99 protein-coding genes and 1 tRNA gene (2 of these 100 cut by a window edge) are annotated in these 113993 nt (G+C 65.0%); 69 read left to right on the plus strand and 31 right to left on the minus strand.

The window, feature by feature from the left end:
- The 7 genes from sufC to sufA form a co-directional block, all read left to right on the plus strand.
- Positions 1-496: the 3' portion of a Fe-S cluster assembly ATPase SufC gene (gene sufC, locus CXZ10_RS02550; protein WP_101287378.1), read on the plus strand. 257 nt of this gene lie to the left of the window's left edge; only the last 496 of its 753 coding nucleotides appear in the window; its start codon lies off the left edge, out of view; the stop codon is at positions 494-496.
- Between the two features lie 11 nt (positions 497-507).
- The gene (gene sufD / locus CXZ10_RS02555; RefSeq protein ID WP_244617087.1) at positions 508-1830 is read left to right on the plus strand and encodes a Fe-S cluster assembly protein SufD; all 1323 of its coding nucleotides are present in this window, start codon (positions 508-510) and stop codon (positions 1828-1830) included.
- A gap of 45 nt (positions 1831-1875) precedes the next feature.
- Positions 1876-3111, plus strand: coding sequence for a cysteine desulfurase (locus tag CXZ10_RS02560; protein WP_101287380.1), 1236 nt, complete (start codon positions 1876-1878; stop codon positions 3109-3111).
- 5 nt (positions 3112-3116) lie between these two features.
- Complete coding sequence (locus CXZ10_RS02565; protein ID WP_101288326.1) at positions 3117-3494, plus strand: SUF system Fe-S cluster assembly protein; 378 nt, start codon at positions 3117-3119, stop codon at positions 3492-3494.
- A gap of 120 nt (positions 3495-3614) precedes the next feature.
- The gene (locus CXZ10_RS02570; protein ID WP_101287381.1) at positions 3615-3962 is read left to right on the plus strand and encodes an ArsR/SmtB family transcription factor; all 348 of its coding nucleotides are present in this window, start codon (positions 3615-3617) and stop codon (positions 3960-3962) included.
- Positions 3959-4417: an SRPBCC domain-containing protein gene (locus CXZ10_RS02575; RefSeq protein WP_101287382.1), complete on the plus strand. Its 459-nt coding sequence runs from the start codon at positions 3959-3961 to the stop codon at positions 4415-4417. The genes CXZ10_RS02570 and CXZ10_RS02575 overlap by 4 nt, the downstream gene beginning before the upstream one ends.
- Positions 4418-4635: 218 nt before the next feature.
- Complete coding sequence (gene sufA, locus CXZ10_RS02580; protein WP_101287383.1) at positions 4636-5001, plus strand: Fe-S cluster assembly scaffold SufA; 366 nt, start codon at positions 4636-4638, stop codon at positions 4999-5001.
- 96 nt (positions 5002-5097) lie between these two features.
- On the opposite strand, the gene CXZ10_RS02585 is transcribed toward sufA, so the two are convergent.
- Complete coding sequence (locus CXZ10_RS02585) at positions 5098-6039, minus strand: 1-phosphofructokinase family hexose kinase (RefSeq protein ID WP_101287384.1); 942 nt, start codon at positions 6037-6039, stop codon at positions 5098-5100.
- A gap of 854 nt (positions 6040-6893) precedes the next feature.
- On the opposite strand from CXZ10_RS02585, the gene CXZ10_RS02590 reads away from it, so the two are divergent.
- The 3 genes from CXZ10_RS02590 (at position 6894) to thrS (ending at position 10327) form a co-directional block, all read left to right on the plus strand.
- Positions 6894-7709, plus strand: a complete 816-nt coding sequence (locus CXZ10_RS02590) for a threonine/serine exporter family protein (RefSeq protein WP_210199825.1) — start codon at positions 6894-6896, stop codon at positions 7707-7709.
- Positions 7709-8176 (plus strand): threonine/serine exporter family protein, encoded by a 468-nt coding sequence (locus CXZ10_RS02595; RefSeq protein WP_101287386.1) that lies wholly within the window; start codon positions 7709-7711, stop codon positions 8174-8176. Before CXZ10_RS02590 ends, CXZ10_RS02595 begins: the two co-directional genes overlap by 1 nt.
- Before the next feature lie 180 nt (positions 8177-8356).
- A complete protein-coding gene (gene thrS, locus CXZ10_RS02600) occupies positions 8357-10327 on the plus strand; it encodes a threonine--tRNA ligase (RefSeq protein WP_101287387.1) in 1971 nt (656 codons plus the stop codon).
- 96 nt (positions 10328-10423) lie between these two features.
- On the opposite strand, the gene CXZ10_RS02605 is transcribed toward thrS, so the two are convergent.
- A complete protein-coding gene (locus tag CXZ10_RS02605; RefSeq protein ID WP_180335833.1) occupies positions 10424-12433 on the minus strand; it encodes a methyl-accepting chemotaxis protein in 2010 nt (669 codons plus the stop codon).
- A 453-nt stretch (positions 12434-12886) separates the two neighbouring features.
- Between CXZ10_RS02605 and CXZ10_RS02610 the strand changes: the two genes are divergently transcribed.
- Together CXZ10_RS02610 and CXZ10_RS02615 are read left to right on the plus strand one after the other, a co-directional pair.
- Positions 12887-14974, plus strand: coding sequence for a molybdopterin oxidoreductase family protein (locus tag CXZ10_RS02610; RefSeq protein ID WP_101287389.1), 2088 nt, complete (start codon positions 12887-12889; stop codon positions 14972-14974).
- A 137-nt stretch (positions 14975-15111) separates the two neighbouring features.
- Complete coding sequence (locus tag CXZ10_RS02615) at positions 15112-15423, plus strand: hypothetical protein (protein WP_143741459.1); 312 nt, start codon at positions 15112-15114, stop codon at positions 15421-15423.
- Between the two features lie 67 nt (positions 15424-15490).
- Here the strand turns inward: CXZ10_RS02615 and CXZ10_RS02620 are convergent, their stop codons facing one another.
- Positions 15491-16138: a MarC family protein gene (locus tag CXZ10_RS02620; RefSeq protein WP_101287391.1), complete on the minus strand. Its 648-nt coding sequence runs from the start codon at positions 16136-16138 to the stop codon at positions 15491-15493.
- A 100-nt stretch (positions 16139-16238) separates the two neighbouring features.
- On the opposite strand from CXZ10_RS02620, the gene CXZ10_RS02625 reads away from it, so the two are divergent.
- From CXZ10_RS02625 to CXZ10_RS02655, 7 genes are all read left to right on the plus strand, one after another.
- A complete protein-coding gene (locus CXZ10_RS02625; RefSeq protein WP_101288327.1) occupies positions 16239-16751 on the plus strand; it encodes a ClbS/DfsB family four-helix bundle protein in 513 nt (170 codons plus the stop codon).
- Between the two features lie 215 nt (positions 16752-16966).
- A complete protein-coding gene (nusB, locus tag CXZ10_RS02630; RefSeq protein WP_101287392.1) occupies positions 16967-17467 on the plus strand; it encodes a transcription antitermination factor NusB in 501 nt (166 codons plus the stop codon).
- 1 nt (position 17468) lies between these two features.
- Positions 17469-18461: a thiamine-phosphate kinase gene (gene thiL, locus CXZ10_RS02635; protein ID WP_101287393.1), complete on the plus strand. Its 993-nt coding sequence runs from the start codon at positions 17469-17471 to the stop codon at positions 18459-18461.
- Between the two features lie 164 nt (positions 18462-18625).
- Positions 18626-19207, plus strand: coding sequence for a YqaA family protein (locus CXZ10_RS02640; RefSeq protein ID WP_101287394.1), 582 nt, complete (start codon positions 18626-18628; stop codon positions 19205-19207).
- Positions 19208-19531: 324 nt separating this feature from the next.
- A complete protein-coding gene (locus tag CXZ10_RS02645) occupies positions 19532-21667 on the plus strand; it encodes a sodium-translocating pyrophosphatase (protein ID WP_101287395.1) in 2136 nt (711 codons plus the stop codon).
- A gap of 113 nt (positions 21668-21780) precedes the next feature.
- Positions 21781-22698 carry an EamA family transporter RarD gene (rarD, locus tag CXZ10_RS02650; RefSeq protein WP_101288328.1) on the plus strand — a complete coding sequence of 306 codons (918 nt, stop codon included), beginning with the start codon at positions 21781-21783 and terminating at the stop codon, positions 22696-22698.
- A gap of 127 nt (positions 22699-22825) precedes the next feature.
- A complete protein-coding gene (locus CXZ10_RS02655) occupies positions 22826-23341 on the plus strand; it encodes an O-acetyl-ADP-ribose deacetylase (protein ID WP_101287396.1) in 516 nt (171 codons plus the stop codon).
- Positions 23342-23428: 87 nt separating this feature from the next.
- Here CXZ10_RS02655 and CXZ10_RS02660 read toward each other — a convergent pair whose 3' ends face one another.
- Complete coding sequence (locus tag CXZ10_RS02660) at positions 23429-23908, minus strand: outer membrane protein assembly factor BamE (protein WP_244617086.1); 480 nt, start codon at positions 23906-23908, stop codon at positions 23429-23431.
- A gap of 191 nt (positions 23909-24099) precedes the next feature.
- Between CXZ10_RS02660 and CXZ10_RS02665 the strand changes: the two genes are divergently transcribed.
- From CXZ10_RS02665 to CXZ10_RS02725, 13 genes are all read left to right on the plus strand, one after another.
- Positions 24100-24837 (plus strand): ubiquinol-cytochrome C chaperone family protein, encoded by a 738-nt coding sequence (locus tag CXZ10_RS02665; protein WP_143741460.1) that lies wholly within the window; start codon positions 24100-24102, stop codon positions 24835-24837.
- Complete coding sequence (locus CXZ10_RS02670; RefSeq protein ID WP_101287398.1) at positions 24834-25379, plus strand: YceD family protein; 546 nt, start codon at positions 24834-24836, stop codon at positions 25377-25379. Before CXZ10_RS02665 ends, CXZ10_RS02670 begins: the two co-directional genes overlap by 4 nt.
- Before the next feature lie 114 nt (positions 25380-25493).
- Positions 25494-26558, plus strand: coding sequence for a phosphate acyltransferase PlsX (plsX, locus tag CXZ10_RS02675; RefSeq protein ID WP_101287399.1), 1065 nt, complete (start codon positions 25494-25496; stop codon positions 26556-26558).
- Between the two features lie 2 nt (positions 26559-26560).
- A complete protein-coding gene (locus tag CXZ10_RS02680; RefSeq protein WP_101287400.1) occupies positions 26561-27532 on the plus strand; it encodes a beta-ketoacyl-ACP synthase III in 972 nt (323 codons plus the stop codon).
- Between the two features lie 150 nt (positions 27533-27682).
- Positions 27683-28003, plus strand: a complete 321-nt coding sequence (locus CXZ10_RS02685; protein WP_101287401.1) for an integration host factor subunit alpha — start codon at positions 27683-27685, stop codon at positions 28001-28003.
- A gap of 178 nt (positions 28004-28181) precedes the next feature.
- Positions 28182-28832, plus strand: coding sequence for a MerR family transcriptional regulator (locus CXZ10_RS02690; RefSeq protein WP_101287402.1), 651 nt, complete (start codon positions 28182-28184; stop codon positions 28830-28832).
- A 102-nt stretch (positions 28833-28934) separates the two neighbouring features.
- A tRNA-Pro gene (locus CXZ10_RS02695) sits at positions 28935-29012 on the plus strand.
- 406 nt (positions 29013-29418) lie between these two features.
- Positions 29419-30438, plus strand: a complete 1020-nt coding sequence (locus CXZ10_RS02700; protein ID WP_143741461.1) for a LacI family DNA-binding transcriptional regulator — start codon at positions 29419-29421, stop codon at positions 30436-30438.
- Positions 30439-30546: 108 nt separating this feature from the next.
- Positions 30547-33132 carry a phosphoenolpyruvate--protein phosphotransferase gene (gene ptsP, locus CXZ10_RS02705; protein ID WP_101288330.1) on the plus strand — a complete coding sequence of 862 codons (2586 nt, stop codon included), beginning with the start codon at positions 30547-30549 and terminating at the stop codon, positions 33130-33132.
- Positions 33133-33151: 19 nt separating this feature from the next.
- Positions 33152-34921 carry a PTS glucose transporter subunit IIBC gene (gene ptsG / locus CXZ10_RS02710; protein WP_101287404.1) on the plus strand — a complete coding sequence of 590 codons (1770 nt, stop codon included), beginning with the start codon at positions 33152-33154 and terminating at the stop codon, positions 34919-34921.
- 158 nt (positions 34922-35079) lie between these two features.
- Positions 35080-36639 (plus strand): NAD(P)/FAD-dependent oxidoreductase, encoded by a 1560-nt coding sequence (locus CXZ10_RS02715; protein ID WP_342212712.1) that lies wholly within the window; start codon positions 35080-35082, stop codon positions 36637-36639.
- The gene (locus CXZ10_RS02720; protein WP_101287406.1) at positions 36632-37936 is read left to right on the plus strand and encodes an NAD(P)/FAD-dependent oxidoreductase; all 1305 of its coding nucleotides are present in this window, start codon (positions 36632-36634) and stop codon (positions 37934-37936) included. Before CXZ10_RS02715 ends, CXZ10_RS02720 begins: the two co-directional genes overlap by 8 nt.
- Positions 37933-38310, plus strand: a complete 378-nt coding sequence (locus tag CXZ10_RS02725; RefSeq protein ID WP_210199826.1) for a DUF1667 domain-containing protein — start codon at positions 37933-37935, stop codon at positions 38308-38310. Before CXZ10_RS02720 ends, CXZ10_RS02725 begins: the two co-directional genes overlap by 4 nt.
- Here CXZ10_RS02725 and CXZ10_RS02730 read toward each other — a convergent pair.
- Together CXZ10_RS02730 and CXZ10_RS02735 are read right to left on the minus strand one after the other, a co-directional pair.
- A complete protein-coding gene (locus tag CXZ10_RS02730) occupies positions 38304-39782 on the minus strand; it encodes an undecaprenyl-phosphate glucose phosphotransferase (protein ID WP_101287408.1) in 1479 nt (492 codons plus the stop codon). The two genes, CXZ10_RS02725 and CXZ10_RS02730, sit on opposite strands and share 7 nt — an antisense overlap.
- 106 nt (positions 39783-39888) lie before the next feature.
- Positions 39889-40458 carry a polysaccharide biosynthesis/export family protein gene (locus tag CXZ10_RS02735; RefSeq protein ID WP_101287409.1) on the minus strand — a complete coding sequence of 190 codons (570 nt, stop codon included), beginning with the start codon at positions 40456-40458 and terminating at the stop codon, positions 39889-39891.
- 204 nt (positions 40459-40662) lie between these two features.
- Here CXZ10_RS02735 and CXZ10_RS02740 point away from each other — a divergent pair, with 204 nt between their 5' ends.
- A complete protein-coding gene (locus CXZ10_RS02740; RefSeq protein ID WP_101287410.1) occupies positions 40663-42003 on the plus strand; it encodes a P-loop NTPase family protein in 1341 nt (446 codons plus the stop codon).
- Between the two features lie 49 nt (positions 42004-42052).
- On the opposite strand, the gene CXZ10_RS02745 is transcribed toward CXZ10_RS02740, so the two are convergent.
- The 4 genes from CXZ10_RS02745 to hemB all read right to left on the minus strand — a co-directional run bounded on the left by CXZ10_RS02745 (position 42053) and on the right by hemB (position 45297).
- Complete coding sequence (locus CXZ10_RS02745; protein ID WP_101287411.1) at positions 42053-42265, minus strand: DUF2842 domain-containing protein; 213 nt, start codon at positions 42263-42265, stop codon at positions 42053-42055.
- Between the two features lie 72 nt (positions 42266-42337).
- Positions 42338-43624, minus strand: a complete 1287-nt coding sequence (locus tag CXZ10_RS02750) for an O-acetylhomoserine aminocarboxypropyltransferase (protein WP_101287412.1) — start codon at positions 43622-43624, stop codon at positions 42338-42340.
- Between the two features lie 145 nt (positions 43625-43769).
- Positions 43770-44306 (minus strand): hypothetical protein, encoded by a 537-nt coding sequence (locus tag CXZ10_RS02755; protein ID WP_101287413.1) that lies wholly within the window; start codon positions 44304-44306, stop codon positions 43770-43772.
- 1 nt (position 44307) lies between these two features.
- Positions 44308-45297, minus strand: coding sequence for a porphobilinogen synthase (gene hemB, locus CXZ10_RS02760; RefSeq protein WP_101288331.1), 990 nt, complete (start codon positions 45295-45297; stop codon positions 44308-44310).
- Between the two features lie 178 nt (positions 45298-45475).
- Here hemB and CXZ10_RS02765 point away from each other — a divergent pair, with 178 nt between their 5' ends.
- The 6 genes from CXZ10_RS02765 to glyA all read left to right on the plus strand — a co-directional run bounded on the left by CXZ10_RS02765 (position 45476) and on the right by glyA (position 51000).
- Positions 45476-45910, plus strand: a complete 435-nt coding sequence (locus tag CXZ10_RS02765) for a DUF6163 family protein (protein WP_101287414.1) — start codon at positions 45476-45478, stop codon at positions 45908-45910.
- 302 nt (positions 45911-46212) lie between these two features.
- Positions 46213-46728: a transcriptional regulator LdtR gene (gene ldtR / locus CXZ10_RS02770; protein ID WP_026792781.1), complete on the plus strand. Its 516-nt coding sequence runs from the start codon at positions 46213-46215 to the stop codon at positions 46726-46728.
- A 751-nt stretch (positions 46729-47479) separates the two neighbouring features.
- Positions 47480-48763, plus strand: coding sequence for a L,D-transpeptidase family protein (locus CXZ10_RS02775; protein WP_244617085.1), 1284 nt, complete (start codon positions 47480-47482; stop codon positions 48761-48763).
- 72 nt (positions 48764-48835) lie between these two features.
- Positions 48836-49069 (plus strand): DUF6898 family protein, encoded by a 234-nt coding sequence (locus CXZ10_RS02780; protein ID WP_101287416.1) that lies wholly within the window; start codon positions 48836-48838, stop codon positions 49067-49069.
- Entirely contained in the window at positions 49070-49528 is a 459-nt protein-coding gene (locus CXZ10_RS02785; protein WP_101287417.1) for a hypothetical protein, read from the plus strand. It abuts the gene before it with no gap.
- A gap of 176 nt (positions 49529-49704) precedes the next feature.
- Positions 49705-51000, plus strand: a complete 1296-nt coding sequence (gene glyA / locus CXZ10_RS02790; RefSeq protein ID WP_101287418.1) for a serine hydroxymethyltransferase — start codon at positions 49705-49707, stop codon at positions 50998-51000.
- An 84-nt stretch (positions 51001-51084) separates the two neighbouring features.
- Here glyA and CXZ10_RS02795 read toward each other — a convergent pair whose 3' ends face one another.
- Positions 51085-53130, minus strand: a complete 2046-nt coding sequence (locus CXZ10_RS02795; RefSeq protein ID WP_425349342.1) for an FIST N-terminal domain-containing protein — start codon at positions 53128-53130, stop codon at positions 51085-51087.
- Positions 53131-53638: 508 nt separating this feature from the next.
- Here CXZ10_RS02795 and CXZ10_RS02800 point away from each other — a divergent pair.
- The 3 genes from CXZ10_RS02800 (at position 53639) to CXZ10_RS02810 (ending at position 57980) form a co-directional block, all read left to right on the plus strand.
- Entirely contained in the window at positions 53639-54412 is a 774-nt protein-coding gene (locus CXZ10_RS02800) for a glycosyltransferase family 25 protein (protein WP_101288332.1), read from the plus strand.
- Positions 54413-54451: 39 nt separating this feature from the next.
- Positions 54452-56527, plus strand: a complete 2076-nt coding sequence (gene pbpC / locus CXZ10_RS02805; protein WP_101287420.1) for a penicillin-binding protein 1C — start codon at positions 54452-54454, stop codon at positions 56525-56527.
- Positions 56528-56615: 88 nt separating this feature from the next.
- Positions 56616-57980 (plus strand): cation-efflux pump, encoded by a 1365-nt coding sequence (locus CXZ10_RS02810; RefSeq protein WP_101287421.1) that lies wholly within the window; start codon positions 56616-56618, stop codon positions 57978-57980.
- An 18-nt stretch (positions 57981-57998) separates the two neighbouring features.
- Here CXZ10_RS02810 and CXZ10_RS02815 read toward each other — a convergent pair whose 3' ends face one another.
- Positions 57999-59006 carry a KpsF/GutQ family sugar-phosphate isomerase gene (locus CXZ10_RS02815; protein WP_101287422.1) on the minus strand — a complete coding sequence of 336 codons (1008 nt, stop codon included), beginning with the start codon at positions 59004-59006 and terminating at the stop codon, positions 57999-58001.
- Positions 59007-59186: 180 nt separating this feature from the next.
- Here CXZ10_RS02815 and CXZ10_RS02820 point away from each other — a divergent pair, with 180 nt between their 5' ends.
- Together CXZ10_RS02820 and ntrX are read left to right on the plus strand one after the other, a co-directional pair.
- Positions 59187-61427: a sensor histidine kinase NtrY-like gene (locus tag CXZ10_RS02820; RefSeq protein ID WP_210199828.1), complete on the plus strand. Its 2241-nt coding sequence runs from the start codon at positions 59187-59189 to the stop codon at positions 61425-61427.
- 114 nt (positions 61428-61541) lie between these two features.
- Positions 61542-62912, plus strand: a complete 1371-nt coding sequence (gene ntrX / locus CXZ10_RS02825; protein ID WP_101287423.1) for a nitrogen assimilation response regulator NtrX — start codon at positions 61542-61544, stop codon at positions 62910-62912.
- An 8-nt stretch (positions 62913-62920) separates the two neighbouring features.
- Here the strand turns inward: ntrX and CXZ10_RS02830 are convergent, their stop codons facing one another.
- The gene (locus tag CXZ10_RS02830; RefSeq protein ID WP_101287424.1) at positions 62921-63448 is read right to left on the minus strand and encodes a DUF930 domain-containing protein; all 528 of its coding nucleotides are present in this window, start codon (positions 63446-63448) and stop codon (positions 62921-62923) included.
- A gap of 371 nt (positions 63449-63819) precedes the next feature.
- Between CXZ10_RS02830 and CXZ10_RS02835 the strand changes: the two genes are divergently transcribed.
- The 15 genes from CXZ10_RS02835 (at position 63820) to CXZ10_RS02905 (ending at position 78605) form a co-directional block, all read left to right on the plus strand.
- Complete coding sequence (locus tag CXZ10_RS02835) at positions 63820-64158, plus strand: FtsB family cell division protein (RefSeq protein WP_101287425.1); 339 nt, start codon at positions 63820-63822, stop codon at positions 64156-64158.
- A gap of 162 nt (positions 64159-64320) precedes the next feature.
- Positions 64321-65391: a pyruvate dehydrogenase (acetyl-transferring) E1 component subunit alpha gene (gene pdhA, locus CXZ10_RS02840; protein WP_101287426.1), complete on the plus strand. Its 1071-nt coding sequence runs from the start codon at positions 64321-64323 to the stop codon at positions 65389-65391.
- A 22-nt stretch (positions 65392-65413) separates the two neighbouring features.
- Entirely contained in the window at positions 65414-66799 is a 1386-nt protein-coding gene (locus CXZ10_RS02845; RefSeq protein WP_101287427.1) for a pyruvate dehydrogenase complex E1 component subunit beta, read from the plus strand.
- 11 nt (positions 66800-66810) lie between these two features.
- Entirely contained in the window at positions 66811-68154 is a 1344-nt protein-coding gene (locus CXZ10_RS02850; RefSeq protein WP_101287428.1) for a pyruvate dehydrogenase complex dihydrolipoamide acetyltransferase, read from the plus strand.
- Positions 68155-68264: 110 nt separating this feature from the next.
- Positions 68265-69677 (plus strand): dihydrolipoyl dehydrogenase, encoded by a 1413-nt coding sequence (lpdA, locus tag CXZ10_RS02855; RefSeq protein WP_101287429.1) that lies wholly within the window; start codon positions 68265-68267, stop codon positions 69675-69677.
- Positions 69678-69746: 69 nt separating this feature from the next.
- Positions 69747-69995 (plus strand): GlsB/YeaQ/YmgE family stress response membrane protein, encoded by a 249-nt coding sequence (locus tag CXZ10_RS02860; RefSeq protein WP_101287430.1) that lies wholly within the window; start codon positions 69747-69749, stop codon positions 69993-69995.
- A gap of 149 nt (positions 69996-70144) precedes the next feature.
- Positions 70145-71221, plus strand: a complete 1077-nt coding sequence (locus CXZ10_RS02865; RefSeq protein ID WP_101287431.1) for a methyl-accepting chemotaxis protein — start codon at positions 70145-70147, stop codon at positions 71219-71221.
- Positions 71222-71335: 114 nt separating this feature from the next.
- Positions 71336-72193, plus strand: a complete 858-nt coding sequence (gene aroE, locus CXZ10_RS02870) for a shikimate dehydrogenase (RefSeq protein WP_101287432.1) — start codon at positions 71336-71338, stop codon at positions 72191-72193.
- A 133-nt stretch (positions 72194-72326) separates the two neighbouring features.
- Positions 72327-73478, plus strand: a complete 1152-nt coding sequence (locus tag CXZ10_RS02875; protein WP_101288334.1) for a cell surface protein — start codon at positions 72327-72329, stop codon at positions 73476-73478.
- Positions 73471-74412 carry a DUF6384 family protein gene (locus tag CXZ10_RS02880; protein WP_101287433.1) on the plus strand — a complete coding sequence of 314 codons (942 nt, stop codon included), beginning with the start codon at positions 73471-73473 and terminating at the stop codon, positions 74410-74412. The genes CXZ10_RS02875 and CXZ10_RS02880 overlap by 8 nt, the downstream gene beginning before the upstream one ends.
- 27 nt (positions 74413-74439) lie before the next feature.
- Positions 74440-75876 (plus strand): coiled-coil domain-containing protein, encoded by a 1437-nt coding sequence (locus CXZ10_RS21440; protein WP_180335834.1) that lies wholly within the window; start codon positions 74440-74442, stop codon positions 75874-75876.
- Between the two features lie 230 nt (positions 75877-76106).
- Positions 76107-77075: a lipoyl synthase gene (gene lipA, locus CXZ10_RS02890; protein WP_101287434.1), complete on the plus strand. Its 969-nt coding sequence runs from the start codon at positions 76107-76109 to the stop codon at positions 77073-77075.
- A gap of 98 nt (positions 77076-77173) precedes the next feature.
- Positions 77174-77632 (plus strand): type II toxin-antitoxin system RatA family toxin, encoded by a 459-nt coding sequence (locus CXZ10_RS02895; protein ID WP_101287435.1) that lies wholly within the window; start codon positions 77174-77176, stop codon positions 77630-77632.
- Positions 77633-77647: 15 nt separating this feature from the next.
- Entirely contained in the window at positions 77648-78274 is a 627-nt protein-coding gene (locus tag CXZ10_RS02900; RefSeq protein ID WP_101287436.1) for a LysE family translocator, read from the plus strand.
- Positions 78275-78359: 85 nt separating this feature from the next.
- The gene (locus CXZ10_RS02905) at positions 78360-78605 is read left to right on the plus strand and encodes a GlsB/YeaQ/YmgE family stress response membrane protein (RefSeq protein ID WP_101287437.1); all 246 of its coding nucleotides are present in this window, start codon (positions 78360-78362) and stop codon (positions 78603-78605) included.
- A 37-nt stretch (positions 78606-78642) separates the two neighbouring features.
- On the opposite strand, the gene CXZ10_RS02910 is transcribed toward CXZ10_RS02905, so the two are convergent.
- The gene (locus tag CXZ10_RS02910) at positions 78643-79512 is read right to left on the minus strand and encodes an aldo/keto reductase family oxidoreductase (protein ID WP_101287438.1); all 870 of its coding nucleotides are present in this window, start codon (positions 79510-79512) and stop codon (positions 78643-78645) included.
- A gap of 95 nt (positions 79513-79607) precedes the next feature.
- Between CXZ10_RS02910 and CXZ10_RS02915 the strand changes: the two genes are divergently transcribed.
- Positions 79608-80567, plus strand: coding sequence for a LysR family transcriptional regulator (locus CXZ10_RS02915; protein WP_101287439.1), 960 nt, complete (start codon positions 79608-79610; stop codon positions 80565-80567).
- Here CXZ10_RS02915 and CXZ10_RS02920 read toward each other — a convergent pair.
- Together CXZ10_RS02920 and CXZ10_RS02925 are read right to left on the minus strand one after the other, a co-directional pair.
- A complete protein-coding gene (locus tag CXZ10_RS02920) occupies positions 80513-81025 on the minus strand; it encodes a CinA family protein (RefSeq protein WP_101287440.1) in 513 nt (170 codons plus the stop codon). The two genes, CXZ10_RS02915 and CXZ10_RS02920, sit on opposite strands and share 55 nt — an antisense overlap.
- A gap of 76 nt (positions 81026-81101) precedes the next feature.
- Positions 81102-82340 (minus strand): bifunctional 2-C-methyl-D-erythritol 4-phosphate cytidylyltransferase/2-C-methyl-D-erythritol 2,4-cyclodiphosphate synthase, encoded by a 1239-nt coding sequence (locus CXZ10_RS02925; RefSeq protein ID WP_101287441.1) that lies wholly within the window; start codon positions 82338-82340, stop codon positions 81102-81104.
- A gap of 167 nt (positions 82341-82507) precedes the next feature.
- On the opposite strand from CXZ10_RS02925, the gene dusB reads away from it, so the two are divergent.
- The 5 genes from dusB to CXZ10_RS02950 all read left to right on the plus strand — a co-directional run bounded on the left by dusB (position 82508) and on the right by CXZ10_RS02950 (position 88644).
- Positions 82508-83560 (plus strand): tRNA dihydrouridine synthase DusB, encoded by a 1053-nt coding sequence (gene dusB, locus CXZ10_RS02930; RefSeq protein WP_101287442.1) that lies wholly within the window; start codon positions 82508-82510, stop codon positions 83558-83560.
- On the plus strand, positions 83557-84681 hold the full coding sequence (locus CXZ10_RS02935; protein WP_101287443.1) for a two-component system sensor histidine kinase NtrB: 1125 nt from the start codon (positions 83557-83559) through the stop codon (positions 84679-84681). Before dusB ends, CXZ10_RS02935 begins: the two co-directional genes overlap by 4 nt.
- 14 nt (positions 84682-84695) lie before the next feature.
- On the plus strand, positions 84696-86138 hold the full coding sequence (ntrC, locus tag CXZ10_RS02940; RefSeq protein WP_101287444.1) for a nitrogen regulation protein NR(I): 1443 nt from the start codon (positions 84696-84698) through the stop codon (positions 86136-86138).
- A gap of 394 nt (positions 86139-86532) precedes the next feature.
- Positions 86533-87438, plus strand: coding sequence for a LysR family transcriptional regulator (locus CXZ10_RS02945; protein WP_101287445.1), 906 nt, complete (start codon positions 86533-86535; stop codon positions 87436-87438).
- 24 nt (positions 87439-87462) lie between these two features.
- On the plus strand, positions 87463-88644 hold the full coding sequence (locus CXZ10_RS02950) for a UbiH/UbiF family hydroxylase (RefSeq protein ID WP_101287446.1): 1182 nt from the start codon (positions 87463-87465) through the stop codon (positions 88642-88644).
- A gap of 47 nt (positions 88645-88691) precedes the next feature.
- Here the strand turns inward: CXZ10_RS02950 and mltG are convergent, their stop codons facing one another.
- The 4 genes from mltG to fabG all read right to left on the minus strand — a co-directional run bounded on the left by mltG (position 88692) and on the right by fabG (position 93225).
- Positions 88692-89990 carry an endolytic transglycosylase MltG gene (mltG, locus tag CXZ10_RS02955; RefSeq protein WP_210199829.1) on the minus strand — a complete coding sequence of 433 codons (1299 nt, stop codon included), beginning with the start codon at positions 89988-89990 and terminating at the stop codon, positions 88692-88694.
- Positions 89991-90252: 262 nt separating this feature from the next.
- Positions 90253-91515, minus strand: coding sequence for a beta-ketoacyl-ACP synthase II (gene fabF, locus CXZ10_RS02960; RefSeq protein WP_101287447.1), 1263 nt, complete (start codon positions 91513-91515; stop codon positions 90253-90255).
- A 225-nt stretch (positions 91516-91740) separates the two neighbouring features.
- Positions 91741-91977, minus strand: a complete 237-nt coding sequence (locus tag CXZ10_RS02965) for an acyl carrier protein (protein WP_026792810.1) — start codon at positions 91975-91977, stop codon at positions 91741-91743.
- Between the two features lie 510 nt (positions 91978-92487).
- Positions 92488-93225, minus strand: a complete 738-nt coding sequence (gene fabG, locus CXZ10_RS02970) for a 3-oxoacyl-[acyl-carrier-protein] reductase (protein WP_101287448.1) — start codon at positions 93223-93225, stop codon at positions 92488-92490.
- Between the two features lie 205 nt (positions 93226-93430).
- Here fabG and CXZ10_RS02975 point away from each other — a divergent pair, with 205 nt between their 5' ends.
- A complete protein-coding gene (locus CXZ10_RS02975; protein ID WP_101287449.1) occupies positions 93431-93865 on the plus strand; it encodes a VOC family protein in 435 nt (144 codons plus the stop codon).
- 23 nt (positions 93866-93888) lie between these two features.
- Positions 93889-94317, plus strand: a complete 429-nt coding sequence (locus CXZ10_RS02980) for a CoA-binding protein (RefSeq protein WP_101287450.1) — start codon at positions 93889-93891, stop codon at positions 94315-94317.
- Between the two features lie 23 nt (positions 94318-94340).
- Here CXZ10_RS02980 and rnr read toward each other — a convergent pair whose 3' ends face one another.
- The 3 genes from rnr to topA form a co-directional block, all read right to left on the minus strand.
- On the minus strand, positions 94341-96632 hold the full coding sequence (rnr, locus tag CXZ10_RS02985) for a ribonuclease R (RefSeq protein WP_101287451.1): 2292 nt from the start codon (positions 96630-96632) through the stop codon (positions 94341-94343).
- A gap of 105 nt (positions 96633-96737) precedes the next feature.
- Positions 96738-97577: a GGDEF domain-containing protein gene (locus tag CXZ10_RS02990; RefSeq protein WP_101287452.1), complete on the minus strand. Its 840-nt coding sequence runs from the start codon at positions 97575-97577 to the stop codon at positions 96738-96740.
- A 147-nt stretch (positions 97578-97724) separates the two neighbouring features.
- Entirely contained in the window at positions 97725-100382 is a 2658-nt protein-coding gene (gene topA, locus CXZ10_RS02995; RefSeq protein ID WP_101287453.1) for a type I DNA topoisomerase, read from the minus strand.
- Positions 100383-100688: 306 nt separating this feature from the next.
- Here topA and CXZ10_RS03000 point away from each other — a divergent pair, with 306 nt between their 5' ends.
- The gene (locus tag CXZ10_RS03000) at positions 100689-100913 is read left to right on the plus strand and encodes a hypothetical protein (RefSeq protein ID WP_101287454.1); all 225 of its coding nucleotides are present in this window, start codon (positions 100689-100691) and stop codon (positions 100911-100913) included.
- Between the two features lie 2 nt (positions 100914-100915).
- On the opposite strand, the gene dprA is transcribed toward CXZ10_RS03000, so the two are convergent.
- From dprA to CXZ10_RS03030, 6 genes are all read right to left on the minus strand, one after another.
- Positions 100916-102043: a DNA-processing protein DprA gene (gene dprA / locus CXZ10_RS03005; protein WP_101287455.1), complete on the minus strand. Its 1128-nt coding sequence runs from the start codon at positions 102041-102043 to the stop codon at positions 100916-100918.
- Positions 102040-102654, minus strand: a complete 615-nt coding sequence (gene plsY, locus CXZ10_RS03010; protein WP_101287456.1) for a glycerol-3-phosphate 1-O-acyltransferase PlsY — start codon at positions 102652-102654, stop codon at positions 102040-102042. Before plsY ends, dprA begins: the two co-directional genes overlap by 4 nt.
- Before the next feature lie 67 nt (positions 102655-102721).
- Positions 102722-104026, minus strand: a complete 1305-nt coding sequence (pyrC, locus tag CXZ10_RS03015) for a dihydroorotase (RefSeq protein ID WP_425298910.1) — start codon at positions 104024-104026, stop codon at positions 102722-102724.
- Complete coding sequence (locus CXZ10_RS03020) at positions 104023-104991, minus strand: aspartate carbamoyltransferase catalytic subunit (RefSeq protein ID WP_101287458.1); 969 nt, start codon at positions 104989-104991, stop codon at positions 104023-104025. The genes pyrC and CXZ10_RS03020 overlap by 4 nt, the downstream gene beginning before the upstream one ends.
- Before the next feature lie 152 nt (positions 104992-105143).
- Positions 105144-107090: a methyl-accepting chemotaxis protein gene (locus tag CXZ10_RS03025; protein ID WP_101287459.1), complete on the minus strand. Its 1947-nt coding sequence runs from the start codon at positions 107088-107090 to the stop codon at positions 105144-105146.
- A gap of 302 nt (positions 107091-107392) precedes the next feature.
- Entirely contained in the window at positions 107393-109339 is a 1947-nt protein-coding gene (locus CXZ10_RS03030) for a methyl-accepting chemotaxis protein (protein WP_101287460.1), read from the minus strand.
- 349 nt (positions 109340-109688) lie between these two features.
- Here CXZ10_RS03030 and CXZ10_RS03035 point away from each other — a divergent pair, with 349 nt between their 5' ends.
- Complete coding sequence (locus CXZ10_RS03035) at positions 109689-110759, plus strand: AbrB family transcriptional regulator (protein ID WP_101287461.1); 1071 nt, start codon at positions 109689-109691, stop codon at positions 110757-110759.
- On the opposite strand, the gene ppdK is transcribed toward CXZ10_RS03035, so the two are convergent.
- Both ppdK and CXZ10_RS03045 read right to left on the minus strand, forming a co-directional pair.
- Entirely contained in the window at positions 110749-113430 is a 2682-nt protein-coding gene (gene ppdK, locus CXZ10_RS03040; RefSeq protein ID WP_101287462.1) for a pyruvate, phosphate dikinase, read from the minus strand. The two genes, CXZ10_RS03035 and ppdK, sit on opposite strands and share 11 nt — an antisense overlap.
- 128 nt (positions 113431-113558) lie before the next feature.
- Positions 113559-113993 carry the 3' portion of a tyrosine phosphatase family protein gene (locus CXZ10_RS03045; protein WP_101287463.1) on the minus strand. The gene runs 93 nt beyond the window's last position, so the window shows 435 of its 528 coding nt (coding positions 94-528); its start codon lies off the right edge, out of view — the gene reads right to left on this strand; the stop codon is at positions 113559-113561.

The raw sequence follows: 113993 nt of genomic DNA on the forward strand, positions 1-113993 counted from the left end.
TCCGATCGAGATCCCCGGCGTCGCCACCATGACCTTCCTGAAGGCGGCGCTCAACGCCCATCGCAAGGCCAAGGGCCAGGACGAGCTGACGACGCCGGAGTTCATGAAGCTGGTGAAGGGCGTCGCCGAGAAGCTCAACATCACCTCGGACATGCTGAAGCGGCCGGTCAATGTCGGCTTCTCCGGTGGCGAGAAGAAGCGCGCCGAGATCATGCAGATGGCGCTGCTGCAGCCGTCGATCTGCATTCTCGACGAGACCGATTCCGGCCTCGACATCGACGCGCTGAAGGTTGTGTCGGAGGGCGTCAATGCGCTGCGCGCGCCAGACCGCGCCTTCGTGGTGATCACCCATTACCAGCGCCTGCTCGATCACATCGTGCCGGATATCGTGCATGTGCTGTCCGACGGACGCATCGTCCGCACCGGCGGGCCGGAGTTGGCGCTCGATCTCGAGAAGAACGGTTACGCCGCCTACGTGGCCGACGCGGCCGCCTGAGGGGGATGACCATGGTTGCCACCCCCGTCCGCACGCCAGCTGAACAGGCGCTTGCCGCCCGCTACCCGGCCGAGAGGACGTCGCTGCCCGGAACGGCCGACGTCATCGCCATCCGTGATGCCGCCTTTGGCGGCGTCGAGAAGAGCGGCCTGCCGCACCGCCGCGTCGAAGACTGGAAATACACCGATCTTCGCGCCCGGCTGAAGACCTTCCCGCCCGCCGCCGGCCCCGGCGACGTGGCGCGCGTGCTGATCGCCGCGCCGGCCGTGGAGGGCGACAAGGCCCGCCGCCTTGTCATCGCCAACGGTCGTTACCGGCCCGAGCTGTCCGATCTTGAGGATCTTGAGCCCGGCCTCTCCATCTTCTCGCTGGCCACCGCGCTGGAAGCGGGTGACGCGACTGTGCTCGCGGCGCTGAAGCTTGACGACGCCGTCGCCTCGAACACGGCTGTGGCGCTCAATACCGCCTTCATGACCGACGGCCTCGTCATCGACGTGGCCGAGGGTGCCGAGGTTGGCCGACCGGTGGAACTGGTCCATATCGCCGAGGGCGAGCCTGCCGCATCGACGGCGGTGCGTCATCTGGTCACCGTCGGCAAGGCTGCCCGGCTGACGCTGATCGAGACGATCGAATCGCTCGATACCGTGGCCCATCATTCCAATGTGATGACTGTGCTCGAGGTAGGCGAGGGGGCGAAGGTCGACCATATCCGTCTGCAGCTCGAACCGGACGAGGCGGTCAGCCTGACCACGCTGGTGGCCAGGATCGGCCGTGAGGCGAATTTCGATACTTTCAACGCGGCGCTCGGCGCCGGTCTCGCCCGTGCGCAGATCTTCGCCGAGTTCGCCGGGCGCGATGCCCAGGCTGGCTTCCGCGGCATCACCATGCTCAGTGGCCGCCGCCACGCCGATACGACGCTGTCGCTGATCCACGGTGCCGAGAACTGCCAGAGCCGCGAGCTCTACAAGGCGGTGATCGACGACGAGGCGCGTTCGGTGTTCGCCGGCCGCATTGCTGTGCCGGCGCATGCCCAGAAGACCGACGCGCGCATGATGACGGCATCTCTGCTGCTTTCAGAGGAAGCCGAGGCCGACGCCAAGCCGGAGCTGGAAATTTTCGCTGACGACGTGCAGTGCGGCCATGGCGCTACCTGCGGCGCCATCGACGAGGATCTCCTGTTCTATCTCCTGTCGCGCGGCATTCCCAAGGTCGAGGCGGAGAGCATGCTGATCCTCGCCTTCCTCGGCGAGGCGATCGACGAGATCCAGAATCAGGCGGTGCATGACGCGCTCATCCACCGGGTCGAGGGTTGGCTGAAGGCCAGGGCGGCGTGAGCCGGCATCGCTGCCCGGCTTGCCGGGCGGCCAAGACAAGAGACGATGAAGATGTCCGTTCCGTCCTATGACGTCGAGACCGTGCGCGAGGATTTTCCGATCCTCGCCGAACAGGTCTATGGCAAGCCGCTGGTCTATCTCGACAACGGCGCTTCGGCGCAGAAGCCGCTCGCCGTGCTCGACCGCATGCGCCACGCCTATACCCACGAGTATGCCAACGTTCACCGTGGCCTGCATTACCTGTCGAATGCCGCCACCGAGGCCTATGAGGACGCCCGCGAGGCGGTGCGCGCCTTTCTGAATGCCCCGTCGGTGGACCAGGTGATCTTCACCCGTTCATCGACCGAGGCGATAAACCTCGTGGCAGCGAGCTATGGCGGCATGGTGCTGGGCGAGGGTGATGAGGTCATCCTCTCCATCCTGGAGCATCACTCCAACATCGTGCCGTGGAACTTCCACCGCGAGAAGAAGGGCGTCGTCATCAAGTGGGCGCCGGTTCGCGACGACGGCAGCTTCGACCTCGAGGCCTTCGAGGCGCTGTTCACGCCGCGCACAAAGATCGTCGCCATCACCCAGATGTCCAACGTCACCGGCACCATCGTGCCGATCAAGGACGTGACGCGCATCGCCCACGCCCATGGCGCAGTGGTGCTGGTCGATGGTAGCCAGGGCGCTGTGCATCTGCCTGTTGACGTGCAGGATCTCGACGCCGATTTCTATGTGCTGACCGGCCACAAGGTTTACGGCCCCACCGGCATCGGCGCTCTCTTTGGCAAGAAGCATCTCCTCGAAGCCATGCCGCCCTGGCAGGGTGGCGGCGAGATGATCGAGACGGTGACTACCGAGGGCGTGACCTACAATGCGCCGCCGCACCGCTTCGAGGCGGGTACGCCGCCCATCGTCCAGGCGATCGGCCTCGGCGCAGCCCTGCGCTACATGGAGAGCCTCGGCCGGGATGCCATCCTCGCCCATGAGACCGATCTGCGCGACTATGCCATGCAGCGGCTCGGCGAGATGAACTCCGTCCGCATCTACGGCACCACCAAGGAGAAGGGCGCCATCGTCGCCTTTTCGATGAACGGCGCGCATGCCCATGACGTCGCCACGGTCATCGACCGTTCCGGCGTCGCCGTCCGCGCCGGCACCCATTGCGCCATGCCGCTGCTCGCCCGTTTCGGCGTGACTTCGACCTGCCGCGCCTCCTTCGCCCTCTACAACACGCGCGCCGAAGTGGACGCGCTGGTCACGGCCCTCAGAAAGGCCGAGGCCCTGTTCGGATGACCGTCATGACCGACCAAGCCGATCCGTCCCCCAACCAACCCCAGACCGTCGCCGGCTCGGCCATCCCCCCGGCCGAGCTCGATCGCATCACCGACGACATCATCGCGGCACTGAAGACCGTCTACGACCCGGAAATCCCGGCCGACATCTATGAGCTCGGCCTCGTCTATCGGATTGACATCGACGACGACCGGCTTGTCACCATCGACATGACGCTGACCGCGCCGGGCTGCCCGGTGGCCGGCGAAATGCCGGGCTGGGTGGAAAATGCCGTCGGCGTCGTGCCCGGCGTCTATGGCGTCAAGGTCAACATGGTGTTCGATCCGCCCTGGACGCCCGACCGCATGAGCGAGGAAGCCCAGGTCGCCACCGACTGGTACTGACCTTCGGTTCTGTCTGCGTAGAAGGATGAACATACGGCCGCGGGAGCAATCCGGCGGCCGTTGTCGTTTGGCTGGAAGCTCGGCCTTGACATTCTCCCACGTTCTTACGTACTTTACCTTATGGTTAAATACGAGGTCGAACTCGACGCGATCTTTCTGGCGCTCGCTCATCCCGCACGGCGCGCCATGCTGGCGCGGCTCGGCAGGGGGGAAGCGACGGTCGGCGAACTGGCCGCACCACTCGGCATATCGCTGCCGGCCGTCACCAAGCATCTCAAGGTGATGGAGCGGGCCAAGCTGATCAGCCGCGGCCGCAATGCTCAGTGGCGGCCTTGCCGGTTGGAAGAAGCCCCGCTCGAGGCGGCGGCCGGCTGGATCGAGGAACAGCGCCAAGTGTGGGAAGGGCGGTTCGATCGCCTGGAGACCTATCTCGGAACGCTTGAAAACGAAGAGGGGACGAAGCGATGACCGACCTAGCAGGCCGCGAACTGGTGTTGGAGCGGCACATTCCGTTCCGGCGCGAATTGGTATGGAAGGCGTTGACCGACCCCGTTCATGTCAACAACTGGTGGGGTCCGGACGGCTTCACCTCAGAACACGTGCGCATGGATTTCCGCGTCGGCGGCGCCTGGAGCTTCGACATGCTGGGGCCGGATGGCACCCGCTATCCCAACCATTCGGTATTCAAGGAAATCGTTCCGCCCTCGAAGCTGGTGTTCGATCATGGCGATGGTGAGAAAGTCTGGTTCGAGACCACCATCACCTTGGCCGAGGCGGCGGGCGGCACGCTGATCCGGCTGCGGCAGCTCTACGAGACGAAGGCTTTCCGGGACGAGGTGGTCAGCAAATATGGGGCTATCGAAGGCGGCAAGCAGCATCTTGCCAAGCTCGAAGCCTATGTGCGGCAGCATCTGGCTCGCTAGCGGGTTTCTGGTGAAAACCAGTTTCACTGGAAACTCTCTGGCTCTTTGTTCTCACGCAAATCCTGGCGCAAACTGCGATACACTTTTGCTGGATTTGCTCCAGTATCCGGCTTCGCATTGCCGCCATGCGGCAAGACGCTTGTCGAAGATGCGTTTGCTCCCTATTTTCAAACGGGTCGCTCCGGCCTTGAACCGGAGCGGTTTTGGAGATTGATCGCATGGCTCTCGCCAAGTTCGCCGTGATGACGCTGACCGAATCCGCCGCCGAGCGTGTGCGCGAAATCGTCGACAACGCCGACGATGCTGTGGGCATCCGCCTGGGCATCAAGAACGGTGGCTGCGCCGGCATGTCCTATACGCTCGATCTGGCGCGCGAGGCGCAGCCGGGCGACGAGCGCGTCGAGGCCCATGGCGCCACCGTATTCGTCGAGGCCAAGGCGGTGCTGTTCCTGCTGGGAACGGAAATGGACTTCGAGCAGACGCCGCTCCGCACCGGCTTCGTCTTCCGCAATCCCAACCAAGTTGGCTCTTGCGGTTGTGGCGAAAGTGTCAGCCTGAAGCCGGCGGAGCCGGCCGAGGCCTGAGGTTCCGGCGACCGGTTCTTGTTCAGAACGTGAAATGCGAGAAGGGGAGCAGGACGATCATCCTGCTCCCCTTCGTTTGTAGCCCGTATCGTCAGGTCACCAATTGTGCTGGTGGGCGCCGATTTCCTCGAGGATGCGGTCGACGTCCGCCTTCTGGCAGAGCTGCGTGCCCGGCATCATCACCGACGCGGTGCCGGAGGCGACACCGAGACGGAAGGCGTCTTCCGGAATGAGACCGGAGGCGAGGCCATAGACCATGCCGCCCACGAAGCTGTCGCCGGCGCCCGAGGCACTCTTCACCTCGACATCGGGCGCCTTCAGGAACAGGTGATTGTCGGCGGTGACCAGCAACGCACCGTCGCCGCCCATGGTGATGGCGATCATCTTCACCCTGCCGCTGCCGATAAGCTCCTTGGCGGCGGGGACCATGTCATCGACGGTGGGCAGCGGCCGACCGACCAGCTTGGCGAACTCGCCTTCCGACGGCTTGAACAGCGTGATGCCGCCGCGCTCGAGCGCCAGATCGAGTGGCTTGCCCGACGTGTCGAGCACCAGATTGCCGCCGCGCTCCAGCACCAGGTCGGCGAGCTGCACATAGAAGTTCTCGGGCATGCCACGCGGCAGCGAGCCAGAGCCGACGCACCAGTCCCATTCGAGATCCTTGAGCGCATAAAGGCAGCGCTTCCACTCGATCTCGCTGACCTCGGGACCTTCCGGAATGAAGCGATACTCCAGCCCGGTCGATCGCTCATAGACGAGATGGGCGACACGGGTGCTCTGGGCGATCGGAATACGCCGGCGCGGGATGTTGCGCGCCGCCAGGAGCTCGTCGAACATCTGGCCGGTGGTCCCGCCCGACATGTACAGGGCGATGGAGCTGCCGCCGAGTTCCTGGATCACGCGCGTGACGTTGATGCCGCCGCCGCCCGGATCATGCTGCTCGTTGGTGATCCGAATCTTGTGGGTGTGCTTGACGACCTCGGCTTCGGCCGTGTCGTCGATGGATGGATTGAGTGTGAGCGTGACGATCGGTTTCATTGGTCGCTATTTCATCGCCCGTCGTTGTTTCGTAACGGCCCAGTTCCAGACGCTTCCTGCTTTCCACCGGTCTATGCGCCGTGATCGGCGTCTTTTGCCGGTCCCGTTCGGCACAGCGGGCTTGCCCACTACGCCTTTTGGACTGGTTGTCGGTTTAGCGCGGTCTCGCTACAAAAGCCATGTCGTAGATCAACTACACTGCCGCGGAATGTATCTATTTCCGTGGCGTTTGTGTTTGCGCAAATTCACGCACAATCAGAGGTTGTCTGACTGTCAACCGCATTCCGTCTGAATTGAATCTCCCACCCGTTTGTCCTGGTTCTGCTCTCGGTAAGCCTCTCTGAGACGCAGCCAGTCCAGCCTTGAACTCCCCATTTCGCAATACCGGGCCGCGCAGTCTCCCCCCGCGTGGCCACGGCCGCCCTGACAAGGAGCTGCCGAAATCGTTCTGTTTCAAGCAAGTCCATTCAGCATAGGTCTTGGCACAGCTAAGCCTTTTGTGCAAGCACCGAGGTACTACGAAAGGTCAATCGAACCTTAGCGCCAATGTTGTTCAACCGTTGGAACAGGCGGCCAAAGCAGCAACTCCAAGATCGATTCCAATCGAAAACGCCGAGAATTTCGACCTTTCTCCTGAGAGGGCGTTTTCAGGATGTCTTGGTCGCCTCGTTGGGGCCGCCTCGTTGGACCCTGGCGCGCTTTTCGGCATTGATGGCTCAACAAAAAGCAGGCGTCCTTTGGAGGGCCGCTTGCCCGGGCTGTCGTGGCCCTGATATTTCATCTTGGCCTGTAGAGTCAGACGGAATCGGTCGTCGCCCGGCGACAGCAAATTCCGCCGACCGATTTCGGATAGCATGAGCCGGCGGGGCGCCATGGAACAGCAGAACGACCCGGTCATCACACGGCATCGCGAGCTTGAGCGGATCGCCAACATGGCGCTTCGGGCCGGCCGGATCATGATGGAGAGCGGCGCTTCGGTGTCCGTCGTCCACGCCGGCGTCGGCATGATCGCCCGTGGCTTTGGCGTGGAAGATGTCGGCATGCGCTCGGGCTATGCCTCGTTGGAGGTCACCGTGCACGCCGGCGGCAACACCATCACCCGCATGATGCAGGTCGGCCGGCTCGGCGTGAACCACCGCCTCGATCAGGCGATCCGGCGTCTCGCGGTGAGGGTCTCGCAAGGCGGCATGAGCGTCGACGAGGTGGAGGCGGAAATCGGGCGATTGGTTCGGGAAACGCCGCGCCATCCGGCCTGGGTGGTGGCGCTCGCCGTCGGCATCGCCTGCGCGTCCTTCGGGCGTTTGCTCGGCGTCGACTGGCCGGCTTTCGGGGCCGTGCTGGTCGCCGGCACGGTAGGGCAGTATATGCGCCACCAGTTGCTGCACCACGGCGTCAACGTGTTCATTGTCGCAGGCCTTATCGCCTTTCTCGCGGCGACGCTCGGCGGCATCGGCTCGACACTTCTGAACAGCGGCACGGTCAGTCTCGCCATGATGGCGTCGATCCTGCTGCTGGTGCCGGGCGTTCCCTCCACCAACGCCCAGACCGACATCATGGACGGCTACCCCACCATGGGAAGCGCCCGCGCCGTCTGGGTGCTGATGATCATGGTGTTTGCTTCCGTCGGCGTCTGGTTCGCCGAAGCGCTGCTCGGATTGAGGTCGCTCTGATGCTCGAACTCCTGCCGCACCTCCTGCATCAGGCTTTGTTCGGCGCGCTCGCCGCCGCCGGCTTCGGCGTGCTGTTCAACTTCGGCTTCAAGGCGTTGCCCTGGTGCGCAGCCGCCGGCGCTTTGGCGCTTGCGGTGCGCACGGTGGGGCAGGATCTCGCCTGGAGCCTCGAAGGCGCCTCGTTTGCGGCGGCCATCGTCACCAGCTGTTCGGTGTCGGCATTGAGGCGGCATCTCGGTCCGGCCTGCAATGCGGTGGCGTTGGCCGGCTGTATTCCCATGGTGCCGGGTGCCTTCTTCGGGCAGGCTCTCCTGGGCTTCCTGTCTGTCACCGCGCCCAACCTTGTCGACGCCGAAGCGACGCTGATCGTCGCCGTGCAGTCGCTGCTCAGGGTGATCTTCACGCTGGGGGCGATCGGTGCCGGTCTGCTCATCCCGGCGCAGCTCCTCCGGAATCAGGATTTCTGAGGTCCACTCCGGCCGCCAGTTGGTAAAGGCCGCTCGAAGCGAGCCATGAAACAGCTTCCGCCACTAGAATCGGCTTAGGCGCGCTCTGGACAAACCGGCGTTCGAGCCGCTAAAGCCTTTGCCATTCAAGCAAGCCGCTTACCCGCTTCGTCTGCGGGAGTGAGCGAGAGAGGACCGACCATGATCCACGTGACTTTCCCCGATGGTTCGCAGCGCGAATATGCTCCGGGGACCACTGGCGCCGAGATCGCCGCCCAGATTTCCAAATCGCTGTCGAAGAAGGCCGTCGCCATGGCGCTCGATGGCGTGCTCTCCGACCTCAACGATCCCATCGTCACCGACGCCCGGCTCGAGATCGTGACGCGCGACGACCCGCGCGCCCTCGAACTGATCCGTCACGACGCGGCGCATGTGATGGCTGAAGCGGTGCAGGAGCTGTTTCCCGGCACGCAGGTGACCATCGGCCCGGTGATCGACAACGGCTTCTACTACGACTTCTACCGTCCGGAAGGGCCGTTCACCACCGAGGATCTGCCGAAGATCGAGGCCAAGATGCGGGAGATCGTCGCCCGCGACAAGCCGTTCACCAAACAGGTCTGGAGCCGCGACGAGGCCAAGGACTGGTTCGAGAAGAAGGGCGAGGCCTTCAAGGTCGAGCTGGTTGATGCCATCCCGGCCGATCAGAAGATCAAGATGTACGCGCAGGGCGACTGGATGGACCTCTGCCGCGGTCCGCACATGACCTCGACCGGCAAGATCGGCAACGCCTTCAAGCTGATGAAGGTGGCTGGCGCCTATTGGCGCGGCGATTCCGACCGCGAGATGCTGACCCGCATCTACGCCACCGCCTGGCATACCGAGGAGGACCTCAAAGCCTACCTCACCATGCTGGAAGAGGCCGAGAAGCGCGATCATCGCCGCCTCGGCCGCGAGATGGATCTCTTCCACTTCCAGGAAGAAGGTCCGGGCGTCGTCTTCTGGCACCAGAAGGGCTGGGCGTTGTTCCAGGAGCTGACCGCCTATATGCGGCGGCGGCTCAAGGGCGACTACCAGGAAGTCAATGCGCCCCAGGTGCTCGACAAGGTGCTGTGGGAGACCTCCGGCCACTGGGGCTGGTACAAGGAGAACATGTTCGCCGTGCAGTCGGCCGGAGACGAGGCCGAGGACAAGCGCATCTTCGCGCTGAAGCCGATGAACTGCCCCGGTCATATCCAGATCTTCAAGCACGGCCTCAAGAGCTACCGCGACCTGCCGATGCGTCTCGCCGAGTTTGGCGCGGTGCATCGCTACGAGCCGTCGGGCGCCATGCACGGGCTGATGCGCGTGCGCGGCTTTACGCAGGACGACGCGCATATCTTCTGCACCGAGGCCGACATGGCGGCCGAGTGCCTGAAAATCAACGAACTGATCCTCTCGGTCTACGAGGACTTCGGCTTCGACGAGATCACGGTGAAGCTGTCGACCCGGCCGGAGAAGCGCGTCGGCTCGGACGACCTCTGGGATCACGCCGAGGAGGTGATGACCCGCGTGCTCGGCGAGATCGCCGAGCGGTCGAATGGTCGCATCAAGACCGGCATCAACCCGGGCGAGGGCGCCTTCTACGGCCCGAAGTTCGAGTACACGCTACGTGACGCCATCGGCCGCGAGTGGCAGTGCGGCACCACCCAGGTGGACTTCAACCTGCCGGACCGCTTCGGCGCCTTCTACGTCGATGCCGACGGCGGCAAGAAGACGCCGGTGATGATCCACCGCGCCATCTGCGGCTCGATGGAGCGCTTCCTCGGCATTCTGATCGAGAACTTCGCCGGTCACTTCCCGCTGTGGTTCGCGCCGGCCCAGGTAATGGTCACCACCATCACCTCGGAGGCCGACGGCTACGCGCAGGAAGTCTACCAGAAGCTCCTGAAGGCAGGCGTGCGAGTCGACATCGACCTCAGGAACGAGAAGATCAACTACAAGGTCCGTGAGCACTCGCTGGCCAAGATCCCGCTGATCTTCGTCTGCGGCCGCAAGGAGGCCGAGGAGCAGTCGGTGAACGTCCGCACCCTCGGCTCGCAGCATCCGAAGTCGATGTCGCTCGAGGAGGCGCTTGCCATGGTGAAGGCGGAAATCGTGCCGCCCGACATCAAGCGCGCGCTCGCCGAAGCGTAAGCGGCTTCCTACCAGTCTTGAATGCCAAAGGCCCGGAGCGATCCGGGCCTTTGTCTCTTCGGAAGCCAAGCTTCGCGCTAGTTCCAACGGCTAGATTTACACCGCAACCCGTTCAAGGAACTCGTCGATCGCCGCTTCGAGGTCGCGCGTCTGGCTCAGCACCAGGGCCGCCGCCTGCTCGACGTGGCGGGCGGTGTCGGAGGTCTTGCCGATCGCTTCGACCACGTGACCGACGCTCTCGGATACGGTGACCGTGTTGCCGGAGGCCTCGCTGACGTTGCGGCTGATCTCGTTGGTTGACGCCTCCTGCTGTTCCACGGCCGAGGCGATGCCGAGCGTCGCGCGGTTGACCTCTTCCATGGTGGCGGCGATGGCGCGAATCGAATCCACCGCTTCGGCGGTCGAGGCCTGCATTTCCGAGATCTGGGCGGCAATCTGCTCGGTGGCCCGCGAGGTCTGGTCGGACAGCCCCTTCACCTCCGCGGCGACAACCGCGAAGCCCTTGCCGGCCTCGCCAGCCCGCGCCGCCTCGATGGTGGCGTTGAGGGCCAGGAGGTTGGTCTGCTCGGCGATGGAACGGATCAGCGTCACCACCTGACCGACGCGGCTCGCCGCGTCGGCGAGGCCCGCCACCTGTTCATTGGTGCGGCGGGCGCCCTCGGTGGCGCTGCCGATGATCGTGGTGGTCCGGCTGACGTGGCTCACCACCTCGCTGATCGACGAAGCAAGTTCCTCGGCGGCGCCGGCGACGACGGTGACCTTTTCCGAGGCGCCCCGCGAGGCGGTGGACGCGCTCTCAGCCTGCGTCCGGGTGCGGCCGGCCTCGTCGAGCAAACCGTCGGCGGTGCTTTGCATGCCGGCCATGGTGTCGGTGACCGCTTGGGTCAGCTCGCCTGCCACGGAGCGGAAGTCGCGAACCGCGGCCTCGAAGGCTTGCTGGCGACGGAGCCGCTCCTCGGCATCGGCACGCTGCTCGTCCTCGAGACGGGCCTTCTCGGTCTGGTTTGCCTGGAAGACGGCGAGCGTACGGGCCATGGCGCCGATCTCGTCGGTACGCTCGGTATCGGCGACGGTCGCCGCTTCGCCGCGCGACAGCACGTCCATGGTGGTGCGGATGCGACCGAGCGGGCCGGTGATCGAGCGGCTGATCTGCCAACTGATCAAGGCGCCGGCCAACAGCGTCAGCGGCACGACGAGGTAGATGAGGCGCAGGGCAAACTGGGTACCTTCGGAGAAGGCCTGGGTGGTCGATGCGGTGAGGTCGCCGGCAGCGGTTTTGATGGCCCGGGTAAGCGGCTCGGCGAGATCGAAGGACAGCGACGTCTGGTCGGCGATCTTCACCCAGGAAGCATAGAGTTCGACATAGGACGTGAAGGCGGAGGAGTAGGCGGCGAGCCGCGCCTTCAGCCCATCCTTAGCTTCCGCACTGAGCTGGGTCTTGTCGAGCTCGCGAGTAAAGCGGCCGGCGGCGGCATCAAAGGCACCGGAGCTCGGGCCGTCGTGGCGCAGCATGAACTCGGCTCGCGCCTGGTTGAGCTGGGCAAAGGCCTGGGCAACGCGGACGGTATCGGGATTCTGGCCGCTCTTGGTGGCCTTGTTGACATCGGTGCGAAGCGTCTGGAAGGCGGCCTCCATCTCACCCTGAATACCGCTGTCGTTGCCGAAACCGAGTTTGATCTGGCCGCTCTTCACCTCGGCGAACTGCCCTGCGATCTTGTCGAACAGCGTCGCCAGCTGGCCAGCCTCGCTGGTTGCCGCGCCAACGGCGCCGGCGGCATCGCCGAGATGCCGGATGGTCTCGCGGGTTTCGGTAAGAAGGCCGTCGATCTCGGTTGCCCGCTCGGAGCTGGGAGCGACCATGAACAGCCGTTCCTTGGCGGCGAGCTTGTTGGCGAGGCTCTGCGTTTGCTCGGACAGAAGCGACAGGCCGGCGGCGGCCGACGAGGTTTCTTCCAGGGCGCGCATGGAGACCACGGCATAGCCGCCGGTGCCGGAGACGACGGTGAGGCCGGCAAGCCAGACGAGAGAGAGCGAAGCGACCTTGAGACGGATGGACAGCCCGCCACGAGGGCGACGCGAGCCAGCCGGTTTTGAGCCAAACAACATGCTGAATCCCCTGTTTGTTTTGGCTCTATTAGACTTTTGGTTGCTTAACGGCGCGCTAATACCACTCGATAAAGTCCAATGGGCGCTCGATCTGTGTTTGTATTTGGTTAAGCGGCATAAGAATGCACACGAATTCAGCAGGTTCATGCCGGACTTATTGTCAGTTCCTGCAGTTTAGGCCTTTAGCAAGGCAAGAAACCTGATGGACTGCCTTGATATCACGCAGGAGGTGCAACATCTGCAGGCAGCTCTGACTGAGATATATTAGAAATTTCGCATGTTTTGGTGGCTTTAAGTAATTCTGCTTGTGTGCTTGCCTGCCGAGGTGGAGGGGCTCGTCGCTCCATTTCCCTCGCCGACGCGGACAGAACTTGAGGAAGCGCCTCAAATAAGACGCGACCTCGGCGACCGGAGCCTGTAACTTGGTGATCCGCTGTCCACTGGATCCTGGCAATGAACGTTACGCTTCGTCCCGACTTCGCTCACTCCGCCTGTCCGCACGACTGCCCGTCGACCTGCGCGCTCGACGTCGAGCTGATGCCGGATGGTCGTATTGGTCGGCTGCGTGGCTCGTCCGACAACAGCTATACGGCCGGCGTCATCTGCGCCAAGGTTGGCCGCTATGCCGAGCGGCTTTACCATCCGGAGCGTCTGACCAAGCCGCTCATCAACGTCGGGGCCAAAGGTGAGGGCAGGTTCCAGGAAATCTCCTGGGAGGAAGCGCTCGACCGCGTTGCCGACGCCTTTGTCACCGCCGAGCGGCAGTTCGGTGCCGAGAGCGTCTGGCCCTACAAATACGCCGGCACCATGGGCCTTGTGCAGCGCGACAGCATCGAACGGCTGCGGCACGTCAAGAAATACTCGCGCAGCCACGACACCATCTGCGTGACGCCAGCCTGGACGGGCTGGATCGCCGGCACGGGCCGCCTCGCCGGACCGGACCCGCGCGAAATGGCGCAGTCCGACTGCATCGTCATCTGGGGCACCAACGCGGTGACCACGCAGGTCAACGTGATGACCCACGCCATCCGGGCTCGCAAGAGCCGGGGCGCCAAGATCGTCGCCGTCGACGTCTACGAGACCGAAACGGTGCGGCAGGCGGACCTCGGGCTGGTGCTGCGGCCCGGCTCCGATGCGGCGCTCGCCTGTGCCGTCATGCACATCGCCTTCCGCGATGGCTACGCTGACCGTGCCTATATGGCGAAATACGCCGACGCGCCGGCCGAACTCGAAGCGCATCTGAAATCCCGGACACCGGAGTGGGCGGCGGCGATCACCGGCCTCTCTGTTGCCGAGATCGAGGCGTTCGGCAAGCTGGTGGGCACGACGCCGCGCACCTTCTTCCGGCTCGGCTACGGCTTCACCCGGTCGCGCAATGGCGTCGTGTCCATGCATGCGGCTCAATCTATCGCCACGGTGCTCGGCCTGTGGCAGCGCGAGGGGGCAGGGGCCTTCCACAACAACGGCGCCATTTTCCGCCTGAACAAGACGATGATCGAGGGCGGCGACGTCGAGGACGACAGCGTGCGCCACCTCGATCATTCGCGCGTCGGCCCGGTGCTCACCGGCGAGGCGGATGCCCTGAAGGGCGGACCGCCGGTCAAGGCGATGATCATCCAGAACTGCAACCCGATGACGGTGACGCCCGAACAGGACAAGGTGCGGCGCGGCTTCCTGCGCGACGACCTGTTCGTCTGCGTGCACGAGCAGTTCATGACCGACACGGCCAAGATGGCCGACATCGTGCTGCCGGCCACCATGTTCCTGGAGCACGACGACATCTACAAGGCCGGCGGGCAGCAAAGCATCCTGTTCGGGCCGAAGCTCGTCGAACCGCCGGAGGGACCACGCGAGAACATCTACGTCATCAACGAGTTGGCAAAGCGGCTGGGCGCCGAGCATCCCGGTTTTGCGATGACGGCGCGCGAGCATGTCGACTGGATGTTGCGGCACTCGGGGCTCGGCACGCTGGCCGAGCTGGAGGAAAAGCGCTTTTTCGACATGCAGCCAGATTTCGAGACGGCGCATTATGTCAACGGCTTCGCCTATCCGGACGGCAAGTTCCGTTTCAAGCCGGACTGGGCCAACGTCAAGTCGTCCAACATCGGACCGATGGGCCCCTGGCGCGACATGCCGTCGCTGCCGGACTACTGGCCTGTGGTCGAAGAAGCGGACGAGACCCATCCCTTCCGCCTGGTCACCGCCCCGGCGCGCAACTTCCTCAACACCTCCTTCAGCGAGACGGCGACCTCGTCGGTCCGTGAGGGGCGGCCGACACTCAAGCTACGGCCGGACGATGCGGCTCGGCTGGGGATCGCCGACGGTGACGCCGTGGTGATCGGCAATCATCGTGGCCGCGTCGAACTGAACGCCGAGCTGTTCGACGGCCTGCAGGCCGGCGTGGTGGTGGCCGAGGGCATCTGGGCGAATCGAGCTCACCGAGGTGGGGTTGGGATCAACACGCTGACGGGTTCCGATGAGATCGCGCCCTTCGGCGGTGCCGCCTTCCACGACACCAAGGTCTGGCTCAGAAAGCTGTGACCAATGTGCAAGGCGGCAGCCCGAAAGCGGTTTCGTCCAATGGAAGCCTGTTGCGAGCGTCGGTGACCTTGCCTTAAGAAACCGCCGTTTTGGGGCCGCGCGGCGCGGTCCGGCGATTCTTTCAGAACGAGGCCATGATGCGGGTTATTTCCGGTACGGTTGCCGCCGTTGCACTTGCCGTCGGCGTGGTGGGAGCGATGCCGGCCAGCGCCGACACGATCTCCCGCGACAATCTGGCGCGCAAGTTCCTGGATTACTGCGTCAACACCCAGTACCGGGTCGAAGGGATCGACCGTAACTCGATGATCGACAGGTGCCGCAAGGCATCAGTGCAGGCGATGACGCAGTTCGAGGGCGACAGCTTCGATGCGCCATCGCGCTCGAAGTTCACCGCCGAGCAGGACAGGGCGATCCGCGCCGCCGTCGCTGCTGCCTTCGCGAAGAAGTAAAGTCCCTCGCAAGCCCGGCCGTTCTTCCCGTAGGTCTCCTCGCCCCACGGAACGGATAGTCGTGCCGTCAGGCCATGATCGCCTTGACGCCGTCGGCGACGAACTGGACGGCGAGCGAGGCGAGCAGAACGCCAAGAAGGCGGGTCAGCACGTTACGGCCGGTGTCGCCGAGATAGCGATCGATCCGGTCGGCGGCGAGGAAGATGGCGAAGGACAGGCCGATGATCGCCGCGATGATCAGCACCAGCGTCGCCATGGTCAGCGCGCTGTGTGCGTCGGCGGCCAGCAGGATGGTGGCGGATATGGCGCCGGGGCCGGCGAGGAAGGGAATGGCGATCGGGAAGACCGCGAGATGGCGGATATCCTCGCCGATCGGCTGCGGGTGACCGACGGCGACGTCGGCATGGCCGCCCTTGTCGCCGGTGGCCGACTTGGGCTTCTCGAACACCATCTCGAAGGCGATCCAGAACAGCAGCAGGCCGCCGGCGATGCGGAAGGCCGGCATGGAGATGCCGAGGAAGGTGAGGATGCCGGCACCGACAAAGGCGAAGGCGATCAGCACCAGGAAGGCGATGATCGAGGCGCGAACGGCCATGGCGCGGCGCATCTCTGGGCGGGCGCCGGCCGTCAGGGCCAGCACCAGCGGCGCGAGCCCCACCGGATCGATGGTGACGAAAAGCGTCGCGAAAGCATTGAGGATATAGTCGATCGGCATGGTCTGTCCGCCGTTTCGGAAGGTGCCCGTTGCTGTGCCAGAAAAGCCGCGGCGCCGAAAGGGGAACGTCGGTTCGTCCGTCGCCTGGATGAGGAAAAACGTGGCCATACCTGCCAGCAAGACCGAACTTGCCGATGCCATTCGCGTCAACTACCTGAAACTCCGTAACGATCTCGACGGTGTTCCCGAAGCGCTCACACGCGAGCCGACGCTCGAAGGCCACGCCAAGGGGACGGTCATGAGCGTGCACGACCCCGTCGCCTATCTCGTTGGCTGGGGCGAGCTGGTGCTGAAGTGGCATTCCGGCCGGAGCGCCGGCGTGCCGGTGGACTTTCCGGAGACCGGCTACAAGTGGAACGAGCTCGGCCGGCTGGCGCAGAAGTTCTACGCCGACTACGCGGGGCTCGATTATCCGGCGCTGCTCGACCGTCTCGCCACGGCCAAGGATCGCATCCTCGCGGTCATCGAGGCGAGTGATGAGGAGGATCTTTATGGTAAGCCCTGGTACGAGACCTACACCTTGGGACGCATGATCCAGTTCAACACCTCGTCTCCCCTGGATAACGCGCGCAAGCGTCTCCGGCGCTGGAAAAAGCAAAAGGGACTCGCCTGATCCGTAGCGTTGCCGAAAACGCCCTTTTCCGCTGGACAAACCGGTCGTTCCGTGGTCTTTGCGCCGCCACAGCAACATCAGGACCGGCCGCTGACCGGCGGCGCCTTCGCGCCGCTTTCATCGGAGCATGGCGGCGTCCTGAACGACGATTCAGCGCGGACGGAGCTTCGGTGGCAAAGCCTCCCGATCCCGTCGCCCTGGGAGACATTGGGACCATGAACGACGACCGATCCGGCGCCAGATCCGAGCCGCGCCCGGCCAACCAGCGGGGCGCCGCCCGCCTTGCGGCCGTGCAGGCGCTCTATCAGCTCGAGATCGGCGGCGGCGACCTCATGGAAGTGGTGCAGGAGTTCGAGGCCTTCCGCCTTGGCAAGGAGCTCGACGGTTTCGAGTATCGGCAGGCCGATGCCGGCTGGTTCCGCGACATCGTCGGTGGCGTGGTGGTCGAGCAGCGGACCATCGATCCGATGGTGCATACCGCGCTGGTGGAGGATTGGCCGCTGAAGCGCGTCGACGCCACACTCCGCGCCATCCTGCGCTGCGGCGCCTATGAGCTCCTCAAGCGCGGCGACGTGCCGGGCCGGGTGATCATTTCCGAGTATATCGACGTTGCCCGCGCCTTCTTCGAGGATGACGAGCCGCGCCTTGTCAACGGCGTGCTCGATCGCATAGCTCATGAAGTCCGGCCCGACGAGTTCCCCAAAGAGGGAGCGTGACATGGCGGCGGGCAGCATCGGTGAGTTCGAGCTGATCGCCCGCGTCTTTGCGCCACTGGCCGCCGATGGCGCCCTTGGCCTCACCGACGACGCCGCCTTCTATCGCCCGCGTCCCGGACGCGACCTCGTGCTGACCAAGGACGAGGTGGTGAGCGGCGTGCACTTCTTCGCCGACGATCCCTGGGACGCCGTGGCGCGGAAGGCATTGCGCGTCAACCTTTCCGATCTTGCCGCCAAGGGCGCGGTGCCGGTCGGCTATCTCCTGGCTCTTGGTCTGCCGAAAGGCTTCACAGTCGAAGAGATCGACGCGTTGGGCGCCGGTCTCGCCGCCGATCAGGCGACCTATGGCATTTCGCTCTATGGCGGCGACACCGTGCGTTCGCCGGCCGGCCTCACCTTGTCGGTGACGGCGATCGGCGAGGTGAAAGAGGGCGGCATGGTCAGGCGCGGTGGCGCCAAGGCCGGAGATGTGATCGTCGTCACCGGAACGATCGGCGACGCAGCGCTCGGTTTGGCTTTACGTCTCGACGCCGCGCTGGCCACCCGCCTCGGTCTTTCGGACGCTCATCGCGATTATCTTCTCGACCGCTACCTGCTGCCGCGACCGCGTGGCGCTCTGGCGGCGGCAGTCGCCGATCATGCGTCGGGCGGCATGGACATTTCCGACGGCCTCGTCGGCGACCTCGGCAAGATGGCGGCCGCTTCCGGCGTTGCCATCGAGATCGACGCCGACCGGGTGCCCCTGTCGGAGGCGGCCCAGGCAGCGGTGACTTCCGATCCGCATCTCCTCGCCACGGCGCTGACCGGCGGCGACGACTACGAACTGGCGTTGTCCATGCCTGAGGCAGAGGCTGCGGCCTTTCTGGCCGCTGCCGACGCGGCCGGCATCGGTGCCGCGGTGATCGGCCGGGTGTCGTCGGGCGAGTGCGCTTCGGTTCGAGGCGACCATCCGGCGCTCGCCGACCTTGGGGCGGGTTCCTATCGGCATTTCTGAAATCTCGGCCCGATCGTTGCTAGGCCCGGCAAAGGCCGCCGCCGGGGCGGCAGTCCGGCTTGCGTTGGCGGTGTCGAGCCAGTAGACCTCGCGGCGGGCTCCGTTTCGGCGCCGCCAACCTATTTGTCGATCCGTTCTTTTCTTTTGCATTTTCCGGAGGGCCGATGTTCCGCAAGCTCTACGATTGGACCATGTCACTGGCCGGCAGCCGCAAGGCCGGCACATGGCTCGCCGCCGTTTCCTTTGCGGAAAGCTCGTTCTTCCCGATTCCGCCCGACGTCATGCTGGTGCCGATGGTGCTGGCCCGCCGCGACAAGGCCTTCACCTACGCCCTGATCTGCACGGTGGCCTCGGTGCTTGGCGGCATCCTCGGCTATGCCATCGGGCTGTTTCTGTTCGACAGCATCGGCGGTTGGCTGATCCGCGTCTACGGCTACGGCCAGAGCTTCGACGAGTTCCGTGCCGCCTATGCCCACTATGGCGCCTGGATCATCCTCATCAAGGGATTGACCCCCATTCCCTTCAAGCTGGTCACAATCGCCTCCGGTTTCGCCGCCTATAACTTCCCGCTGTTCGTGCTGCTCTGCGCCATCACGCGCGGCGCCCGATTCTTCCTCGTCGCCTTCCTGCTGCGCCTGTTCGGCGAGCCGGTGCGCGAGTTCATCGAGCGGCGGCTCGATGCGGTGATGTGGGGGCTGCTGATCGTCATCGTTGGCGGATTCGTCGCGGCGCGGTACGTCGTCTGAGGTCGCGGCGGCATCGGCTTTCGGCGCCAAGCGAAGCGGAGCGGCCGCGGTTTCGCCCCGAATGGGGACAAATCCATAAAATCGTAGGCTTCGGGCTTTCACGCCCTTGACGCCACCAAACGAGACTATATCGGTAGTCCCGCCCTCGTATCTGTCCGCAGAACGGGATTGACGCCGCATGTCGGCGCCTTCTGCAAGGCGGAAGAAGAGAGGGTCGCTCCCAAGGCGAACGGGCACGGGAACCGTCAGGCTCCCAAGGGGCGTTCGCCTTCGGTTCGTGGCGCCAAGGCCGGGCCCTCGAGTGCCCGGCACTGCGGAGGGATCATGAACGTTCTTTACATCGCGATCATTTGCGGACTGTTGTCCATCGCCTACGGCGTATGGGCGATCAAGTCCGTCATGGCATCGGACGCGGGCAGCGCCCGCATGCAGGAAATCTCAGGGGCTGTCGCTGAGGGTGCTCAGGCCTACCTCAAGCGCCAATATACCACGATCGGCATCGTCGGCGTGGTGATCCTTGTGCTGATCGCGTGGCTGCTCGGTCTGCCGGTCGCCATCGGCTTCGTCGTCGGCGCCGTGCTTTCGGGTCTTGCCGGCTTCATCGGCATGAACGTGTCGGTTCGCGCCAACGTCCGCACCGCTGCCGCTGCCATGCAGTCGCTGGCCGGCGGTCTCAACATCGCCTTCAAGGCGGGTGCCGTCACCGGCCTCCTGGTGGCTGGCCTCGCGCTTCTCGGCGTTGCCGTCTACTACTGGGTGCTGACCGGCCCGATGGGCTATGCGGTCAATGACCGCGTCGTCATCGACGCCCTCGTCGCCCTCGGCTTCGGCGCCTCGCTGATCTCCATCTTCGCCCGTCTCGGCGGTGGCATCTTCACCAAGGGTGCCGACGTCGGCGCCGACCTCGTCGGCAAGGTCGAGGCCGGTATTCCGGAAGATGATCCGCGCAACCCCGCCACCATCGCCGACAACGTCGGTGACAACGTCGGCGACTGCGCCGGCATGGCCGCCGACCTGTTCGAGACCTATGCGGTCACCGTGGTCGCCACCATGGTTCTCGCCTCGATCTTCTTCGCGACTTCGCCGGTTCTGGCCAACGCGATGCTCTACCCGCTGCTGATCTGCGGCGCCTGCATCATCACGTCGATCATCGGCACCTTCTTCGTGAAGCTCGGCGCCAACAACTCGATCATGGGCGCCCTCTACAAGGGCCTCTGGGCCTCGTCGCTGTTGTCGGTCATCGGCCTCGGCGGCGCCACGTCGCTAACCATCGGCTGGGGTGAGATCGGTGTCGTTGACGGTATCGCGCTGACCGGCACCAAGCTGTTTATCTGCGGCATCCTGGGTCTGGTCGTCACCGGCCTGATCGTCTGGATCACCGAGTATTACACCGGCACCGGCAAGCGTCCGGTGACGTCGATCGCCCAGGCGTCGGTCACCGGCCATGGCACCAACGTGATCCAGGGTCTCGCCGTTTCGCTCGAGTCGACGGCCCTCCCGGCCATCGTCATCGTCGCCGGCATCATCGCCACCTACCAGCTCGGCGGCCTGTTCGGCACGGCCATCGCGGTGACCACCATGCTCGGTCTCGCCGGCATGATCGTGGCGCTCGACGCCTTCGGCCCGGTCACCGACAACGCCGGCGGCATCGCTGAGATGGCTGGTCTGCCCAAGGACGTTCGTCACACCACCGACGCGCTCGACGCCGTCGGCAACACGACCAAGGCCGTCACCAAGGGCTACGCCATCGGTTCGGCCGGCCTCGGCGCTCTGGTGCTGTTCGCTGCCTACACGAACGACATCAAGCACTTCGCTGAAAGCGGCGTGCCTTACTTCCAGGGTATCGGCGCCATCGACCTGTCGCTGTCCAACCCCTATGTGGTGGCCGGCCTCCTGTTCGGTGGTCTCATTCCCTATCTGTTCGGCGGCATCGCCATGACCGCCGTCGGACGCGCCGCCGGTTCGGTCGTGGAAGAGGTCCGTCGTCAGTTCAAGGAGAAGCCGGGCATCATGGCCGGCACGGAGCGTCCGGATTACGGCCGCGCCGTCGACATGCTGACCAAGGCGGCGATCAAGGAAATGATCATCCCGTCGCTCCTGCCGGTGCTGTCGCCGCTGGTGGTCTACTTCGGCGTGCTCCTCGCCTCGGGCTCGAAGGCCAACGCCTTCGCCGCTCTCGGCGCCTCGCTGCTCGGCGTGATCGTCAACGGCCTGTTCGTCGCCATCTCCATGACCTCGGGTGGTGGCGCCTGGGACAATGCCAAGAAGAGCTTCGAGGACGGCTTCGTCGACAAGGACGGCGTCAAGCACTTCAAGGGTTCCGATGCCCACAAGGCTTCGGTGACCGGCGACACCGTCGGCGATCCCTACAAGGACACCGCCGGTCCGGCCGTCAACCCGGCCATCAAGATCACCAACATCGTGGCGCTGCTGCTGCTGGCGGTTCTCGCCCATAGCTGATAGACCACATCAGTATTGCGACTGAACGAAGCGGCGGTCGGGCAACCGGCCGCCGCTTTGGCATTTCGGGTGGCGCGCGTTGGCGCCATCGGCCACTGTCCGGAACCATGATCATGACGACCGCCCAAGCCGCCGCCCCGGCCGGCCCCGGCCGCTATCGCGGCTTCGCCTTCGCCTTCTCGGCCTATCTCCTCTGGGGCTTTCTGCCCTTCTACATGAAGGCGGTCGCCCATATCTCGCCCTACGAGGTGGTGGCGCACCGCGTGCTGTGGTCGGTGCCGATCACCGCGGCGATTCTCCTGGCACTAGGCGGCTTTTCAGGCTTCCTCACGGTCTTCCGGCAGCCGCGCACGCTCGCCATGGGTTTTCTGACCGCCAGCCTCATCTCGGTGAACTGGGCGATCTACGTCTGGGCGATCGGCTCGGGCAGGGCGCTCGAATCGGCGCTCGGCTATTTCATCAATCCGCTGGTCAACGTTGCCCTCGGCACGATCTTCCTTGGCGAGCGGTTGACCCGCGCCCAGGTGTTCGCCGTCGCGCTTGCCGTCTTTGGCGTCGGCCTGATGACGGTGGAAAGCGGCGGCCTGCCATGGGTGTCGCTGGCGCTGGCGCTGAGCTTCGGCGTCTACGGCTATCTCAAGAAGACGCTGCCGATCGGCCCTACGGAAGGGTTCCTATTGGAAGTGGTGCTGATTTCGCCGCTGGCGATGATCTATATCGGCTGGCTGGCATTCATGGGAACCGGCCATTTTGCCGGCACCGGTGCGGTGACCACCTCGTCCGACACGCTGCTGCTCGCCGCGTCGGGCCTCGTGACGGCGGTACCGCTCATCCTGTTCGTCTACGGCGCGCGGCTCCTGCGTTACTCGACCATCGGGCTCATGCAATACATGGCACCGTCGATGATCTTCCTGACCGCCGTCTTCGTGTTCCACGAGCCGTTCTCGGTCGGCAAGCTCATCGCTTTCATGTTCATCTGGGCGGCGCTGATCGTCTATACCGCGACGATGTTCACGGGGCGCAAGGCGTAAACGGCAGGACCGGAGCCGCCGGCATCTCTCGTTGCAGCATGTGTCGCTTTTGCGGATGCGCTCGTTGAGGCAGACGTGTCCGGCTGGAAAGCCGGACGTGGTTGCCCCTTGATTGGCGAGGTCGGGCATGACTGAACTGGTGGTCGTTCGCGGCGACATAACCGCGCTGGACGTCGACGCCATCGTTAACGCGGCCAACTCCCACTTGCGCGGCGGTGGCGGCGTTGATGGCGCAATCCATCGCGCCGCCGGCCAGGAACAGCTTCTGTCCTGGATGAGGGCGCACCACGACCATTGTCCGGTCGGAGAGGCCGTTCTCAGCCCCGGATTCGCGCTGCCGGCGCGCCACATCATCCATACCGTCGGTCCGGTCTGGAGGGGTGGACACGATCGGGAAGCGGAGATGCTGGCGCGATGCTACACATCGTCCATGGCGCTGGCGGAGCAAAACGACATCCGCTCCCTGGCGTTTCCAGCCATTTCCACCGGCGTCTATGGCTTCCCGGCGCTTCAGGCGGCGCGCATCGCCATCGATACGGTGCGGCGGTACGTGGCGGGCGGTACGGGATTGGAGAAGATCGTCTTTTGCTGCCTGCAAGCGGAGATCGCCGAGTTCCACCAGCGTTTTCTGGACGCCGAGTAGCCGCTTGATCGGGCGGATGATGCGACCCCGTCGAATGAAAAAGGGCGCGGTCAATGCCGCGCCCTTGGTCGTTCGGGCCAGGATGGCTCAGTTCAGATTGCCCAGCGGGTTGACGTTGCCGACGCCCTTGAAGATCTGGCTGAGGAGATTGAGGTCGGCGCCGCCGGTGCGGGTCTTGCGCTCGATGAAGTCGAACACCTTGCCGTCCTTCAGGCCGTAATTGGCGATCTGCTTGACCAGGCCCTTCTCATCGAAATAAACCGCGAGTACCCGCTGGTCGGTGATGGAGCGACCCATGAGCGGGCTTTCGTCGATGGTCTGCGAGATATAGTAGAAGGTGTCGCCGGCAAGCGCCGAGGTGGTCGACGGTGAGCCAAGCACCAGAAGCACCTGCTCGCGCGACGAGCCGACCGGCACCTGCGCCAAGGCGTCCTCGGAAAGGACGTAACCATGCTGGATCGGCGGCGTGCCGCAGGCCGACAGGGAAACGGCGGTCAACAGAGCGATAGCGACACCCTTCAGACCAAACATCATGCCCGACGGGCGTTCACTGCGGCTGAACTTCACATGAGCCTCCCGGCACTCACAACCACACCCGGGATGAAAGCAATCATCCCGCATTAACTTCGCCTCAGTCGCCGGCGGGCCTCCGGCCCTCGGCTTCCGCTTCGCACGGCGCCACTTGGCGCCGGAAGCCGCGCAAGGCAGCTTCGGGTCTAATCTCGCCTCAGTCGCCAGACCGCTCGGCACGGCACCTTTTGGCGCCGGAAGCCGCACAAGACGGCTTTGAGCTTATGCTGACTCTACGCTTGGCAACTTGGTTACCTTGCGCTAGGTCACGAGGCAACGTCAATTCGCGCGCCCGGTGCGGTTTCCTGTCGATCACCGTGCTGGAATCGGTCTTCGGGGAAGGAAACGGCAAAACTATGGTGTTCGGCCTATTCAGGCGAAAGAGATCGTCTCGCATCGCTCCGCTCTACGAAGCGCTGATGCGGGCATCACGCCAGCCGGTGTTTTATGCCGAACTCGGGGTCGCCGATACCGTCGAGGGGCGGCTCGAAATGCTGATGCTGCATGTCGGCCTCACCGTTCATCGCCTGTCCCAGGAGACTGCCGGGCGAGAGACGGCTCGCCGTCTCAGCGAACTCTTCATCGACGACATGGAACGGTCGTTGCGTGACATCGGGTACGACGACAGCGGCCTGAAGCGTCGTCTGAAGAAAGTAGCGGGAGCCTTTTATGGCCGGGCGGAAGCAACGGCGGCGGCCCTTGCCTCAGAACGTCCGGAGGCGCTCGCCGAGACGCTCCTGCGCAATGTCTATGGGGATGCGGCGGCTGATCCGGCGCACGTCGCCCGTCTGGCCGCCCATGTCACCGGCTTTGCGCGAGGTCTGGCCGACACGCCGGTTGACGACCTTGCCGCCGGGGACTTGCCGTTCTCGACCCAATCACCCATTTCTGCCGGCGAGCCGGCATTTTCGGATATCAAGTCATGACCGAAGCAGCCAAGATCCCCTTTTCCCGCGTCTTCGCATGGAGCGGGGTGCAGCCGCGTGGCACGCCGGTGAGTTTCGAGGCCAGCCCGGCGGAGTGCGAAGCCATTGCCGACGCCCTGGGCATTCTGAAGGTCACCAGCGCTTCGGCTGAACTCACCATCTCGCCGTTCCGCAAGACTGGCTTCAAGATGGTGGGTGAGGTGCGGGCGGAGGTCGAACAGGCCTGCGTCGTCACCCTCGACCCGGTGCCCGAGAGCATCCGCGAGACCGTCGACCTGCGCTTCCTGCCCGAAAGCGAAATCGAGCCGGTTTCCGAAGAGATCGAGGTCGACATCGATGCCGAGGATCCGCCGGAGCCGATCCTGGGCTCCACTGTCGATCTCGGCGTGCTGACCACCGAGTTCATCGCGGTCGGCCTCGATCCCTATCCGCGCAAGCCGGGTGTCGAGTTCACGCCCTTCATCGAGGACGACGGCAGCGAAGATGAAGCGGAATCGCCGTTCGCCGGCCTCGCCGGGCTGAAGGACAAGGGCGCGTCGTGATCGCAGGCGCGTCGTCCGGCGGCGGACGGCGCGCATTTTGGTGTTGTTTCCTGGGGGGGAATGGTTATCTTCCCGCCCGATCAATTTCGGCGGTCGCCGCGCTTCCGAGGATACATGGCCGAACCCCTTATCATATCCATCGACGTCATGGGCGGCGACTTCGGGCCGTCGGTGACGCTCGCCGGCGCTGACCTCGAGCTGACGAGGCGCCCGGATCTCCGTTACGAACTGTTTGGCGATGAGGCGGTGGTGCTGCCGATGCTGGAGCAGTATCCGAGGGTCAAGGCCGCCTCCCGCTTCCATCATTGCGAAGTGACCGTGGCCATGGACGAGAAGCCGTCCAGCGCGCTGCGTCATGGCCGCTGGAAGTCGTCCATGTGGCGGGCGATCGAGGCGGTGAAGAAGGGCGAGGCGCATTTCGCGGTTTCCGCCGGTAACACCGGCGCTCTGATGGCCATGTCGAAGTTCTGTCTTCGCACCATGGCCAACATCGAGCGCCCGGCGCTGGCGGCGCTCTGGCCCAACCTCAAGTCGGAATCGATCGTGCTCGACGTCGGGGCGTCCATCGGCGCCGACGCCCAGCAGCTGATCGGCTTTGCCGTGATGGGTGCGGCCATGGCCCGGGCGCTGTTTCATACCGACGTCGCCTCGGTTGGTCTGCTCAATGTCGGCGTCGAGGACGTCAAGGGCAACGAGGAGGTGAGGGCGGCCGGCCAGATCCTCAAGGAAACGGCGCTTGCCAACCTTCAGTATGAAGGCTTCGTCGAGGGCGACGACATCGGTCGCGGCCGGGTTGATGTCATCGTCACCGAAGGTTTCGCCGGCAACATCGCCCTGAAGACGGCGGAGGGCACGGCCAAGCAGTTGACGAGCTATCTGCGCACGGCGCTCGGTCGCACCTGGCTGACCCGCATCGGTTATTTCCTGGCGCGCGGCGCGTTCCAGGGGCTCCGGGAGAAGATGGACCCGCGCAAGTACAATGGCGGCGTCTTCCTCGGACTGAACGGCATCGTCATCAAGAGCCACGGCGGAACCGACGCCTTTGGCTTCGCGGCCGCGCTCGATCTTGGCTACGACATGGCCCGCAACGGCCTGATGAGCAAGATCGAGACCGACCTTGCACATTATTACCGGGAGCAGGCAGCCATAAGCCTTGCCGCCGGCGAGAAAGGAAGCTGAGCGTGATCCGCAGCGTCATTCTGGGCACGGGAAGCTACCTGCCCGCCAAGGTCCTGACCAACGAGGACCTCACCAAGATTGTCGACACGTCGGATGAGTGGATCGTTCAGCGCACGGGTATCCGCGAGCGCCATGTCGCCGCCGATGGAGAGATGACCTCCGACCTTGCCGCCGCTGCTGCCGCCAAGGCGCTCGAAGCTGCCGGTGTGTCCGTCGACGAAATCGATCTCGTTCTGCTCGCCACGGCGACGCCCGATCGCACCTTCCCGTCGTCGGCCGTCGAGGTGCAGCGCAAGCTCGGCGTCACCCACGGCTTTGCCTTCGACCTGCAGGCCGTCTGCTCCGGGTTCATCTACGCGCTCACCGTTGCCGACAGCCTGCTGCGCACCGGGCTTGCCCGCAAGGCGCTGGTGATCGGTGCCGATACCTTCTCGCGCATCCTCGATTGGAATGACCGCACCACCTGCGTGCTGTTCGGCGACGGTGCCGGCGCGGTGGTGCTCGGCACTGAAGAGGGCGAGGGCACGGTGATCGATCGCGGTCTGCTCGCCGCCAGTCTCAGGGCCGACGGACGCCATGTCGACAAGCTGTGCACGGACGGCGGACCGTCGATGACCGGTGCTCCCGGCCATGTGCGCATGCATGGTCAGGAAGTGTTCAAGTTTGCCGTTGGCGGCGTCGGTGACGTCATCAAGTCGGTGTTCGAGGCGACCGGATTCGACGGCGCCAGCATCGACTGGTTCATTCCCCATCAGGCCAACCGCCGCATCATCGAGGGATCGGCCAAGAAGCTCGGGATACCCCTGGAGAAGACCATCATCACCGTCGAGGGGCATGCCAACACCTCGGCGGCAACCATTCCGCTCGCGCTGGATTTCGCGGTGCGTTCGGACAAGGTCAAGCGCGACGACGTGGTGCTGTTTGAAGCGGTCGGCGGCGGCCTCACTTGGGGAGCGGTAATCCTCCGTTGGTAGCATGCCACGGTTTTTTGTTTGTTTGGAAAGACTTGCGCGAAAAATGGATTGACCGCATCCGTAACTGGCACTACGTTCGTCGCCTGTGTCTTTGGATCTCGACCGTCGGCCAGATCCACGGTCGACTGGAACAACGGGAGCTTGCGGTCCATGGGGGGCAAAACTGTAACCCGCGCCGATCTTTGCGAGGCCGTGTACCAGAAGGTCGGTCTGTCGAGGAGTGAGTCGGCTGAGCTCGTGGAATCGGTGTTGCGCGAGATTGCCGATTGCCTGGTAACGGGCGAAACCGTAAAGCTCTCGTCCTTCGGCACATTCTCGGTCCGCTCCAAGACCGAGCGCATCGGCCGCAATCCGAAAACCGGCGAGGAAGTGCCGATTCTTCCCCGGCGTGTGCTGGTGTTCAAGCCCAGCAATGTCCTGAAGACGGAAATCAATGGCGGGGATGCCTCTTCCGTTCAAGGCGACGACTGAGAGCGGGCCGGCAAAAGGCCGGTCCACCCTAGAATTTCATTATAATACAGATTGCTAGCCACCGTTCTTCGCGTTGCCGTGAGAACGGGCTTGGCTTCTTTCGCTTGTCGCTTCTATAGTAGAGCGCTTTGCGATTCCGGTCTTCGAGACCGAGTACGGCATCAGGTCGAGCGGCGGCGTGGAAAAGGCAACGGACGCGTTTAGGACAATCAGCGAGGTTGCGGAAGACTTGGATCTTCCGCAGCACGTGTTGCGATTCTGGGAGACCAAGTTCAACCAGATTCGGCCAATGAAGCGCGGCGGCGGCCGCCGTTACTATCGCCCCGACGATGTCGAGTTGCTGCGCGGTATCCAATATCTGCTCTATGGCGAAGGCTACACGATCAAGGGCGTTCAACGCATCCTGAAGGAGCAGGGCGCCCGCTTCGTGATGGAGGTCTGGCGCCATCCCGGCGAGCCGATACCCTCGGCCCCGAACGCCGAGATGGCGGACGAAGTCGATACGGCGGTGGATGAAGCCGAGTTTGAAGCGGACGAGCCGGAGGTGGAGGTGGCCCCGCCGCCGCCGCGCGTTGCTCCCCGCGCCGAACCTCGGGTGGAGCCCGTGCTGTCGCGCGCGCCGGAGGTGGAAGAGGAGCCGCTGCCGGCCGGTATCCTTCCCGAGAATGCCAGCCGTGGCGGTTTCCGCTTCATGGAACGCTTCCGGACAGCGCCGGAACACGCACAGCCGTCGGGTTCCGGCGGCCTGTCGCGCGAGGATATCCGGCGCCTGCAGTCGACGTTGTTCGAGCTCCTGGAGTGCAAGCGCCTCCTGGACCAGACGCGCTGATACGCCCTCTCTCTGGGGGAGGGGTGAAATTAGCACTTGTCCCGCCGGATCGAACCGGCTAAATCCCTCCCGTCCGGCGGCGACGCTTGGACGATGATGGGACGGGCAGTAGCGCAGCCTGGTTAGCGCACGTGTCTGGGGGACACGGGGTCGGAGGTTCAAATCCTCTCTGCCCGACCATTCCTTTCCCCCTTGAAGTGATCAACCGATCTTGAGACGCACCGGTCGCCGGGGCGAGCCTTGCTCGCGCGGTGGAGCGGTCGGCTGCAGTGTGGACCATATCCCGCAGGATGTTCCGTCTTGCCAAGGCTCCACGCCCTTGGCGATGGCAAAGGGCGAACCGCGCTTTCTCACCGCTGCGGTTTTTCCGAAATCGACTCGCCAAACTTGATAGCGGATTACTACATATCTTCCAAACCGGTTCGGACTCCTTTATTTCTCTCGTTGAATTAATCCGCAAGCTGTCGATGGCAACCCAAACTTTCTCCGGAATAGGCGGGTGTCTCGTACGGGGCGGGTTTCCAAACCGGTTCGGAACCTTGGATTTGTCAGGGTACGTGTCCGGCCGTGGCTTGGAGGGCCTGCGGTGAACCTGAGAGAGCTCGCGCAGCATCTGGGATTGTCGAAGACGACCGTCAGCCGGGCTCTCAACGGTTTTTCGGAGGTCAACGAGGAGACGCGCCTGCGCGTCGTCGAGGCGGCGCGGCGTTTCAACTACACGCCCAACGTCAGTGCCAAGCGTCTCGCCACCGGTGAGACCGGTGCGTTCGGCGTGGTTCTGCCCGGTGCTTCCGCCGAAATGGCCGATCCGGTGTTCGGCGAGTTCCTGGCCGGGCTTGCCGATGGGGCAGGGCGTTGCGGCCGCGATCTCTACGTCAACGCCACCTTCGACGGCGAGGAGGCCGGCTATCGCCGCCTCGCTCGCGCCAAGGCGGTCGACGTGATGATCCTCGCCAATCTCAAGATCGATGATCTCCGCATACGCCTGTTGTCGCACCTCGGGCTGCAGACCGTCACCTGCGGCCGCACCGCCGGGTCGCTCATCTATCCGCACCTTGACATCGATCATGAGGACGGCGTGCGTCGGGCCGTGGAACTGCTGGCCGGCCTTGGTCACAGGACGATCGCGCTCGTCAGCGGTCCCGCCGACCTCTCGGCCTCCGAGCAGCGCATGGTCGGCTGGCACGCCGCTCTGAGTCGCCACGGTCTTTCGGCCGCAGCCCATCTTTTCACCGCCGGCCCGTCCACCGAGGGCCATGGCTATCGTGCGACGCGCGCGCTGCTCGATGCGCCGACGCCGCCGACCGCCTTCGTCTGCGCATCGATGTTCCTGGCCTCCGGCTGTTGTCGTGCGATCGGCGACCGCGGGCTCAGGATAGGTGAGGACGTTTCGATCATTGCCCACGATGACGGCCTTGCGACCGTGCGGCCCGAAGCCTTCGAGCCGGCACTCACCACCACATTCTCGTCGATTCGCGCCGCGGGCATCCGTGTCGCCGAGCTTGCCGCCCAGTTGGTGGGCGGCTCCGATCCGGCTGACCTCACCGAGGTCTGGCCGGTCGATCTGATCTTCCGCGACAGTGCGCAAGCGCCGCCGCGACGATGACGGCGGCCCTGGAGCCGAAGGCATCGAGAACAGTTGAAGAAAACAGGGCGCTATCGCCGCCTGATGGAGAAACCCGAGATCTGACGGAGTCTTGATGTGGTTGATCATGTGAAAAACGCGTCCGGCGGCGGCAAGCCGCTCGACGCGAAGGACGGTCTTTACCTGCGCGCACCGATCGGCGGCTGGCTCGTATCCATCGCCGACGTGCCGGATCCGGTGTTCAGCGGCAAGATTCTCGGTGACGGCTTTGCCATCGACCCGACCGATGCGACGTTGCGCGCGCCGTTTGCCGGCGTGGTCACGTCGGTTCACCGTGCCCATCACGCGGTGACGCTGAGGGCCGAGGACGGTGCCGAGGTTCTGATGCATATCGGCCTCGATACGGTGGCGCTCAAGGGCGAGGGCTTCACGCCGCATGTCGCTGAAGGTGACCGCGTCAAGACCGGCGATCCGCTGATCAGCTTCGACATGGACGTCATCTCGCAACTGGTGCGCAGCCTGGTCGTTCCGGTGGTGCTGACCAACGGTGAGCGTTTTGCTCTGGCTGTTTCGGCTGCCGATCGGGAAATCGCCGCCGGCGAGGCGGTCGCCACGATCGCTGCGCAAGGCGAGGCCCTGTCGGCTCCGGCCGGAGCGTCGGACGGCGCGGCGATCACGGTCAAGGTGCGGGTTGCCGATCCCAACGGCATCCATGCCCGTCCCGCCGGTCTTGTCGCCGAGGCTGCCAAGTCCGGCACGGCCGAGGTGATCATCCGCTTGGGCGATCGCAAGGCCAGCGCCGCCAGCCCCGTCGGGCTGATGCTGCTGGGTGCCCAGCACAATGACGAGCTGACCATCGAGGCCAAGGGCGCCGACGGCGCCGAGGTTGCCAACCGCATCGCCGCGCTTCTGGGCGGACCGGAGCTGGCTCAGACTTCCGCTCCCGCCGCCGCGCCGCAGGCGGCCGTCGCGCCTGAAGTCGCCGTTGCCCCTGTTTCCACCGCCACCCCCGAGCTCTGGGGACCCGGCGTTGCCAAGACCATCGACGGCACGACGGCATCGCCGGGCCTTGCCGCCGGTGTCTCGGTGCGCATCACGTCCGAGGATTTCGAGGTTTCGGAAACCGGCGCCGACGTCGAGCAGGAAATCAAGGAGCTGCGCGCCGCGCTCAAGACGGCCGCCGCCGACATCGGCGCCAAGATCGCCGCCAGCAAGGGACAGCAGGCTGAGATCCTCACCGCCCATCTGTCCTTCGTCGAGGACCCGGACCTGCGCGACGCCGCCTGGACGATGATCCGCGACGGCAAGAGCGCCGCCTACGCTTGGAAGACGGCCATCGATCGTCAGGTCGCAGCGCTGCGCAAGCTCGGCAACCCCGTGCTGGCCGAGCGCGCTTCCGACCTTGAGGATGTTCGTCGCCGCGTTCTGGCCATCCTCTTGGGCGTTTCCGGCTCGGCGACGGTGCTGCCCGACGACGCGATCATCTTCGCGGCCGATCTGCTGCCGTCGCAGTTCGCCGATCTGGACCTGACGAAGGTTGCCGGAATCGTGCTGGCCTATGCCGGTCCGACCGCGCATGTTTCGATCCTCGCCGCGTCGAAGGGCATTCCCGCCATCGTCGCCGCCGGCGTCGGCGTGCTGTGCGTACCCGATGGCCAGCCGGTGGTTCTCGATGCCGACCAAGCGACGGTGCGGATCAACCCGCCGGCAACCGACCTTGCCGACATCAGGGCCGCCGTGGTTCGCCGCCGCGAGCGTCTTGCGGCCAACCGCGCCGCCACCCAGGACGATTGCTACACCGCCGACGGCAAGCGCATCGAAGTGGTCGCCAACCTCGGCGGTCCGGCCGATGTTGCGGTGGCACTCGAGAGCGGCGCCGAAGGTTGTGGCCTGATGCGGTCGGAGTTCCTGTTCCTCAACCGCACCTCGGCGCCGAGCGAGGACGAGCAGTACGCCCAGTATCAGGCCATCGCAGACGGCCTGAAGGGACGGCCGCTGATCATCCGCACGCTCGACGCCGGCGCCGACAAGGACGTGCCCTACGCCAACCTGCCGAAGGAGGAAAACCCCGCCCTCGGCCTGCGCGGCGTGCGCATGAGCCTCTGGCAGCCCGAGCTTCTCCGGACGCAGATCCGCGCCATCCTCAGGGTGAAGCCCTACGGCCAGTGCAAGATCCTTCTGCCGATGATCGCCACGCTCGCCGACCTCAGGGACGTGCGCCGGGTGATCGACGAGGAGATGAAGGCGCTCGCGCGTACCGCACCGATCGAGGTGGGCATCATGGTCGAGGTTCCCTCGGCGGCGCTCATCTCCAAGACGCTGGCTGCCGAGGCCGACTTCCTGTCGGTGGGCACCAATGATCTTGCCCAGTACACGCTGGCCATCGACCGGGTGAACCCCCGCCTCGCCAAGCAGCTCGACCCATTCCATCCGGCAGTCTTGAGGCTGATCCAACTGGCGGTCGAGGGAGCGAAGGCGCACGGCCGCTGGGTTGGCGTCTGCGGTTCGCTCGCCTCCTTCCCGCTCGCCGCGCCGGTGCTGATCGGCCTCGGCGTTACCGAACTGTCGGCGACATCAGGCTCGATCGCCGAGATCAAGGCGATGGTGCGGACGCTCGACATCGACAAGTGCAAGGCGGTTGCCGAAGCGGCGCTCGCCCTCGAATCCGGCGAGGCGGTGCGCCGAATGCTCGCCCAGTCCTGGCCCGAAGTTTAAGTCTCGGAGATCGTAGATCATGTTCAAGTCCGCATTCGGAGTGCTGCAGCAGATCGGCAAGGCGCTGATGCTGCCCGTGGCCGTGCTGCCGGTCGCCGGCCTCTTGCTCGGCATCGGCGCGTCCAACTTCTCCTTCCTGCCGGAGATCGTGTCGCAGGTGATGGCCAAGGGTGGCGACGCCATCTTCGGCAACCTGCCGATCATCTTCGCCGTCGGCGTCGCCCTCGGCCTCGCCAAGAATGACGGCGTCGCCGCCATCGCGGCCGTCGTCGGCTACTTCGTCATGACCGCGACGCTCGGCGCCATGGCCGTGTTCCTGGACGTGCCGGTGCTCGCCGGCAAGACGGTGCCGACCATCGACACCGGCGTGTTCGGCGGCATCATCATCGGCGCCATCGCGGCGTCGCTGTTCAACCGCTACTTCCGGATCCAACTGCCGTCCTACCTCGGCTTCTTCGCCGGCAAGCGCTTCGTGCCGATCGTCACCGGTCTCGCCGCCATCGTCGCAGGCGTGGTGCTGTCGTTCGTCTGGCAGCCCGTCCAGGCCGGCATCGACATCTTCTCGCACTGGGCGGCCGAGAACGACCCGCGCCTTGCCGCGACCGTCTACGGCTTCGTCGAGCGCCTGCTGATCCCGTTCGGCCTGCATCACATCTGGAACGTGCCGTTCTTCTTCGAGATCGGTTCCTTCACCGATGCCGCCGGCAAGGTGGTCCATGGCGACATCAACCGCTTCTTCGCGGGCGACGCCACGGCCGGCATCCTGTCGGGCGCCTTCCTGTTCAAGATGTGGGGCCTGCCGGCCGCTGCCATCGCCATCGCCCATACCGCCAAGCCGGAGAACCGTCTCAAGGTCATGGGCATGATGATCTCGGCCGCCCTGACCTCGTTCCTGACGGGCATCACCGAGCCGATCGAGTTCTCGTTCCTGTTCGTCGCCCCGGCGCTTTACGCCGTGCATGCCGTGCTGGCCGCCACCACCCAGTTCGTGGCCAACACGCTCGACATCCACATGGGCTTCACCTTCTCGCAGGGTGGCATCGACTTCCTGCTGTTCAACGTCTTCGGCTCCAATGCCCATAACTGGTGGATGACGCTGATCCTCGGGCCGATCTATGCCGCGATCTATTACGGCGTGTTCCGCTTCGCCATCCAGAAGTTCAACCTGAAGACCCCCGGCCGCGAAGACGAGACCGTCGCTTCGGACGTTGTCGGCGAAGCCGTCGATGGCAACGATCGCTTTGCCACCGCACGCAAGCTGGTCACCGCCTTCGGTGGCGCCGAGAACATCACCAACCTCGACGCCTGCATCACCCGCCTGCGCGTCGGCGTCGCCGACATCGCCAAGGTGAACCAGGCGACGTTCAAGGACATGGGCGCCGCTGGCGTCATGGTGGTCGGCCAGGGCCTGCAGGTGATCTTCGGCACCCAGTCGGAGAACATGAAGACCGACATGGACGAGTATCTGCGTTCGATGCCCTCTGGCGGGGCTGCTCCCGCCGCCGTCGCGGCGCCGGTCGTTGCCAAGGCCGCTGCTGGTGCTCCGTCGGCTGCCGCCAGGCTGAAGGCAGATCAGATGATCGACGCCCTCGGCGGTCGCGCGAACATCGTCTCGGTCGAGGCCGTGTCGGGCAGCCGCGTGCGTGTCGAAGTGGCCGATCCCAAGCGGTTCGACCAGTCACTGGTCAAGAAGGCCGGCGTGCGTGCCGTGGCGACGCTGGGCGCCGCCAACTACCACCTGATCGTCGGCGATGACGCCGGCGAAGTGGCTCAGGCTCTGTCTGCCTGACGCTTCTATAGCCGCCGGTCTCGAACCGGCGGCGTCCTCAAGTTCTACGGCAACGCCGCTTTCCCGAGGGGAGGGCGGCGTTGTTTGTTTGCCAGGGCTATTTGGACTGGCGAGATCCCTGAATAGGCGTTCGTACCGATCCGAAAGCTTCGCTTGGCATGATACGAAAGAAAAATCGAACCAAAACGAAGATCAAGCGAACTTTGTCGGAGACGGAGAGAAGCATGGCGGGAAGCTTCGGACCGGGGCCTCTTCCGGACAGTGCCGACGTCGTCGTCATTGGTGGTGGCGTGGTCGGATGCGCCATCGCCCGCGAGCTTTCGCGCTTCGACCTGTCGGTGGTGCTGATCGAGCGGTCGCCGGATGTCGCAACCGGCACCTCCAAGGCCAACAGCGGCATCCTGCATGCTGGCTTCGACGCCGATCCCGGCACCTGGAAGGCGCGCCTCAACGTGCGCGGTTCGCGGCTTTACGCCGAACTCTCAGAGGGGCTCGGCATTCCGCGTAAGGCGACGGGATCCCTCGTGGTTGCCAAGGACGCCGCTCAGATGGAAACCGTGGCGGAGCTCCGCCACCGTGGCATCGACAATGGCGTGCCGGGCCTGGAGATATGGACCCGCGACCAAGTCATTGCCCACGAGCCGAACATCTCTCCCGACATGGCCGGCGCGCTCTGGGCTCCGACCGGCGCCATCGTCTGCCCGTTTCTGGCGACCGTCGGCTTTGCCGAGAACGCCATCCGCAACGGCGTGCGCATCGTCACCGAATGCACCGTGACCGGGATTGATATGGCCGACAGGCAGATTGTCGGCGTGCGGACGACGCGAGGCCGTATCGCGACTCGGTTCGTGGTCAATGCCGCCGGCCTCCACTCGGGCGAGGTGGCGCGTCTTGCCGGCGACGACAGCTTCACCATCAAGCCGCGCCGGGGCGAGTACATCCTGTTCGATCGCAGCGTCGGCCAACTGGTCAACACGGTGCTGTTCCCGACGCCGGACAAGGTATCGAAGGGCATTCTGGTGGCGCCCACCGTGCACGGCAACGTGTTCATCGGCCCCGACGCCACGGAGATCGACGACCCCGAGGATCGGGAAACGACGGCCGCCGGTCTCGGTGGTATCATTGCCGGTGCCCGCCGCATCGTGCCGGGCCTGCCTTTGGGCACGGCGATCACCGAGTTCGCCGGCCTGCGCGCCGCCGCTGGCAAGGATTTCATCATCGGTCCGTCGCCCGCAGCCCGCGGTCTGGTCCATGCTGCAGGCATCCAGTCGCCGGGCCTCACCTCGGCGCCGGCCATCGGCGAAGTGATCGTCGAGATGTTGCAGGACGTCGGTCTGAGGCTCAAGCCGAAGGCGAGCTTCGTGCCGGTCAACCCGGAGAAGCCACGCTTTCACGACCTCGACCGCGAGTCTCAGGCCCTGTTGATTGCCAGCGATCCCTTGTTCGGTCGCGTCATCTGCCGCTGCGAGACCATTACCGAGGCAGAGATCGTCGCGGCCATCCAGTCGCCCTGCGGCGCCCGTACCGTCGATGGCGTCAAGCGACGGGTGCGAGCCGGCGCCGGCCGCTGTCAGGGCGGCTTCTGCGGACCGCGCGTCACGGCGATTCTCGCCCGCGAACTCGGGATACCGATCACCGCCATCCGCAAGGATTCGATCGACTCCTGGCTGTTCCTGTCGCGCGCCACCCTCGAAGCCGGGGAGGCCAGCCATGCGTGAGTTCTCCTATGACGTGGTGACCATTGGCGGCGGCCCGGCCGGCATGGCGGCGGCGCTTGCAGCCCGGGAAGCCGGTGCGGCGCGGGTGCTGATCATCGAGCGCGACCGCGAACTCGGCGGCATCCTGCAGCAGTGCATTCACAACGGTTTCGGCCTCAGGCGCTTCGAGGAGGAGCTGACCGGACCGGGATACGCCCACCGCTACATCGACATGGTCAGGGCGAGCGATATCGACGTCTGGCTCGATACGACGGTACTCGCCGCCGAGCCGGATGGCGTCATAACCTCGGTCAGCCCGCATGCCGGGATGACGATCGTCAAGGCGAAGTCCGTGGTCTACGCCATGGGCTGCCGCGAGCGGACGCGCGGCGCCATCCGTACGCCGGGCAGCCGCCCGGCCGGCGTGTTCACCGCCGGCGCCGCCCAACGCATGGTCAACATGGAAGGCTATCTGCCGGGCAAGGAGGTGGTGATCGTCGGCTCCGGCGACATCGGCCTCATCATGGCTCGCCGCATGACCTTCGAGGGCGCCAAGGTGAAGGCCGTCTTCGAGATCATGCCATATTCCAACGGCCTGACGCGCAACATCGTCCAGTGTCTCGAGGACTTCGGCATTCCCCTCTATCTCGGCCACTCGGTGACGGCGATCCATGGCAAGGACCGGGTGACCGGCGTCACCGTGGCTCAGGTGAACGACAGGCTTGAGGTGATCGACGGCACGGCCTTCGATATCGCCTGCGATTGCGTGCTGCTGTCGGTCGGGCTCATTCCCGAGAACGAGCTGGGGCGGGCCGCCGGCCTTGCTCTTGACCCGATTACCGGTGGGGCGCTGGCCGACCAGTTTCGTCAGACGGCGACTCCCGGCTTCTTCGCAGCCGGCAACGTGCTGCATGTCCACGATCTCGTCGACTGGGTGTCGGAGGAGGCGGCAATCGCCGGCCGCTCGGCGGCGCGTCACGCCCAAGGCGAGCTTCCCTTGTCGGGCTCTCAGCGATCCGTCGCGGTGGGGGAAGGGCTGCGCACCGTCGTGCCGCAGCGCCTGTCCGCCTTCGAGCAGGGGAAGATGAGCGTCCGCTTCTATTTCCGGGCGGCCAAGCCTATGGGGGCGTCGCTGTTGCAGTTCTGGGCTGACGGCGTGCTTGCCTTCGAGCGCAAGCTCCGCGTGGTCAAGCCGAGTGAAATGATCGTCGCCGACATTCCGGTCCGCAAGATCGGTGACGCCGCGACGCTGGAGTTCCGCGTCCTGCCGGCGCCAGAGAAGATCGAGGCGGACGACGAGATCGAGGAGGAGGCATGATGGCGCGCGTGGTTCATGCCATCCAGTGCATCGGCTGCCCGATCGGTTGCGGTGGCGAGGTGATCGTCGAGAACGGTAGCGTCTCGGAGATGACCGGCTTCACCTGCAACAAGGGGTTGGCCTATGCCGCCGAGGAGGTGGTGTCGCCCAAACGCATGGTGACGACGACGGTGCGGGTGTCGGGCGGAAGCCTGGGGCTGTTGCCGGTTGTCTCCGCCAGCCCGGTACCGAAGGAGCGCATCTTCGACTGCCTGCGCCTGTTGCGCGGCATGTCGGTTGCCGCGCCGATCGCCGAGGGAACGATCGTCGTGTCGGACGCGCTGGGGCTCGGTGTCGACTTCCGCGCCGCCCGCGACATCTCGTCCGTTCAGTAGGCGTTTTCCTGGTTGAGGATGCGAACCGGCGTCAGCATGAGTATGTAGAGGTCGAACAGCACCGACCAGTTCTCGATGTAGTAGAGGTCGTGCTCGACGCGTGCCTGGATCTTGTCAGGCGTATCGACCTCGCCTCGCCAGCCGTTGATCTGGGCCCAGCCGGTGACACCGGGCTTCACCTTGTGGCGGGCGAAATAGCCGTCCACCACCTCTTCCCAGAGCTTGTGCTCGGTATGGGCATTGACGGCGTGCGGACGCGGGCCGACCAGCGACAGGTCCCCCTTCAGCACGTTGAAAAGCTGTGGCAGTTCGTCGATCGATGTCTTGCGGATGAAACGCCCGACCGGCGTCACCCGCGGATCGCCGCGCGTCACCACCTTCTCGGCCTTGATGTCGGCCTGGTCGGCATACATCGACCGAAACTTCATCACCGAGATCACCTCGTTGTTGAAGCCGTAGCGCGGCTGGCGGAACAGGATCGGTCCCTTCGACGTGGCCTTTACGGCGATGGCGGCGCCGAGCATCACCGGCGACAGCGCGACGATGGCGAGGCTGGCGATGGTGACGTCGAACAGCCGCTTCGACACCTGCGACCAGCCGGTAATCGGCCGATCGAACAGGTCGAGGAAGGGCACCCGGCCGATGTAGGAGTAGGAGCGCGGCCGAAGGCGAAGCTTGCTCGAATGGGCCGAGAGGCGGATGTCGACCGGCAGCACCCAGAGTTTCTTGAGAAGCTGCAGGATGCGTACCTCGGCCGTCTGCGGCAGCGCGACGATCACCACGTCTACGGCGGCGAGGCGGGCGAAATCCACGAGATCGGAGGTGTTGCCGAGCTTGGGAAAGCCTTGCTGGTTCTCGGGGCTGCGGTCGTCGTTGCGATCGTCGAAGATGCCGAGGATGGCGAGTTCGTTGCCGCCGGTCTCTTCCAGGGCGGTGATCAGCGACTCGGCCATGGCGCCGCCGCCGAGGATGACGGCTCGCTTCTGTAGGCGACCGGCGCGCGTGAGACGACGGGTGACCGACGCGGTGACGGCGGAGGCGAGGCCGAGCGCCAGGACACCGACCACGTACCAGACCACGAACCACAGACGCGCGACGTCGGGCAGACCGTCACCGATGATCAACAGCACCGAGACGAAGCCGAAGACGCTCGACCAGGCCACCAGCAGCTTGGCGAATCGCCGCGAGTGGCGACGCAGGAGCGACAGGTCGTTGGCGCCCAGCGCCTGGGCGACGAGCAGGGTCAGGAAGGCGGTGCCGATGGGAACAGCCGCCGTCAGACCGGCGAGCGATACCGAGAACACGGGCAGCAGGCCGACGCCGACGGCAGAGAGGCAGAGCCACTCAAAGGCCGCAGCGGCGCCACTCACCAGCGATGGGGCGATGGAAGCGTCCCGATAGTTTCGGGCAACGGTTTCTGCCGCCGTCGTGAGGTGGGGTTCCGACCCGGTGGCCAGCTCTTTGGCGCTCATCGCAACTCATCCCGGTGATCAAGGCAAACGAAGTCGCCATTCTGATCTGAAAGTCCTGAAGTGGAGTAAAATTGCTAGGAAATAGTCTGCTTTTAAAACATCGTTCTTAGAACAGCCGCTGGGCAACCCGCAGAACGTCGCCGGGCCGGACAAGGGCATTCGGCGGCAGTGTTCCCGTGTAGATTTTGCCGTTCAGGCGGCGCGACACTTCGATGCCGCGTTCGCTGGCGCGCGAGGTGAAGCCGCCGGCGATGGCCACCGCCGTCTCGACGGTCATCGTGTTGACATAGGTGTATTGGCCGGGGTTGCGCACCTCGCCCATGATGAAGAAGGGGCGGTAGGTGTCGACTTCCACCGTCACGTCGGGATTGTTCAGATAGCCCTTCTTGAGGCCAAGCGTCAGGGCTCCGGCCAGCTCCTGAGTCGTCAAACCACGCGCCGTGACATTGCCGACGAGGGGGTAGGCAATATAGCCGGCCTGATCGACGGTGAAGGTTCCGGAGAGTGCGGTCTGCTCGAAGACCGTCACCCGCAGCTTGTCGCCGCTATCGAGCCGGTAGGGGCCGTCGAGCCCGTCCGGAACGGACGGGCGCGCACCTGCCGGCTGCCGCCGGGGCGCAGTGGTGCAGGCGCCGAGGCCGAGCAGAGCCAGACCGAGAAAGGCGCGTCGCTGCATGCGAATGTCCCCATGAAATCAGCGCAAATTCCGCGAACGACCCTAGTCCGGTATGGTTAAGGAAAGGGAAATGCCGCTTAACACTTCTTTCCGAAACCTTACCGCAGTGGAGAAACCGGCCGCTCCGGTAACATTTTCGAGATGCTTAACGGGCTGGTTACCATACCCGCCCATGCTTTTCGCATGGATAGGCAAGCTCGACCCATGAATGTGTTCGGCGTGGCCCCCGCTGGCGAAGCGGGTGACGGCCTGCGTCCGTCTGTTCTGCGGTCCGCCCTCAGGCGGAAGGCCGTTCTGCTTGCACTGGCGGCCTCGGTGGCGTTGGCGGCGTTTGGCGCTCTCTCGGCGCTGCCATCGGGCGTCGAGATTCGCGCCCGCCTCGCCATCGATCGAAAGGGAACGGCCGAGAGCGTGGTCGACGCCGCCTTCCTCGAGTCGCAGGCAAAGCTCATCACCTCCCGCGACACGTTGCGCCGGGCGGCTAGCGAACTTGGGATCACCGATGCCGGCACCCTGTCGAAGCCGCCGCTCTACGGGCGCGTTTTGACGGCTTTGGGCATGGGGGGCAAGCTCGTGTCCCCGGAAGAGCGGCTGACCGACACCCTGGCGGCTGGCTTCTCAGCCCAGCCATCGGGACGCGGCCGGTCTATCGACATTCGCTTTTCGGCCGAGAATGCTGACCTCGCCATTCGCTTCGTTGATCGGGTCATCGCCGACTATCTCGCCTTGCAGGGCACGAGTGGTGGTGTCGGGGCACGGCTGGTTTCGGGCGCGGCGCCGGTGGAACTGGCGCCGGGCGTTTCGCCCTGGGCGGGCGCGGCGCTGGCCGGCCTGTCGGTGCTGGCCCTCGGTGGAGCCGCCGCCGCCCTTGGCCTCTGGCGCCGGCGCGAAACGGGCGAAATGCTCGAGGAGACGCCGCTGGCTGTTGGCGTGCTCGAACCCCTTAATTTGAAGGACACGGGCGGCGAAACGGCGCTAGTGGAAGACGCCGCGGCAGCGGCCTCCTCTTCCTCTCCACCAGTTGCCATTCCCGGTGTCGATCTTGCCGAGCGGCGGCGTGTGGCGGTTGCCAGTTTCGGAGAGGGCGGCGAGAACCGCCGCCTCATCGATGAGCTTGCCCTGGCCGGTGGTTTCAACGGTGCCCGCATCGTCGTCGTCGACGCGAGTCGACGCACCGATGATCGGCCGGGACTTGCCGAGCTCCTGATCGGAGAGGCTGATTTTTCCGACGTCATTCAGCGCAACGCCGCCTCGCGCGCCCATGAGATCGGCCCCGGCCTCAGGTCGTTGGCGGCGCTTGCCAATGACACCGAGGCGGCCATGCTGCTTGAGACGCTGGAGCAGACCTATGACTTGGTGCTGATCGACCTCGGTCGATTGCGGGCCGACCCGGCCTTCACGCTGTTTGCCCGGCTCGCGGGGCAGCTCATGCTGACTGGAGAAGCCGATCCGGCCGCCGTCGACACGCTGCTTGCCGCACTCGGTCGCCGGGGCGTCACCAGCATCACCCGTGTGGCGACCCCGGCCGGCGAACTGGCGGCCTGAGCCCTCGCCGCCCAACCTACATCCGGCTAAGGTCGGCAAGCGCGTTCGCCTAGACTCGGCGGTCCGCCCTGGCCATCCAGGCGATGAGCAGGCCGGCCGGCGGCACCCAGAGCAGCCCTGCCAGCAGATAATAGACGAGCTGCCACCAGAAGTTCACGCCCGGAAGCATTGCGACGGCAACCACCATGGCAATGAGGGCGTAAATCGGAACGGTGATCACCAGAATGATGGTGCCAAGGAGCTTCCTGAGACTCGGCGACACGCGTGCCTCCGCCTTCTATGGACACATCACTCGCGCGGAAAAGTGGCCCCACCTTTCCGCGCGACGCTTTGGTCAGTCGATGTGGGACAGCGCCTGATCGAGATCGGCGATGATGTCGGCCACGTCCTCGATGCCCACGGAGAGGCGGACCACGTCCGGCCCGGCGCCGGCGGCCACCTTCTGCGCGTCGGTGAGCTGGCGGTGGGTGGTGGAGGCGGGATGGATCACCAGCGAGCGGGTGTCGCCGACATTGGCGAGGTGGGAAAACAGCTCGACGCTCTTCACCAGCGTCACGCCGGCGTCATAGCCGCCCTTCAGCCCGAAGGTGAAGACGGCGCCGGCGCCCTTCGGGGCATATTTCTGTTGCAAGCCGTGGTAGCGATCGCCCGGCAGGCCGGCATAGGACACCCAGGCCACCTTGGGGTGATCGGACAGGAACTCGGCCACCGCCTTGGCATTGTCGGCGTGGCGCTGCATGCGGAGCGGCAGCGTCTCGATGCCGGTCAGGATCTGGAAGGCGTTGAACGGCGAGATGCACGGGCCGAGATCGCGCAGGCCCAGCGCCCGGCAGGCGACGGCGAAGGCGAAGTTGCCGAAATTCTGGTGGAAGACGAGGCCATTATACTCGGGCCGCGGCTCGCAAAGCATCGGATACCGGTTCTCTCGCGACCAGTCGAAATTGCCGGCGTCGATGATGATGCCGCCGAGTGAGTTGCCGTGGCCGGCCAGGAACTTGGTCAGCGAGTGGACGACGATGTCGGCGCCATGTTCGATCGGACGGCAGAGATAGGGCGTCGCCAGCGTGTTATCGACAATCAGCGGCACGCCGGCGCGCTTGGCCACATGGGCCACGGCGGCGATGTCGGTGACGATGCCACCGGGGTTTGCGATCGATTCGATGAAGATCGCCTTGGTGCGCGGCGTCACCGCCTTCTCGAAGGAGGCGGGGTCGGCCGGATCGGCCCAGACGACGTTCCAGCCGAAGTTCTTGAAGGCGTTGGAGAACTGGTTGATCGAGCCGCCATAGAGCTTCCGGGAGGCGATGAACTCGTCGCCGGGTTGCAGCAGGGTGTGGAAGACGATGAGCTGCGCGGCGTGGCCGGACGCCACAGCGAGCGCAGCGACGCCACCCTCCAACGCCGCCACGCGCTCTTCCAGCACCGCCTGCGTCGGGTTGGTCAGGCGGCCGTAGATGTTGCCGAAGGTCTCGAGGCCGAACAGCTTCGCTGCCTGGTCCACATCCTCGAAGACGTAGGACGCCGTCTGGTAGATGGGGGTGATGCGAGCGCCGGTGGTCGGGTCCGGAGCGGCGCCGGCATGGATGGCAAGCGTCGAGAATCCGGGGGTCTGTTCGGTCATCTGTCTCTCCCTCATCGCCTCTCAAGCCTTGTTCGCCGTTCGCGAAAGGGCGCAACCGACAACAAGGCTGCGGATCGGCGGGCACGTCGGCCGGCATTTGGGCCGACACCCTAATCCTTCGACCGGCGGGGAGACAAGTGCGGCGTCAGTCTCGGCGTCTGCCTCCGGCGAAGCGTCTTGCCGCCAGCATGGCGGCGGCAAGAAGGGCGCAAAGGAGGCCTCCGACCAGCGCGGGGTGCGGCCGGCCGATCATCGCGGCGAGGAAGCCGAGCGGGGTTATCTCGACCCTGAGGCGCGCCCTGCCGCTTTGGACGGCCGCTTCATCCTCCAGCCAGAAGCGTTCGAGGACATACAGCCGTGCCTCGCCGAGCGGCCGGCCCCCGAACTCCAGACCCAGCAACTGCCGCCGACCGTCCAAGTCGTCGCCAAAGGCGCACCGCAGCCGGCCGAGCCTGCTGCCGGAGTCGTCGATCTGCAAGTAGCCGATCTCGATGACGCGGCCCAAGCTGCCGGAGCGCTGGATATGGTCGGCGACAAGGTCGCCGCGCTCCTCGAGGGCGGGCAAGGCGTCGAGACAGACGTGGGCGTCGCGGTAGCCTTCGGCCAGCCACCACGTTCCGGTCGCCAGCACCGCACCGATCGCGGCGGCGGGGCCGATCCTGAGAAGGCGAGCCGCTCGCACGTCAGCCTTTCAGCTTGCGGGCAACGTCACGGGCGAAATAGGTGAGGATGCCGTCGGCGCCGGCCCGCTTGAAGGCGAGGAGGCTTTCCATCATCGCCCGCTCACCGTCCAGCCAGCCGTTGCGGGTCGCCGCCATGATCATCGCGTACTCGCCGCTGACCTGGTAGGCGAAGGTCGGCACCTGGAACTCGTCTTTCAGGCGACGCAGAATGTCGAGATAGGGCATGCCCGGCTTGACCATGATCATGTCGGCGCCCTCGGCGAGATCGAGCTCGGCTTCCTGGACTGCCTCATCCGAGTTGCCGGGGTCCATCTGATAGGTACGCTTGTCGCCACGTAGCGTCTTGCTGGTGCCGATGGCGTCGCGGAACGGCCCGTAGAAGGCAGACGCATATTTGGCCGAGTAGGCCATGATCTGCACATGCTCGAAACCGGCATCGTCCAGCGCGGCGCGGATGGCGCCGACGCGGCCGTCCATCATGTCCGAGGGGCCGATGATGTCGGCGCCGGCCCGTGCCTGGTTGAGCGCCTGCTCGCACAGAACGGCGACCGTCTCGTCGTTGAGGATGACCTCGCCCTCGAGGAGGCCGTCGTGGCCGTGGCTGGTGTAGGGATCGAGCGCGACGTCAGTCATCAGGCCGATGTGGGGAACGGCGGTCTTGATGGCGCGAAGCGCGCGGCAGACGAGATTGTCCGGCGACAGTGCCTCGCTGCCGTTCTCGTCGCGCCTGGCAGGATCGGTATAGGGGAAGAGGGCGATGGCCGGAATGCCGAGGGCAGCCGCCTCGGCGGCATCGCGCACCGCCTCGTCGACCGACAGCCGCTCGACGCCGGGCATGGAAGCGATCGGCGTCCGCACGCCGACGCCGTCGATGATGAAGATCGGCCAGATGAGGTCGTCGACCGTGATGTTGGTTTCGCGCACGAGACGGCGCGACCAGTCGGTCTGGCGCAGCCGGCGCATGCGGCGGCCGTTCAGGATGGCGCGCATGTCGGGCGCGGCGGCGCCTTTGGAGAAGGGAGTGTTCGCGGTCATGGTGGGAGGTCCTGCCTGCGGAAAGCGGTGCCGCTTTAGCACGGCTCAGCCTGTCGCTCTATACGCGGGTCGTGATTTGATCGATACTCCGGCGCAAAAATGAGGCAGCCCGACAGACTGAAAGGATAATCGGATGAGCGGCAACGGCGATACGCGGCAGTCCGAGGGGCTCGATGCAAGCCTGTGGAGCAGGTTTGACGCCCGCCTGACGCTGGTGATCTATGTCCGCTTCCTGTCAACGGTGTTTCTGGTCGCCGGCCTTTTTCGTTGGGCGACGATTCTCGGTTTCGGCGTTCCGAGCGGCAACTTCCTGACCCTTTCCTCGCCGGTGATCGTGGCCACGCTGTTCTTCGCCGTCGCCGATCTCGTGGCAGCGGTCGGCCTGTGGCTGCTCGCCTCCTGGGGCACCGTGGTGTGGATGATCAGCGCGCTCACCGAGACGGCGCTATACAGCGCCTATAATCCGCAGTTCGGCCGAAACTATCCGTTGATGATCTTCCACATCGGTACCGTGGCGCTCTATGCCGTGCTCTCGGCTTATTACGAGCGGACGCGCGATCGTTTGTGAGAGTCAACGAAGAGTTATTGCGTAAAATTTGCCAATTCATCTCAACTGACCCTCTTGGCCTGAGTCGGATCGATGAAATCTAGGTCGAATTGTGCGGAATCTGGCTGAAATTCCTGCGTTGCCTCGCCTTTTAGGGGCGTAAAGTCCTGCTTTACCAAAGCGAAGACTCGGGTGGGTTTGGAATCGCGTTAAACTAATATTCAGCTTGCCCCTTAAGCCGTTTTTCAAAGCTCTCGGCTACTGTCGTGATCAAGGCGGACAAAGAGCCGCATCCAAAAAGTACGACAGAGAGGCTTTCCACCATGGCCAACGCCAAGCGCGCCTATGATCTTTACGCCAACGAGCCCGAAGAAGAGCAGGGGCTCCAGCCGCTTTACCTCGAGGCGCTTCGCCTCGTCGAGCGTCTGCACCGCCGGTTGCTGGACGTCATCAAGGACGAGTTCGACCGTTCGGGCCGCACCGACGTCAACGCCGTCCAGGCGCTCCTGCTGTTCAACATCGGCGATAGCGAGCTGACGGCCGGTGAGCTCCGGACCCGCGGCTACTATCTCGGCTCCAATGTCTCCTACAATCTCAAGAAGCTGGTTGAGATGGGATACATTCATCATCAGCGTTCGCGCATGGACCGCCGTTCGGTTCGCGTCAAGCTGACGGACAAGGGCCAGGCGATCGCCGACATCGTCGGCAAGCTCTACAATCGTCACATCATCTCGATCGAGACGGTCGGCGGCATCAACCGCGACGACTTCAAGGTGCTCAACAAGTCGCTGCAGCGGCTGGAGCGCTTCTGGACCGACCAGATCCTCTACCGTCTGTGACGGAGTTTCCGGAAGCGCTCCGTGACTTGGAAATCCGAAGTCGGAAACATCCGACTTCGGTGCGCTTCTGGACCGACCAAACCCTACCGTCTGTGACAGCGCTTCCAGGAGCGCTCCGCGACTTGCAGATCCGAAGCGGTCGTCGTTTCCACGGCGGCCGCTTTGCCTTGCGGGGGAGAGTAGGACTTCGGTTCGGCGCTATGGGTCTCTCAAGTCGATAGGCCAAAAATGAGTTCCATCCACTGTCAAAACTGACAAAGGTGTATTCAGAAGTGAGTAATGGCAGAAAAAATGCGACAGGGTGAACGTCGATACAGGGCTTTTTCTGTCACGTTAACCATTCTTTAACACTTTGCTGTCAGATGTTAAGTGTATCGAGCATGTCGGTTGGAATGCTTCCTCCCCTTTCCTGAGACCGGATGCATCGAACGTCTCAACTCCTCCCGAGACGCGCGACTTGGCCCTGGGCGCCCTCCCTGCGCTCAGGGTCTTTTCACGTCTTCACGTTGCCATGCCATTTGATCGGGTCTGGCCTGCGTGAAGGGCAGGGCATTCATAATCCTCGATTTCGCCATGAATTGCCGATAAACGGCGAGCCACTGGCGCCGTCATGCGAGTCTGTCGCAGGCGCCGAATCTGTGCGGGAATCTGCTGGAAAGGCTCCGTTAACCAAGGCCATTGTCCATTGGGCCGAGGTTCCGATGCTTTTGCGCGATTTTGGCGTCCGAACGGTTCGATCTGGAGTGCGGTCGTGAAGGAATCATTTTTGTCGATGGCGGCCAGCCGCCGTGGGGTGCTCAAGGCCGGGATCGCCGGAATGACCGCGCTGGCGGCCTCCGCCTCGAAGGCCCAGACGCTGTTGGCCCAGACCGAATGGACAGAAGGTTTCGACGTTTCCGCTCCCGCCGATCTCGCGACGCAGACGACCCGGCCGTCGATTTCCGGCCAGTCGGGCTTCTACACCGAGCAGGCGATTTCCCAGTATTCCTCGATTGCGATGCAGGGCGGCTGGCCGCAGGTGCCGGCTGGCGGTACGCTTCGCCTGGGCATGGAAAGCCCTGCTGTCGGTGCCTTGCGCCAGCGGCTGATGATCACCGGCGACCTTGATCAGAGCGCCGGCATCTCGACGGCCTACGACACCTTCGTCGACGGTGCCGTCCGCCGCTTCCAGGCTCGCCACGGCATCATCGCAACCGGCGTGGTCGACAATGCGACGCTGCGTCAGCTCAACGTTCCCGTCGAAACGCGCATCCAGCAACTCCAGCTCAACCTCGTCCGCCTGCAGACGCTGCCCAACCCGCTTGGCGGCGGCAGCGACCGCTATGTGATGGTCAACGTGCCCGGCGCCGAGATTGAGACCGTCGACGGCGATGTCGTCCATTCGCGCCATCGGGGCGTGGTCGGCAAGATCGACCGGCAGACGCCGCTTCTGAACTCCAAGATCACCATCATCCGCTTCTTCCCCTATTGGACGGTTCCGAAGAGCATCATCCTCAAGGATCTGATCCCGCAGATGCAGAAGGATGCCGCCTATCTCGACCGGCAGAAGATCCACGTGTTCGACCCGCGTTCGGGCACCGAGGTCTCCTGGCAGTCGATCGACTGGAAGACCGATCAGGCAGTCAACTACATGTTCCGTCAGGAGCCGGGCGACCTCAACTCCATGGGCACGGTGAAGATCGACTTCCCGTCGCCGGAAGGCGTCTACATGCACGATACGCCGAGCAAGGGCCTGTTCGGCGGCAACGATCGCTTCCACTCCTCGGGCTGCGTGCGCGTCCAGAACGTCCGCGAGTATGTCTACTGGATCCTGAAGAACACGCCCGACTGGCCGAAGGATCGCATCACCGAAGCCCTGACCTCGGGTGAGCGCATCGACGCGCCGGTGGCCGATCCCGTGCCGCTCTACTTCCAGTATATCACCGCCTGGGCGACGCCGAACAATACGGTGGAGTTCCGCGACGACATCTACCAGCGCGACGGTCTCGGCGTCCCTATGTCGCCGGAGGCGCAGAGTCAGGCCCAGGCCGGCTGATTTTCGCAGCGTCTTGTGTTAGCTTCGGCCCGTCCGGGATTTCCGGGCGGGCTTTTTGTTTGACGGTGCTGGATGGCCGGACCTACGGAAGAGCGGGAAGTCTACTTCGAGTTCGTCGCGCTCGGGAATGTCGTGCGAGTCTCCGCCATTTGCTCGGTTACCGGCGTCGAGGTGCAGGTGCTCGGTCCGGCCGGCGCTGCCCGGCTCGATCTGGAGCGACTGGCGCTCAGGAAGCTTGAACGGCGTCTCGCCGAGACCAAGGCGCAACCGCTGCCCCAAGCCGGCCGGAAAGGGTTCACGGTCTGAATGCGCCCCGAACTCGCTGAAACTCTAGCCTTTCTCGTCGCTCTTTCCGAACGCGCGGGCGTCGAGCCGGTGTTGTTCGGTACTGCCGTTCTGGAGCTTCAGGGCATCGGCGATTTCCTGGCGACCGATCTCGACGTCATCGTCAGCGAGGAGGAGGCGAGGGCGATGGCGGCGGCGGCCGGCGTCGATCCGGGCGGAGAAAGCGGCAACGACCAGTTTCGTTCGCGCGTGCATCTCCATCTTGAGGGCGCCCCGCTGGTCATCGACGTCATGGCCGAGATGAGCATTCGGACTGCCGGAGGCTGGCTGCTCTACGAGTTGGGCGAGACAGAGAGGATCGAGGTGGGCGGCCGACGGTTCCGCGTCGCTTCGCCGGTCGATCTCGGCCGATTCTATCGTCTCGCCGGACGGGCCAAGGACGCCGGCAAGATCGCCGCGCTCGACGCCGCAGTTGCCTGAACAGGTCGCATATTCGATTTAGGCGGGTCTGCCGCCCGCCGGATGGGCCGCCCTCAGGTTGATGGCACCCCCCCGCCCGTGATAAGCGACCCCCGTCACGGGCGCGCGTGGCGCCGGGGCATTTCGTCCCGGTCAGTCCGGCCCAAGAAACGTCCCTTGACGGAACGGAAACCCAAATGTCCAACACGACCAGCGCAGAGCTTGCCAACTTTTTCCATAGCTCCCTCGCCGAGGTTGATCCCGCGATCGCCTCCGCCGTGGCGAAGGAGCTCGGTCGTCAGCAGCATGAAATCGAACTGATTGCTTCGGAGAACATCGTCTCCAAGGCGGTTCTCGAGGCGCAGGGTTCCGTTCTGACCAACAAGTATGCCGAGGGTTACCCAGGTAAACGCTATTATGGCGGTTGCCAGTACGTCGACATCGCAGAGAACCTGGCCATCGAGCGCGCCAACGCGCTGTTCGGTAGCAAGTTCGCCAACGTGCAGCCGAACTCGGGCAGTCAGGCCAACCAGGCGGTGTTCCTGGCGCTGGCGCAGCCGGGCGACACGGTGCTCGGCCTCGACCTCGCGTCCGGCGGCCATCTGACGCACGGCGCCAAGCCGAACATGTCGGGCAAGTGGTTCAACGCGGTCACCTATGGCGTCCGTGCCCAGGACCATCGCATCGACATGGACCAGCTCGCTGCCTTGGCCAAGGAGCACAAGCCGAAGATCATCATCGCCGGCGGCTCGGCCTATAGCCGCGTCTGGGACTTCGCCGCCTTCCGCGCCATTGCCGACGAGGTGGGCGCCTATCTTTTGGTGGACATGGCCCATTTCGCGGGCCTCGTGGCGGCCGGCGAGCATCCCTCGCCGTTCCCGCATGCGCATGTCGTCACCACCACCACCCACAAGACGCTGCGCGGACCGCGCGGCGGCATGGTGCTGACCAACGACGAGGACATCGCCAAGAAGATCAATTCGGCGGTGTTCCCCGGCTTGCAGGGCGGCCCGCTGATGCATGTCATCGCCGGCAAGGCGGTTGCGCTGCTGGAAGCGGCTCAGCCGGCCTACAAGGCCTATATCAAGGCGGTGGTGGAGAATGCCCGTGTGCTGTCGGACGAGCTGAAGCGCGGCGGCGTCGACATCGTCTCCGGCGGCACCGACAACCACCTGATGCTTGTGGACCTTCGCCCGAAGGGCCTCACCGGCAAGCTGGTCGAGACGGCGCTCGGCCGGGCCGACATCACCTGCAACAAGAATGGCGTGCCCTTCGACCCGGAGAAGCCGACGATCACCTCGGGTATCCGCCTCGGCTCGCCGGCCGCCACGTCGCGCGGCTTCGGGGCCGGTGAGTTCAAGGAAATCGCCAACCTGATCCTGCAGGTGCTCGATGGCTTGAAAGTCAACGGCGAGGACAAGAATGACGGCGTCGAGGCGGCCGTGAAGCGGCGCGTCAGAGCGCTGACCGACGCTTTCCCGATCTACGGCTGATCTCGCCATATCCTGAAAATGAAAACCGCCGCGCAGGGAGACCCGCGCGGCGATTCTGTTGGGGAAGTTTTGCCAAAGGCCGGATCAGGCGACGTCCCGGTCGCTTTTGTCGAGCCGATGCAGGAACTCGATGCCGCTGACCGCCTGCTCTACGCTGCTGCGATGACTGGCGACGATCGACGACAGTCCGGCAATCGACCGCTCGAAGTGGCCGCTCTGGGCGAAGATTTCCTCGACGTTGCTGACGATGTGCTTGTAGCGCTCGCCTTCCTCGGAAAACTCCTGCTTGGTAGCCTCGATGATGACGCCGAGCTCGCGAAGCGATTCCTCGATATTGGCGATGGCGGTCTGGGTGTGACCCAGCGTCGACTTGGTGTCGTTGGCGAGCTTCTTCACTTCGCCGGCCACCACGCCGAACCCCCGGCCGGCCTCGCCGGCGCGCGCTGCCTCGATGGTCGCGTTGAGCGCCAAGAGATTGGTCTGGCCGGTGATGTTGTCGATGACGGCCACCACTTGGCGCAAGGCGGTGAGGGCGTCGTTGAGGCCGCCGAAGCGGGCTGCCAGCGCCTCCGTGTTGGACGGCTGGCCGCCCTTTTCCGAGCGAGAGCCGACCATGGCGGCCCGGATGCCGGACATGATGTCGCCAACGTTGGAAATCTCCGACAGGGTGTCTTCGATTTTCGAGGACATTTCGAGATAGTCGGAGATCTTGTCGATGACGCCGGTTCTCAGGCGATTGAGAATCTCGACGCGCTTCAGCCGATTGCGCGTGAAGTAGTTGACGAAGCTGGCGTAATGGATCGCGAAGTTGTCGAGATACTCATCGGCGAAATCCGTCTGGACGTTTGAGAAGAAGACGATCGCCGACAGCGTCTGGTTGATGTTGATCCCGAACAGCTCGCCATAGGTCGAGAAGCCGGCGACGGGCGCCGGCCAGATGCCGCCGGTGCGCGCCAGTGCCTGGGCGTTGGACAGGCGGCGAAGGATGCAGTCGTTCATCAGAACGCCGGCCGGCTTCGGCTTGCCGCGCAGGTAGCGTTCGACGTCGGCGCGGGTTTGCTCGAGAAAGTCGGTTTGCTCGAGCAGCGTGAGTTCGTCGCCGGGGCCGATGTCGCAATAGAAGTAGAACACTTCCTTCTCGATATCGATTTTCGCCACCGACCGGACAAACAGCTCCTTGCCCAGCTCGATGCCGAAGGCCTTTCCCTTGAGGGCGGCTTCGAGCTGGGCGGGCTCGACCTTCAAGGCCGCCGACAGGGCCTTGACCAGCGAGACGACCTTGCCAGTCTTGTCGTCGATGACGGCGCTGACCGACCGGCGGTCGGTATCGGCATCGACGACCACGAAGCTCGGGCCGATCTTGCGGAAATTCTGGCTCTTCATGACGCCATAGCGCTGGCCTGCCGCCATCTTGACGAAGGCGACGACCGCGTGGTCCTTCACGATCTGCCGGCCATCGAACAGCAGCGTCTCCGTAAAGGTCAAGGCGTCGCCGGAAGAGCCGCCGACGAACAGGCAGGGGAAGCGGCCGGATTCATAGACCGCCTCCATGAAGTAGCTTTCCGACATCGACAGGCCGTCGACGAAGGTCAGTGCAAAAGTCGACCTGGCATCGAGATGCATGGTCGGCTTCACGCCGCTGAGTGCCGAGACGATCTTGGCAATGCGGGTGCCGTGCGACATCGTCGAGCGGCCGGCTCGCAGATCCTGCGAGGAGAGCGGAACCGAGAACACCTCGGCCTTTTCGATCAGGGCCGGCGAGAAGACCTGAAGAACCACGTTCTGCCAGGCGCCGTCCGTCTCGCAGTAGAGTTTCTCACCGGTCACGGCGCAGAGCTCGCCGGCCGTCGTGGTCGCCACGACTTCGGCCGAACGAGCAAGCGACTTGATCTTGCGGGTCACGCTCGCGAAGTCCGCTTTCGGCGAGACGAAAGCGAGGACAAGGCTGGCCTCTCGGCCATCAAACAGGAATTTGTCCGGACCGATGCCCGAAAGGGACGCGTCCGTCCGTAGGATCCTGAGGGGTTCTGCGACGGCGGGCGGTGCATCGCTCAGGGCGATACTCCGTTCAGTCTCCGAGCGTGCGAGCGCGTTTTCGGGCGAAGCTCCGCTTTTCTGCTTCGACAGTATCTTGTCGAATAGTCCCATTTTATCCTCCAGAATTCAGTATCCGCCCGTTTCTCTCCTTCCGCATTTTATGCGATGAGCGTTAATGGTGTATTATTGCGAATGTCTATTATTTTCGTCAGCTACGAATTAAGCTGCGGTGTTCTTCGGGTCGTGTTCCGTTGCGAAGAGGTATCCGATCTACGCTAACAGCATGGCGCTCGCATTTGAGTTTTATTCGATTTTTGAAAGTATAGTTACATGCTCCTTCGAGATTCGCGTCAATGCTGCTTTTTCAACTTCTATTTTTGCTGGCTCTGAAGCTGCCATGCTTGAGCTCCGCTCCGTCGAAGCGTGACTGCCCGGCCGTCATCGATCCGGTTCGCAAGTACCAAACGCGCGGGGAGACGACAATTTGTCTGTGACGCGAATAGCGGCGGCGTTTACTTGCAGGCCTGCGCCGTGCCAATCAAGTGGCGAAGCCAAGCCATGAGAGGCTTTGCCGGCAGAGCTGCCATATCGGGGGGATTTGATGAACAGGTTGCCGACGAGCGGAAGCAAGCTGGCCTGCTATCTCATCAATCTCGAGCGTGCCCCCGATCGCCGCGCCATGATGGAGGCGCGCTTTCAGGCCAGAGGGCTCACTCACGACGTGGTCAAGGCGGTCGACGGCAAGCTTTTACGCTTCCCCATTCCCGAGGTTAGCGAGCTTGCCTTCAAGCTCCTGCATGGACGGCGGATCATTCCGGCCGAAGTCGGCTGTTATCTCAGCCATATCGAGTGTGCCAAGCAGCTCCTGGCTTCCGACGCCGATTATGGGCTGATCGTGGAGGATGATGTCACATTCTCTCCGGACTTCGTTGAGGCCATCGATCTTGCCTGCGTTCAGGGCCGGCATTGGGATATCCTGCGTTTGACGACCGTCAATCGGGAAGGGGGCGTGACGTTCAGGAAACTCTCGGCGTCGCGGTCCCTGGCTGTCGCTCTGACCCGGAAGAAAGGGTCGGGAGCCTATATCGTCAATCGTCGGGCGGCGGCTTGGATGGTTGATGCGTTGATACCCATGCGGCTGTCCTATGATATTGCCTATGACCTTGAGTATTTGAGCGGCCTCAGGGCGTGCTGGGTCCTGCCGCAACCCGCCAGCCAGCTGAATGACATGGAGACCCAGGTTCAGATAAATATCCGGGCCTACAAACTCCCCCGGTACAGATATCTGACAGTGCTTCCGTATCGTGCTTTCCTCGAGACGACGCGCGTCCTGTTCAGAGGGGTTCAGCTTGGGCGCTCGCTGTTGAGAGTTTGAAAACCGACGTTGCTGAAGTGAGCCGGAAGGTGCCGCCAGATGAGAGCGCCACATCGACTGATCAAGGCATGTCTCATTGTCCTGTCGGTGACTGTCGTTGCCGGTGTGCTGGCGGTTGCGCAGTTTCGCGCCCTCGTTGATGCCACGCCGCCGGTCGATCTCTTCGCCCCCACCTCGCAAGTCGTCACGGCACGGAACGGCGACCTTTTACGTGCCTATACGGTAGGAGATGGCCTCTGGCGGCTGCCGGTCGATCCGGCGCGGGTCGACCCTGGCTACGTCAAGCTGCTTCTCGCCACCGAGGACGGCCAGTTCCTCGAGCATTCCGGCGTCGATCCGAAAGCGCTCGTGCGGGCGGGCTGGCAACTCCTGACACACGGCCGCATCGTCTCCGGCGGGTCGACGCTGACCATGCAGGTGGTTCGGCTTTCGGAACGTCTTCACACCCGCTCTCCAAGCGGCAAGTTCGGCCAGATCGTCAAGGCGCTGGCCTTGGAGCGCTTTGCCAGCAAGGACGACATCCTCGCCGCCTATCTCAGCCTCGCGCCGTTCGGCGGCAATCTCGAGGGCGTGCGCTCGGCGTCGCTCGCCTGGTTCGGCAAGGAGCCGGCGCGTCTGACGCCGGCCGAAGCCGCCTTCCTCGTTGCCTTGCCGCAGGCGCCCGAGGCTCGCCGGCCCGACCGCGATCCGGCAGCCGCCAAGGCGGCGCGGGACAGGATCCTGAAGCGAGCCGCCGATCGCGGCATTCTTGCATTGTCCGACGCCGAGGCGGCTATGGCCGAGCCGGTACCGACTCGTCGGCGCGACTTTCCGCTGCTTGCTGCGCACGCCGCCGATCGGGCGGTGGCGGCGGCTCCCAGAGAAGGCGAGATTCGCCTTGCGATCGACGGCAAGCTGCAGGCTTTGCTGGAAGGCCTCGCGGCCGAGCGGGCAAGCGCCATCGGCCCGAACGTCTCGGTCGCCATCATGGTGGCCGAAGAGGCGAGCGGCGACGTGCTGGCGTCGGTTGGTTCGGCTGGATTGTTTGACCAGAAGCGCGCCGGCTCCATCGACATGACCAGAGCGATCCGCTCGCCCGGCTCGACGTTGAAGCCCTTCATCTACGGTCTCGCCTTCGAGGCGGGCATCGCCCATCCCGAAACGCTGGTCGAAGACCGGCCGACTACTTTCGCCGGCTATACGCCGAACAATTTCGACAAGACTTTCCGGGGCACGGTGACGGTGCGGCAGGCGCTGGCCGACAGTCTCAACGTGCCGGCCATCCAGACCCTGGAACTGGTGGGACCGGCGCGGCTCGTCACGCGGTTTCGCCGGGCGGGTGTCGAGGCGAAGCTGCCGGACATGGCACCGGCCAACCTCGCGGTCGGTCTTGGCGGCGTGGGGCTGACGCTGAACGACCTGACGACGCTCTATACGGCACTGGCGCGTGGCGGTCGGCCGATCGCCCTCCGCGAGAGGGTCGATGCCCTGGGGCCGGCCGAGCCGCCAAAGCCGCTTATGGACGAGCGTGCCGCTGCCTATGTCACGGACATCCTGGCCGGTCCGCTCGGCGCCGCCAAAGGCGACGTGCGCGTCGCCATCAAGACCGGCACCTCCTACGGCTACCGTGATGCGTGGGCGATGGGATACGACGGCCGCAATGTTGTGGGTGTCTGGGTCGGCCGGCCGGACGGCGCACCGCTGCCCGGCCTGATGGGCGTCGACGTGGCCGTGCCTGTGCTCGCCGACACCTTCGTCCGGGCGGGAGGAACCACGCGCCTGCCGCCCGAACCGCCAGGCCTGCTCAAGGTCTCCAATGCCGAGTTGCCGCCGCCGCTCCAGCGGCTGCGCGGGGCACGGGCGGCGGTTGCGCTGAAAGATGCCGGGCCGGAGATCGCCTATCCGCCGGCCGGTGCCCGCGTCGATCTCGGCTTTGCCGCCGGTTCGCCGCAGCCGCTCGCCCTCCGGGTCCGAAACGGCAAGGGGCCTTTTACCTGGCTTGCCGATGGCGCGCCGGTGGCACGGGAACCGTGGGCGCGGCAGTTCAGCTATGTCCCGAAAGGGGCTGGCTTCTTGACGCTGTCGGTGATCGACGGCGAGGGCAGGGCCGATCGGATCACCGTTTTCGTGGAATGAGCGCAGCGCGCCGGCGCGGGCGCTTGCCTTTTGGCCGGTTGAGGGGCATGCCCGTCTCCATCGGTTTGGCGGACGGCGAGGGAAGGCGATGACCAGGAAGGAACGGGTGGCGCTGGTATCGCTCATTGCCAGCCTCAGCCTTACGGTCGCCAAGCTTTCGATCGGCCTGATGATCGGTTCGCTGGCCCTCATCACCGACGCGCTGCATTCGGGTACCGACGCCATCGCCACGCTGGTCACTTTTCTGGCGGTTCGCTTTGCCGATCGCCCAGCCGATGACGACCATCCCTATGGACACGGCAAGTTCGAGGACCTCGCGGCGCTGGGCGAGGGAACGCTGCTGCTGGTGCTGGCTGGCGGCGTCGCCATGGAGGCCTGGAACCGCTTTGTCGGAGAGGCGCCGCCGCCGTCGGTCAACGCCATCGCCTTTGCTGTGCTGGGTGCCGAGATCGTGATCAATCTCTGGCGGGCTCGGGCGCTGAACAAGGCGGCCGTGGAGACCGGCAGCCGGGCCCTTGCCGCCGACGCCATGCATTTCCTCTCCGATGTCGCGTCGTCGGCGATAGTCATCGTCGGCTTTGTCGCCACCCTCTATGGTGCCGATTGGGCTGACTCGGTGACGGCAGCGGCCATTGCGCTGTTCATCGGCTGGCTTGGCCTCAGAATGATCCGCCGTACCGCCGACGAACTGACCGACCGCGTGTCGCCGACGATTGCGCGCACGCTCCGTCGACTGCTCCTCGACCTGCCGGGTATCGTCGCCATCGACCAGCTTCGGGTGCGAACGGTCGGTCCCCGGCACTTCGTCGACATATCGGCCGGCGTGCCGCGAACGCTGAGCCTCGGCGAGACCGCCGTGGTCAAGCGGGCGATGGTGGCGGCCATTCTGACGGAGATCGCCGACGCCGAGGCGACGGTCAGCCTCAGGCCGGTGCCGATCGACGACGAAAGCGTCAGGGAGCGGGTGTTCCTCGCCGCCTCGCGCGAACGCATTCCCGTCCACCACATCACCATTCAGCATCTCGGCGACCGTCTCTCGGTGTCGCTCGATTGCGAGGTGGATGGCGCCATGCCTCTTGGAGAGGCGCATGAGGTGGCGAGCCGGCTCGAAGCAGCCATCCGGGCTGAAATCGGCGCCGAGATCGAGGTGGAGACCCATCTCGAACCGCTGTATCCCGACCTCATTCAAGGCGAGCAGTTACCGGACGACCGGGTTGCGGCCTATGCCGCGAGCCTCCGGGAAGCCGCGGCGACGCATGGTGTCTCGGATGTTCACAACGTCCGTGCCCGCGAGATTGACGAAGGGGTGTTCGTCGCGTTCCATTGCCGCTTCCCGGCGTCGCTCCCCGCCGCCGAGGTGCACCGCCGCGCCGATGCGGTGGAGCGAGCGGCGCGCATCGCGTTCCCGGAGATTCGCCGCATCGTCAGCCATCCTGAGCCCGTGAGGGGGTAGCGGGACACCCGGGACTGATCAGGCCACGCCGATGCGCAGCAGGTCGAGGGTATGCAGAATGCCGATCGGCTTCTCGTTCTCGACGACGAACAGCACGGAGATCTTGCGGTTTTGCAGGAGGTCGAGCGCCTCGGCGGCGAAGATCTGCGGCGCAACGGTGATCGGTTTGCGCGTCATCACCTGCGCGACCGGCGTTTCCAGCTTGCTGGCGCTCAACTGCGGACCGAGATCGGAGTGCACGAAGCGGCGGAGATCGCCGTCTGTGACGATGCCGATCAGGTGCCCGTCACCGTCGACCACTCCGACCACGCCGAAGCCGCCTGAACTGATGGCCAGGATGGCGTCCGTCATCCGGCTGTCGGCGGCAATGAGCGGCAGCCGTTCGGTGTGCATGATGTCCGAGACGCGCCGGAGCTGCGAGCCGAGCTTGCCGCCCGGATGGAAGATGTGGAAGTCGGTCTCCGAGAAGCCTCTCCTGACCATGACGCCCATGGCGATGGCGTCGCCGATGGCGAGCTGCAGCACGGTCGATGTGGTCGGTGCGAGATTGTGCGGGCAGGCTTCGCGCACTCTCGGCAGGATCAGCGCCACGTCGGCGGCGGCGGCCAGGGTCGACTCGGCGCCGGCAGTGAGCGCGATGACCGGCACGTCGAAGCGCTTGGCGAACGCGAGCACCACCGCGAGTTCGGTGGTCTCGCCCGACCAGGACAGCGCCAGGATGACGTCGGAGCCGTCGACCATGCCGAGGTCGCCGTGCCCGGCCTCGGTGGGATGGACGTAATAGGCGGCCGTGCCCGTGGAGGAAAAGGTTGCGGCGAGCTTGCGGGCGATATGGCCGCTCTTGCCGATGCCGGTGACGATGAGCCGGCCCTTGCCCTCTGCGACGATACCGATGGCCTTGTCGATGGCCTCGCCGAGCGGCCCATGAAGTGCCGCTTCTTCAAGGGCGGCAATGCCCGTCCGGGTAATCTCGATGGCATGCAGCGCCGCCGCGAGGGCGGGCTTCGGAAGCGGGCTGTCGGTCATGTCGGCGTGGATCCGCGATTGTTGGCTGGCCGCCTTGTTAGTCCATTGCGGCCGGATGTAAAGCGTGGCTTGTGGCGGCACCGGGGCAAAAAAAGGCGGAAGGACCGCTTTTGCACTCGGTTTTCGTCAAGAAGCCGCAATCGTGATAGACGGCATCACGTGATGCAGTGGAGACGGACGATGGCGGACGTGTCGGTTGGTCGGGTTGAGGTCGCCGCAAGGCCGATGGCCATGAAAGATGTTTATGCCGAGGGACGCGGCCGGCGGCTGACCGGCCTCGTGCTGGTGGGCATCGCCACGCTGTTTTCGCTCGGCATCTTCGCGCTGATCTCCAATCTCCTGCCGATACCGCCGACCACGGATCTCATTCGCGGCTCCCTGGTGATCGACGGTCTTCTGCTTCTGGCGATCATGTTCATGGTCGGCCAGGAAGTGTGGAAGCTGGGACGTGCCTGGTTTGAGGGGCGGGCGGCGGCGCGACTCCATTTGCGCGTTGTCGCGTTGTTCGCCTTCATCGCCGCGCTGCCGGCGGTGATGGTGGCGGTGGCCTTCACCGTCTCGCTCAACCAGGGCTTCGATCACTGGTTCGAGTCGCGCACGCGACAGGTGGTGGACAACGTCTTGACCGTGGCGAGCGCCTACATGCAGGAACATGCCCGCGTGCTGAGGGCCGATCTCATCAGCATCGCGAGCTCGCTCGACGCAGCCAAGTCGCTTTATGATTACGAACCGACCCGGTTCGAAAATCTGATGCGGCTTCAGGCCTCATTGCATGGCCTACAAAGCGCCTACCTCCTGGACAAGAACGCCAACGTCATCCTGCGCTCCGACATCGACCCGAGCGTCAGGACGGTGATGCCGCCGGTGGAGGCGATCAACGAGGCCCGCAAGGAAACGGCGGTGCTCCTGCAGCCCGGGCAGTCCAACCAGGTCGGCGGTCTCCTCAAGCTCCGGACCTATGACGAAACCTATCTCTACATCGTCAGGCTGCTGGACAAGCAGGTGCTGGACAACCTGAAACTCGCCCGCGACAGCGCCATGGAATATCGCGAGCTGGAAAACAACAGATCCGACGTGCAGATCGGCTTTGCCATGATCTTCGGCGGCATGTCGATCGTCTTTCTGCTCGGCGCCATGTGGATCGGCCTGTCGTTCGCCAACTACCTTGTGGCGCCGATCCGTCACCTGATCGGCGCCGCCGACCGGGTGGCGCATGGCGATCTGACCGCCGCCGTGCCAGTCGGGGCCACCTCGGACGACATCTCCAGCCTGGGTGCCTCGTTCAACAAGATGACCGTGGAGCTGAGAAGCCAGCGACAGGAGCTGATTTCGGCCTCGGAGGAAGCCGAAAGACGGCGGCGGTTCACCGAGGCGGTGCTGTCGGGCGTGTCGGCCGGCGTCGTCGGCATTTCCAACGACGGTCACGTCACCATCGCCAATGCCTCCGCGCTGTCTCTGCTTGGGGTGGAGCTGTTCGACCTGGTCGGACGGCTGCTCGTCGACGAGGTGCCGGAACTGGCTCACCTTCTCTCGGTCGCTCTGCGTGATGAGGACGAGGGGCGGTCGCATCAGGCGACCATCGCGCTGGTGCGCAACGGCCACAAGAGCACCGTTTCGGTCAGGGTAACGCCCGACCGGTCGCTCGACCGCGAGCACGGCTACGTGGTGACGCTGGACGACATTTCCGAGCTGGTGTCGGCGCAGCGGACCTCGGCCTGGGCCGACGTGGCCCGCCGCATCGCCCACGAGATCAAGAACCCGCTGACGCCGATCCAGCTCAGCGCCGAGCGCATCCGGCGGCGGTTCGGCAAGCTGGTGGCCGACGACGACCGGCGGGTGTTCGATCAGTGCGTCGACACCATCGTCCGGCAGGTCGGAGATATCGGCCGCATGGTCGACGAGTTCTCGCAGTTCGCGCGCATGCCCAAGCCGTCCTTCGAGGAGCGCGACCTCGGAGAATGCGTGCGGGAGGCGGTGTTCCTGCTGGGTGTCGGCCACCCCGAGATCACCTTCGAGGCGCATCTGCCGGAGACGCCGCTCAAGGGGCGCTTCGATCATCGACTGATCAGTCAGGCGGTCGCCAATCTCGTCAAGAATGCGGTGGAGGCGATCGAGGGACTGCCCGAGGGCGAGCGGACCGGCGCGCGCGTCGACGTCTATGGCCGCGAAGCCGGCGGCTTCAATATCGTCGAAGTGGTGGATACCGGCATCGGCCTGCCGACCACAGAGCGGCACCGGCTCCTGGAGCCCTACATGACGACGCGCGAAAAGGGCACCGGCCTCGGGCTCGCCATCGTGCGCAAGATCGTCGAGGAGCACGGCGGCAGCATAGATCTGCTGGACTCGCCGGCTGTGGCGAACGGCGGGCGTGGAGCCATGGTCCGGATCAGCCTGCCGATCGATCCAAACAGAACGGGTTGATTGTCGGGGGTTTACGGACGATAGGGCTTCAGATCGTGTGACATTTATGTTACTGCCGATGCGGCCGGGGCTTGAGGACGGCCGCTAGGCGGCGGAACGGATACGCAGGAAACAATGGCGACCGATATTCTGATCGTTGACGACGAGGCCGATATCCGCGATCTCGTGGCGGGCATCCTGGAAGACGAAGGTCATGGAACCCGCACGGCCGGGGACTGCGACAAGGCGCTCCAGTCCATCGCCGAACGACGTCCGCAGCTCATTTTCCTGGACATCTGGCTGCAGGGCAGCCGCATGGACGGCTTGCAGCTTCTCGATGAGATCAAGACCAGCAATCCCGACGTGCCGGTGGTGATGATCTCGGGCCATGGCAATGTCGAGACGGCCGTCTCGGCCATCAAGCGCGGTGCTTACGACTATATCGAAAAGCCGTTCAAGGCCGACCGTCTGGTGCTTATCGCCGAGCGGGCGCTGGAATCGTCTCGCCTCAAGCGCGAGATCCGCGAACTGCAAATCCGCTCGGACCGCCCGGAGGGGGTGGTCGGCGGTTCGTCGGTGGTCAATCAGCTTCGCAACACCATCGACCGAGTGGCGCCCACCAACAGCCGCGTGCTGATCTCCGGCCCATCCGGGTCCGGAAAGGAATCGGTGGCGCGCGCCATCCACGAGCGTTCGCACCGGGCAGCCGGTCCTTTCGTGGTGCTGAATGCGGCGGCCTTCTCGCCGGACCGCATGGAGATCGAGCTGTTCGGCAGCGAGTCCGACGCCGACGGCAAGCGCAAGGTCGGCGCCCTCGAAGAGGCGCATGGCGGCACGCTTTATCTCGACGAGATCGGCGACATGCCGCGCGAAATGCAGAACCGCATGGTGCGTGTGCTGGTCGAACAGGCGTTCGAGCGCGTTGGTGGCACCCAGAAGGTGCATGTCGACGTGCGCTATGTGTCGTCGACGGCGCGCGATCTCGAACGGGAGATCGCCGAGGGGCATTTCCGCGAGGACCTGTTTCACCGCCTTGCCGTGGTGCCGGTGCGCGTGCCGGGCCTTTCGGAGCGCCGCGAAGACATTCCCTTTCTCATCGAGCAGATGATGCATCAGATCTCCCGGGCCACCGGCCTGCCGGTCCGGCGCATCGGCGAGGATGCCATGGCCGTACTGCAGTCGCACGACTGGCCGGGCAACCTTCGTCAGCTCCGCAACAACGTCGAGCGGCTGATGATCCTGACTCGCGGCGATCCGGAGGCGGTGATCACCGCCGACCTGCTGCCATCGGAGATCGGCACCATGCTGCCGTCCCTGCCGTCTGGTTCGGGCGGCGAACATCTGATGGCGCTGCCGCTCAGGGAGGCGCGCGAGATCTTCGAGCGGGAGTATCTCAAGGCCCAGCTCAACCGTTTCGGCGGCAACATCTCGCGCACGGCCGAGTTCGTCGGGATGGAGCGCTCGGCGCTGCACCGCAAGCTGAAGAGCCTTGCCATTGCCGGCTGAGGCTCGCCTCAGTCGGTCATGTCGCCGTCGATCTGTTCGGGCAGATTGTCCCGTTCCCACTCTTCGTGCGGGATCGGCGTGCCGAGCCTGAAGTCGAACGATGCCACATGCGTGAGGTCGCTCGTCGCGCTGCAGCTGAACGACAGCCGGTACCATTGCCCGCCAGCGTAGACGGCGGCGCCGGTCGCATCCATTGACGTCGGGGTCAGCCGCGGATCGGCGGTTGCGTAGGCAACGACGTGATCGGGTACGAAGTCGGCTTTCCAGCGCCTCAACTGTTCGATCGCCTCGATATTGCAGAGCTGGATCAGCCGTTCGTCGCTGGCGAGCGACGCAAGCCTTTGCCGAGTTTCAAGATTGCGCGGATCATTGAGGACGCCGGCCGCAAAATAGTCCGTCGCGGCAATGCGTCCCTCGGCGCGAGGGCGGGCGGCCCTCGGCGATGAAGGTGATGGTTGGCGCGTAACCTCGGGCAGCGCTGCGATCGGCTTGCCGAGGGCAGGCGGAGCGGGGGTGCGGTTCGCCGGAGCGACCATCACCACCTCGATTGCCGCCGGCGGCTGCGCGACGGGTATATGGCGAGGCGCCTCAATCGCAAGGAGTGCAAGGAGTAGGGCATGGGCAAGCACGGACAGCGTGGTTGCCGGCCGTGGCCAAGGCAGCGCTCTCCTCACTCTCTATCCTCCCCGCTTTTTCATACCCATCGCCGGCCTTCGTGGCGGTTTTGGGAGACGAGGGCGGGACACGATCTCGTGATCGTCGGTAGCTGTGGAAAGACTGCCACCTTTCACCGCTCGCCTCTTCGCGGAACTCATTTCGCCGACGTTCACCCTCCCTTTACCACGTTGGTCCAGATTTCTCGGCAGGGGAGCAGAATGGTCCCGCCTTCCGCGTGAGTTCGTTGCGTATGATTACCCGCCAGTATCGCCCGTCTTGGCTCCGCCGCCTGATCCTGCCGGCCGTGACGGCCGTTTTTCTCGGTTATTTCGGCTACCACGCCGTCAATGGCGAGTATGGCATGGTGGGGCGCGCCCGCTTCGAGAACCGTACCCAGGAACTCAATGCCGAACTGGCTCGTCTCAACGCCGAAAAGGCGGCGCTGGAGGCGCATGTCAGGCTTTTGCGCCCTTCCAGTCTCGATCAGGACATGGTCGACGAACGGGCGCGCATCCAGCTTTCGGTGGTCAATCCGAATGAAGTGGTCATCATGGATTTTGACAAGCTGGCGCAGGCAAAAAGCAATTGATATTGCTATATTTTCCATGAATTAACTTGATTTCAGTTAATTGCGTGCGCCAGTGATGCGGCTTTCGCATGATTGACATGCGTTGCAAACCTTGACTTGCTCCCCGGAAAGGGGTTCCGTCGGCGCCTCTACGGAATAATCCCGATACGGGAGGAGCAAGCAATGGCTGTTCGACCGGCGACCGAGAAGCGCGCTCGCGCTTCGGCACCGACCTCCGGAACGAAAAAAACCGGCAAGACATCCAATCCGGCCATCAACTATCAGGTCGCCGACTTCGACAAGGACGATGAGCTCAAGGCTTATCATGACATGCTGCTGATCCGCCGCTTCGAAGAAAAGGCGGGCCAGCTCTATGGCATGGGGCTGATCGGCGGTTTCTGTCACCTCTATATTGGCCAGGAAGCGGTGGTCGTCGGCATCCAGAAGGCGTTGCGCGAGGGTGAGGACCAAGTCACCACCTCCTATCGCGACCACGGCCACATGCTGGCCTGCGGCATGGACCCCAAGGGCGTCATGGCCGAGCTGACCGGCCGCAAGGGCGGCTACTCGCATGGCAAGGGTGGCTCCATGCACATGTTCAGCCGCGAGAAGCAGTTCTTCGGCGGCCACGGCATCGTCGGCGCCCAGGTGCCGATCGGCGCCGGTCTTGCCTTCGCCGACAAGTATCGCGGCACCGATAACGTGTCTGTGGTCTACTTCGGCGACGGCGCGGCCAACCAAGGTCAGGTTTACGAGACCTTCAACATGGCGCAGCTCTGGAAGCTGCCGGTGATTTTCGTCATCGAGAACAACCGCTATGCCATGGGCACGTCGGTCAGCCGTTCGTCGGCGCAGACCGATTTCGCCAAGCGTGGCGAGAGCTTCAACATTCCCGGCGAGCAGGTGGACGGTATGGACGTTCGCGCCGTCAAGGCGGCCGCCGACCGGGCCGTCGAATGGGCGCGCGCCGGCAACGGCCCCTATATCCTGGAAATGCAGACCTACCGCTATCGCGGCCATTCCATGTCCGATCCGGCCAAGTACCGGACCAAGGACGAAGTGCAGAAGATGCGCGACGAGCGTGATCCGATCGAGCAGGTCAGGAAGCGGCTGGTCGAGAAGGGTTGGGCCAGCGAGGACGATCTCAAGGAGATCGACAAGAGCGTTCGCGCCGTGGTGACCGAAGCAGCCGACTTCGCCTCCGCCGATGCCGAGCCGGATCCGTCCGAGCTCTGGACCGACATTCTTCGCTGACAGCGCCGAAAGGTTTTTCAAAATGGCTATCGATATCCTGATGCCGGCGCTGTCGCCGACCATGGAAGAAGGCACGCTCACCAAGTGGCTGAAAAAGGTCGGTGACGACGTGAAATCCGGCGATGTGATCGCCGAGATCGAGACCGACAAGGCGACGATGGAAATCGAAGCCGTCGATGAGGGCAAGCTGCTCGAAATCCTGGTTGCCGAGGGCACCGAGGGCGTGAAGGTCAACGCGGTGATCGCCCGTGTTGGCGAGGAAGGCGAGGCGAGTGCTCCCAAGCCGGTGACGGGTGAGGATCCCAAGCCCGCGGCCCAGGCCGCACCGGCCGAGAAGCCGCAGCCGATGGCGCAGGCGTCGAGCACGGTTCCGGCGGCGCCCGCAGTCAAGGCCGAGGCCGATCCCGACATTCCCGCCGGGACGCAGTTCGAGAGCAAGACGGTGCGCGAAGCCTTGCGCGAGGCGATGGCCGAGGAAATGCGCCGCGATGGCGACGTGTTCCTGATGGGCGAGGAAGTCGCCGAGTACCAGGGCGCCTACAAGATCTCGCAGGGTCTCCTGGACGAGTTCGGCCCCCGGCGCGTCATCGACACGCCGATCACCGAGCACGGCTTTGCCGGCATCGGTGTCGGCGCGGCCTTCGCCGGCCTGAAGCCGATCGTCGAGTTCATGACCTTCAACTTCGCCATGCAGGCGATCGACCAGATCATCAACTCGGCCGCCAAGACGCTCTACATGTCCGGCGGCCAGATGGGCTGCCCGATCGTCTTCCGTGGCCCCAACGGCGCCGCCGCCCGCGTCGGCGCCCAGCACAGCCAGGACTACGCCGCCTGGTACGGCATGATCCCCGGCCTCAAGGTGGTGATGCCCTATACCGCGGCCGACGCCAAGGGCCTGCTCAAGGCGGCGATCCGCGATCCCAACCCGGTGATCTTCCTTGAGAACGAGATCCTCTACGGCCATCACTTCGATGTGCCCAAGCTCGACGACTACGTGCTGCCGATCGGCAAGGCGCGTATTCACAAGGCAGGCAAGGACGTCACCATCGTCTCCTTCGGCATGGGCATGACCTATGCGACCAAGGCGGCGGAAGAGCTGGCCGGTCTCGGCATCGACGCCGAGGTGATCGACCTCAGGACCATCCGCCCGATGGACATCGAAACGGTGGTCAACTCGGTGAAGAAGACCGGCCGTTGCGTGACGGTGGAAGAGGGCTGGCCGCAGGGCTCGGTGGGCTCGGAGATCGCCTACCAGATCCAGGCCAACGCCTTCGACTATCTCGATGCGCCGGTCGGCCGTGTCACCGGCAAGGACGTGCCGATGCCCTACGCGGCCAACCTTGAAAAGCTCGCCCTGCCGAACGTCGGCGAGGTGATCGAGGCGGTGCGCGCCGTCACCTATCGCTGAGGAGAGCTGACATGCCGATCAAGATCCTGATGCCGGCGCTCTCTCCCACCATGGAGACGGGCAACCTGACCAAGTGGAACGTCAAGGTGGGCGATGCCGTGAAGTCCGGCATGGTGCTCGCCGAGATCGAGACCGACAAGGCGACCATGGAAGTCGAAGCGGTCGACGAGGGTGTCGTCGCCAAGCTGGTGGTGGCCGAAGGCACGGCCGATGTGCCGGTCAATGCGGTGATCGCCGTTCTCGCCGAAGAGGGCGAGGACGTCGCCGCCGCAGCTGCCGCCGCCGACGGCGCGGCTCCCGCCACCTCCAAGGCGGAAGCGCCGGAGGTTGAGGAAAAGGCACAGCCTGCGGAAGCGCCCAAGGCGGAAGCGCCCAAGCAGGAGGCTCCCAAGGCCGAAAGCTCCAGGTCGGGCGAGGGTGACCGGGTCTTCGCTTCACCGCTGGCTCGCCGCGTCGCCAAGGAGAAGGGGCTCGACCTCAAGTCCGTCAAGGGCTCGGGACCCAAGGGCCGCATCATCCTTCGCGACGTCGAGGGTGCCGAGGCGACCCCGAAGGCTGCTGCTCCCGCTCCGCTTGCATCGGCTCCAGCCGCCGCGCCTGCTCCAAAGCCGGCCGGCGCCAGCGACGAGGTGACGCTGAAGCTGTTCGACCCGGAGAGCTACGAGCTGATCCCGCACGACGGCATGCGCAAGACCATTGCCCGCCGCCTCACCGAGTCCAAGCAGACGGTGCCGCACTTCTACGTCACCGTCGACGTGGAGATCGACGCGCTCCTGGCCCTGCGCAAGGACATCAATGACGCGGCGCCGACCATCGACGGCAAGCCGACCTACAAAGTGTCGGTCAACGACATGGTCATCAAGGCCTACGCGCTGGCTCTCAAGGCCGTGCCGGACGCCCACGTGTCGTGGACCGACGGCGGCATGCTGAAGCACAGGCACGCCGATGTCGGCGTGGCCGTGTCGATCCCCGGCGGCCTGATCACACCGATCGTCCGCAAGGCCGACGAGAAGAGCCTGTCCACCATCTCAAACGAGGTGAAGGATCTCGCCAAGCGCGCCAAGGATCGCAAGCTGAAGCCCGAGGAGTACCAGGGCGGCACCACCTCGGTCAGCAACCTCGGCATGTTCGGCGTCAAGGACTTCGCGGCCGTCATCAACCCGCCGCACGCCACCATCCTGGCGGTCGGCGCCGGCGAGCAGCGGGCGGTGGTGAAGAACGGCCAGTTGGCCGTCGCCACCGTGATGAGCGTCACGCTCTCCACCGATCACCGCGCCGTCGACGGTGCGCTCGGCGCCGAGCTTCTGAAGGCGTTCAAGGGCTTCATCGAGAAGCCGATGTCGATGCTGGTGTGACGGAACACCTCCGTCGTGCGTTTCGGGAGGCGGCCGCCGGCTGAACCGGCGCCGCCTGCTTCCGGCGCGAGGCCAGGCCGGCGCCGCACCCAGATTGAAGGCAGAGACCCATGTCCCAGTATGACATCCTGATCATCGGCTCCGGCCCCGGCGGTTATGTCGCCGCCATCCGCGCCGCCCAGCTCGGCCTCAAGGTCGGCGTCGTCGAGCGCGCCCATGTCGGCGGCATCTGCCCCAACTGGGGCTGCATTCCCGCCAAGGCGTTGCTGCGCTCGGCCGAGATCTTCCACTATATCGAGCATGCCGCCGACTACGGCATCAAGGCCGAGAAACCGGGCGTCGATATTCCGGCCATCGTCAAGCGGTCGCGCGGCATCGCCCAGCAGATGAGCCAGGGCGTCGGCTTCCTGCTCAAGAAGAACAAGGTCGACCTGATCTGGGGCGAGGCGACCATCGCCGCGCCCGGCAAGGTCAAGGTGAAGGCCATCGACGGCGCGCCCAAGGGCTGGCTGCCGGCCGGCGACTTCGAGGCCAAGCATATCATCGTGGCGACCGGCGCCCGTCCACGCGTGCTGCCCGGCCTCGAGCCGGACAAGAAGCTGGTCTGGACCTATTTCGAGTCCATGGTACCGGAAGCGCTGCCGAAGCGCCTGCTGGTGGTCGGCTCGGGTGCCATCGGCATCGAGTTCGCGAGTTTCTACCGGGCGCTCGGCTCGGAAGTGACCGTCGTCGAGGTGATGAGCCAGGTGATGCCGGTCGAGGATCACGAGATCGCCGACCTCGCCAAGAAGCGCTTCGAGAAGGCCGGCATGAAGATCCTTCTGGAGGCCAAGGTGGCCTCGTTGAAGAAGGGTGCCAACGAGGTGACGGCCACCGTCGAGCTCAAGGATGGGTCGAAGCAGGAGATCGTCGCCGATCGCGTCATCTCGGCGGTGGGCGTCGTCGGCAACGTCGAGAACCTCGGCCTCGAGGGGCTCGGCGTGAAGATCGAGCGCGGCACCATTGTCACCGACGGTCTCGGCCGCACCAACGTGCCGGGCATCTATGCCATCGGCGACGTCGCCGGTCCGCCGATGCTCGCCCACAAGGCCGAGCACGAGGGTACGCTGTGCGTCGAGGCGATCGCCGGCCTGCATCCGCATCCGATGGACAAGCTGCAGATCCCGGGCTGCACCTATTGCCATCCGCAGGTGGCTTCCGTCGGCCTCACCGAGAAGAAAGCCAAGGAAGCTGGTTATGAACTGAAGATCGGCCGCTTCCCGTTCATCGGCAATGGCAAGGCGGTGGCGCTCGGCGAGCCGGAGGGCCTCGTCAAGACCATCTTCGATGCCAAGACCGGCCGCCTGCTCGGTGCCCATCTGGTCGGTGCCGAGGTGACCGAGATGATCCAGGGTTTCGTGGTCGCCATGCAGCTCGAAACCACCGAGGAAGAGCTGATGCACACGGTGTTCCCGCACCCGACCGTCAGCGAGACCATGCATGAGAGCGTGCTTGCCGCCTATGGCCGGGCCATCCATATTTAAGCCGCGAGTCGCGACTTAACGTGAGGCCGGCGGCAAACCCGCCGGCCTTTTCATTGCCAGGAGATACCGATGCAGGGACACGCCTTTCTCGTCTGGGGTGCCATCGGCCTTCTGGCCGGCTGGCTCGCGAGCTTCGTGGTGGGCGGCGGCGGCCTCATCCGATATCTCGTGTCCGGCCTGATCGGCTCGTTCGTCGGCGGCCTGGTGCTGCAATGGACGGGAATCAGCCTTCCTATCGCCAGCCCCTTTTTGCACGAAGTCGCCGTCGCAACCATTGGTGCGATCATCTTCGTTTTTCTAGCGCGTATGGTCGTCTGAGCGGTTTCTAAGCGCAAAATCCCCCTTGCAAGGCCATTCTGCAAATAAAAGCAGCAGTCCCGTATGTAGTTCCTCGCTCGTTGTTTTTACTTTGTTAACGGGGTCGATGCGACTCTTTGCAAAGTAAAATACGGTGATCGGGGGATCGGATGACAGCTTCGGTTGTATCCATTCGCGATATCTCATCAAAGTCGGCCTCGGTCCAGGAAATCGCCTTCAACAAGGTGGGCCAGATCAGGGCGATCAATCGCCGCATGCGCATCCTCGCCCTCAACGCGTTGATCGAGGCGGAGCGGGCGGGCGACGCCGGGCGCGGCTTCGCGGTGGTCAGCCAGGAGGTGCGCGGCATCTCCGAAGAGGTTGAGAAGCTGTCGACCGCCCTCGAGGCCGAACTTGCCTCGGAAATCGGCGAGATCTCTTCGCTGGTCGAGGAGATGAGCCAGTCGTCGCAAGGGCAGCGGCTTGTCGATCTGGCGCTCAATGCTATCGAGATCGTCGATCGCAACCTCTACGAACGCACCTGCGACGTCCGCTGGTGGGCCACCGATTCGGCCTTCGTCGACGCCATGACGCAGCCCGGCGAGGCGGCCTTCGCCTATGCGGCGCGGCGTCTCAATGTCATTCTGCGCGCCTACACCGTCTATCTCGACATCTGGCTCTGCGACCCCTCGGGCAGGGTGGTGGCGTCCGGTCGCGGTGACCGCTTTCCGGTGGCCGGCGCCGACGTTTCGTCGCGCTCTTGGTTCCGTACCGGCATGGGGCTCCGGACTGGCGACGATTTTCACGCCGAGGACATCGCCCGCGAGGCGCTGCTCGCCGACACCATGGTTGCCACCTTCGTGACGCCGGTGCGGACCGGCGGCGAGGTGAACGGCCGGCCGGTCGGCCTTCTCGCCATCCATTTCGACTGGGAGCCGCAATCGCGGACCATCGTCGAGGGCGTCCGTCTGACCGATGACGAGCGAGCCGTGAGCCGCGTGCTGATCGTCGATCGCGACAACCGCGTCATTGCGTCGTCCGACGGCGCAGGCCTGTTGACGGAACGGTTGTCGGCCTTCGGTGGCGGCGAGGCGGGCTGGCAGGTGCGCGACGGGCGGATCATCGCCCAGCATGTGACGCCCGGCTACGAAACCTATCGGGGCCTCGGCTGGCGCGGCGTGATCGAACAGCGGTTTACCGTCGAGAAGCCATCGGCGACGGTGACACCGATCAAAGGCCGCCGTTAGCGTCCCTCACCGGCAACTGCCCGAGGGTAGCGTTTTCAATCCAGTCTCCAGACGATAAGATCGCGCCAAGGAAGGGCGTGATGGCAGGAACGCCCTCCGCGGGAGGATGGCGTCATGCCGGTCGAGCTCAATTTCCTCAGCCTTCTCACAGGTTGCTTTGCAACGCCGGTGGCCGAAAATCCCACGGTTGCCATGGTCGAGGCGGCCTATCGCGCCATGGGTCTCGACGCCCGCTACATCAACTGCGACGTGGCGCCGGCCGATCTCGGCGACGCCGTGCGCGGTGCCCGTGCCATGGGCTGGCGCGGCTTCAACTGCTCGCTGCCGCACAAGGTGGCAGTGATCGATTTCATCGACGAGCTTGCGCCATCGGCCGAGATCATCGGCGCGGTCAACTGCGTCATCAACGAGGACGGCCGGCTGATCGGCGAGAACACCGACGGCAAGGGCTTTCTCGCCTCGCTCAAGACGGTGACCGATCCCAGGGGGAAGCATGTCGTGGTGCTCGGCGCCGGCGGTGCTTCACGGGCGATCGCTGTGGAGACCGCGCTGGCAGGCGCCGCCTCGATCACCGTCGTCAACCGCGACGCGGCACGCGGCAAGGCGGTGGTACAGCTCGTGGCGGCGCACACCTCGGCGGCAGCGGAGTTCGTGCCTCTGAAGGATGATTACGTCGTCCCCGGGGAAACCGACATTCTCATCAACGCAACGTCCATCGGCCTCTTTCCAGGGGTGAACGATCTGCCGGCCGTCGACTTCACCTCGCTCCGGCCTGGTCTGGTGGTGGCCGACGTCATTCCCAATCCGCCGCACACGGCTTTCCTCAGGACGGCCGAGACGCATGGCGCCATAACGCTCGACGGCTTGGGCATGCTGGTCAACCAGGGTGTCATCGGCATTCGCCTGTGGGCCGGCCGCGAGCCGGACGCCAAGGTGATGCGCGGCGCGCTGGAAGCCGTGTTCGGTGCTTGAATTTTCGCTGAACGTCTGCTTGCGGCAGCTTGTGGGAATACTACATCTTCCGCGACGCCCCGCGGACGTTCATCCGCGCATTCGGTGACTGGGGGAAACGGCCTTGACTACGACCGACATTGTGAAGACGCCCATGCAGTATCTCGACAAGGCGATGGGTGGATTGCGCGACCTCGGCCTCTTGCCGGCCCGAACCGAGGAGGCACCGATCGTCGGCCTCCTCGAGCGGATTACCGATCTCGATCCCGACAAGATCGCGGTGATCACCCGCACGCTCAGCCAGATGAGCGTCTTCAACGAGGTGGTGCGCGAGCAGATTTCGGAAATGTCGATCGGCGAGCGCTACGAGAAGATCACGCAGGGCTTCAATTCGATCCGGGATGATGCCAAGGCGATGGTCGATCAGATCTCCGACGGCAAGCTCGACCTGTTCGAGCGGGCAACCAATGCCTGGATGAAGATCTCGCGCGGCGACATTGCCAGCCGCTTCGACAGCATTCGCGACACCTATGTCGAAGTGGCGCGGGACACCAAGACCAACATCGAGCGCGAGCAGATCATCCTCGAGGCCTATCGAGACTTCCGCGGCGCGCTGAAGCAGGCCGAGGTGGCGGCGTTGGAAGTGCTGAAGGCGGGCGAGGCGAAGCTCACTGTTGCCAAGGACGAGCTCACCAAGGCGTCCGAAGCGGTGGCCGGCTTTGCGGGTACGGACGCTTCGGAACGGGCGCGCCTGGAGCTCATCCGCGACGAGAAGCTCAGGGCAATGCAGAACGAGGAGGGCCGGTATCAGATCGCCAAGGATCTCGCCGACAACCTCACTATCGGCTACAACACCTCCGAAGTGATCATGGCGCGCCTCCTTCAGACCACGTCGGCCAAGGAGCGCGTCTATCAGCAGTCCGTCTCCTTCTTCACCACCAACGAATCGGTGCTGACGGCGTTGAAGGCATCGTTCACCGGCGTGTTCGGGCTGCACGAGTCGACGCAGACGCTCAACTCCATGAAGGAAGGCGTGTCGAAGTCGCTGGAAGTGCTGGCCGACATCGGTGGCAAGGTGCAGGAAGAGGCGCTGAAGGCCGGCTACGGACCGACCGTGCGCGCCGACGCGGTGAAGAAGCTGGTCGACAGTGTGGTCAACTACCAGGAGCGCTCGACCGAGATCATCGCCGAGATGCGGACGCTCGCCACCAAGAACTCCGAGGAGATCCGCGCCGCCGTCGAGGACGGCAAGCGGCGGATCGCTCGCCTCGCCGAGCAGGGCAACGCGCTGGTGTTGAATGGCTGACATCGCTCAGGGCGGCGCCGTCGCCCCCAAACTCGACGAGCTCATGCTGGCGATGGACGTGGTCGACACGCTTCGTCACCAGGAGGGGCTGGTCGAGAAGGCGCTCAGCGAGGACAGCCGCGATGCCACGCTGAAGGAACGGCTTAGGACGCTCTACGAAGGGCAGGGGCTCAGGGTTTCCGACCGCATCCTGGATGACGGCATCCGGGCGCTGAAGGAGAGCCGGTTCACCTATGATCCGGCACCGCCCTCCTTTGCCCGGACGATGGCGCTGCTGTGGGTCGGTCGGGCCACGGTGGCCAAGGTGGCGGCGGTTGTGCTTGTCGCCGTTGCCGTGTTCGGTGGCGTCACCTATTGGCGGGCCGCATCGACTGAGCGGGCATCCGAGGCGGCACGCATCGAAATGAGCGTGACGCTGCCGGAAACCATCGATACCGCCGAGGCGGCGCTGGCGACCGAGGCGCTGACGTCCGATGCCAAGGCTGAGGCCGACAGGCGGATCGCTGCCGCCCGCGCAGCGATCGCCGGCGGCGATGCCGGCGCGGCGCGTCAGGCGGTGGCGGCGGTCGCCGATCTCCGGGCAACGCTCGCACAGACCTACGAGCTCCGCATCGTCTCCCGGCCGGGCGAGCGAACCGGCGTCTTCCGGGTGCCCGACATCAACACCCAGGCCCGCAACTACTATCTGATCGTCGAGGCGGTGACGCCGTCGGGCGACGTCCTGAAGATGCCAGTCACCAGTGAGGAAGACGGCACGGTCAAGACCGTCGACAAATGGGGCGTCCGCGTCCCCAAGCCGACCTATGACCGGGTGGCGGCCGACAAGAGCGATGACGGCATCGTCGAGGACAACATTCTCGGCGAAAAGCCGCGCGGCAGCCTTCACCCCGTCTACGAGATGGATGTTCTCTCGGGTGCCATCACCAGCTGGTAGGCTCATTTCTGAACCCAAGGACGCAGCATGATTTCCGCGCAGCAGGCGCTCAACCACATCGAACGGGCGATCCTCGGTGTCCGACGCGACGAGGATCGCCTCGTCGCCATGCTGGCCGATACCAAGGCCGAGGGCGACCGCCTGAGAGCCGAGAAGGCCGAGGCCTTTCGGGCGCTGGCCCGTCTTCGGCTCGACGCCATCGCCCGCGACGAAGTGGTCGGAGAGCTCGACAGCGTCGAGCGGCGGGCGCGCGTCGCCCTCGACAAGCGCCGCGACCGGCTGGCCGAACTCAAGGCCAGCCGCGAAGGCGCGTCGCAGAAGCTCGACGAGCTCGAAGACAAGCGCGAAGAGGCTGCCAAGCTGCGCGACGCGGCGATGGCCGCGGTCGACGCGAAGACCGACGCCGTTGAAGCACGCCTTGCCGCCGAGGACGAGTGGCGACGCCTGACTGCCGCCATCGAAGCGGCCGAGGCGACGGCGGCGGCGGCCGAGGAGAAGCGGCGGCAGGCCGAGGAGGATCGCGCCGCCAAGGGCAAGCCTTACGAGGCCGATCGTCTGTTCATGTATCTTTGGCAGCGCGGCTACGGCACCTCCGCCTACCGGGCCGGACCGCTCACGCGCTATTTCGACGGCAAGGTCGCCCGGCTGGCCGGCTATGATGCGGCGCGCGTCAACTACTTCATGCTGACCGAGATACCCTTGCGTCTCGCCGAGCACGCGGATCGCCTCAAGGCGGAAGTGGCCACAGCGGTGGAAGCCCGTCAGGCTCACGAACGGGCGGCGCTGGAAGCGGATGGCATCAAGCCGCTGGAAGCGGCGGTGGCCGAGGCCGACCGGGGGCTCGCCAAGGTGGAAACCGACATCGCCCGCGTCATGTCCGACGTCGGCAGCATCGACAAGGAGACCGCGACGGCGCTCGACGACAATGCCGATCCGGCGGTCCGCGGGGTGATCGACGACCTGGCAGGCACGCTGGCCCGCTCCGACATGGTTGATCTCGTCCGGCGCGCCGAGGCGACGCCGACGCCGGAGGACGACCGCATCGTCAAGCAACTGCGCCAGATCGAGCGCGACCTCATCCGCGTCGATGCCCAGGCGGAGGAGCTTCGACGCACGTCGATCGATATTGCCCGCAAGCGGGAGGAACTTGAGCATTCGCGCGACACCTTCCGCCGCAACGGCTATGACCGGCCCAACGGCAGCTTTTCCAACGGCGAGATGATCGGCAACCTGATCGGCGGCATCATCTCCGGTGCCATCACGGCGGCGGTGCTGGAGGGTGCGTTCCGCGATGGTTACCGGCGCGGCGAGCCCCGCCGGCGCGACGATTTCGGCGGCGGTCACTGGGCCGGCGGGGGCCCATGGGGCGGCGGCGGGTCATGGGGAGGTGGTTCTGGTGGCGGCGGCTTCGGGACGGGCGGCGGTTCCGGTGGTGGCGGCTTCAAGACCGGCGGCGGTTTCTAGAGCAACTCCAGCAAAAGTGGGAACCGGTTTTGCGTCCGGAGTTGCGTGAGACCAAAAGACTGGAGCACGTTGGCGAACCAGAGTTCGCCGGACGTGCTCAAGTCACCGTATGACGGCGATGCAGCCCTGCTGCGACGGGAGCGGCATGGTCCGCTCTCAGTAGTTTTGCTAGGACTATAGATACAGAAGACCGGCTAAGGGCCGGCCAAACGGGCAGAAAGCGACGGACAATGGTCACCATTCTCGACACCGTGAAGACCGCGCCGAAGGCGCGCCATCCCGAGAAGGCCAATCGTCCGGACAATCCGATCCAGCGCAAGCCGGAATGGATCCGCGTCAAGGCGCCGGGCTCGCCGGTCTACAAGGAAACCCAGGGCATCGTGAAGGAGAACGGCCTCTTCACGGTGTGCGAGGAGGCGGGGTGCCCCAACATCGGCGAGTGCTGGTCGAAGAAGCACGCGACCATGATGATCATGGGCGATACCTGCACGCGCGCCTGCGCCTTCTGTAACGTCAAGACCGGTCTGCCGGCGCCGCTCGATCCCAACGAGCCGGAAAACGTGGCGCTGGCCGTCGAGAAGCTGGGCCTCCACCACGTGGTCATCACCTCGGTGGATCGCGATGACCTCAAGGACGGTGGCGCCGAGCATTTCGCTCAGGTGATCCGCGCCATCCGGGCTCGCTCGCCGTCCACCACAATCGAGGTGCTGACGCCCGATTTCCTCAGGAAGGACGGCGCGCTGGAGGTGGTGGTTGCGGCCAAGCCCGACGTGTTCAACCACAATCTCGAGACGGTGCCGTCGAACTACCTCACCGTCCGGCCGGGCGCCCGCTATTTTCACTCCATCCGGCTGCTGCAGCGGGTGAAGGAGCTCGACCCGACCATCTTCACAAAGTCAGGCATCATGGTCGGCCTCGGCGAGGAGCGGAACGAGGTGCTGCAGCTGATGGACGACCTGCGCTCGGCCGACGTCGACTTCCTGACCATCGGCCAGTACCTGCAGCCGACCTCCAAGCACCACCCCATCATCCGCTTCGTGCCGCCGGATGAGTTCAAGTCCTATGAAACCATTGCCTACACCAAGGGTTTCCTCATGGTGTCGTCGAGCCCGCTCACCCGTTCGTCGCATCATGCCGGCGAGGATTTCGAGCAGCTTCGCGCCAACCGCGCCAAGAAGCTCGCCGAGGCAAGGGGTTGAGGCCCCGCAGGATTGCCTTTCGACACGAAGTCTGAAAAGCGTAAGGCGGCCCAAACGGCCGCCTCGTTTTTCGCCGACCAACAGGACCTTGCCGGACAATGCCGACCTTCGAGACCGTGCGCCACGTCAACCACAGCCCGGAGCGGATGTTCGATCTGGTGGCCGACGTCGAGAAATACCCGGAGTTCGTGCCGCTTTGCGAGCGCCTGACCGTCCGGCAGCGCCGTGTTGACGAGGCGGGCCGCGAGGTGCTGATCGCCGATCTCACCGCAGGCTACGGACCGATCCGCGAGACGTTCACCTCGATGGTGACGCTCGACCGGGTGGGGCTCGTCATCAAGGTCGAATACATCGACGGCCCGTTCCGCTTCCTCGACAATCGCTGGGGTTTCACGCCGCGCGTCGAGCGTGGCGCCGATGTCCATTTCTGGATCTCCTACGAGTTTCGCAGCCGGATGCTCGGTGCCCTCATGGGATCGATGTTCGACCGGGCGTTCCGCAAGTTCTCCGAGGCCTTCGAGCAGCGCGCCAACGCTCTCTACGGGGTCGGTGCCTGATTTCCGGAGGCTGACATGAGCCTTGCCGTCAATCTGCCGATCATCCTGTCCGCCGCCTTCATCGCCACCGCCAGTCCGGGACCGGCCACACTCGGCATCGCCTCGATGTCCATGGGCGCTGGCCGGGGGCGTGGCGTCGCCATGGCGCTGGGTGTCGTGACCAGCTCGCTTACCTGGTCGGCCGCGGCCGCCCTCGGCCTCGGCGCGGTCATGTTGGCCAATGCCTGGATTCTCGAAACGATCCGCTATGTCGGCGCCGGCTATCTTCTTTATCTCGCCGTCAAGTTGGCGTGGAGGGCGCTTCATCCCCAGGCATTGACGTTCAGAAGCACGGGCGTCGTGACTTCCGGCGAGGCCTACCGCAAGGGCCTGCTGCTCCACCTCACCAATCCCAAGGCTGTGCTGTTCTTTGGCGCCCTCTACTCGGTTGGCGTGCCGCCGGATGCTCCGGCGGCAACGCTTCTCGTGGTCATAATTGCCGTTGGCTTGCAGAGCACGCTGATCTTCCTCGCCTACGCGCTTCTGTTTTCCTCTGCGACCGTGGCCCGCAGCTTCGCCCGTGTCCGCCGCCTGTTCGACGGCCTGCTCGCCGTCGCCTTCGGCTATGCCAGCTTCAAAATACTGACGGCCCACTTGCGATGAGACGGGCAGCGGTGCCGCTTTCCCTCTTTCCGACACCCTGAGCGCACCCTACATTGACGCCCATGATTGACCATGGAGGGTCGAAATGGCTGGCGTCGGCATCATCGGAACCATCATCATCGGACTTCTGGCCGGCTGGCTGGCCGAGCGCTTTACCCGCTCCGATCATGGTCTCCTGACCAATCTCGTTCTCGGTGTCGTCGGTGCCCTGGTGTTTGGCTGGGTCGCCGGCCAACTGGGATTCTTCCCGCGCGGCTGGATCGCCAACCTGATCGGCGGCACCATCGGCGCCGTCGTCCTCATAACGCTCTACCGCCAGTTCAGGCGCTGAGTGGGGCTCCGGCCACGCCGATAGCCCCACTTTGGCGTCATGACTTGCCGATGGCGTCGAGCTCGGTGAGCGTCGCCTCGTCGAGTTCGATCTCCGCCACCGCGAGGTTCTGCTCAAGGTGGGCGGGAGAGGACGTGCCGGGGATCAACAGGATGTTGGGCGACCGTCTCAGCAGCCAGGCGAGTGCCAATTGCATCGGTGTGACGCCGAGCCGGGTGGCCAGGGTGTTGAGCGTCTCCGACTGCAGGGGCGAGAAGCCGCCGAGGGGGAAGTAGGGAACGTAGGCGATGCCCTCGGCCGCAAGCTCGTCGATCAGGGTATCATCGTCGCGGCGGACCAAGTTGTAGAGGTTCTGGACGCAGACGACATCGACAATGCGCTGCGCTGCCTTGATCTGGGCCGGCGTGACGTGGCTGACGCCGATGTGGCGGATGAGGCCCTGCCGCTGCAACTCGGCCAGCACCTCGATCTGCGGCTCGACCGGGCCTTCGGCCGGGTGATGCGGGTCGAACATGAAGCGCATGTTGACCACGTCGAGCACGTCGAGGCCGAGGTTGCGGAGGTTGTCGTGAACGGCCGAGCGCAGCTCATCCGGAGCGTCGGCCTTGAGCCAGGACCCGTCGGAGCCGCGTTTGCCGCCGACCTTGGTGACGATGGTGAGATCGGCGGGGTAGGGGTGCAGCGCCTCGCGGATGATCTGATTGGTGACGTGAGGGCCATAGAAATCGCTGGTGTCGATATGGTCCACGCCGGCGCCGATGGCGGCGCGCAGCACGGCGACGGCCTGCGCCCGGTCCTTGGGCGGGCCGAAGACGCCGGGGCCGGCGAGCTGCATGGCGCCGTAGCCGAGCCGCTTCACGCTGCGGTCGCCGAGGCGGTAGGTTCCGGATTTCTCAATCGAGGACATGGTTGTCTCCTGCGCTGATGGGATCCAGAGATAAACCTTGGTGGCTGTACGGAGAACAGGTTACAATCGGAACAGGCTGTGCGGATCTACGAACAATGAGCATAGACTTCGGCGACATCTCAGCGTTCCTGGCGGTCGTCAGGGCCGGCGGTTTCCGCGACGCGGCGCGATCGACCGGCGACAGCGCCTCGCGGCTCAGCGAAGCGGTACGCCGGCTTGAAGCGCGGCTCGGCGTGCGACTCTTTCACAGGACAACGCGCAGCGTCGAACTGACGCCGGTCGGCCGGGAACTCGCCGACCGCCTGCGGCCGGCCCTGGCCGAGGTGGATCTGGCGCTCGACGTCGTCAACGGCTATCGCGAGCGGATCGCCGGGCGGCTCAAACTCAACGTGCCCGTCAGCGCGGCGCGGCTGGTGCTGCCGGACATCCTGCCTCCCTTCCTTGCTGCCTATCCCGATATCCATCTCGAAATCGTCGCCGAGGACACCTTCGTCGACTTGGTCGCGTCGGGGTGCGATGCCGGCATCCGCTATGACGAGCGACTCGAACAGGACATGATCGCCGTGCCGATTGGCCCGCGGCGGCAACGTTACGCCTTGGCAGCTTCGCCTGCCTATCTCGACAGGCACGGACGGCCGGCCCATCCGCGCAACCTTCTTGCTCACAACTGCATCCGCAGCCGCTTTGCCAGCGGTGCCATCGCGCCCTGGGAGTTGGAGAAGGATGGCGAGGTCTTCAACGTCGACCCGACGGGGCAACTGATCGTCGGGACCGGAGCATCGGAGCTGATAGTTGCCGCAGCGACTGGCGGTGTCGGCATCATGGGGCTGTTCGAGGATTGGATACGGCCGCACTTTTCGAGCGGTGCGCTAGAGCCGGTTCTGGAGGAGTGGTGGCCGAGTTTCTCCGGCCCCTATCTCTATTATCCTGGTCGTCGCCTGGTGCCGGCTCCGCTGAGAGCCCTCATCGACTTCGTCAAGGCGCGCGCGGCGGCGCCCGATCAGGCGGTGAGGCTCCAGTCGGCGACGGCCTCTTCCAGCATGGCGAGCGCCTGAACCACCGCCGCATAGCGCACGCCGGCACGGTCGAGGCTGCCGAAGCGTCGCTCGGCGTGGACGGTGGCGCGGCCCTTGCCGGCGCAGGCAAAATGCACGAGGCCAACCGGCTTGTCGGCGGTGCCGCCGCCCGGTCCGGCAATGCCGGTGATGGATACCGCCACAAGGGCGCGCGAGTGGGCGAGGGCGCCTTCGGCCATGGCGCGGGCGGTGGCTTCCGAAACGGCGCCGTGGGCGATCAGAGTGGCTTCTGACACGCCGAGCATTTCGATCTTGGCCGCGTTGGAATAGGTGACGAAGCCGCGCTCGACGACGTCCGACGAGCCGGCGATTTCGGTCAGCAGGCCGGCGACGAGGCCGCCGGTGCAGCTCTCGGCGGTGGCGATCGTCACACCCTTGGAACGAGCCTTTTCCAGCAAATGCTGGGCACGAGGATGGAGCGGCGAAAGGTCGGTCATGACGGTCTCTCCTCTTCGGCAGGGCATGAAGGACATATAGGTCGGCATCCCGCCAATGTGAGGCGCAATCCCGCTATTACCCCACCAGCGGCAATCGCACGGTGGCTGTGGCGATGGCGGCGATGCCCTCGCGGCGGCCGGCGAAGCCGAGTCCTTCGTTGGTGGTCGCCTTGACGCCGACGCGATCGATGGAGATGCCGCAGGTTTCGGCGATCGCCGCGCGCATGGCTTCGCGGTGCGGCCCCACCTTGGGAGCCTCGGCGATGAGCGTGACGTCGCAATGGGCAAGAAAGCCACCGCGCTCGGTAATGCGGCGGACGGCGTCCTTCAGGAACAGCATGGAGGCGGCGTCGCGCCAGCGCTCGTCAGATGGCGGAAAGTGCTTGCCGATGTCGCCGTCCCCCAGGGCACCAAGGATCGCATCGGTGAGCGCATGCAGGGCGACATCGGCATCCGAATGGCCTTTGAGCCGCTGGTTGTGGGGAATGAACACGCCGCAGAGCGTCACCCCGTCGCCGGGTTCCAGCACATGCACGTCGTAGCCGGTGCCGACGCGAACGTCGGGGCAGGCAAGGAAGGCTTCGGCGGCGATGCGCTGTTCAGCCATGTGGAAGTCCTCTGCGGTGGTCAGCTTGATATTGTCGGCGCCACCGTCGACCAGCAGCACGCGGTGACCGGCGAGTTCGGCGACGGCGGCATCGTCCGTCACGCCTGAGATGCCGCGTGCCGCGAGAGCCCGGTGGGCGGCGGCAATCTCTGCGTATCGAAAGCCTTGCGGCGTCGCGGCTCGCCACAGTCCCTCGCGTGGCACTGTCTCTTCCACGTAACCTTCTGCATCGGCCCGCTTGACGGTATCGATGACCGGCACGCCGCAGAGCACCGCCACCTCGTGGGCGAGGGCGTCGATCACCCTGTTGATGGCATCGGAGCGGATGAACGGCCGCACTGCGTCGTGGATGAGAACATAATCGGGCGCCTCCGTGTCGAGCACCGCGAGGCCGGCCAGGCAGCTCGCCTGCCGATCGGCGCCGCCGGGTACGGGCGGCAAGAGACGTGGATCGTCGATGCCGGCGACGGCTGCGTTGTAGAGTTCAAGATCATCGGGGTGAATGACCGCGAGAATGCGATCGATGCCCTGGTGATCGAGAAAGGCACTGATCGTGCGGGCAATGACCGGTTTGCCGTGGAGCTGCCGGTATTGCTTGGGCGGGCCGCCGGCGCTGGCCGCACGCGAGCCGCGCCCCGCCGCGACCAGTATCACAGCGACGGTTGGGCGGGCTGAAGGACGGTCACGAGGGGTCACGCTCGAAGGCATTGCCGTTCACCGGTCTCCGCTGGCGACCGGATGGCGGTCGCGGCAAAAATGTGCATTCTCGTTACGTTATCCGCCGGATGCACCGCAAGACGCTTGCGTCATTTCTTCCAAACAGCTATCAATTGCGTAATTTGTATGCAGCGGCATTTCATGCACAAGGTGTAAGCATGGCGGTTTCCAGGCCGGATCGCGAAGCGGTGGTGGCGACGGCGAAGGAGCTTTATGTCGGCGGCGTGGTCGTGCCGGCGCCGGTGTTCCTGGCGCCGATGGCCGGCATCACCGATCTGCCGTTTCGCCGCGTGGCGCGCCGCTATGGTGCCGGTCTGACGGTGTCGGAAATGGTGGCCTCCGAAACGCTGCTGGAAGGGCATCCCGAGGCTACGGCACGGGCCGAGGCCGACGGTGAAGGGCTGCATGTCGTGCAGCTCGCCGGTCGCGAGGCCTATTGGATGGGCGAGGGTGCCAGGGCCGCGGAAGCCGGTGGCGCCGACATCATCGACATCAACATGGGATGCCCGGCCAAGAAGGTGGTGTCCGGCTATTCGGGCTCGGCATTGATGCGCGACCTCGACCACGCGTTGACGCTGATCGAAGCGGTGGTCGGCGCAGTGAAGGTGCCGGTGACGCTGAAGATGCGGCTCGGCTGGGACGAGACCTGCCTCAACGCGCCGGAGCTGGCGCGGCGGGCGGAAGCGGCCGGCGTCGCCATGGTCACCGTGCATGCCCGTACCCGCAACCAGTTCTACAAGGGCTCGGCCGACTGGTCGAAGGTGAGGGCGGTGCGCGAGGCGGTGTCCATCCCACTGGTGGTCAACGGCGATATCGTCGACGCCGCTTCGGCGCGCGAGGCGCTCCGCCAGTCGGACGCCGATGCCGTCATGATCGGTCGCGGTGCCTATGGTCGCCCCTGGCTGCCGGGTCGGATTGCCACGGCGCTCGCCAACGGCGGCGAAGCGGAGGCGCCGGGCATGGACGAGATCCTGGCGTCGCTCAAGGCGCAATACCAACACATGCTGTCTTACTACGGCGAGGGTCTCCTCGGCCTCAGGATGGCCCGCAAGCACGTGGGCTGGACCTTCGAGGCGGTGCCGCGCAGCGACGCGGCGGCCGCCGATATCCGGCGCCGGGCGCTGACGTCGGAAAACCCGGCCGCCGTGATGGACGCCATCGACGAGTGGTTTGGCGATAGCGAAGCGAGTTTCGAGAGGGTTGCCGCATGACGACGTCTTCATCCGCACCGGGCGCGGAGGTTCCGGCGGAGCGGGATCTCGGGGTGTCGATCCTCAATGCCCTGCCGCATCCGGTCATCATGCTCGATACTGAGGGCCGGGTCTGTTCGGCCAACGACGCGGCGCAGAATTTCTTCCAGTCGAGCGCCGCCGTGCTCGGCCGGCATTCGCTCCGGCATTTCGTACCGTTCGGCAGCCCATTGCTGCAACTCGTCGAGCAGGTGCGCGAGCGCGGCTCCTCGGTCAATGAGTATCGGGTCGACGTCGGCACGCCGCGCAACGGCGGCGAGCGGGTTGTCGACATCTATGCCGCCCCGGCGTCTGAGCGGCCCGGTTACGTGGTGATCATGCTGCAAGAGCGCACCATGGCCGACAAGATGGACAAGCAGCTCACCCATCGCGGCGCGGCCCGTTCCGTAACCGGTCTTGCCGCCATGCTGGCGCACGAGATCAAAAATCCGCTCTCGGGCATTCGCGGTGCGGCCCAGCTTCTGGAGCAGTCGGCCGACGACGAGGACCGGGGGCTGACGCGGCTGATCACCGATGAGGCCGATCGCATCGTCAAGCTGGTCGACCGCATGGAGGTGTTCTCCGACGAGCGGCCGATCGAGCGCGAGCCGGTCAACATCCATGCCGTGCTGGAGCATGTGAAACGGCTGGCGCTCTCCGGCTTCGCCCGCGACATCCGCATCGTCGAGGAGTACGACCCGTCGCTGCCGCCGGTCTATGCCAACCGTGACCAATTGGTGCAGGTGTTCCTCAATCTGGTCAAGAATGCTGCCGAGGCGTTGACCGACACGCCGGATGCCGAGATCGCCCTGACCACGGCCTTCCGGCCGGGCGTGCGGCTTTCCGTGCCCGGAACGCGCGAGCGCGTCAGCCTGCCTCTGGAATTCTGCGTGCGCGACAATGGCCCCGGCGTGCCGGAGGAGATCCAGACGCACATGTTCGATCCCTTTGTCACCACCAAGACCAACGGCACAGGCCTCGGCCTCGCCCTGGTCGCCAAGATCGTCGGCGACCATGGCGGCGTCATCGAATGCGAGAGCCAGCCGCGTCGCACCACCTTCCGCCTCCTCCTTCCCGCCTACGTCGACAAGACCGCGGACTGAAAGGGTCTTCTCAGATGCCTACCGGCAGCATACTCGTCGCCGACGATGACTCCGCAATCCGCACGGTGCTGAATCAGGCGCTGTCGCGGGCGGGCTATGAAGTGCGTCTCACCTCCAACGCGGCGACCTTGTGGCGCTGGGTCAGCCAGGGCGATGGCGATCTGGTCATCACCGACGTGGTGATGCCTGACGAAAACGCGTTCGACCTCTTGCCCCGCATCAAGAAGGCGCGTCCCGATCTGCCGGTGATCGTAATGAGCGCGCAGAACACCTTCATGACGGCGATCCGCGCGTCGGAGAAGGGCGCCTACGAGTATCTGCCCAAGCCGTTCGACCTCAAGGAGTTGATCTCCATCGTCGGTCGTGCGCTCGCCGAGCCCAAGGGCAAGCAACGGCTCGAAGCCGGCGAGGACGGCTCGGAGAACATGCCGCTGGTCGGCCGTTCGCCGGCCATGCAGGAGATCTACCGCGTCCTTGCCCGTCTGATGCAGACCGACCTCACCGTGATGATCACCGGTGAGAGCGGCACCGGCAAGGAACTGGTGGCCCGGGCGCTGCACGACTATGGCAAGCGCCGCACTGGCCCCTTCGTGCCGATCAACATGGCAGCCATTCCGCGCGATTTGATCGAAAGCGAGCTGTTCGGCCATGAGAAGGGCGCCTTTACCGGAGCGCAGGCCCGGTCGGCCGGCCGGTTCGAGCAGGCCGAGGGCGGCACCCTGTTCCTTGATGAGATCGGCGACATGCCGATGGATGCCCAGACGCGTCTGCTGCGCGTCCTGCAACAGGGCGAATACACCACCGTTGGCGGCCGTACGCCGATCAAGACCGACGTGCGCATCGTTGCCGCCACCAACAAGGATCTGCGCCTTCTGATCAATCAGGGCCTCTTCCGCGAGGACCTGTTCTTCCGCCTTAACGTAGTGCCGATCCGCCTGCCGCCGCTTCGCGAGCGGATTGAGGACATTCCCGATCTGGTGCGGCACTTCTTCACCGTCGCCGAGAAGGAAGGCCTGCCGTCCAAGCAGATCGAAGCGGCGGCGGTGGAGCGGCTCAAGCGGTACCGCTGGCCCGGCAACATCCGCGAGCTGGAAAACCTTGTCCGCCGTCTCGCCGCGCTCTATCCCCAGGACACCATCACGGTGAACCTGATCGAGGCCGAACTGGCGACGCCGACGGTGACGCTGGTGGAAGAAGAGACGCCGACCGACGAGGATCTGTCGGAGTCGGTGGAGCGCTTTCTCGCCAAGTATTTCGCCGAGTTCGGCGACAATCTACCGCCGCCCGGCCTTTACCACCGCATCCTCAAAGAGGTGGAGTATCCGCTGATCGGGGCGGCGCTGGCGGCGACACGCGGCAACCAGATCAAGGCGGCGGAACTGCTTGGCGTCAATCGCAACACGCTGCGCAAGAAGATCCGTGATCTCGACGTGCAGGTGATCCGCAACTCGCGGTAAGCCGGGCGCATAGCGATAGAAAAGGCGTCGGCTGGGGCCGGCGCCTTTTTGTATTCTTAGGTCTGAAGTTCATCAATATGATTTGTTTTCTTCAAATGAATAAAAACATCTCCATTTCAGAGTTCTGCTGACAAAATTTGGTCTGCTATCTCATTAATCCTACAATATAGCGGACCGTCCGTCTGACGACGCTAGTCCTCTGGCAGGGTTCAATCACCTCCAGCTCGTAGTCATATTGACTCTGGTCCGGATATGACCTTTTCTTCGGCTTGGGCTGCATGAAAAGATGGATATATTGATCAGGGGTCATGGCATTTCTCCCTTGTTTCACCATCTAGATACGGCGACCGATGAATCGGTTCAATCCTTCAAGATTGCAACTTGGCATGCAGAAATGAAACACATCCCCTGGGACTCGTACCAAATCTTCCTCGCCGTGGCCCGCAGCGGCAGCCTGAGCGCCGCGGCGGATCGCATCGGTCTTTCCAGCGCCACCATCGGCCGGCGAATGCTGGAGTTGGAGCGGCAAATGGAGTGCGGGCTGTTCGTGCGCAGCCAGTCCGGCTACTCGCTGACCGGCGGCGGGCAGGCGCTGCTCGACCATCTTGCCGGCATGGAAGCTGCCGGACGGGAAATGGAAATCTGGAACGACGGGCTATGCGGCGCCGTGCGCGTGCGCATCTGTGCCGGGTCCTGGTGTGCCCGCTTCCTCGCCCGCAATCTCGGCGAACTCGTCCTGCCGGGCGACCGGCACGGCATCGATATCAGCATCGGCGAGGAGCGCGCTTCTCTGGCCCATCGCAGTGCCGATATCGGCATTCGTGCCTTTGAGCCGGAGGAGAGCAACCTCGCCGCTGTGCGCCTGCCGGAAGTGGCCTATGCCGTCTACGCGGCCCTGGACATGCCGGAGACTCATGCCGAGCGGTGGATTGCCGTCTCCGAGGAGGCGGCCATCTCCTGCTATCTGCGCTATCCGCATGAGAAATGGCCGAACAACCTGATTGCGACGGTCAGCCGTGCCGAAGGGTTGCGCCATTCCATCCTGTCGGGCGCCGGTGTCGGTGTATTGCCCTGCTTCGTCGGCGACGGCGATCCCGAGCTCCGCCGGGTTGGTGAGGAGATCACCGAGCTTCGCCACCGGAGCTGGCTGGTCATGAACAACGAGGATCGTCACCGGCCGGAGATTCGCGCCGTGGTCGATCGCATGACTGCGCTGTTCCGCCGTCACGCAGCTTTGTTTGAAGGACGCCAGGGGGGCGGCGAGCCGGCCTTGTCAAACCTGCTCAATATGGCCAGATAAGGCTCCAGTTTTTCGGAGCAAGGCATGAGCGAGGCGCCCCAGCATTTTGACGTGGCCGTGGTGGGGGGAGGGCCGGCGGGCCTTGCCGCCGCCATCGCAAGCGCCGACGCCGGCGCCCGTGTGGCGTTGGTCGCGCCGCGTCCTGGCGTCGACGATTGGCGGACGACGGCGCTTCTGGGCGGCTCGATCGATTTCCTGGAGCGGCATGACGTCTGGACGGGGCTGAATGCCGTTGCCGCGCCCCTCCGGCACATGCGCCTCGTCGATGCCACCAGCCGCCTGTTTCGGGCGCCCGATGTCACATTCGACGCGCGCGAGATCGGGCGCGATCTCTTCGGCTACAACGTCGCCAACGGTCCGCTGGTTGCCGCGCTGTCAGATGCGGTGGCCGCCCGCAGCGACCGCATCGTTCGCTTCGAGGCGCTGTTCCAGGCGCTCGCCGGCGGCGAGACGACCGATTTGCTGACCCTGTCTTCCGGCGAGACAGTCTCCGCCGCCCTGGTAATCGCCGCCGACGGCCGCAATTCGGCTGTGCGCAAGGCGGCCGGCATCGACGTGAAGTCCTGGAGCTATCCGCAGGAGGCGCTGGTGCTGGCGCTTTCGCACCGCGAGCCGCACCACGACACCTCGGTCGAGTTCCACACCGAGGCGGGCCCCTTCACGCTGGTGCCCCACGGGCCAGGACGTTCGTCGCTCGTCTGGATGGATCGGCCGGAGGTGATCGAGCGCGTCAGCGGCGTCGACGACGCCGCTCTTGCCCTTGAAATCGAGCGTCGCTCCGGTTCGGCCCTGGGCGCGGTCACCATCGACAGTCCGCGTCAGCGCTGGCCGATCTCCGGCTTCCAGGCGCGGCGGCTTGCCTCAGGCCGTGTGGCACTGGTGGGCGAGGCAGCGCACGGCTTTCCGCCGATCGGTGCGCAAGGCTTCAACCTGACGCTGCGCGACATCGAGCGGATGGAGAAGATCATCGGCAGTTTGATGCCGCCGCCGGCCGGCAAGCCCTTCGACGGTGCGGCCGCCGCCTTGAGCTATTCCAATGCCCGCCGCCTCGACGTGACCGGGCGGGTCACCGGCGTCGATCTTCTCAATCGATCGCTGCTGAGCGGCTTCCTGCCCCTGCAACTCGCCCGCGCTACCGGCCTGATTTTGGCCCGCGAGTTTCCTCCGATGCGACGGCTGCTGATGCGCGCCGGGCTAGGCGGGTAACGGCGCGCCGCGTCGGCGACGCGCCGTCGATCCACCCTTTTCGCCGGTCACTCCGGCTTGGGCTGCGGCACCATCGGCTTTGATGGATCGCGCGGAGCGGCCCCGTCCAGCAGGTCGTTGGGATCGGCGGCTTTGGCGGCGGGAGCGTCGGCCTCGGTATCCGGCGGCAGATCGACCGCATCGGGATCCTTGGTGTCGATGTCGGCCTTGCCGGCGGCGGCTTTCTCGCGCTCGACCTTGCGCCATTTGGCGACATTGCGGTTGTGCTCGGCGAGGCTGGCCGCGAAGACGTGGCCGCCGGTGCCATCGGCCACGAAATAGAGATCCTTGGTGTTGGACGGGTTGGCCACGGCTTCCAGCGCGGCCCGGCCGGGGTTGGCGATCGGCCCCGGCGGCAGGCCGTTGACGTGGTAAGTGTTGTAGGGCGTCGGCTTGTCGATGTCGGCGCGGCTGATCGGGCGGCCGAGCGTGCCGGCGCCGCCGACGAGACCGTAGATGATCGTCGGGTCGGATTGCAGGCGCATGTTGTGCTCGAGCCGGTTGAGGAAGACGGAGGCGACATGCGGGCGCTCGTCGGCCTTGCCGGTCTCTTTCTCGACGATGGACGCCAGCGTTACCAGTTCCTTGGGCTCGGAGAAGGGGAGGTCGCGATCGCGGCCGGCCCAGATCTCGTCGAGCGCCTTGGCGTGGGCAGCCTTCATCTGATCGAGGATCTGACTGCGAGAGGCGCCGCGCGTGAAGCTGTAGGTCTCCGGCAACAGAGTACCTTCGGCAGGCACCGTCGGCACGGGGCCGGTGAGGAACTCGTTCTGATTGAGACGATTGACGATCTGCTGCGAGGTAAGACCCTCGGGGAAGGTGATCTGATGCAGGATGGCCTTGCCGGACACCAGCATGCTCATAACGCCGCGCATGCTGATGCCGGCCGGGAAGGCATATTCGCCGGCCTTGAGCCGGCCCTGCTGCTGGTAGGCACGTACGCCGCCTATGAAGATATAGTGGCCAAGCATGTCGTAGGGGCTCTCGATGACCCCCTCGGTTTCCAGAATGTCGGCGATGCGGGCAACGCCGGAATCGGCGGGAATGACGACGACCTTCTCCTCGGTGAGCGGACCGGGCTTCTCGAACTCGGACTTGCCCCAATAGAGCAACGCACCGGCGGCGATCACGCCGAGCAGCAGCAGCGTCACGAGCGCATTCATGACGACGACGATCGGGTTGCGAGCCCGGCGCGAGCGCGGCAGCGGTGGGGCCTGCTCGGGCGCCAGCGCCTCGCGCGGGCTCTTGGGATTGAGTCGCGTCTTCATGGCCTGCGGGGTGTCGTTTGCGTCCTGCCTGTCGTCCATGGGCCTTCGTCTCTTCATGGGGCGCGATCCGCCACTTCCGCCCAAAATTGTGGCAGTAGCGCGGAATGGCGGCGGTTGACGCGCTTTTGCCACAGGGAGCAGCGTCTTCCCGGCCGTTCGGGCAAGCCTCCAAGCAACACGTCGTCTCCTGCGTTGGCAAGCGCCGCTTTGGTGATTGCCACAGCTTTCAGGGCTCGAATCAAACGGCCCGCCAGAGGTTTAGGCCTGGCGGGCCGGTTTACTCATCGTTGTCGACCGAAGATCAGCCCTCGAAGGCCTTGACGATCAGCGAGGCGTTGGTGCCGCCGAAGCCGAAGGAGTTGGAGAGCGCGTAGCGCAGCTTCTTTTCCTTGGCCTTGTGCGGCACGAGGTCGATTGACGTCTCGACGTTGGGATTGTCGAGGTTGATGGTCGGCGGCAGGACGCCGTCGCGCACAGCGAGCGTGGTGTAGATCGCCTCGATGGCGCCGGCGGCGCCGAGGAGGTGGCCGGTCATCGACTTGGTCGAGGACATGGCGAGGTCCCTCGCGGCATCGCCGAACAGACGCTCGACGGCGCCCACCTCGATGCCGTCGGCCATGGTCGACGTGCCGTGGGCGTTGACGTAGCCGATCTCGTCGGGCGATATCTTGGCGTGCCTGAGGGCGGCCTTCATGCAGCGGTAGGCGCCGTCACCGTCCTCGGAGGGGGCGGTGATGTGGTAGGCGTCGCCCGACATGCCGTAGCCGACGATTTCGCCGTAGATGGTCGCGCCGCGCTTCTTGGCGTGCTCCAGCTCTTCGACGACGACCACACCGGCGCCTTCGCCCATGACGAAGCCGTCGCGGTCGCGGTCATAGGGACGCGAGCCCTGTTCCGGCCGGTCGTTGAAGGCGAAGCAGAGCGCTTTCATCGAGGCGAAGCCGGCGAGCGAGATGCGGCAGACCGGGCTTTCCGAGCCGCCGGCGATCATCACGTCGGCTTCGTCGTTGGCGATCAGCCGGGCGGCGTCGCCGATGGCGTGCGAGCCGGTCGAACAGGCGGTGACCACCGACGAGTTCGGACCCTTGTAGCCATGGGCGATGGAAATATAACCGGCGGTGAGGTTGATCAGCCGGCCGGGGATGAAGAAGGGGGAGACGCGGCGCGGACCCTTGTCGCGCAACGTATAGCCCGCCTCGACGATGCCGTTGATGCCACCGATGCCGGAGCCGACCAGCACGCCCGAGCGCACCTGATCATCGTAGTCGGTCGGCTTCCAGCCGCTGTCTTCGACCGCCTGACGGGCCGCTTCGAGCGCGAAGATGATGAAATCGTCGACCTTGCGCTGATCCTTGGGATCCATGGCGAGGTCGGGATTGAAGGTGCCGTTGGTGCCGTCGCCGCGCGGAATGAGGCCGGCGATCTGGCAGGCAATATCATCGACGGGGAAGGATTCGATGCGGCGGATGCCGCTCTTGCCAGCCTTGATGGCAGCCCAGTTCTGCTCGACCCCGCAGCCGAGCGGCGTGACCATGCCGAGACCGGTGATGACGACTCGCCTCATTGGACGAGAGCCTCCCTTTTTGTCGTCTCCGCCAGGTCCGTCGCCGCATGGGGAGGACACGTGCGAGCGGGACGCGATTGACGGAGCGGGGGACCGTTCAGTTGGCCGGCAGCGCGCAAGAATGCCGCCAGCCGGACAACCGGCGCCGGTCCCGCGAACGCGTCGTCAAGCAAAGGAAGCAGTCCCTCGGAGAGGAACTGCTTCCCAGCCGAACGCGTTCGGAAATCAGGCCGTCGCCTTCTCGAGGAACTTGACGGCGTCGCCGACCGTCAGGATCGTCTCGGCGGCATCGTCGGGGATCTCAACGCCAAAGGCTTCCTCGAAGGCCATGACCAGCTCGACGGTGTCGAGGGAGTCGGCACCCAGGTCTTCGATGAAGGAGGCTTCGAGAACCACCTTGTCGGCGTCCACGCCGAGATGGTCGATGACGATGTTCTTCACCTTTTCAGCGACTTCGCTCATGTTCACGAATCCTTGTTAGTCCAAATCCATTGCCGAACGGGACGTCGGCCGCTCGCCGCCTGCCTCGCGTTCGCGATGCCTTGGCGGCGGAGACCGGCTACCGAAGGTGTCGAGCATGCCAGTGCCTGACGGCACTCCCCCGGTTGGTCCGATCGCCCGCCCCCGGGGTCGAACAAGTCCGAACCCCTCGGAAATCGTGGCGATCTCAGCCTATGCTCGTGCTCACGACCTTCGGGCGGGTCCTCGGACGGTTCCCGATCAGATCGCGGGCTTGGTAACACACTTCGCCCCTGATGACTAGCGGCCCCCAGAGCATTTCCCGATCGAACAAGACCGCCCGATCGGCGAGGAAATACTCCGGAGTCAATCGTTTGGGCATACTCTCCTGGTTCGGATCATTACAATTCGAGCCGAATATGCCCGGCGAAACCGCCGATGATCGCGAACGGTTCCTTTACCATTCGCGAAACCCTGAAAAACCTAAGCCGGACGTCACGCCCGGTCCGCCGGTCAGATCATCGCCATGCCGCCGTTGACGTGCAACGTCTGGCCGGTGACGTAAGCCGCTTCGCGGCTCGCAAGATAGACGCAGGCGGCGGCAATTTCCTCGGACGTGCCGAGCCGGCCCATCGGCACGGCGGCGAGCGTGCCTTCTTTCTGCTTGTCGTTGAGCGCGTCGGTCATCGCCGTTTCGATGAAGCCGGGCGCCACGCAGTTGGCGGTGATGCCGCGCGTCGCCACCTCGGCGGCCAGCGCCTTGGTCATTCCGATCATGCCCGCCTTGGCGGCGGCATAGTTGCCCTGGCCGGGATTGCCGGTGACGCCGACGATGGAGGTAATGCCGATGATGCGGCCGAAGCGGCGCTTCATCATGCCCTTGATGGCGGCGCGCGCCAGACGGAAGCCGGAGGTGAGGTTGACCTCGATCACCTGATCCCAGTCTTCGTCCTTCATGCGCATGAACAGGCCGTCGCGGGTGATGCCAGCGTTGTTGATCAGAATGTCGACCTGGCCGAGGGCGGCCTCGGTGTCGGCGAACAGACGGTCGACATCGGCGCGATCGGACAGGTTGGCGGTGACGATGTGGGTGCGCTCGCCCAGCCGGCCGGCCAGCTCTTCCAGCGGGGCGAGGCGGGTGCCGGAGAGCGCCACCTTCGCGCCCTGCGCATGCAACGCCGTGGCGATCGCGCCGCCGATGCCACCGGAGGCGCCGGTCACCAGCGCCGTCATACCAGTCAAGTCGAACATGGCTTTCCACCTCGTTCCTGCGTCCGGCCGGTTGTCGCCGGCGCCTTGCTCGACGGCCTGACACCACGTCGGCTGCGCCGAGTCAAGCGGCAAGGGCCAGTTTTCCCGCGTCCGCCAGTCACCTCGCCGTCCATCTGACCGAAGACTGCTGACTCGCGCCGGCTGGCTCCGGGCTTATGGAAGCGCTGAACACAAGGAGGAATCCATGGCCCAAGACAGACATTTTTCCACCGTTTCGATGCTTACGCTCGGCGTTGCCGACCTTGGTCGCGCCCGCAGCTTCTATGAGGCGCTCGGGTTCGAGGCGGGGCCGGGATCGAATGAACACATCGTGTTTCTTCAGATCGGTGCGCTCGTGCTGGCCCTGTATCCCCGCACCCTGCTCGCCGAAGACGCTGCGGTCGCTGACGACGGTCACGGCTTCGACGGCTTGACGCTCGCCCACAACTACTCGTCGGAAGAGGCGGTCGACGCCGCGATGGCACACGCGCTTGCCGCAGGCGCAACGCTGAAGAAGAAGCCACAGAAAGTGTTCTGGGGCGGATATTCGGGATATTTCGCCGATCCCGACGGCCATCTCTGGGAGGTTGCCCATAACCCCTTCGTCAAGGTCGACGATCATGGCATAGTGACGCTTTGAACCGGCAAGAAGGAGTGTCCCCGATGGCCATGGACGGCAAGACCGATGACGACATCACCCGCATCCTCGAGGAGACGCGGACCATCGCCGTGGTCGGCGCCAGCCAGAATCCGTCGCGCGCCGTCTATGGTGTCATGGGCTTTCTGATCGGGCGCGGCTACGAGGTCTACCCGATCAATCCGGGTCTCGCCGGCAAGGAACTGCAAGGGCGTATGGTCTACGCCAGCCTTGCCGATGTGCCTGCCGAAATCGACATGGTCGATGTGTTCCGCAACTCCGAAGCGGCCGGGGACACCATCGACGAGGCGTTGGCTTTGCCGGTGCCGCCAAAGACCATCTGGCTGCAGCTCGGCGTCATCAACGAGGCGGGCTTCGCGCGGGCCGAGGCGAAAGGCGTCAAGGTGGTGATGGACCGTTGCCCGGCGATCGAGGCGCCGCGGCTTGGCGTGTGATGAGCGGCCGGCGCGGCTGTCCTTTAGCGGCCGCGCCTCACCTTGCCCATACGCTCCTTGCGCTCGCGGTCCTTGCGCGCTTTTGCAGCTCGCATGGCGGCTCCACGACCAAGCGGCCGGCCGGCGGCGCCTTCCGAGATCATCTCGAAACGCAGGGCGCCGGCAAATGGTGCGGCTTCGATGAGGCGTACCTCCACCCTGTCGCCGAGCCGATAGGTTTCTCCGGACCTCGATCCGATCAGCGCGTGCCGCGCCTCGTCGAAGGCGAAGTAGTCCGCTCCCAGCGTCGAGATCGGGATGAAGCCATCGGCGCCGGTCTCGTCGAGACGGATGAACAGGCCGGCCTTGGTGACGCCGGAGATGCGGCCGCGGAAGATGGCGCCGACGCGGTCGGCGAGCCAGCCAGCGATCAATCGGTCGATGGTTTCGCGCTCGGCCTGCATGGCGCGCCGCTCGGCGGCCGAGATGTCCTCGGCGACGCGCGGCAGCGTATCCTCGGCGCCGTCCGGCAGGCCACCTTCGCCAAGTCCGAGCGCGGTGATCAGCCCACGATGCACGACGAGGTCGGCATAGCGGCGGATCGGCGAGGTGAAGTGGGCGTACTTCCTGAGATTGAGGCCGAAGTGGCCGATGTTGACCGGCGAATACTCGGCCTGGCTCTGCGAGCGCAGCACTACCTCGTGGACGAGATAGGCCTGCGGCGTGCCGTCCACCCGTTCGAGGATGCGGTTGAACAGCTCCGGCTCGATATGGCCCTGCTTGGCAAGCTTCATGTCGAGCGTCGCCAGGAACTCGCGCAGGCTCTCCAGCTTGGCGAGCGACGGCTGGTCGTGGATGCGGTAGAGGAGCGGCGTGCGGCGCTTCTCCAGCGTCTCGGCGGCGGCCACGTTGGCCTGGATCATGAACTCTTCGATCAGCCGGTGGGCGGTAAGGCGCTCGGGCGTGACGATGCGGTCGACGGTGCCGTCGGGCTTCAGCAGCACCTTGCGCTCGGGCAGATCGAGTTCGAGCGGACCACGCGCGTCGCGAGCCGCCGCGAGGGTGTCGTAGGCCGCCCAGAGAGGCTTCAGCACGCCGTCGAGGATAGGCGCGGTGCGATCGTTCGGCGCGCCGTCGATGGCCGCCTGCGCCTCGACATAGGAGAGCTTGGCGGCCGAGCGCATCATGATGCGGTGGAAGCTGTGGCTCTTCTTGCGGCCGTCCGAGTCGAACACCATGCGCACCGCGATGGCCGGCCGGTCGACGGCCTCCTTCAGCGAGCATAGGTCGTTGGAGATTCGCTCCGGCAGCATCGGAATGACGCGGTCGGGGAAATAGACCGAGTTGCCGCGCTTCAGTGCCTCGCGATCCAGATTGGAATCGGGCAGGACGTAGGCGGCGACGTCGGCGATGGCGACGGTGACGATGTAGCCGCCGGTGTTCTGCGGGTCTTCGTCGGCAACGGCGTGGACGGCGTCGTCGTGGTCCTTGGCGTCCGGCGGGTCGATGGTGACGAGCGGGAGGGCGCGCCAGTCCTCGCGGTCGGCCATGGTGGCGGGTTTTGCCGCTTCAGCCTCGCGGATCACCGCGTCGGGAAAGATGTGGGGAATGTCGTTGGCATGGATGGCGATCATCGACACCGCTTTTTCCGAGCGGAGATTTCCGATGGTCTCGCGCACCCGGGCGCGGCCGAGGCCGAGGCGACTGGACCGGATGATGTCGACGGATACGAGGTCACCGTCCTGCGCCGAGCCGAGATCGGCTGCGTCGACGACCAGTTCCTCATACTGCTTCTTGGAGATCGGCATGAGGCGGGCGCCGCCGTCGGTGACGCGCAGGATGCCGAGCACGCCTTCCGGCTTCTTCTCAAGCACCTTGATGACCCGGAGGCCGGCCTGGGCGAGGCCCTCGTAACCATCCGGCAGATCGACGACGCGCGCCAGCACCCGGTCGCCGAGGCCGGCGGCTGGGCCATGCTCGCCGCGCCGGCGGCGCACGGCCACCACCACGAAGCGAGGCCTCGGCCCGCGATCGGCGTCCCATTCCGACGGTTCGGCATAAAGATCGCCATCGCGGTCGCGGCTGACGATGTCGCAGGCCAGCACGGCGGGCAGCGCGCCGGGCTCGGCGAAGCGGCGGTGGCGGCGCTCGATGAGGCCCTCACCCTCAAGTTCCTTCAGGATGCGTTTCAGCACGACGCGGCCCTCGCCATGCACCTCGAAGGCACGGGCGATGTCGCGCTTCGTCCCCTTGCCGGGATGCTCCGAGACGAAGCGGAGGATCGCTTCACGCGTGGGAGTGGCGGGTTCGTCGGTAGGGCGGAACTTGCGGGCCAAACGGGTCTTCCCTGCGGATTGAGGACGGAGCGAGATAGACCACAGATGGAGATGCAAGGCCAGCCTCGCAATCGACCGGCCGGTTTGGCGCTCGCAACGAGGGCCTCAGGAACGGCTGGCTCTGCCACGCTTCGGCAGGGGCGGCAGGTCTGAGTTCCAGACCACCTCGTCGCCTTCCACGAGGCCGGGCGTGGCCGGTTCCGACGCAAGACAGACCCGGCTCCGGCCGGTGGCCTTGGCGGAGTCGAGTGCAGCGTCGACGGCAGCGAATGCCTGCGTGAAGGTGGTTGCCTGGGACACTTCGGCGATGCCGGCCGAAGCCGTCAGGGAGATCGGCTTTTCCAGCGTGCCGAAGTTGCTGCTCTCGAACCTTGCCAGTAGTGCCAGAACCTGGGTTTTGGCTTCGGCGACGGTGCAGCCGCTGGCAAGCACGACGAACTCCGTGCCATCGGTGCGGTAGATGCGTCCGAGATTGGCGAGTTCCTCGGCGATCAGACGGGCGGCGCGGATTAGTACACGATCGCCGACCACATGGCCGTAACGCTCGTTCACAGCCTTGAAGCGATCGATCGACACGAGGATCAAAAGACGAGAGGCGTCGGATATGGCATCATAATCGACCGGCAGCGAGGACCGGCTTCGGAGCCCGGTGAGGCTGTCGGCGAGGCTCTGCTCGTTCAGTTTGGTCTTGGTGCGATGGTGTTCGAGGCGGGTCGTGCCGATGTAGACGCCGAGCGGATAGGCGACCAGGGCAACGACGAAAATGGTGATCGCCCAGCCGCGGAACAGGTTGAGCCAGCCATGAAAGGCAATCAGTTGCAGGGCGGTGTCCGCCAGCATGGCCAGAACGAAACAGACCATGGCAACGCGCAAAGCGAAGATCCTGACGTCGCGCTCGGATTGGACGGGCCTGTTGAGGAGCGTCCGCAGGATCTCACCGTACATTATCGTTCTTCTAGACCGTTGAACGAGGCGAAGGCCTTCATCGTTCAACAGTATAGGAGGAATGTAAGGATTCAGGCAAACAAAACGATAAAATTGTAAATTATCGCAGGGCCGCCGAGGAACCGGCGGCCTCGCTCTGGCGTGACATCAGGCCGACTTTGCCTTGGGCGCTTTAGGCTTGGTGGCAGCTTTCTTCGCCGTTCCGGCTGCGGACTTGGCCTTCGATGTCGCCTTTTCGTCACCGCCCGCCGCCTTCGCGCCGGCCTTCGGCGCCTTGGCAGGCTTGGCCTTGGGTGCCTTGCCGGCCTTGTCGGCGATCAGCGCCACGGCCTCTTCCAACGTCACCGTCTGCGGGTCCTTGCCGCGCGGCAGCGTGGCGTTGACCTTGCCCCAGGAAACATAAGGACCGTAACGCCCATCGCGCACGGTAATCTCACCGCCGGATGCCGGATGTTCGCCAAGGCTCTTGAGGGCCGCTGGCGTGGCGCGGGCGCGGCCGCCACGCTCCTTCTTTTCGGCGAGAACGGCGACGGCGCGGTTGAGGCCGACGTCGAACACCTCGTCGACCGACGACAGGTTGGCGTAGGCGCCATCATGGCTGACATAGGGACCGTAGCGGCCGATGTTGGCCTCGATCGGTTTTCCCGTCTCCGGGTGGTTGCCGACGACGCGCGGCAGCGACAGCAGGCGGCAGGCGCGCTCAAGGTCGATGCTCTCGACCGTCCAGCCCTTGGGCAGCGAGGCGCGCTTCGGCTTGCCTTCCTCGCCGAGCTGTACATAGGGGCCGAAGCGACCCGATCGCAGCGTGACGTCGAGGCCGGTTTCCGGATCGGTGCCGAGCAGCTTGACGCCGTTTTCGCCCAGGGACGCTTCTGCATCGCCGTCGCCGCCGAGCTGGCGGGTGTAGCGACATTCCGGATAGTTGGAGCAACCGATAAACGAGCCGAAGCGGCCGAGTTTCAGCGAAAGCCGGCCGGTGCCGCAGGTGGGGCAGGAGCGCGGGTCGGACCCATCGCCCCGATCGGGGAAGATATGGGCGGCGAGATCCTCGTTGAGGGCGTCGATAACGTCGGCGACGCGCAGCTCCTTCACCTCGCCGATGCGGGTGTTGAAGTCGGTCCAGAAGCGGCGCAGCACCTCGCGCCATTCCGCCTCGCCGGCCGAGATGCGATCGAGATCCTCTTCGAGGCTGGCCGTGAAATCGTATTCGACGTAGCGCGTGAAGAAGCTTTCCAGGAAGGCGGTGACGATGCGGCCCTTATCCGAGGGGACGAGACGCTTCTTGTCGATCGACACGTAATCGCGGTCGCGCAAGGTGGCGAGCGTCGCCGCATAGGTGGATGGGCGGCCGATGCCGAGCTCTTCCATCTTCTTGACCAGCGTCGCCTCGGTGTAGCGCGGCGGCGGCTCCGTAAAGTGCTGGCTGGCCGAGACGGACTTGCGGGCGAGCACGTCGCCGACGACAAGCGGCGGCAGGCGGGAGCCGTCCTCGTCCTCCTCGTCGTCGCGGCTTTCCTGGTAAAGCGCCAGGAAACCGTCGAACTTCAGGACGGAACCGGTGGCGCGGAGACCGGCCGCCGTGCCGCCGCTCTTGGCGGTGATGTCGACGGTGGTGCGCTCGAAGTCGGCACTCTGCATCTGGCTGGCGATGGTGCGCTTCCAGATCAGTTCGTAGAGGCGGGCCTCGTCGGCCTCAAGATGGCGGGCCACCGTGTTCGGCAGGCGGGCGAGGTCGGTCGGACGGATGGCCTCGTGGGCCTCCTGGGCGTTCTTGGCCTTGGTGGAGTAGAAGCGCGGCTTCTCCGGCAGATAGCGCTCGCCGTATTCCTGGGCGATCACCCGACGGGCGGCGTTGACCGCTTCCGGGGCGATCTGGACGCCATCGGTACGCATGTAGGTGATGAGACCGACCGTTTCGCCGCCGATGTCGGCGCCCTCGTAGAGGCGCTGAGCGACCTGCATGGTGCGCTGGGCCGAAAAGCCGAGCTTGCGGGAGGCTTCCTGCTGCAGCGTCGAGGTGGTGAAGGGCGCGAAGGGGTGGCGCTTCTGCGGCTTCTGCTCCGCGTCGGTGACCGCGAAGGTGGCGCTGTTCAGGAAGGCACGGATCTCATTGGCGGTCACGCCGTCTGCAACGTCGAGACGGCTCATCTTCTTGCCCTTCCACTCGGAAAGGCGGGCCTCGAACTCATCGCCGGCCGGATTGGCGAGCCGGGCGATCAGCGACCAGTATTCCTGCGGCTTGAAAGTCTCGATCTCGTTCTCGCGGTCGCAGACAAGGCGCAGCGCCACCGACTGGACGCGGCCGGCCGAGCGGGCACCCGGCAGTTTCCGCCACAGCACCGGCGACAGTGTAAAGCCGACGAGATAGTCGAGGGCGCGGCGGGCGAGATAGGCCTCCACCAGCGGCTGGTCGACGTCGCGCGGCTTGGCCATGGCGTCGAGAACGGCCTGCTTGGTGATGGCGTTGAAGACGACGCGCTGGATCGTCTTGCCCTTGAGCGCACCGCGCTTGGCGCCGAGCACCTCCAGCACGTGCCAGGAAATCGCCTCGCCCTCGCGGTCGGGGTCGGTGGCGAGAATGAGCTTGTCGGCGTCCTTCAGGGCGGCGGCGATGTCGGCCATGCGCTTGCCGGACTTTCCATCGACTTCCCAGCTCATGGCGAAATCGCTGTCGGGCAGAACGGATCCGTCCTTGGCCGGCAGGTCGCGGATGTGGCCGTAGGATGCCAGCACCGTGTAGTCGCGGCCGAGGTACTTGTTGATGGTTTTCGCCTTGGCAGGCGACTCCACGATCACGAGGTTCATTCAGGTGCGCCGGACAATTTCAGGAAAAAAGCTCCGCCCTCTTTAAGTGCGGCCTCCGGATTAAGCAAGGGTCGAGCCGGCGAGGCGCTTTCCGTGGGAGCGGGGAAGGGGGGCAACGATTGCCTTGCGGCAACACGGCAAGCAGCCGGTTTCGTCCGTAGTCGGCAGGCCTTTGGTGTTAACTCTCCTTGAAATGGTTGAACTATAGTGTCGGCAATCCTACGGTGTACATGAAAGGGTGTGTCATTGGCGGCCGGGCGACGGCATGTCGCGGAGCGATGTCTTGGAAAAGGGACGGAACCGATCATGCGTGACGATTCTTCCGCCGACGACAAGATGTCACCGAATGAAGGCGCCGAGTATCTGGAGAAGATGATCCGCGAAATGAGTCGCGTCGCGGCAGCAGCCGAGTTGCCATTTCTGGCCTATATTCTCGGCATGGCCGCGGAAGAGGCGTCCTCCAGCCGTGTGAAGGCGGCTTTCAAGCCACCCAGGGCGACCGGCAGCGATCTCAGTCAGGACAAACCGTGAGATCAACGGATGAGCGAAACGAGCTGGCTGCCATGCCGTTCGATCCGTCCTGCAAGGTCGAGTTCCAGAAGGATCACCGACACGACCGAGGGGCTCAGTCCGGTGTGCGAAATGATGTCGTCGACAGCAACCGGTGCCGGACCGAGCGCTCCGATAACCGCGGCGCGGCTTTGAGAGCTGACGGCATCGAAGGTCGCGCTTTCCTCGCTTTCCCGTAGCTCCAGGAAGGTTGGTGCGTCGGTCTCCAACATCGGACGAAGCACGGCGATGACGTCGTCGGCGGAGCGGGTGAGTGTTGCGCCATCTCGGATCAGACGGTTGGTCCCCTCGGCACGAGGGTCGAGCGGCGAGCCTGGTATGGCGAAGACTTCACGGCCCTGATCCAGTGCGTAGCGGGCGGTATGCAGCGTGCCGGAGCGGGCGGCGGCCTCCACCACGACGACGCCAAGGCTCATGCCCGAGACGATGCGGTTGCGGCGCGGGAAGTCCTTGGCGCGCGGCATCCAGCCGAAGGGCATTTCCGTGAGAATGGCGCCGCCCCGGCCGACGATCTCCTCCATCAGCGGGCCGTGCTCTTCGGGATAGACGTGGTCGATGCCGCCGGCGATCACCGCTACCGTGCCGGTGTCGAGGGACGCCCGATGGGCGGCACCGTCGATCCCGCGCGCCAGGCCGGAGACCACGACAAAACCGGCTTCGCCAAGGCCCCGGCCGATGCGCTCGGCCATCTTGTGCCCCACCAACGAGGCGTTGCGGGAGCCGACGATGGCCGCGGTCGGCCGACGGAACAGGTCTGGCGAGCCGCCGCGGATGGTGACGAGCGGTGGCGGCGCGGCGATCTGGCGCAGGTAGGCCGGATAGAGGGCCTCGGAAATGGCGACGAGCCGCGCGCCACGACTATGCGTTCTTTCGATCTCAGCCTCGGCCTCGGCGACCGAGGGGACCGAAATCGCGGCAGATCCGCCCCGCCGGGCCAGCGTCGGCAACGCTTCGAGCGCTGCGTCGGCCGCGCCGAAATGGTTGATGAGGCTGCGGAAGGTGGCGGGCCCGACGTTCTCCGAGCGAATGAGGCGCAGCCAGGCGATGCGCTGATCGTCCGAAAGCTCAACCGCGCGTTCCGGGCCGGTCATCCCTTATGCCCGATCTTGCCCTCGGTGCCGGAGAGCAGACGACGGATGTTGGCGTGGTGCTTGGCCCAGACGATCGCCGTCAAAAGGGCGAACACGGCCGCCAGCGTGGTCTCGTCGAGCCCCCAGAGCGACAGCGGCACCACGAGGGTGGCGACGAGAGCGCCAAGTGACGAGTAGCGGCTGAAATAGGCGACGGCGATCCACACACCGGCGAAGATCAGCACTGCCGGCCAGAACAGGCCGAGCAGAACGCCGATGTAGGTTGCAACGCCCTTGCCGCCCTTGAAGCCGAGCCAGATTGGAAAGAGATGTCCAAGGAAGGCGGCGACGCCGGAGAGCGTGGCCGCATCCGGTTGGGTCGGTATCAGAAGGCGCAGGATGAGGACGGCCGCCGTTCCCTTGAGGAGATCGAGAAGCAGCGTCGCGGCCGCGAGCTTCTTGTTGCCGGTTCGGAGAACATTGGTGGCGCCGATGTTGCCTGAGCCGATGCTGCGGACGTCGCCAAGGCCGGCTGCCCGCGTCAGCAGGAGACCAAAGGGAATGGAACCGAGACCATAGCCGATCAGCGCGGCGGCGAGATAGATGATCCAGGGAGCGGCGGACTCGAACATGATGCCCTCGGCGAGCTTGGGTAACTGGGGAACCGGTTACGTCCTATATGTCACTCTGCGCCGACCTTCAGCGCACGAACACCGGCACACCACTCACATAGGTACGGCGAACGCGGCCGGTGAAGCGGGCGCCGTCGTATGGCGTGTTCTTCGCCTTGGAGAGGATATCCTTGGCATTCAGCACCCAAGGCTCCTCGGGGTCGAACACGATGACATCGGCCGGCGCGTCTTTCTTGAGCGTGCCGGCATCGAGGCCGGCAATCTCGGCCGGCCGCGTCGACATCGCCTCAATGAGCCTTGGAAGCGTCAGCGAGCCGTCGTGCAACAGCCTCAGTCCCGCCGCCAGGAAAGTCTCCAGCCCGATCGCGCCATCGGCCGCTTCGGCAAAGGGCAGGCGCTTGGTCTCGACATCCTGCGGGTCATGGTTGGAAACGATGACGTCGATGGCGCCGGTCTTCACGGCGTCGACGAGGGCGAGGCGATCGGCCTCGGCCCGGAGCGGCGGCGACAGTTTGAAGAAGGTGCGGTAGGCGCCGATGTCCATCTCATTGAGAGTCAGGTGCGCCGCCGAGACGGAGGCGGTGGCGGCGATACCCTTGTCCTTGGCCCAGGCCATCAGCTCGGGTGACTCGGCCGCCGACAGCAGCGAGGCGTGATAGCGGCCGCCGGCGAGGCGGGCGAGGCGGAGATCGCGGGCGAGCATGGTGGTTTCGGCCTCGGCCGGGATGCCCTGCAAGCCGAGCCGCACCGCCGTCTCCGACAGGTTCATGACGGCGGAGCCCTTCAGAGCCGCGTCCTCCGGCCGGTTGCAGACGAGGGCGCCGAAATCCTTGGCGTAGGTCAGCGCCCGGCGCAGTACCTGGGCGTTGGCGATGGCGCCGCGCCCCGACGTGAAGCCGACGGCGCCCGCTTCGCCCAAAAGACCGAACTCGGTCAGCTCGTTGCCTTCCTGTCCCTTTGTCAGGGCGGCCATGACGCGCACACGCACCACCGATGTTCGCCGGGCACGGGTCGCTACGAAATCGACCAGTGCCGGATCGTCGATGCAGGGATCGGTGTCGGGCATGGCGACGAGCGTGGTGATGCCGCCGGCGGCGGCGGCCCGGCCGGCCGAGGCGAAGGTCTCCCGATGCTCGTGACCCGGTTCGCCGACATGGGCGCAGAGGTCGACGAGGCCGGGTGCGACGACGAGGCCCCGGCAGTCGACGATCTCGGCGCCCTCGGGCGCGCCATTGTTGACTGCCGAGGGGCCGGCGGCCGCGATGCGGCCATCGATCATCAGCACGGCCCCAAGGCCGTCGAGATCTTGCGACGGATCGACGACGCGGGCGTTGGTCAGCCAGAGCGGGCGGGTTTGGACCATTCTGCTCATCGGAAGGCCTCTCCGCCGTTGCCGCGGGCGTTCACCACCGCGTCGAGCACGGCCATGCGGATGGCGACGCCCATTTCCACCTGTTCGCGGATGAGGCTCTGTGGCCCGTCGGCGACGGCCGGATCGATCTCCACGCCCCGGTTCATCGGGCCGGGGTGCATGACGAGGGCGTCGGGCCTGGCATAGGACAGCTTCTCCTCGTCGAGACCCCAATAGTGGAAGTACTCGCGCACCGACGGTACGAAGGAACCCTGCATGCGCTCGCGTTGCAGGCGCAGCATCATGACGATATCCGCGTCCTTGAGGCCTTCGCGCATCGAGGTGAAGGTTTCGAGACCCATCTCGCGGAAGGCGCCGGGCACCAGGGTCGACGGACCGACCAGGCGGACGCGCGCACCGAGGGCGGTGAGCAGCAACACGTTGGAGCGGGCAACGCGGCTGTGGGCAACGTCGCCGCAGATAGCGACGATAAGGCCGTCGATACGCTGCTTGTGGCGTCGAATGGTCAGTGCGTCGAGGAGGGCCTGGGTCGGGTGCTCGTGGCTGCCGTCGCCGGCGTTGACGACGGAGCAGTCGACCTTTTGCGCCAGGAGCGCCACGGCGCCGGAAGCATTGTGGCGGACGACGATGACGTCGGGGTTCATGGCGTTGAGCGTGACCGCCGTGTCGATCAGCGTCTCGCCCTTCTTCACCGACGACTGGCCGACCGCCATGTTCATCACGTCGGCGCCGAGCCTTTTGCCGGCCAGCTCGAAGGACGACTGGGTGCGCGTCGAGTTCTCGAAGAACAGGTTGATCTGCGTGCGGCCCAGGAGGCTGTCGCGCTTCTTGGAGGGTTGTCGGCCGAGTTCGATGTTCTCTTCGGCGCGGTCGAGGAGGTCGACGATCTCCGGAGGCGAAAGGCCTTCGATCCCGAGGAGATGCGGGCGGCTGAATCCGTAGGGATTGGCGGCTTTCGTTGTCATAAGCCCCCCTGATAGAGGCGTTTTGCGCCCCCGGCAAGGGTGGGGAATTCGAGTGAACAGGAGAATCCCCGGCATTGTGGCAGGGGCTTTTCATTCAAGCAAAAGCCCGGCCGTTATGCGCGGCCGGGCTTGAAGATCCAGTAGGGGGATACTCAGGCGGCGTCGATCTCGGCGAGGAAGCTTTCCACCCTACGGCTGAGGTCGACCGACGACGCTTTCAGAGAGGTCACTGCGTCGAGCACCGTCCTCGCTTCGGCGCGCGTGGTGGCGGCGCCGCTGCTGAGTTCGACGATGGTACGCGACAGCTCGCTATTGCCGCGCGCCGCTTCCTGCATGTTGCGGGTGATCTCGCCGGTGGCGCCGGTCTGCTGGGTCACGGCGGAGGTGATGCTGGTCGAAACGGCATTTACCTCCTCGATGATCGCGCCGATTTCCGAAATCGCGTTGACGGTGTTGTCGGACACCAGCTTGATCTCGCCGATCTTGCGCGAGATGTCGTCGGTGGCCTTGGCCGTCTGGTTGGCAAGCGACTTCACCTCAGCGGCAACGACCGCGAAGCCCTTGCCGGCTTCGCCCGCTCGTGCCGCCTCGATGGTGGCGTTGAGGGCCAAGAGGTTGGTCTGCTCGGCAATGGCGGTGATCAGGCTGACCACTTGCGTGATCTGGTCGGTCGCGGCGAGGAGTTGTCCAACCGTCTCGCGCGTCTCATTGGCCGAGACGCGGGCCTTGCCGGCGACGGCCTGCGAGGCGCCGACCTGACGGGCGATTTCGTTGGTCGAGGCTTCCAGCTCCTCACAGGTGGCGGCGACGGAGCGGACGTTGCCAGAGGCTTGTTCGGCGGCAGACGCTGCAACGCTGCTGCTGTGTTCGCTGCCTTCGGCCGTCGCCATCAGTTGCTGCGCCGAGGCTTCGAGACGCTGGGCCGCTTCCACGACGATGCCAATCGTCGCGGTGGCTTCGGCACGGAAACCTTCGATCAGCGTCTCGGCACGGGCGGCCCGACGCTCACGCTCGTCGATGGCAGCGCGCTGGTTGGTCTCAAGGCGATCGCGTTCCTCGGCATTGGTGCGGAACACGGCGACGGCAGCGGCCATCTGGCCGATCTCGTCGTGGCGGTCGAGACCGGGGATATCCGTCCGCAGATCGCCGTCGGCCAGCGAGCGCATGGCGGCGGTCATGGTGGTGATCGGCTGGGCGACGACACGCTTCAGCACCAGCCCGAGCGCGAACAGCATCAGGATCGTGGCCGCGAGGGTGGCGACAATGGCGGTGATCCTCAGCTTGTTGAGGCTGGCATAGGCCATGTCGCTGTCGAGGGCCACACCGACATACCACTTGTTCGGAACACCCTCGATGGCAACGAAGTTGGCAACCTGCGCACGATCGGCAAAGGCCGTCTCCAGCATGGTGCCCACCGTCGGGGTCGACAGCCCGCTGAAAGCGTCCGACAAGGGCTTGCCGATCAGGCTGGCATCCGGGTGAACCAGGATCTTGCCGTCCGAGGACACCAGGAAGGCCTGCCCGATGCCGCCGAAGTTGGCGGCCTTGATACGTTCGATCAGGGCATCGAGGGCGAAGTCGCCACCGAACACGCCGGCCAGTTTGCCATCGATCATCACGGGAACGCCGGCCGAGATGACCAGCTTCTTGGTCCCGTTGTCGAGATAGGGTTCCGTGAGCTGGGTCGACATCGCCTTGGCGGGGGTGGTGTACCATGGCCGCTGGCGCGGATCGAAGCCCTTCGGAATCTCAGCCTTGGGCAGGACAGTGAAGGCGCCGGTCTCTTCGCCGAGATAGACGGAGAGGAACTCCGAGCTTAGCGTCTTGCCGGCCAGAATGAGATCCAGGCTGTCCCTGGAGGAGCCAATGGCGTCGGCGGCCTGCTCGGCGAGCAACAAACGTCCCTCGAACCAGTTGCCCGTGCCGGAGGCGACGCTCGCCCCGGTCGTCGCAAGGGTTCGGGCGACGTTGTCTCTCAGATCCTGTCGTTCCAGCACGTAGATGGTCGTCGAGAACAGCGCGAAGCTGCCGACCACAATGAGCGATGCGGTGAGAATGATCCGGTGGAGGAGCTTGCCGCGAATGTTCAGGAAGGTCATGGCAGATGGACTCTTTTGCAAGGGGCTGCCAAGAGTTAGGTCTCAAGATCTTTATGAAGAGTAACCTTTTACTCGGTGTCAGATACACTTCTCAATAAGAACATTTATCCGGGCTATAAATTGACGGAGATTTCCTAGATAGTTTATCTGATGCTTGATCACTGAAATTGCTTTGTAGTGCTGTCTGTTTTTGCTTTGTTGCGAGTGAGTCCGTTGGTTTGATATTTTGTTGCGCGGTCGACCTAAATAGAAAACCGGCCGCCAGGAGCGGCCGGGCTCAGATTTTTGTTTTTACTGGATGCTCAGGCGGCGTCGATCTCGGCCAGGAAACTCTCGACCTTGCGCCCGAGGTCGACCGACGAGGCCTTCAGCGAGGTGACCGCATCGAGCACCGTCTTCGCCTCGGCGCGCGTCGTGGCGGCGCCACTGCTGAGTTCCACGATGGTGCGAGACAGGTCGCTGTTGCCGCGGGCCGCTTCCTGCATGTTGCGGGTGATCTCGCCGGTGGCGCCGGTCTGCTGAGTGACGGCCGATGTGATGCTCGCGGAGACGGTATTGACCTCCTCGATGATGGCGCCAATCTCGACGATGGCGTTGACGGTGTTGTCGGACACCAGCTTGATCTCGCCGATCTTGCGCGAGATGTCCTCGGTGGCCTTGGCCGTCTGGTTGGCGAGCGATTTCACCTCGGCGGCAACGACCGCGAAGCCCTTGCCCGCCTCGCCCGCTCGTGCCGCCTCGATGGTGGCGTTGAGCGCTAGGAGGTTGGTCTGCTCGGCAATGGCGGTGATCAGGCTGACCACCTGGTTGATCTGGTCGGTGGCGGCGAGCAACTGGCCCACCGTCTCGCGCGTCTCGTTGGCCGAGGCGCGGGCCTTGCCAGCGACGGCCTGCGAGGTGCCGACCTGACGGGCGATCTCGTTGGTCGAGGCTTCCAGTTCCTCACAGGTGGAGGCGACGGAACGGACATTGCCGGACGCCTGCTCGGCGGCAGCGGCAGCGACACTGCTGCTGCGCTCGCTGCCTTCGGCAGTGGCCATCAGTTCCTGGGCCGACCCTTCAAGGCGTTGGGCGGCAGTGACGACCAATCCGATGGTTCCCGACGCTTCCGAACGGAATCGCTCGATCAGAGCTTCGGCTCGGGCAGCGCGCCGCTCGCGTTCGCTGGCGGCGGCCTTCTGGCTCTCCTCCAACCGTTCCCGCTCTTCGGCGTTGGTGCGGAACACCGCGACGGCGGCGGCCATCTGGCCGATTTCGTCGTGACGTTCGAGACAGGGGATCTCGGTCTTGAGGTTGCCGTTCGCCAGCGAGCGCATGGCGGCGGTCATCGCGGTGATCGGCTGGGCGACAACGCGCCTCAGCACCAGTCCGAGGGCAAGCAGCATCAGAGCCGTCGCGGCAAGCGTGGCGGCAATGGCCGTCATCCCCAACCGGTTGAGGCTGGCATAGGCCATGTCGCTGTCGACGGCGACGCCAACGTACCACTTGACCGGCAGGCCATCGACGGCGACGAAGCTGGCGACGTGGTCGCGGTTGGCAAAGGTAGTTTCCATCACGCCTCCGGCGACCGGAGCCGACAGGCCGGCAAAGGCCTCCGACAGCGGCTTGCCGACCAGGCCGGCATCCGGGTGGACGAGAATCTTACCGTCCGAGGATACCAGGAAGGCTTGGCCGATGCCGCCAAAGTTGGACGCCTTGATGCGATCGATCAAAGCGTCCAGCGCGAAGTCGCCGCCGAACACGCCGATCAGCTTGCCGTCGGCGCTGACGGGCACGCAGGCGGAGATGACGACCTTGTTGGTCGCCATATCGACATAGGGCTCGGTCAGTTGGACCGACATGGCCTTGGCGGTGTCGATGTACCAGGGCCGCTTGCGCGGGTCATAATCCTTGGGCATCTCGGCCTTGGGCGAGATGGTGAAGGCGCCGTTCTCCTCGCCGAGATAGACCGACAGGAACTCCGAACTCAGCGTCTTGCCCGACAGTACGAGACCGAGCGTCTCCTTGGACGTGCCGATCGCATCGGCGGACTGGGTCGCGAGCAGAAGACGCCCCTGGAACCAGTTGCCCGTACCAGAGGCGACGCTCGCCCCCGTTGTCGCAAGCGTGCGGGCGACATTGTCTCTCAGATCCTGCCTCTCCAGCACGTAGATCGTCGTGGAGAAGAGGGCGAAGCTCGCGATCACGATCAGCGACGCGATGAAGATAATGCGATGCAGGAGCTTGCCGCGCGTATTGAGAAGGAGCATGTCAATTCGACTCTCGGCTATTGATTGCGATGTAAACTAATCGCCAATCCATTTAGGAATGGTAACTCTCGGGGACCCTCTCTTTTCGATTTGCAAAAGTAACGGCGCTGTAACGCATGATAAAAACTGCCTACAAGAAGTAAGGTTATCTGGATTTACTATCGTCAGGTTGAGCCGACTTGTCCTCTACGCTCGCAGATGGTCACCCCTGCGGAGCTGCCATTCGGAAACGAGTGTGGTCGAGAGGATGGGGAGGGTGTAGCGCTGGTCGGCAAAGGACGCGCGGCCATCCGTTGCTCAAGTCGCGGCCCAACTCGCGATCCATCGTCACGCCGGTTCGGTATTTCTGATGTCCCTCCCGTCGCCGGCCTCCGGCTCTCATGCCCAAGCCGTTCGCTGGATCGTCCTGCTGTCGATATCCTCGGCGATCAGCATCGTCTTCGAGTTGCTTCACCTGCCGGCGGCGCTGCTGCTCGGGCCGATGGTGGCGGCAATCCTGCTCGGCGTGAACGGCAGGGCAGTAATGATGCCCCGGCCGGCTTTCATGGCGGCGCAGGGCGTGGTCGGCACGATGATGGCGCGGGCGATGCCGCCGACGGTGCTCGGCGAGATCCTCGCGGCCTGGCCGGTCATCCTGCTCGGCGTGGCATCCGTGGTGCTGACCGCCAACGTGATCGGCTACGCTCTGGCCCGCTTCCGCGTGCTGCCCGGCACCACCGCCGTCTGGGGCGCTTCGCCGGGGGCGGCCACCGCCATGGTGATCATGGCCGAGGCCTACGGCGGCGACACGCGCCTCGTCGCCGTCATGCAATATCTACGGGTGCTGATCGTCGCTTCCATGGCGTCCTTGGCCGCGCGCTTCTATCTCGGCGCGACGCTGACCGGCGGTACGGCGGCCGCCTGGTTTCCGCCGGTGCATTGGGTGAATTTCGCCGGCACGCTGGCGGTCATCGCCGCGGGCCTTCTGCTGTCCCGTCTGTTCCGCCTGACCACGGGCGCCATGATCCTGCCGATGCTGTTCGCCATCGGCCTGCAGGGCGCCGGCGTGCTCACCGTCGAACTGCCGCCAGTCCTGCTTGCCGCGTCCTATGCCGTCTGCGGCTGGGCGATCGGCAGCCGCTTCAACCGCGAGATCATCGCCTACGCGGCGCGGGCGCTGCCAACCATTCTCCTGGCCATCGCCGTGCTGGTCGCCATTTGCGCCATTTATGCCGGCGTGCTCGCCTCGGTGACCGGCGTCGATTTCCTGACTGCCTATCTCGCGACCTCGCCGGGCGGCGCCGATTCGGTGGCCATCATCGCTGCGTCGAGCAACGTCGACATGTCCTTTGTCATGGCCATGCAGACCATGCGCTTCTTCATGGTGCTGTTGACCGGGCCGGCGACCGCACGCTTCATCGCGGACCGCGTCAGCGGCTGAGACGCTCCTTGCGAGCCGTGACCACCGCCCGGGCCGCCGCGAGGCGGGCGATCGGCATGCGGAAGGGTGAACAGGACACGTAGGCGAGGCCGGCCTCCTCACAGAAGGCGATGGACGCCGGGTCGCCGCCATGTTCGCCGCACATGCCGAGGCCAATGTCGGGTCGCGATTTCCGTCCGCGTTCGATGGCGATGCGGATCAGTTCGCCGACGCCGTCGCGATCGATGCTGACGAAGGGGTCGCGGGCGAGCACGCCCTTCTGGAGATAGGTCGGCAGGAAGGACGCTGCGTCGTCGCGGCTGATGCCGAAGGTCGTCTGGGTGAGGTCGTTGGTGCCGAAGGAGAAGAAGGCGGCCGATTGGGCGATGTCCTCGGCCATCAGCGCGGCGCGCGGCAGCTCGATCATCGTGCCGACCTTGTAGTTCACCGGCCGGCCGGCGGCCTCCGACACCTCGATGGCGACGCGGGCGATGATCGACTTGACATAGTCGAGTTCCTGGCGGGCGGCGACGAGCGGCACCATGATTTCCGGAACCACCGGCCGTCCGAGCTTGTCCGCCGCGGCGATCGCCGCCTCGAAAATGGCACGGGCCTGCACCTCGGCGATCTCCGGGAAGGAGACGGCGAGGCGGCAGCCCCGGTGGCCGAGCATCGGGTTATATTCCTCGAGATTGGCGATGCGCCGACGCAGCACATCCGGCGCCACGCCAGCGGTTCGGGCCAGTTCGGTCACCTCCCGCTCGGTGCGTGGCAGGAACTCGTGCAGCGGCGGGTCGAGGAGGCGGATGCAGACCGGCTGGCCCTCCATGATCTCGAACAGCTCGGCGAAGTCCTGACGCTGCATCGGCAGGATCTTCTCGAGCGCCGCCCGGCGGCTCTCGGGCGTCTCGGCGAGGATCATTTCGCGCACCGCCGAGATGCGCGAGTGCTCGAAGAACATGTGTTCGGTGCGGCAGAGGCCGATGCCCTCGGCGCCGAACTGGCGGGCGATGCGTGCCTCGACCGGCGTTTCGGCATTGGCGCGCACCTCGAGGCGACGGATGGCGTCGGCCCAGGTCATGATCTCGGCGAAGGGGCCGGACAGTTCCGGTTCCTTCATCGGCACCCGGCCGGCCATCACCTGGCCGGACGAACCGTCGATGGTGATGACGTCACCGGCTCGCAGCTCCCGCTTGCCGACGGTGACGGTGCCAGCGACCGGATCGGCTTTGAGCGCGCTGACGCCAACCACGCAGGGCTTGCCGAGGCCGCGCGCTATGACGGCGGCGTGCGAGGTCATGCCGCCGCGCGCCGTGACGACGCCGACCGCCGAATGCATGCCATGCACGTCGTCAGGGCTGGTCTCGGCGCGAACCAGGATGACCTTGATGCCGCGCTGGCGGGCCTTCTCGGCCTGCTCCGAGTTGAAGGCGATTTCGCCGACGGCGGCGCCGGGCGAGGCCGGCAGACCAGTGGCTAGGATATCGCGCGGCGCGTCGGCCTCGATGGTCGGATGCAGGAGCTGTTCCAGCGACGACGGATCGATGCGCTCGATGGCCTCTTCGCGGGTGATCAGGCCCTCGTTGGCCATGTCGACGGCGATCCTGAGGGCCGCCTCGACGGTGCGGCGGCCGGAGCGCGTCTGCAGCATCCACAGCTTGCCGCGCTCGATGGTGAACTCGAGGTCCTGGATGTCCTTGAAGTGCCGTTCGAGCTTCTGGCAGTAGCCGATGAACTCGCGATAGGTTTCGGGCATCAGCGCTTCGAGCGACGGTCGGTCGGAGCGGCTGGCAAGGCGGGCCGTTTCGGTGATGTCCTGCGGCGTTCGGAGGCCGGCCACCACCTCTTCACCCTGGGCGTTGAGCAGGAACTCGCCATAGAGCTGGCGCTCGCCGGTGGACGGGTTGCGCGTGAAGGCGACGCCGGTCGCCGACCGCTCGTCCATGTTGCCGAACACCATGGCCTGGACGTTGACGGCGGTACCGGAGTTCGAGGAAATGCCGTGCAGCTTGCGGAAGGTGACGGCGCGCCTGTTGCCCCAGGAGCCGAAAACGGCGCCGATGGCGCCCCAGAGCTGTTCAAGCGGATCGAGCGGGAAGGGCTTGCCGGTCTCGTCGGCGATCAGCTCCTTGTAGCTGGCGATCACTCTGCGCCATTCGTCGGCCGTGAGTTCCGTGTCGTTGAAGTAGCCCTCGCGCTCCTTGAGGTCGTCGAGGATTTCCTCGAAGGCCTGGCCGTCCACGCCCATCACCACGTCGCCGAACATCTGGATGAAGCGCCGGTAGCTGTCGAGCGCGAAGCGGGCATCGCCGGACTCGGCGGCCAAGGCCTCGACAGTGACGTCGTTGAGGCCGAGGTTGAGCACCGTGTCCATCATACCCGGCATGGCGGCGAGCGCGCCGGACCGGACCGATACCAGAAGCGGCCGCTCGGGATGGCCGAAGGAGCGGCCAGTGCGCCGGCTGAGCAGATCGAGCGCCGCACTCACCTGCCGTTCGAGATCGTCGGGATAACGATGATCGTTGGCATAATAGTGCCGGCAGACCTCGGTGGTGATGGTGAAGCCGGGCGGCACCGGCAGGCCAAGACTGGCCATCTCCGCGAGATTGGCGCCCTTGGTGCCGAGAAGGTGACGGAGCCGGATGCCACCGTCCGCCACGCCCTCGCCGAAGCTGTAGACCCACGTCGGCATGCTGCCGCTTTCCAGTTGCGTGTCGCGAGTATCCATGACCTGCCTATAACACGGAAACCCGGTGTGTGCGTCCGTTGAGACGCTCACCCGTTTCTCCGTCGAAAGCGGAGCGGAGCCGGCCGCAGGCCTTATCGCGCGGCCTCGACGTCAAGGGCGAAGGGTGTGCCCTCAAAGGCGTCGGCGCCACGGCCGATGGCGTCGATGGCGGCGATCATGCGGCCATTCCGGCCAAGCAGGCGGTCGGCGATCTCGACGATGCGGCGGTTGGGCGTTGCGGAGGGCGCCCGTTCGCGCAACAAAGTGGCGAGGGCGGCCTCGTCACGCCAGGGATTGAGTGCCGAAACCAGCGTGTAGGCGGCGGCCGTCGAGCGGGAGATGCCGGCGAAGCAGTGGACCACCAGCGGCGTGGACCTATCCCAGTCGTTCACCCAGTCCAGCATCTGCGCCACGTGCGCTTCGCCGGGCGGCGTCATGCCGTCCAGCGTTTCGACGATGTCGTGCATGGCGAGGAAGAGGTGGTTCTGATGGCCGATGGTCGCCGGCAGGCGCATGGGTGTGCCGGC

The sequence above is a fragment of the Pleomorphomonas diazotrophica genome (genome assembly GCF_002844595.1).
Taxonomy (GTDB): Bacteria; Pseudomonadota; Alphaproteobacteria; order Rhizobiales; family Pleomorphomonadaceae; genus Pleomorphomonas; species Pleomorphomonas diazotrophica.

Excerpts from the sequence above, each read along its gene's own strand:
- sufD (WP_244617087.1), top strand. The coding sequence starts at position 508 with ATGGTTGCCACCCCCGTCCGCACGCCAGCTGAACAGGCGCTTGCCGCC.
- CXZ10_RS02560 (WP_101287380.1), top strand. The coding sequence starts at position 1,876 with ATGAAGATGTCCGTTCCGTCCTATGACGTCGAGACCGTGCGCGAGGAT.
- CXZ10_RS02565 (WP_101288326.1), top strand. The coding sequence starts at position 3,117 with ATGACCGACCAAGCCGATCCGTCCCCCAACCAACCCCAGACCGTCGCC.
- CXZ10_RS02570 (WP_101287381.1), top strand. The coding sequence starts at position 3,615 with ATGGTTAAATACGAGGTCGAACTCGACGCGATCTTTCTGGCGCTCGCT.
- CXZ10_RS02575 (WP_101287382.1), top strand. The coding sequence starts at position 3,959 with ATGACCGACCTAGCAGGCCGCGAACTGGTGTTGGAGCGGCACATTCCG.
- sufA (WP_101287383.1), top strand. The coding sequence starts at position 4,636 with ATGGCTCTCGCCAAGTTCGCCGTGATGACGCTGACCGAATCCGCCGCC.
- CXZ10_RS02585 (WP_101287384.1), bottom strand. The coding sequence starts at position 6,039 with ATGAAACCGATCGTCACGCTCACACTCAATCCATCCATCGACGACACG.
- CXZ10_RS02590 (WP_210199825.1), top strand. The coding sequence starts at position 6,894 with ATGAGCCGGCGGGGCGCCATGGAACAGCAGAACGACCCGGTCATCACA.
- CXZ10_RS02595 (WP_101287386.1), top strand. The coding sequence starts at position 7,709 with ATGCTCGAACTCCTGCCGCACCTCCTGCATCAGGCTTTGTTCGGCGCG.
- thrS (WP_101287387.1), top strand. The coding sequence starts at position 8,357 with ATGATCCACGTGACTTTCCCCGATGGTTCGCAGCGCGAATATGCTCCG.
- CXZ10_RS02605 (WP_180335833.1), bottom strand. The coding sequence starts at position 12,433 with ATGTTGTTTGGCTCAAAACCGGCTGGCTCGCGTCGCCCTCGTGGCGGG.
- CXZ10_RS02610 (WP_101287389.1), top strand. The coding sequence starts at position 12,887 with ATGAACGTTACGCTTCGTCCCGACTTCGCTCACTCCGCCTGTCCGCAC.
- CXZ10_RS02615 (WP_143741459.1), top strand. The coding sequence starts at position 15,112 with ATGCGGGTTATTTCCGGTACGGTTGCCGCCGTTGCACTTGCCGTCGGC.
- CXZ10_RS02620 (WP_101287391.1), bottom strand. The coding sequence starts at position 16,138 with ATGCCGATCGACTATATCCTCAATGCTTTCGCGACGCTTTTCGTCACC.
- nusB (WP_101287392.1), top strand. The coding sequence starts at position 16,967 with ATGAACGACGACCGATCCGGCGCCAGATCCGAGCCGCGCCCGGCCAAC.
- thiL (WP_101287393.1), top strand. The coding sequence starts at position 17,469 with ATGGCGGCGGGCAGCATCGGTGAGTTCGAGCTGATCGCCCGCGTCTTT.
- CXZ10_RS02640 (WP_101287394.1), top strand. The coding sequence starts at position 18,626 with ATGTTCCGCAAGCTCTACGATTGGACCATGTCACTGGCCGGCAGCCGC.
- CXZ10_RS02645 (WP_101287395.1), top strand. The coding sequence starts at position 19,532 with ATGAACGTTCTTTACATCGCGATCATTTGCGGACTGTTGTCCATCGCC.
- rarD (WP_101288328.1), top strand. The coding sequence starts at position 21,781 with ATGACGACCGCCCAAGCCGCCGCCCCGGCCGGCCCCGGCCGCTATCGC.
- CXZ10_RS02655 (WP_101287396.1), top strand. The coding sequence starts at position 22,826 with ATGACTGAACTGGTGGTCGTTCGCGGCGACATAACCGCGCTGGACGTC.
- CXZ10_RS02670 (WP_101287398.1), top strand. The coding sequence starts at position 24,834 with ATGACCGAAGCAGCCAAGATCCCCTTTTCCCGCGTCTTCGCATGGAGC.
- plsX (WP_101287399.1), top strand. The coding sequence starts at position 25,494 with ATGGCCGAACCCCTTATCATATCCATCGACGTCATGGGCGGCGACTTC.
- CXZ10_RS02685 (WP_101287401.1), top strand. The coding sequence starts at position 27,683 with ATGGGGGGCAAAACTGTAACCCGCGCCGATCTTTGCGAGGCCGTGTAC.
- ptsG (WP_101287404.1), top strand. The coding sequence starts at position 33,152 with ATGTTCAAGTCCGCATTCGGAGTGCTGCAGCAGATCGGCAAGGCGCTG.
- CXZ10_RS02715 (WP_342212712.1), top strand. The coding sequence starts at position 35,080 with ATGATACGAAAGAAAAATCGAACCAAAACGAAGATCAAGCGAACTTTG.
- CXZ10_RS02720 (WP_101287406.1), top strand. The coding sequence starts at position 36,632 with ATGCGTGAGTTCTCCTATGACGTGGTGACCATTGGCGGCGGCCCGGCC.
- CXZ10_RS02725 (WP_210199826.1), top strand. The coding sequence starts at position 37,933 with ATGATGGCGCGCGTGGTTCATGCCATCCAGTGCATCGGCTGCCCGATC.
- CXZ10_RS02730 (WP_101287408.1), bottom strand. The coding sequence starts at position 39,782 with ATGAGCGCCAAAGAGCTGGCCACCGGGTCGGAACCCCACCTCACGACG.
- CXZ10_RS02735 (WP_101287409.1), bottom strand. The coding sequence starts at position 40,458 with ATGCAGCGACGCGCCTTTCTCGGTCTGGCTCTGCTCGGCCTCGGCGCC.
- CXZ10_RS02740 (WP_101287410.1), top strand. The coding sequence starts at position 40,663 with ATGAATGTGTTCGGCGTGGCCCCCGCTGGCGAAGCGGGTGACGGCCTG.
- CXZ10_RS02750 (WP_101287412.1), bottom strand. The coding sequence starts at position 43,624 with ATGACCGAACAGACCCCCGGATTCTCGACGCTTGCCATCCATGCCGGC.
- hemB (WP_101288331.1), bottom strand. The coding sequence starts at position 45,297 with ATGCGCGCCATCCTGAACGGCCGCCGCATGCGCCGGCTGCGCCAGACC.
- CXZ10_RS02765 (WP_101287414.1), top strand. The coding sequence starts at position 45,476 with ATGAGCGGCAACGGCGATACGCGGCAGTCCGAGGGGCTCGATGCAAGC.
- ldtR (WP_026792781.1), top strand. The coding sequence starts at position 46,213 with ATGGCCAACGCCAAGCGCGCCTATGATCTTTACGCCAACGAGCCCGAA.
- CXZ10_RS02780 (WP_101287416.1), top strand. The coding sequence starts at position 48,836 with ATGGCCGGACCTACGGAAGAGCGGGAAGTCTACTTCGAGTTCGTCGCG.
- CXZ10_RS02785 (WP_101287417.1), top strand. The coding sequence starts at position 49,070 with ATGCGCCCCGAACTCGCTGAAACTCTAGCCTTTCTCGTCGCTCTTTCC.
- glyA (WP_101287418.1), top strand. The coding sequence starts at position 49,705 with ATGTCCAACACGACCAGCGCAGAGCTTGCCAACTTTTTCCATAGCTCC.
- CXZ10_RS02800 (WP_101288332.1), top strand. The coding sequence starts at position 53,639 with ATGAACAGGTTGCCGACGAGCGGAAGCAAGCTGGCCTGCTATCTCATC.
- pbpC (WP_101287420.1), top strand. The coding sequence starts at position 54,452 with ATGAGAGCGCCACATCGACTGATCAAGGCATGTCTCATTGTCCTGTCG.
- CXZ10_RS02810 (WP_101287421.1), top strand. The coding sequence starts at position 56,616 with ATGACCAGGAAGGAACGGGTGGCGCTGGTATCGCTCATTGCCAGCCTC.
- CXZ10_RS02815 (WP_101287422.1), bottom strand. The coding sequence starts at position 59,006 with ATGACCGACAGCCCGCTTCCGAAGCCCGCCCTCGCGGCGGCGCTGCAT.
- CXZ10_RS02820 (WP_210199828.1), top strand. The coding sequence starts at position 59,187 with ATGGCGGACGTGTCGGTTGGTCGGGTTGAGGTCGCCGCAAGGCCGATG.
- ntrX (WP_101287423.1), top strand. The coding sequence starts at position 61,542 with ATGGCGACCGATATTCTGATCGTTGACGACGAGGCCGATATCCGCGAT.
- CXZ10_RS02830 (WP_101287424.1), bottom strand. The coding sequence starts at position 63,448 with ATGGTCGCTCCGGCGAACCGCACCCCCGCTCCGCCTGCCCTCGGCAAG.
- CXZ10_RS02835 (WP_101287425.1), top strand. The coding sequence starts at position 63,820 with ATGATTACCCGCCAGTATCGCCCGTCTTGGCTCCGCCGCCTGATCCTG.
- pdhA (WP_101287426.1), top strand. The coding sequence starts at position 64,321 with ATGGCTGTTCGACCGGCGACCGAGAAGCGCGCTCGCGCTTCGGCACCG.
- CXZ10_RS02845 (WP_101287427.1), top strand. The coding sequence starts at position 65,414 with ATGGCTATCGATATCCTGATGCCGGCGCTGTCGCCGACCATGGAAGAA.
- CXZ10_RS02850 (WP_101287428.1), top strand. The coding sequence starts at position 66,811 with ATGCCGATCAAGATCCTGATGCCGGCGCTCTCTCCCACCATGGAGACG.
- lpdA (WP_101287429.1), top strand. The coding sequence starts at position 68,265 with ATGTCCCAGTATGACATCCTGATCATCGGCTCCGGCCCCGGCGGTTAT.
- CXZ10_RS02860 (WP_101287430.1), top strand. The coding sequence starts at position 69,747 with ATGCAGGGACACGCCTTTCTCGTCTGGGGTGCCATCGGCCTTCTGGCC.
- CXZ10_RS02865 (WP_101287431.1), top strand. The coding sequence starts at position 70,145 with ATGACAGCTTCGGTTGTATCCATTCGCGATATCTCATCAAAGTCGGCC.
- aroE (WP_101287432.1), top strand. The coding sequence starts at position 71,336 with ATGCCGGTCGAGCTCAATTTCCTCAGCCTTCTCACAGGTTGCTTTGCA.
- CXZ10_RS02875 (WP_101288334.1), top strand. The coding sequence starts at position 72,327 with ATGCAGTATCTCGACAAGGCGATGGGTGGATTGCGCGACCTCGGCCTC.
- CXZ10_RS02880 (WP_101287433.1), top strand. The coding sequence starts at position 73,471 with ATGGCTGACATCGCTCAGGGCGGCGCCGTCGCCCCCAAACTCGACGAG.
- CXZ10_RS21440 (WP_180335834.1), top strand. The coding sequence starts at position 74,440 with ATGATTTCCGCGCAGCAGGCGCTCAACCACATCGAACGGGCGATCCTC.
- lipA (WP_101287434.1), top strand. The coding sequence starts at position 76,107 with ATGGTCACCATTCTCGACACCGTGAAGACCGCGCCGAAGGCGCGCCAT.
- CXZ10_RS02895 (WP_101287435.1), top strand. The coding sequence starts at position 77,174 with ATGCCGACCTTCGAGACCGTGCGCCACGTCAACCACAGCCCGGAGCGG.
- CXZ10_RS02900 (WP_101287436.1), top strand. The coding sequence starts at position 77,648 with ATGAGCCTTGCCGTCAATCTGCCGATCATCCTGTCCGCCGCCTTCATC.
- CXZ10_RS02905 (WP_101287437.1), top strand. The coding sequence starts at position 78,360 with ATGGCTGGCGTCGGCATCATCGGAACCATCATCATCGGACTTCTGGCC.
- CXZ10_RS02910 (WP_101287438.1), bottom strand. The coding sequence starts at position 79,512 with ATGTCCTCGATTGAGAAATCCGGAACCTACCGCCTCGGCGACCGCAGC.
- CXZ10_RS02915 (WP_101287439.1), top strand. The coding sequence starts at position 79,608 with ATGAGCATAGACTTCGGCGACATCTCAGCGTTCCTGGCGGTCGTCAGG.
- CXZ10_RS02920 (WP_101287440.1), bottom strand. The coding sequence starts at position 81,025 with ATGACCGACCTTTCGCCGCTCCATCCTCGTGCCCAGCATTTGCTGGAA.
- CXZ10_RS02925 (WP_101287441.1), bottom strand. The coding sequence starts at position 82,340 with ATGCCTTCGAGCGTGACCCCTCGTGACCGTCCTTCAGCCCGCCCAACC.
- dusB (WP_101287442.1), top strand. The coding sequence starts at position 82,508 with ATGGCGGTTTCCAGGCCGGATCGCGAAGCGGTGGTGGCGACGGCGAAG.
- CXZ10_RS02935 (WP_101287443.1), top strand. The coding sequence starts at position 83,557 with ATGACGACGTCTTCATCCGCACCGGGCGCGGAGGTTCCGGCGGAGCGG.
- ntrC (WP_101287444.1), top strand. The coding sequence starts at position 84,696 with ATGCCTACCGGCAGCATACTCGTCGCCGACGATGACTCCGCAATCCGC.
- CXZ10_RS02945 (WP_101287445.1), top strand. The coding sequence starts at position 86,533 with ATGAAACACATCCCCTGGGACTCGTACCAAATCTTCCTCGCCGTGGCC.
- CXZ10_RS02950 (WP_101287446.1), top strand. The coding sequence starts at position 87,463 with ATGAGCGAGGCGCCCCAGCATTTTGACGTGGCCGTGGTGGGGGGAGGG.
- mltG (WP_210199829.1), bottom strand. The coding sequence starts at position 89,990 with ATGGACGACAGGCAGGACGCAAACGACACCCCGCAGGCCATGAAGACG.
- fabF (WP_101287447.1), bottom strand. The coding sequence starts at position 91,515 with ATGAGGCGAGTCGTCATCACCGGTCTCGGCATGGTCACGCCGCTCGGC.
- CXZ10_RS02965 (WP_026792810.1), bottom strand. The coding sequence starts at position 91,977 with ATGAGCGAAGTCGCTGAAAAGGTGAAGAACATCGTCATCGACCATCTC.
- fabG (WP_101287448.1), bottom strand. The coding sequence starts at position 93,225 with ATGTTCGACTTGACTGGTATGACGGCGCTGGTGACCGGCGCCTCCGGT.
- CXZ10_RS02975 (WP_101287449.1), top strand. The coding sequence starts at position 93,431 with ATGGCCCAAGACAGACATTTTTCCACCGTTTCGATGCTTACGCTCGGC.
- CXZ10_RS02980 (WP_101287450.1), top strand. The coding sequence starts at position 93,889 with ATGGCCATGGACGGCAAGACCGATGACGACATCACCCGCATCCTCGAG.
- CXZ10_RS02990 (WP_101287452.1), bottom strand. The coding sequence starts at position 97,577 with ATGTACGGTGAGATCCTGCGGACGCTCCTCAACAGGCCCGTCCAATCC.
- topA (WP_101287453.1), bottom strand. The coding sequence starts at position 100,382 with ATGAACCTCGTGATCGTGGAGTCGCCTGCCAAGGCGAAAACCATCAAC.
- CXZ10_RS03000 (WP_101287454.1), top strand. The coding sequence starts at position 100,689 with ATGCGTGACGATTCTTCCGCCGACGACAAGATGTCACCGAATGAAGGC.
- dprA (WP_101287455.1), bottom strand. The coding sequence starts at position 102,043 with ATGACCGGCCCGGAACGCGCGGTTGAGCTTTCGGACGATCAGCGCATC.
- plsY (WP_101287456.1), bottom strand. The coding sequence starts at position 102,654 with ATGTTCGAGTCCGCCGCTCCCTGGATCATCTATCTCGCCGCCGCGCTG.
- pyrC (WP_425298910.1), bottom strand. The coding sequence starts at position 104,026 with ATGAGCAGAATGGTCCAAACCCGCCCGCTCTGGCTGACCAACGCCCGC.
- CXZ10_RS03020 (WP_101287458.1), bottom strand. The coding sequence starts at position 104,991 with ATGACAACGAAAGCCGCCAATCCCTACGGATTCAGCCGCCCGCATCTC.
- CXZ10_RS03025 (WP_101287459.1), bottom strand. The coding sequence starts at position 107,090 with ATGACCTTCCTGAACATTCGCGGCAAGCTCCTCCACCGGATCATTCTC.
- CXZ10_RS03030 (WP_101287460.1), bottom strand. The coding sequence starts at position 109,339 with ATGCTCCTTCTCAATACGCGCGGCAAGCTCCTGCATCGCATTATCTTC.
- CXZ10_RS03035 (WP_101287461.1), top strand. The coding sequence starts at position 109,689 with ATGTCCCTCCCGTCGCCGGCCTCCGGCTCTCATGCCCAAGCCGTTCGC.
- ppdK (WP_101287462.1), bottom strand. The coding sequence starts at position 113,430 with ATGCCGACGTGGGTCTACAGCTTCGGCGAGGGCGTGGCGGACGGTGGC.